The 83,084-nt window shown below is 65.5% G+C and carries 64 protein-coding genes and 5 pseudogenes; 40 read left to right on the top strand and 29 right to left on the bottom strand.

The window, feature by feature from the left end:
* A pseudogene (locus tag VQ042_RS10200) lies at positions 1–113 on the top strand (IS630 family transposase); the annotation flags it as partial.
* 525 nt (positions 114–638) lie between these two features.
* On the opposite strand, the pseudogene VQ042_RS10195 reads toward VQ042_RS10200, so the two are convergent.
* Positions 639–1,002 (bottom strand): annotated as a pseudogene (locus tag VQ042_RS10195) (transposase); the annotation flags it as partial.
* A 407-nt stretch (positions 1,003–1,409) separates the two neighbouring features.
* Between VQ042_RS10195 and VQ042_RS10190 the strand changes: the two are divergent.
* The 5 genes from VQ042_RS10190 (at position 1,410) to VQ042_RS10170 (ending at position 6,684) form a co-directional block, all read left to right on the top strand.
* Positions 1,410–2,243 carry a maleate cis-trans isomerase family protein gene (locus VQ042_RS10190; protein WP_331818795.1) on the top strand — a complete coding sequence of 278 codons (834 nt, stop codon included), beginning with the start codon at positions 1,410–1,412 and terminating at the stop codon, positions 2,241–2,243.
* Positions 2,240–3,277 (top strand): TRAP transporter substrate-binding protein, encoded by a 1,038-nt coding sequence (locus VQ042_RS10185; protein ID WP_331818793.1) that lies wholly within the window; start codon positions 2,240–2,242, stop codon positions 3,275–3,277. Before VQ042_RS10190 ends, VQ042_RS10185 begins: the two co-directional genes overlap by 4 nt.
* An 86-nt stretch (positions 3,278–3,363) precedes the next feature.
* Positions 3,364–3,918 (top strand): TRAP transporter small permease subunit, encoded by a 555-nt coding sequence (locus VQ042_RS10180; protein WP_331818791.1) that lies wholly within the window; start codon positions 3,364–3,366, stop codon positions 3,916–3,918.
* 42 nt (positions 3,919–3,960) lie between these two features.
* Positions 3,961–5,268: a TRAP transporter large permease gene (locus tag VQ042_RS10175; protein WP_331818789.1), complete on the top strand. Its 1,308-nt coding sequence runs from the start codon at positions 3,961–3,963 to the stop codon at positions 5,266–5,268.
* Positions 5,269–5,274: 6 nt separating this feature from the next.
* Positions 5,275–6,684, top strand: a complete 1,410-nt coding sequence (locus VQ042_RS10170; RefSeq protein WP_331818787.1) for an amidase — start codon at positions 5,275–5,277, stop codon at positions 6,682–6,684.
* On the opposite strand, the gene VQ042_RS10165 is transcribed toward VQ042_RS10170, so the two are convergent.
* Positions 6,630–7,466: a hypothetical protein gene (locus tag VQ042_RS10165; RefSeq protein ID WP_331818785.1), complete on the bottom strand. Its 837-nt coding sequence runs from the start codon at positions 7,464–7,466 to the stop codon at positions 6,630–6,632. The two genes, VQ042_RS10170 and VQ042_RS10165, sit on opposite strands and share 55 nt — an antisense overlap.
* Before the next feature lie 128 nt (positions 7,467–7,594).
* Between VQ042_RS10165 and VQ042_RS10160 the strand changes: the two genes are divergently transcribed.
* Complete coding sequence (locus tag VQ042_RS10160; protein WP_331818783.1) at positions 7,595–8,305, top strand: GntR family transcriptional regulator; 711 nt, start codon at positions 7,595–7,597, stop codon at positions 8,303–8,305.
* A gap of 296 nt (positions 8,306–8,601) precedes the next feature.
* On the opposite strand, the gene VQ042_RS10155 is transcribed toward VQ042_RS10160, so the two are convergent.
* Together VQ042_RS10155 and VQ042_RS10150 are read right to left on the bottom strand one after the other, a co-directional pair.
* Positions 8,602–9,972, bottom strand: a complete 1,371-nt coding sequence (locus VQ042_RS10155) for an ATP-binding protein (protein ID WP_331818781.1) — start codon at positions 9,970–9,972, stop codon at positions 8,602–8,604.
* Positions 9,969–10,634 carry a response regulator transcription factor gene (locus VQ042_RS10150; protein ID WP_331818779.1) on the bottom strand — a complete coding sequence of 222 codons (666 nt, stop codon included), beginning with the start codon at positions 10,632–10,634 and terminating at the stop codon, positions 9,969–9,971. The genes VQ042_RS10155 and VQ042_RS10150 overlap by 4 nt, the downstream gene beginning before the upstream one ends.
* A gap of 110 nt (positions 10,635–10,744) precedes the next feature.
* Here VQ042_RS10150 and dsbD point away from each other — a divergent pair, with 110 nt between their 5' ends.
* From dsbD to VQ042_RS10120, 6 genes are all read left to right on the top strand, one after another.
* Positions 10,745–12,631: a protein-disulfide reductase DsbD gene (gene dsbD / locus VQ042_RS10145; protein ID WP_331818777.1), complete on the top strand. Its 1,887-nt coding sequence runs from the start codon at positions 10,745–10,747 to the stop codon at positions 12,629–12,631.
* A 1-nt stretch (position 12,632) separates the two neighbouring features.
* The gene (locus VQ042_RS10140) at positions 12,633–13,439 is read left to right on the top strand and encodes a TlpA disulfide reductase family protein (protein ID WP_331818775.1); all 807 of its coding nucleotides are present in this window, start codon (positions 12,633–12,635) and stop codon (positions 13,437–13,439) included.
* A gap of 1 nt (position 13,440) precedes the next feature.
* The gene (locus VQ042_RS10135; RefSeq protein ID WP_331818773.1) at positions 13,441–14,121 is read left to right on the top strand and encodes a L,D-transpeptidase; all 681 of its coding nucleotides are present in this window, start codon (positions 13,441–13,443) and stop codon (positions 14,119–14,121) included.
* Between the two features lie 49 nt (positions 14,122–14,170).
* The gene (locus tag VQ042_RS10130) at positions 14,171–14,884 is read left to right on the top strand and encodes a L,D-transpeptidase (protein WP_331818771.1); all 714 of its coding nucleotides are present in this window, start codon (positions 14,171–14,173) and stop codon (positions 14,882–14,884) included.
* Entirely contained in the window at positions 14,881–15,495 is a 615-nt protein-coding gene (locus VQ042_RS10125; protein WP_331818769.1) for a DsbA family protein, read from the top strand. Before VQ042_RS10130 ends, VQ042_RS10125 begins: the two co-directional genes overlap by 4 nt.
* A gap of 226 nt (positions 15,496–15,721) precedes the next feature.
* A complete protein-coding gene (locus tag VQ042_RS10120) occupies positions 15,722–16,306 on the top strand; it encodes an NAD(P)H-dependent oxidoreductase (RefSeq protein ID WP_331818767.1) in 585 nt (194 codons plus the stop codon).
* 339 nt (positions 16,307–16,645) lie between these two features.
* Here the strand turns inward: VQ042_RS10120 and VQ042_RS10110 are convergent, their stop codons facing one another.
* On the bottom strand, positions 16,646–17,098 hold the full coding sequence (locus VQ042_RS10110; protein ID WP_331818765.1) for a MarR family winged helix-turn-helix transcriptional regulator: 453 nt from the start codon (positions 17,096–17,098) through the stop codon (positions 16,646–16,648).
* Between the two features lie 227 nt (positions 17,099–17,325).
* On the opposite strand from VQ042_RS10110, the gene VQ042_RS10105 reads away from it, so the two are divergent.
* From VQ042_RS10105 to VQ042_RS10090, 4 genes are all read left to right on the top strand, one after another.
* Complete coding sequence (locus VQ042_RS10105; protein ID WP_331818763.1) at positions 17,326–18,030, top strand: glutathione S-transferase family protein; 705 nt, start codon at positions 17,326–17,328, stop codon at positions 18,028–18,030.
* 81 nt (positions 18,031–18,111) lie between these two features.
* Positions 18,112–18,717 (top strand): dihydrofolate reductase family protein, encoded by a 606-nt coding sequence (locus tag VQ042_RS10100; protein ID WP_331818761.1) that lies wholly within the window; start codon positions 18,112–18,114, stop codon positions 18,715–18,717.
* A 10-nt stretch (positions 18,718–18,727) separates the two neighbouring features.
* The gene (locus VQ042_RS10095) at positions 18,728–19,384 is read left to right on the top strand and encodes a glutathione S-transferase family protein (RefSeq protein WP_331818759.1); all 657 of its coding nucleotides are present in this window, start codon (positions 18,728–18,730) and stop codon (positions 19,382–19,384) included.
* A 118-nt stretch (positions 19,385–19,502) separates the two neighbouring features.
* Complete coding sequence (locus tag VQ042_RS10090) at positions 19,503–20,279, top strand: VOC family protein (protein WP_331818757.1); 777 nt, start codon at positions 19,503–19,505, stop codon at positions 20,277–20,279.
* 91 nt (positions 20,280–20,370) lie between these two features.
* Here VQ042_RS10090 and VQ042_RS10085 read toward each other — a convergent pair whose 3' ends face one another.
* The 11 genes from VQ042_RS10085 to VQ042_RS10035 form a co-directional block, all read right to left on the bottom strand.
* Positions 20,371–21,048: a class II aldolase/adducin family protein gene (locus tag VQ042_RS10085; RefSeq protein ID WP_331818755.1), complete on the bottom strand. Its 678-nt coding sequence runs from the start codon at positions 21,046–21,048 to the stop codon at positions 20,371–20,373.
* On the bottom strand, positions 21,038–21,229 hold the full coding sequence (locus VQ042_RS10080) for a hypothetical protein (protein WP_331818753.1): 192 nt from the start codon (positions 21,227–21,229) through the stop codon (positions 21,038–21,040). Before VQ042_RS10080 ends, VQ042_RS10085 begins: the two co-directional genes overlap by 11 nt.
* Positions 21,230–21,462: 233 nt before the next feature.
* Complete coding sequence (locus VQ042_RS10075) at positions 21,463–21,897, bottom strand: hypothetical protein (RefSeq protein ID WP_331818751.1); 435 nt, start codon at positions 21,895–21,897, stop codon at positions 21,463–21,465.
* Positions 21,898–22,008: 111 nt separating this feature from the next.
* Entirely contained in the window at positions 22,009–22,818 is an 810-nt protein-coding gene (gene iolB, locus VQ042_RS10070; RefSeq protein ID WP_331818749.1) for a 5-deoxy-glucuronate isomerase, read from the bottom strand.
* 75 nt (positions 22,819–22,893) lie between these two features.
* Entirely contained in the window at positions 22,894–23,799 is a 906-nt protein-coding gene (iolE, locus tag VQ042_RS10065; RefSeq protein WP_331818747.1) for a myo-inosose-2 dehydratase, read from the bottom strand.
* Between the two features lie 51 nt (positions 23,800–23,850).
* The gene (gene iolD, locus VQ042_RS10060) at positions 23,851–25,680 is read right to left on the bottom strand and encodes a 3D-(3,5/4)-trihydroxycyclohexane-1,2-dione acylhydrolase (decyclizing) (protein WP_331818746.1); all 1,830 of its coding nucleotides are present in this window, start codon (positions 25,678–25,680) and stop codon (positions 23,851–23,853) included.
* The gene (locus VQ042_RS10055; protein ID WP_331818744.1) at positions 25,677–27,593 is read right to left on the bottom strand and encodes a bifunctional 5-dehydro-2-deoxygluconokinase/5-dehydro-2-deoxyphosphogluconate aldolase; all 1,917 of its coding nucleotides are present in this window, start codon (positions 27,591–27,593) and stop codon (positions 25,677–25,679) included. The genes iolD and VQ042_RS10055 overlap by 4 nt, the downstream gene beginning before the upstream one ends.
* Before the next feature lie 2 nt (positions 27,594–27,595).
* A complete protein-coding gene (locus VQ042_RS10050; RefSeq protein ID WP_331818742.1) occupies positions 27,596–28,375 on the bottom strand; it encodes an ATP-binding cassette domain-containing protein in 780 nt (259 codons plus the stop codon).
* Position 28,376: 1 nt separating this feature from the next.
* Positions 28,377–29,483: an ABC transporter permease gene (locus tag VQ042_RS10045; RefSeq protein ID WP_331818739.1), complete on the bottom strand. Its 1,107-nt coding sequence runs from the start codon at positions 29,481–29,483 to the stop codon at positions 28,377–28,379.
* Between the two features lie 214 nt (positions 29,484–29,697).
* A complete protein-coding gene (locus VQ042_RS10040) occupies positions 29,698–30,624 on the bottom strand; it encodes a sugar ABC transporter substrate-binding protein (protein ID WP_331818737.1) in 927 nt (308 codons plus the stop codon).
* Positions 30,625–30,761: 137 nt separating this feature from the next.
* Positions 30,762–31,598, bottom strand: a complete 837-nt coding sequence (locus tag VQ042_RS10035) for a MurR/RpiR family transcriptional regulator (RefSeq protein ID WP_331818735.1) — start codon at positions 31,596–31,598, stop codon at positions 30,762–30,764.
* Positions 31,599–31,677: 79 nt separating this feature from the next.
* Between VQ042_RS10035 and VQ042_RS10030 the strand changes: the two genes are divergently transcribed.
* The 3 genes from VQ042_RS10030 to VQ042_RS10020 are packed head-to-tail and all read left to right on the top strand — an operon-like array spanning position 31,678 to position 34,632.
* Positions 31,678–32,802, top strand: a complete 1,125-nt coding sequence (locus tag VQ042_RS10030; RefSeq protein ID WP_331818733.1) for a Gfo/Idh/MocA family protein — start codon at positions 31,678–31,680, stop codon at positions 32,800–32,802.
* A 10-nt stretch (positions 32,803–32,812) separates the two neighbouring features.
* Positions 32,813–33,814: an inositol 2-dehydrogenase gene (iolG, locus tag VQ042_RS10025; protein WP_331818731.1), complete on the top strand. Its 1,002-nt coding sequence runs from the start codon at positions 32,813–32,815 to the stop codon at positions 33,812–33,814.
* 32 nt (positions 33,815–33,846) lie between these two features.
* Positions 33,847–34,632 carry a TIM barrel protein gene (locus VQ042_RS10020; protein ID WP_331818729.1) on the top strand — a complete coding sequence of 262 codons (786 nt, stop codon included), beginning with the start codon at positions 33,847–33,849 and terminating at the stop codon, positions 34,630–34,632.
* 375 nt (positions 34,633–35,007) lie between these two features.
* Here VQ042_RS10020 and VQ042_RS10015 read toward each other — a convergent pair whose 3' ends face one another.
* The 5 genes from VQ042_RS10015 to VQ042_RS09995 form a co-directional block, all read right to left on the bottom strand.
* Positions 35,008–36,519 (bottom strand): L-lactate permease, encoded by a 1,512-nt coding sequence (locus VQ042_RS10015; RefSeq protein WP_331818726.1) that lies wholly within the window; start codon positions 36,517–36,519, stop codon positions 35,008–35,010.
* Between the two features lie 16 nt (positions 36,520–36,535).
* Positions 36,536–37,540, bottom strand: a complete 1,005-nt coding sequence (locus tag VQ042_RS10010; RefSeq protein ID WP_331818724.1) for a 2-hydroxyacid dehydrogenase — start codon at positions 37,538–37,540, stop codon at positions 36,536–36,538.
* 911 nt (positions 37,541–38,451) lie between these two features.
* Complete coding sequence (locus VQ042_RS10005) at positions 38,452–39,732, bottom strand: TRAP transporter large permease (protein WP_331818722.1); 1,281 nt, start codon at positions 39,730–39,732, stop codon at positions 38,452–38,454.
* Between the two features lie 28 nt (positions 39,733–39,760).
* Positions 39,761–40,342: a TRAP transporter small permease gene (locus VQ042_RS10000; protein WP_331818720.1), complete on the bottom strand. Its 582-nt coding sequence runs from the start codon at positions 40,340–40,342 to the stop codon at positions 39,761–39,763.
* Between the two features lie 60 nt (positions 40,343–40,402).
* Positions 40,403–41,401: a TRAP transporter substrate-binding protein gene (locus VQ042_RS09995; RefSeq protein WP_331818717.1), complete on the bottom strand. Its 999-nt coding sequence runs from the start codon at positions 41,399–41,401 to the stop codon at positions 40,403–40,405.
* Between the two features lie 175 nt (positions 41,402–41,576).
* Here VQ042_RS09995 and VQ042_RS09990 point away from each other — a divergent pair, with 175 nt between their 5' ends.
* On the top strand, positions 41,577–42,455 hold the full coding sequence (locus tag VQ042_RS09990) for an NAD(P)-dependent oxidoreductase (RefSeq protein ID WP_331818715.1): 879 nt from the start codon (positions 41,577–41,579) through the stop codon (positions 42,453–42,455).
* A 77-nt stretch (positions 42,456–42,532) separates the two neighbouring features.
* The gene (locus VQ042_RS09985; RefSeq protein WP_331818713.1) at positions 42,533–43,450 is read left to right on the top strand and encodes an amidohydrolase family protein; all 918 of its coding nucleotides are present in this window, start codon (positions 42,533–42,535) and stop codon (positions 43,448–43,450) included.
* A gap of 74 nt (positions 43,451–43,524) precedes the next feature.
* Here VQ042_RS09985 and VQ042_RS09980 read toward each other — a convergent pair whose 3' ends face one another.
* On the bottom strand, positions 43,525–44,235 hold the full coding sequence (locus VQ042_RS09980) for a GntR family transcriptional regulator (RefSeq protein ID WP_331818711.1): 711 nt from the start codon (positions 44,233–44,235) through the stop codon (positions 43,525–43,527).
* Between the two features lie 370 nt (positions 44,236–44,605).
* Here VQ042_RS09980 and VQ042_RS09975 point away from each other — a divergent pair, with 370 nt between their 5' ends.
* On the top strand, positions 44,606–45,844 hold the full coding sequence (locus VQ042_RS09975) for a CaiB/BaiF CoA transferase family protein (protein ID WP_331818709.1): 1,239 nt from the start codon (positions 44,606–44,608) through the stop codon (positions 45,842–45,844).
* Positions 45,845–46,071: 227 nt separating this feature from the next.
* Here the strand turns inward: VQ042_RS09975 and VQ042_RS09970 are convergent, their stop codons facing one another.
* A complete protein-coding gene (locus VQ042_RS09970; RefSeq protein WP_331818707.1) occupies positions 46,072–47,040 on the bottom strand; it encodes a Bug family tripartite tricarboxylate transporter substrate binding protein in 969 nt (322 codons plus the stop codon).
* 834 nt (positions 47,041–47,874) lie between these two features.
* Here VQ042_RS09970 and VQ042_RS09965 point away from each other — a divergent pair.
* The 7 genes from VQ042_RS09965 to VQ042_RS09935 all read left to right on the top strand — a co-directional run bounded on the left by VQ042_RS09965 (position 47,875) and on the right by VQ042_RS09935 (position 55,019).
* Positions 47,875–48,639, top strand: a complete 765-nt coding sequence (locus VQ042_RS09965) for a FadR/GntR family transcriptional regulator (RefSeq protein ID WP_331818705.1) — start codon at positions 47,875–47,877, stop codon at positions 48,637–48,639.
* Positions 48,640–48,689: 50 nt separating this feature from the next.
* Entirely contained in the window at positions 48,690–50,003 is a 1,314-nt protein-coding gene (locus VQ042_RS09960; RefSeq protein WP_331818703.1) for an ABC transporter substrate-binding protein, read from the top strand.
* 81 nt (positions 50,004–50,084) lie between these two features.
* Positions 50,085–50,981: a branched-chain amino acid ABC transporter permease gene (locus VQ042_RS09955; protein WP_331818701.1), complete on the top strand. Its 897-nt coding sequence runs from the start codon at positions 50,085–50,087 to the stop codon at positions 50,979–50,981.
* Positions 50,978–51,979 carry a branched-chain amino acid ABC transporter permease gene (locus tag VQ042_RS09950; protein ID WP_331818699.1) on the top strand — a complete coding sequence of 334 codons (1,002 nt, stop codon included), beginning with the start codon at positions 50,978–50,980 and terminating at the stop codon, positions 51,977–51,979. The genes VQ042_RS09955 and VQ042_RS09950 overlap by 4 nt, the downstream gene beginning before the upstream one ends.
* Positions 51,976–52,731: an ABC transporter ATP-binding protein gene (locus VQ042_RS09945; protein ID WP_331818697.1), complete on the top strand. Its 756-nt coding sequence runs from the start codon at positions 51,976–51,978 to the stop codon at positions 52,729–52,731. Before VQ042_RS09950 ends, VQ042_RS09945 begins: the two co-directional genes overlap by 4 nt.
* Before the next feature lie 3 nt (positions 52,732–52,734).
* Complete coding sequence (locus VQ042_RS09940) at positions 52,735–53,388, top strand: ABC transporter ATP-binding protein (protein WP_331818695.1); 654 nt, start codon at positions 52,735–52,737, stop codon at positions 53,386–53,388.
* On the top strand, positions 53,385–55,019 hold the full coding sequence (locus VQ042_RS09935; protein WP_331818694.1) for a class I adenylate-forming enzyme family protein: 1,635 nt from the start codon (positions 53,385–53,387) through the stop codon (positions 55,017–55,019). The genes VQ042_RS09940 and VQ042_RS09935 overlap by 4 nt, the downstream gene beginning before the upstream one ends.
* Positions 55,020–55,296: 277 nt before the next feature.
* On the opposite strand, the pseudogene VQ042_RS09930 reads toward VQ042_RS09935, so the two are convergent.
* Positions 55,297–57,328: pseudogene (locus VQ042_RS09930) on the bottom strand (ATP-binding protein).
* Position 57,329: 1 nt separating this feature from the next.
* Positions 57,330–58,841 (bottom strand): ATPase domain-containing protein, encoded by a 1,512-nt coding sequence (locus tag VQ042_RS09925; RefSeq protein ID WP_331818692.1) that lies wholly within the window; start codon positions 58,839–58,841, stop codon positions 57,330–57,332.
* A gap of 743 nt (positions 58,842–59,584) precedes the next feature.
* Here VQ042_RS09925 and VQ042_RS09920 point away from each other — a divergent pair.
* Positions 59,585–59,902: a hypothetical protein gene (locus tag VQ042_RS09920; RefSeq protein ID WP_331818690.1), complete on the top strand. Its 318-nt coding sequence runs from the start codon at positions 59,585–59,587 to the stop codon at positions 59,900–59,902.
* Between the two features lie 290 nt (positions 59,903–60,192).
* Here VQ042_RS09920 and VQ042_RS09915 read toward each other — a convergent pair whose 3' ends face one another.
* The gene (locus VQ042_RS09915) at positions 60,193–61,119 is read right to left on the bottom strand and encodes an isoaspartyl peptidase/L-asparaginase family protein (RefSeq protein ID WP_331818688.1); all 927 of its coding nucleotides are present in this window, start codon (positions 61,117–61,119) and stop codon (positions 60,193–60,195) included.
* Positions 61,120–61,303: 184 nt separating this feature from the next.
* Here VQ042_RS09915 and VQ042_RS09910 point away from each other — a divergent pair, with 184 nt between their 5' ends.
* The 5 genes and pseudogenes from VQ042_RS09910 (at position 61,304) to VQ042_RS09890 (ending at position 70,335) form a co-directional block, all read left to right on the top strand.
* Positions 61,304–62,158: a cyanophycinase gene (locus VQ042_RS09910; RefSeq protein WP_331818686.1), complete on the top strand. Its 855-nt coding sequence runs from the start codon at positions 61,304–61,306 to the stop codon at positions 62,156–62,158.
* Positions 62,145–64,787 (top strand): cyanophycin synthetase, encoded by a 2,643-nt coding sequence (gene cphA / locus VQ042_RS09905; RefSeq protein WP_331818684.1) that lies wholly within the window; start codon positions 62,145–62,147, stop codon positions 64,785–64,787. The genes VQ042_RS09910 and cphA overlap by 14 nt, the downstream gene beginning before the upstream one ends.
* Positions 64,788–64,867: 80 nt before the next feature.
* A complete protein-coding gene (locus VQ042_RS09900; RefSeq protein ID WP_331818682.1) occupies positions 64,868–66,166 on the top strand; it encodes an ATP-grasp domain-containing protein in 1,299 nt (432 codons plus the stop codon).
* A 69-nt stretch (positions 66,167–66,235) separates the two neighbouring features.
* Positions 66,236–68,260, top strand: coding sequence for a CocE/NonD family hydrolase (locus tag VQ042_RS09895; protein WP_331818680.1), 2,025 nt, complete (start codon positions 66,236–66,238; stop codon positions 68,258–68,260).
* 1,117 nt (positions 68,261–69,377) lie between these two features.
* A pseudogene (locus VQ042_RS09890) lies at positions 69,378–70,335 on the top strand (IS630 family transposase).
* A 339-nt stretch (positions 70,336–70,674) separates the two neighbouring features.
* Here the strand turns inward: VQ042_RS09890 and istB are convergent.
* A pseudogene (gene istB / locus VQ042_RS09885) lies at positions 70,675–71,533 on the bottom strand (IS21-like element helper ATPase IstB).
* 507 nt (positions 71,534–72,040) lie between these two features.
* Here istB and VQ042_RS09880 point away from each other — a divergent pair.
* Positions 72,041–72,505 (top strand): transposase, encoded by a 465-nt coding sequence (locus VQ042_RS09880; protein WP_442880064.1) that lies wholly within the window; start codon positions 72,041–72,043, stop codon positions 72,503–72,505.
* A 925-nt stretch (positions 72,506–73,430) separates the two neighbouring features.
* Here the strand turns inward: VQ042_RS09880 and VQ042_RS09875 are convergent.
* Together VQ042_RS09875 and VQ042_RS09870 are read right to left on the bottom strand one after the other, a co-directional pair.
* Positions 73,431–74,249, bottom strand: a complete 819-nt coding sequence (locus VQ042_RS09875; RefSeq protein ID WP_331818677.1) for a hypothetical protein — start codon at positions 74,247–74,249, stop codon at positions 73,431–73,433.
* A 105-nt stretch (positions 74,250–74,354) separates the two neighbouring features.
* Positions 74,355–75,665: a hypothetical protein gene (locus VQ042_RS09870; protein ID WP_331818675.1), complete on the bottom strand. Its 1,311-nt coding sequence runs from the start codon at positions 75,663–75,665 to the stop codon at positions 74,355–74,357.
* A gap of 286 nt (positions 75,666–75,951) precedes the next feature.
* On the opposite strand from VQ042_RS09870, the gene mobF reads away from it, so the two are divergent.
* The 3 genes from mobF to VQ042_RS09855 all read left to right on the top strand — a co-directional run bounded on the left by mobF (position 75,952) and on the right by VQ042_RS09855 (position 82,870).
* A complete protein-coding gene (gene mobF / locus VQ042_RS09865; protein WP_331818673.1) occupies positions 75,952–77,469 on the top strand; it encodes a MobF family relaxase in 1,518 nt (505 codons plus the stop codon).
* Positions 77,470–77,794: 325 nt separating this feature from the next.
* Positions 77,795–81,259, top strand: coding sequence for a DEAD/DEAH box helicase (locus tag VQ042_RS09860; protein WP_331818671.1), 3,465 nt, complete (start codon positions 77,795–77,797; stop codon positions 81,257–81,259).
* Positions 81,260–82,597: 1,338 nt separating this feature from the next.
* Entirely contained in the window at positions 82,598–82,870 is a 273-nt protein-coding gene (locus VQ042_RS09855) for a hypothetical protein (RefSeq protein ID WP_331818669.1), read from the top strand.
* The last annotated feature ends 214 nt before the right edge of the window (positions 82,871–83,084 follow it).

Genomic DNA, 83,084 nt, shown 5'->3' with positions numbered 1-83,084 from the left:
GCTTCGTCGCCGAGCACAACCAAAACCCGAAGCCCTTCGTCTGGCGCGCCGATCCAGACGCCATCATCGCTGCACGAAGCCGAGGGTTCCAAACGTTGGAGTCAATCCACTAGGCATCACCGATACTCACTTAATGGAGCATGCTAGCTTCATTATTAGCAGGTCCGCGAAGTACCGTCGCCTTTTTTATTGATAAGTCAGCATGACCTTGCGTAACTATCGCGGCATTTTCGCTCTCCAAACCGTGTAGGCGAAGCGTCCAAGCGTCCTATGGTTTCTTTGCACGTCAGATGCCAAGGACGGGTGCGCCGCGCTCTCCCTACAGTCTGCTGGGGATCTGAACTGTCTCCGCTTCCGCCGGTGGTGATTTCGCGTTCAACCGGGGGCACAGACAGGGGACATCGCAAATGAGACGATGCTGGTAATCGAGCGAGACGGCTGGCCCTGCCCGCCGCTGGACCGATCCAGCCTGGGCTATGCATCAAGTCGTCGCTGAAGCGCGCGGTTGACGGTGTCCGCTCTGCGTTCTCGAGCTCCGCCATGGGTGTTGGCGCGCTCGCGGTGGCGGCGCGGTTCGGGATGTTCGGGTTTTGAGGTTGCGGTTTCGGGGCGAGCGGGGGCGACGGCCGGGGCAGTCGTCAGACTGGCGCCATGCGCGGCAGTCGCTCGAGAAGCAGGCGCATCAGGGGGGCGGCGGGACAGGCGATCGGCAGGTGCAGCGTGATGCGGGTCTTCATGTCGTCGACGCGTGCGGCGATCTTCACGATACGCAGGCAGCGTGTCGAACTGGGCGCGCCGCCACGGCGAGCGCTTCGGCAGGGCGGCGCGCAGGGTCCACATCAGCCAGTAGGCGCCGGCATGCAGGAACAGCCTGAGCTGGTGGGCGGCGGCGCTGCTGCACGAAGTGCGATCGGCGGCGAGATGGGCTTTCCACGCCTTGATGTGGTTCTCGGCCTGGCCGCGGGCACAGTAGACGCCTTCGTACAGCGTCTTGCCGGCCCCCTGGGGCGCCCTTCATGGGCCGCGAGCCGGGCCTCGTATCGGCTCACCGCAGCCACCTCCTGCGTCGGTGCAGGCGCGGTCTTCTGAGGCCCCCTGGCGTCGCAGGGACGACCATGCCTGAGGTCACCTCTTCGCCACACGCCGACCCGGTTCCTTGGAGCCGGTGCGCGACCGATCTCATGGCTACTCTGCCAACATTTCCGCCCGCGGTCGACGCCCAGCCCCGCCTGTCAAATGGGCAGACTGCAATCCAATTCACCAGCGCAATGGCGTATATTTCATCAAAAACAGGGCTTTACATGACATTCAATTAACAATTGAATATGGAGTTCCAGAGGAATGCGGAATGAAGGTAGGCACGATTGGAACTCTCGCAGGCCATGCGGCCAGATGGCCCGATCAGGAGCATGCCGGCACGAATCGGGATGCTGACGCCGTCGTCGAACACGGTGCTCGAGCCCTACACGGCCGAGATCCTCCGCTCGTTCGGCGCAGAGGCCAGTGTGCATTTCGGCCGGTTCCGGGTCACCGAGATTTCCATGTCGAAAGGCTCGCAGGCGCAGTTCGACCTCGGTCCGGTTCTCGATGCCGCCCATCTCTTGGCCGATGCCCGCGTCGACGTCATCGCGTGGAACGGCACCTCGTCAGCCTGGCTCGGGCTGGAGCGTGATCTGGCGCTGTGCCAGGAAATCGAGGCCGCCACCGGCATCGCCGCGACGACGACGATGCTGGCCTATGACCGCCTGTTCCAGGCTGCAGGTGTCACGCGGATCGGCTTGGTCACGCCGTATCTCGGCGAGGTGCAGGAGCGGATCATTTCCAATTATACCCGTCAGGGCATCGAGGTGGTGGCCGAGCGGCATCTGGAAGACCGCGGCAATTTTTCGTTCTGCCAGTACACGCCGGACGCCGTCGCCGACTGCGTTCGCGGCGTTGCGGCAGCAAGACCGCAGATGATCGCGATCGTCTGCACGAATTTCCGCGGCGCACCGGTGGCAGCCGCGCTGGAACGCGAATTCAACATCCCCGTCATCGACTCGGTTGCCATCACGGCATGGGCCACGGCCCGCCTCGTCGACCTCGACACGGCCCGGATCACCGGCTGGGGCCGGCTGTTCGCCGAGTTTTCCAGCATCACAGACCTGCGGCCAACGCAGGCTTTCGCGACAGGCGTCCCGTCCGGTTCGGGCCCTGACACATCCTCTGCCGGCAAGCCGGCCTCAACGGAGAGTGCATCATGACATTCAAAGCCATGCTTCTGGCGGCCGCCTGTACGGCCGCCCTCGTCACCCCTGCCCTGTCGCAGACCATCGATCTGAAGGTGATGGGCCAGCCGACGTCGACGGGTCTCATCCCCAAAAACTACGAAGCGCCCTTCTTTGAGAACCTGGCGGAAAAGACCGGGTTGGACGTCAGCGCCAGCTACACGCCGGTCGACGTCACCGGCGTCAAGGACACCGAGCAGCTGCGGCTTCTCAAGAGCGGCCTGTTCGACATCATCTCCCTTCGCATGTCCCAAATCTCGCGGGACGAGCCGACCATTCTCGGCCTCGATCTCGTCGGCCAGAACCCGGATTACGCCACCGCCAAGAAAACGACCGACGCCTTCCTGCCCGTCGTCGACAAGCAGTTGCAGGAGAAGTTCAACACAAAGCTGCTCGGCGTCTGGCCGTTCGGCCCGCAGGTGCTGTTCTGTCAGCCCGACATCGCCAAGCTCTCAGATCTGAGCGGCAAGAAGGTCCGGGTCTACGATCAGAGCCTTGCCAATTTCGTCTCCTCGGTCGGCGGAACCCCTGTCCCGCTCAGCTTCTCGGAGGTGCAGCAGTCGCTGGCCCGCGGTGTTGTCGACTGCGCGATCACCGGCCCAAGCTCGGCGAACACCGCCGGCTGGCCGGAGGAGACCAGCAACATGCTGCCGATCGCGTTCCAGATTGCGGTGCAGGGTTACGGCATCAATCTCGACACCTGGAACAAGTTCTCGCCGGAACAGCAGGAAAAGCTCCAGACGGCCTTCGACGGCCTCGTCTCGGAGATCTGGGCCTATTCGGAGGAGATCTTCGAGGACGCGGTGCGCTGCAATGTGGGCGAGGAACCCTGCGATACGGTGCAGGCCTACGACCTCAAGCTGGTCCCGGTGTCCGACGAGGACCGGGCGACGATGCAGAGCGCGCTGCGCGACATCTCCTTCCCCGGCTGGCAGGAGATCTGCGACAAGGTCAACCCGACCTGCTCCGAAGACTGGCAGAAGACCGTGGGCAAGGCGCTCGGCCTCTAGTCTGACGTTGCACAATCCCGGGCGGCTGCAATGGCCGCCCGGCGCACGGCAGTTTTTTCGCGCTGCCACGGCATTGGGGACGGTTCATGCATCACTTCGCCAGGTTCGCCAGCTGGATATTCGGCATTTCGCTCGTCGCGCTGTCCTTCTTCGTGGCGGCGGAAACCGTCGCACGCAAGCTGTTCAACTTCTCGTTCGAGGGGGCCGACGAACTCGGCGGCTATGTCCTGGCCATCGGCTCGTCGCTAGCCTTCACGGTCGCTCTGGTCGACCGCGCCCATGTGCGGATCGACTTCCTGCATCGCAGGCTGCCGGCGACCGTCCGGTCCGTGCTGGACTGGCTGTCGATCGTCTCGCTCGCCCTGTTCGGCCTCTTCCTCATCTATGTCGGCCGGTTCGTCATCATCGACACCATGGCCTATGGCAGCACCGCGCCCACGCCCTGGGCGACGCCGATGATCTATCCGCAGGCCGGCTGGTACGCCGGCTATCTGCTCTTCGCCTTCGTCGCCACGGGCCTGGCGCTGTACGCCACCTTCCTGCTGCTGCGCGGCCGTCTCGACGACCTGTCCGAAGCATTCGACCCGAAAGGCGTCGACGACGAGGTCAAGGAAGAGCTGGAGAACGTCCATGCCCGCTGACCGCCCGTCCCGCCTTCTCCTCCCCGTTCCGGACCTCCGCCAATGACCGTTTCCGCCGTCATCATCGGGTTCGTCGCCATGCTGGCGATGCTGCTCGCAAGCGTGCCTGTAGCGGTGATCATGGTCGCGACCGGTGTCGTGGGAGGAACGCTGCTCTTCGGCTGGCCGCTCGTCCAGTCCATGGGCCCGGTCGCCTGGAGCGTCCAGAACGAGAATGTCCTGACCGCGATCCCGCTGTTCATCCTCCTGGGCGAATTGCTGCTTCGCGGCGGCATGGCCGACCGCATGTACACCGCCCTCGCCGTCTGGTTCGTCCGGCTGCCGGGCGGGCTGCTGCACACCAATATCGGGTCCTGCGCCCTGTTCGCCGCCACCTCGGGTTCGTCCGTCGCCACCGCCGCGACGATCGGCACGGTCTCGCTGCCCAATCTCGACCGGCGCGGCTACAAGCCGAGCCGGTCGCTCGGCTCCCTGGCCGCCGGCGGCACGCTCGGCATCCTGATCCCGCCCAGCGTCAACCTGCTTGTCTACGGCTCGCTCGCCGAGACGTCGATCGGCCAGCTGTTCATCGCTGGCATCGTTCCCGGCATATTGCTGACCCTCAGCTTCATGATCTTCATCGCCGTCCAGAGCCTGATCGAGGAACGCGGTTCCGAGGACGCGCGGGAGCCGTTGCTCCCGCTTCGCGAGCGTCTGGCCCTCGCCAAACATCTGATCCCGCCGATGATCATCTTCCTGGTCGTCATGGGCTCCATCTATGCGGGCATCGCCACGCCGACGGAATCGGCCGCCCTCGCGGTGGTCGTGGCCATCGGCTTCATTTTCCGCGAAGGCCGGCTGACCTGGGAGGTCGTCGACATCTGCTTTCGTCAATCCGCCAAGACCACCGGCATGATCCTCCTGATCATCACGGCGGCCTTCATGCTGAACGTCACCCTGGCCCTTGGCGGGGCCGCCCAGGCGATGACCCAGTGGGTCGCCTCCTTCGGGCTGTCGGCGACCGGCCTGCTTCTGATCCTGATCGTCTTCTATCTGTTCCTGGGCATGTTCATGGACGTCCTGTCGATGCAGGTCCTGACCATCCCCATCGCGCTACCGGTGGTCACGGCCGCCGGGGTCGATCCAATCTGGTTCGGCATCTTCGTCGTCCTGATGTGCGAACTCGGCATGATCACGCCGCCGGTCGGCATGAACCTCTATGTCGTGCAGGGCGTGCGAAAGGACGGCGGGCCCTTCACCGACGTCGTCTACGGCGCATTTCCCTACGCACTGATCATGATCGCCTTCACCATCCTCCTCATCTTCGCGCCGGAGATCGTCCTCTGGCTGCCGCGCAACATGTCGGGCTGATCGCACATGACCTCTTCTGCCACGGAAAGCTGGCGCCTCGACGCTTCGGCGCTGGTTGAGGGATACCGGCAGGGAGCGATCGACCCGATGGCGACGGTCGACGAGGCCCTGTCGCGAATCGCCCGCATCGATCCCTCGCTCAACGCCTTCGTCTGCCTGTCGCCCACGGCCCGCGCCGAGGCCGAGGCGTCGGCCGAACGCTGGCGAAACGGCACGCCCCAGGGCGCCCTCGACGGCGTGCCGGTCGCGGTGAAGGACAATCTCGCCGTGGCGGGAATGCCCGCCACCTTCGGCAGCCGGCTCTATGCCGACACGATCGCGCCGCAGGACGAATTGCCGATCCGCCGGCTGCGCGAGGCCGGCGCGATTCTACTCGGCAAGACGAACACGCCCGAATTCGCCGTCGAGGGCTACACGTCGAACGATCTCTTCGGCGTCACCCGCAACCCTTGGTCGCCGGACCTAACGCCGGGTGGATCGAGCGGCGGATCGGTCGCGGCGGTCGCGGCCGGGCTCGTGCCGGTGGGCATCGGCACCGATGGCGGCGGCTCGACTCGGCGTCCGGCGGCCTATACGGGCTTGGTCGGCTTCAAGCCTGGGAACGGCCACGTGCCACGCGCCGACGGCCTACCGCAGGTGCTGCTCGACTTCGAGGTCGTCGGCTGCTTCACCCGCTCGATCCGCGATGCCGCGCTCCTCGACAGCGTCCTTGCCGGGTCCGACCGCGCCGATCCCGCATCGCGCCGGCGTCCCACACCAGAGACGATCAGGCGGCCGCTGCGCATCCTGCTGGTCGAGCGGATCGACGCCAACCCGTGCGCGCCCGAGATCCTTTCGGCCGTGCGTGCCTCAGCGGACAGTTTCACCGCCATGGGTCACGACGTCACGCAGGCCGATCTGCCCTTCGACTGCGCGGGGCTCGCGGCGGTCTGGTCGTCGATCGCCGAGATCGGACTCGCACGCCTTCTGGCCGTCGAGCCCTGCTTCGCCGACAAGGCAAACGCCAAATATGTCGCCATGGCAGAGCGCGGCGCAGCGCGGTCCGCCAGCGATCTTCTGGAGATCATGGAGACCGTCGCTGCGCTTCGTAGGCGCGTGTCCCAGGCCTTCGCGTCGTTCGACCTGATCCTGATGCCGTCCTGCGCCGCGATGCCATGGGAGGCGACGACGGCCTTTCCGGACAGGATCGACGGCCAGGCCGTCGGCCCGCGGGGCCACGCCGTCTATACAGGCTGGGTGAACGCCGCCGGCCACCCTGCCATCAACCTGCCCTGCCAGGTCCGACCAGCAGACCTGCCGATCGGCTTTCAACTGGTCGGCGATCTCGGCGCAGAAGCGCTGCTTCTGGCCGTCGGGGCCGCCTATGAGGAACGATGTCCATGGGACGATCGCTGGCCGGACATCGCCGCATCCTGACCGCCGTCGGCATTGGCCTCGACGAAGGCGGTCCGCACATGGCCCAGGCCCGCGATCCAGCCGTCGATCCTCGTGCCCGGCGGAACGAACGGCAGGCCCGAAAGCGATCCGGTGGTGACGATCTGGCCCGGCCGCAGGCCTCCGCAATGGGTTCCGACCATCCGCGCAAATGCCATGAAGACCGAGAACGCGTCGCCACCCGGCACGGGCTGGCGGCCGGACACAACGTCCTGACCATTGAATGTCAGCCGGACCTCCGGCTGGCCGAGATCGAGCCCACCCGCTTCCGACGGCGTGCCGTAGACCAGGCCGCCATTGATCTGGTTGTCGGCCAGCTTGGCGAGCGGCGTCGCCTCCATGAATCCGTCCATCCGGCCGTCGACGATCTCGATGACCGGTATGGGGGTCACGCAGGCACGCGCCAGCGTCGGGAAATCGGGCGAGTCCAGCGGCGGCAACGGCCGCTCGAGGCGAAAGCCGATCTCGAGTTCGACGCCGCAGGCGCCCAGTTCGCGCGTCGAGAACGCAGCCCCGGACGCTCGCAGGCCACCCTCCAGCACCGGGGCGGCGATCACCGGATCCTCCGGTCTCTTGCGGCCGGTCTTCCAGGCAACGGCGGGGCCGCACGCGTCACAGACAAGCTGCTGGACCGCATAGGCGCCGTCGGGGCCGATCATCTCCCCGAGGCGATCGGCCTCGTCGCGGACCATCGGGTGATGCGAGCGCCGCGCCGCGATCAACGCTGCCGCCAAGGCTTCGACGGGATTTGGCTGGCCGGTCATCGGGCAGCCACTGGCGACCGGGCGTATGGCAGGGAACGGGATGACGGGCCGGCAGGCTGCATGGGATTATCTCCAGTTGGTCGTTTGGCGTACATAGAGGTAACGAGGCCTGCCGAGAAAGACCTGAGTTGAGCCCGATCTCCAGCACCCTTCCGCGATCCGGCCGTCCGTCCGGCGACCGCCCCGCAAAGGCGCGCATCCGGCGCCATTCCCTGCATCACGAGGTTGCCGAGACGCTGCGGCAGATGATCATCCACGGGGAGTTGCAGCCGGGCGAAAAGGTGCCCGTGGCCAGCCTGTCGGACAGACTCGGCGTCTCGCCGACGCCCCTGCGCGAAGCCCTGAAGGTGCTGGCCGAGGAACGGCTCGTGGTGATCGAGGTGAATCGCGGCGCGCGGGTCGCGCCGTATACGGGCGAGGAGGCGGTCAAGCTGTTCGAGGTCATCGCTTCCGTCGAGAGCCTTGCAGCGGAACTGACTACCCGGCGCATGAGCGACGGGGAGATTGCAGAGCTCGAAGCCATGCACGCCGCCATGGCGAAGGCCTTCCACGCGGGTGATAAGGATGCCTATTTCGACCTGAACTCGGCGATCCATCAGAAGCTGGTGACGGCGAGCGGCAACGAGGAACTGCAATATGTGCATGAGCGGCTGATGCTGCGGGCACAGCGCGGGCGGTACATGGCGATCCTCGATGCGGATCGATGGCTGCAAGCCTTTCAGGAACATGAAGCGCTCATGGCCGCGCTTCGTGCCCGCGACAGCGCGGCCGCCGCCGCGACCTGGCGCATCCACCTCCTTAACACCGGCAAGACGCTCGGGGAGGTCCTGCGGCGATAGCGAGGCGCCGACGGCGACGGGCTCGGCTGCGATCACGGCTGCGCTGTTGGCCCGGAACTGCTCGAGGGCCGGGCGGAACTCTTCCGGCTTTTCCCGAGCCAACGGCGAAGCCGTCGAAGGCTCGCTGGGCACGCGTGATGCTCCCGATGAACAGATGGTGCGAACTTGTTGCACGGCCCGCACTCGCAGTTGTCATTCGCCGTTCGCGTGAGGGACGAAAAAGATGATTGCGCGGCCCTTCCGCGAACTCCGGGGCTCTGCCTGGACGCTATCATGGCGATGTTCGACGATGCCGCCTACGATGACTGGCACGCCTGCGCTTCTCGTACCTGCAAGTCCGGAATCGTCAGGCGCGCCGCAAGTCCCCCGGATGCGCGATTCGACAGTTCGATATTTCCGCCGAGCTTCTCGGCGCACAGCTTGACAATGCTGAGCCCCAGCCCGCTGCCGACGGCCACATGGTCCCTGCCGCGGAAGAAGCGCTCCGTGGCCCGGGCCAACTCGTCGTCCGGCATGCCGGGCCCCTCGTCCTCCACCAGGATCGCTGCACCGGACCGGCGCAGCACCACGGTGCCGCCCTGCGGCGAGTGGCTGACGGCGTTTTCGACGAGGTTCCGCAAGGCCAGGCAGACCAGCCTCTGGTTGCCTGCCACGATGTCGTGCAGCGAGGCATCGACGACGAGATGTCCGCCCTTCTCCGCCAGCCGTGCCCTCTGGTCGCCGAGCAGATCGTGCAGTAGCGGCGCGAGCGGGACCGGCGACCGGTCGTCCTCGGCGGACACCGCTTCGGCCTCCGCCGTGGCGAGAAGCTGCCGCACCAGGCGGGAGGTCCGGTCCACGGCCGTGACGATCTGGGCGAGCGCTGCCGAGCGGATTGCAGCGTCGTCGCTTCGCGTGGCGATCTGGGCCTGGGTCTTCAGGCCGGACAGGGGCGTGCGAAGCTCGTGCGCCGCATAGGCCAGGAACTGCCGCTCGTGGTCGCGGGCCCAAGCCACCCGCTCCAGGAGCCCGTTCAGCGATGCAACCACCGGCCGGATCTCGGAGACGCTGGCTTCGCTCGGCAACGGGTGCAGCCCGTCGGCCTCGCGCTCGCCGAGGGTGGCGGCGAGCCGGTCGAGCGGCCGCATGCCGCGCCGGACGGCGAGCCAGATTATGCCTGCCAGCAGGGGTGCGATCAGCAGCATCGGCAGCAGCAGGCCCTTGACCATGTCGCGGACCAGGCGCGCGCGCATTTCCAGATTGTCGCCGACGAGGACCTCGACGCCGCTGGACGGATCGCGCACCGCATAGACCCGCCAGGTTTCCCCGTCGACGATCCGCTCGGCGAAGCCGTCCGTATGATTGGACAGCCGCTCGGCGGGAGCCCCGTCGGAACGGCCCAGCAGCGAGCCCGAGAGCGACCAGATCTGGCAGGACAGATGTCGCTCGTAGGGACCGCGCGCGGCATCGACGGCCGGGGCGGCAATCTGCGCCGCGGCATCCATGTCGATGTCCTGGCTCTGGACCAGCGAGGACACCATCCGTGCCGCTTCCATCAGCCGCGCGTCGAGGACGCGCTCCACCTCAGCACGGGTGCTGACGTAGATCCAGGCGGTGGCCGACAGCCAGACGACCCCCGTCGTGACCAGCAGCAGCAGGAATAGCCGACCCTTCAGCGACCCGGTCATTGGTCGGGCCTGCGCAGGCGGTAGCCGACGCCGCGCAGCGTCTCGATGAAGCGGCTGCCGAACTTGGCGCGAAGATTGTGGACATGTACCTCGACGGCGTTGCTCTCCACGCCCTCGTCGAAGCCGTAGAGCTTTTCCTCCAGCTGCGGCCTGGAGAGGATCGCGCCGGGATGCTGCATCAGGGCGTGGAAGACGGCGAATTCGCGCCGCGACAGGCGGATTTCGTGGCCATCCTTGACGGCCGTCATCGTCGCGGGGTCGAGCCGCACGCCGCCCCATTCGAGGAAGCTGCCGGCACGCGTCGAGGCTCGGCGCAGCAGCGCCCGCAGGCGTGCTGCAACCTCGTCGAGCTCGAACGGCTTGCCGAGATGGTCGTCGGCGCCGCCGTCGAGGCCCCGCACCCGGTCGGGCAAGGAGTCGAGGGCGGTCAGCAGCAGCACCGGCGTCGTGTCGCCGCGTCGGCGCAGCCGCGCCAGCATCTCGTGGCCCGATCCGTCGGGCAGCATGACGTCGAGGATCACGGCGTCGAACCCGCCGACCGCCAGCGCCGCTTCCCCAGCCTCGCAGCAATCGGCGAGGTCGGCGGTGAAGCCGCTCATGCCGAGACCGACCTTCAGGCCGTTCCCGATGATGTCGTCGTCCTCCACGATGAGTATGCGCATTCCTGCTCCGGTCCGTTGCTGCCGACGACTGCGATCCTGCCCATCCACCTTAAGGCTGCCTTAAGCTTGGAGTCCGACCACCCGGTCCAAGAAGTCGACCGGAGAGGATCATGGCGATCAGACGTTTCCTGGCCGCGGCCATCATGGCCGTCACCATCGGAGCACCCGTTGCGGCCGGCGCCCAGTCGGAGCCGCTGGCCGTCGACAAGGCCTTCGCGCTGACCGGCACCGCGACCGCCACCGGTGGCGTCGAACTGCGCTGGGCGATCGCCGAGGGTTACTACCTCTATCGCGACAAGATTGCGGCGACGACCCCGACGGGCAGGAGCATCCCGCTCGACCTGCCCCGCGGCGAGTCAAAGGACGACCCGAATTTCGGCACCATGGAGGTCTTCCACGACGCGGCGACAGCCACGCTGGCTTCGGTGCCGGCCGGGGCCTCCGAGATCGCCGTCTCGTTTCAGGGATGCCAGGAGAATGGCATCTGCTACCGGCCGGTGACGCGGACGATCGAACTGGCGGCGGCGCAAAGCGGGCCAGGGACCCAGGGGCAGCCTCTGGCGCGTCCCGCCAACGGTGGATCGGAATGGCCGGCGCTGACGCCATCCACTTTCCGCGATGCCTTCGAGACAACACGCGCTAGCACGGTGGTCAGCAACCTGCCGGCGACGGCTCAATCGCCGAACTCCGGGATCCAGGTGGACCGCGCATCCGGCGGCCTCGTCGGATCGCTGCTCGCCGACGGCGGTGCGGCCTGGGCGATCGGCATGTTTTTCCTGCTGGGCGTCGGCCTCGCCTTCACCCCTTGCGTCTTCCCGATGTACCCCATCCTTGCCGGGCAACTCGGCCGGCAGACGGGCCGCTCATCGGCCAGGCGGGGGCTGCTGCATTCCTCGATCTATGTGCTGGCCATGGCCATGGCCTTCGGCATGCTCGGGGTCGCCGCCGCCTGGTCCGGCCAGAATCTCCAGATGGCCCTGCAATCGACGCCCGCCATCATCGCCGTGTCACTGGTCTTCGTCGGACTGGCGCTGTCGATGTTCGGCCTGTTCGAATTGCGACTGCTGAGCGCCTGGACCAACGCCGTCGCCGGCGCCACGGCCGGGCGCCGCGGGATCGGCTCGACCGCAGCCCTCGGCTTCACCTCGGCGCTGATCGTCGGCCCCTGCGTCACGGCGCCGCTCGCCGGCGCGCTCATCTATATCGGCCAGACCGGCGACGTGAGCCTCGGCGCTGGCGCCCTCTTCGCGCTCGGCCTTGGCCAGGGCGTGCCGCTTGTCGCCTTCGGCACATTCGGCGCGGGCATCATGCCCCGGGCCGGACCCTGGATGCAGGCCGTCACCTACGCCTTTGGCATCGCCTTCCTGGCGCTCGCCATCTGGATGATCGGCCGCATCCTGCCGCCCGTCGTGTCGCTGTGGCTCTGGGCAGCACTGCTGATCGGCGTCGGGGTAGCGCTAGGCGGGCTCGGCGGCCGCAGCGGCCAAAGCGGCATAATGCGCCGGCTTGGCCAGACGGCGGGCGTGCTGGCCCTGATCTACGGGGGAACGCTCGCCGTCGGCGCGGTCGCCGGGGCGAATGATCCCCTGCGCCCGCTTGCGCCCCTGGCCTCGAACGGCGCGGCACGCGTTGCCGAAACGCTGAGCTTCGACATGGTCGAGGCGCCGGAAGCGGTGGCGGAGGCGATCGCCACGGGCGACCGGCCGACGCTGCTATACTTCACCGCCGACTGGTGCGTCAGTTGCGACGTGATCGAGCGCGAAGTGTTCGGTGATCCGGCGGTGCAGGCACGGCTCGCCGGATATCGGCTGCTCAAGGTGGATGTCACCGACGAGCGCCCCGGATCCACCGCGCTGATGTCCGAGCTTGCGGTCGTCGGGCCGCCGACCATGCTGTTCGTCGCCCCCGACGGCACCGAGGCGCCCGGATCGCGCGTCGTTGGCGAGATCTCCGCCGAGGACTTCCTCGAGCGCGTCCGCCTTGCGAGGGGCAACTGACATGACCGCCCTCACCCTCGGCCCGCTGGTCTTCGCGGGCGACCGCCTTGCCGGCATCATCGCCTTCGTCGTGTTTCTCGCCGTCGCCGCCCTCCTCACGCGCCAAGTCGACACCCGGCTGGGCAACTGGTCGCTGACGGTCGTGCCGATCGGCCTCGTCGCGGCCCGGCTCGGGCATGTCGCGCTGCACTGGGAGACCTTCGCGCCCGAACCGCTGCGGATCTTCAGCATCCGGGAAGGCGGCTTTTTGGTGTGGGCCGGGCTCGCCGCCGCGCTGCTCTACACGCTCTACGTCTTCCGCGATGTCCGCCTGCGGGCATGGTCGATCGGCGCGCTGGCCGGCGCGTTCGTCGTCTGGAACACCGCCTGGCAACTCGTCGCCACCACCACCGCCCTCGCCGCACCGGCCGAAAGCTTCGCGATGCTCAACGGCGCCGACCGGTCTTTGTCGGACTTCGCCGGGAAGCCGGTCGTCCTCAATCTCTGGGCGACCTGGTGCCCGCCATGTCGCCGCGAGATGCCGATGATGGTAAGCATGGCCGCAGCCCGCGACGACGCGGTGTTCGTCTTCGCCAACCAGGGCGAAGGCGCGCAAACCGCGTCGCAGTTCATGGCGAGGGCCAACCTCAAAATCGACCATGTCCTGCTTGATCGTGGGTATGCGCTCGCACAGCATTACGGCGTCTCCGGCTACCCGGCCACGCTGTTTCTCGACGCGACCGGAACGCTCCGCTCGCTGCATTTTGGAGAGATCTCGCGCGAAGCCCTCGCGGCGGGAATCGATAGCGCCAAGGCGGAATCGGACTGACATGACCTTCCAAAGCTTTCACCGCACCGGCCTGCTCGCCGCGACGTTCCTTGCGATGGCGGGTTGCTCGTCCGTCGGCGACCTGCCCCGGACCGTGCTTGGCTACGCCGCGCCAGGCCTGGTCGGCGATCCGCGCTATGCCGCCTTCGAGGACAATGGCCGCTCAATCCCGGCCATTCCCGCCGTCCACCTCACCGACGAGAACCGGCGCCAGATCGTCGACTTCGCCGGCTCTGAAGCCCCGGGCACCATCGTCGTCGATCCGGCCGCGCATTTCCTCTATCTCGTCGAGGACGACGGCAAGGCCATGCGCTACCGCGTCGGCGTCGGCAAGGCGGGCTTCGCCTTCGCCGGGAACGCCACGATCGCCCGCAAGGCCGAGTGGCCGGGCTGGACGCCCACCCCCAACATGCTGAAGCGCGAGCCCGAGCGGTTCGGCCCCTATGCGGGCGGCCTCGAAGGCGGCCTCGGCAACCCGCTCGGCGCGCGCGCCCTCTATCTCTATCGCGGCGGCCAGGACACCTATTACCGGATCCACGGCACCAACGAGCCGTCGACGATCGGCCGGTCGGTCTCGTCGGGCTGCATCCGCATGTTCAACCAGGACGTCATCGACCTCGAAAACCGCGTTCCCGTCGGCGCGAAAGTGGTCGTGCGCCGTGCAGGGGGCTCCGTCGCCTAAGCGCGTCCGCCCATCCAGACCCACCCAGTCCAGACCCAGGAAGATCAGAATGCTGAAAACCTTGCCGCGGGCAGCCATGCTCGTTCTCGCGGGGCTGGCGCTTGCCGCCTGCTCCACGACCGACCAGACTCAGTCGCAACTCGCTTATGCCCCCACACCGCCGCCGACCGACCCCCGGATCGGGCAGATGTACGGGGCCGTCGAGGACAATGGCTGGCAGATCCCGGCCGTCGACCCGGCGCAAATGGACCCGCGCAACATCCGCCAGGTGGTCGACTATGCCACCGACGAGCCGATCGGCACGGTGGTCGTCGATCCGCATGCCCGTTTCCTCTATCTCGTCATGGAGAACGGCAAGGCGATGCGCTACGGCGTCGGCGTCGGCAAGGCCGGCCTGGAGTTCACCGGAGAGGGCCTCATCGCGCGCAAGGCCGCCTGGCCACGCTGGACGCCCACCCAGGACATGATCAAGCGCGAGCCGGAGAAATACGGCGGCGAACTGCGCGACGGCATGAAAGGCGGCATCGAAAACCCGCTCGGCGCCCGCGCCCTCTATCTCTTCAAGGGCGGCCGCGACACGCTCTACCGTATCCACGGAACCAACCAGGAATGGTCGATCGGCCAGGCCGTCTCGTCGGGCTGCATCCGCATGCTCAACCAGGACGTCATCGACCTCAATCAGCGGGTGCCGCCGCAAACCCGGATCGTGGTGCTCGGGCCGGACGGCCGGCCGCAGACCAACGCAGCAGGAGAAACGTCATGAGCCGTCTCGACCGCCGCAGTTTGCTCGCAGGCAGCCTTGCGCTCGGCGCAATGCCGCTGATCGCCCGAATCGCCTCAGCCGCGCCCGATCCCATGTCGAAGGAGGCCGTCCTGTTCGACCCCGAGGTGCCGGTGCTCGGCAACCCGGAGGGCGACGTGACCATCGTCGAGTTCTTCGATTACCAGTGCCCCTACTGCAAACAGGCGCATCCCGACGTGGTCAGGCTGGTGCACGAGGATGGCGGCATCCGCCACGTGATGAAGGACTGGCCGATCTTCGGGCCGGCGTCGCTCTACGCGGCCCGCCTGACGCTCGCCGCCGGCGAGCATCACCCGAAGGCGCTGGCGGCCTTGATGGCGACGCCCGGACGGCTGACGCCCGAACAGGTCGAGGCGACGCTGACCCAGGCCGGCTTCAAGATCGCGGCCCTCGATGCCGCTTATGATGCCGACAGCGACAGGATCAACGGTATCCTCCAGCGCAACAGCGCCCAGGCTGAGAATTTCGGCCTGATGGGCACGCCCGCCTATGTGGTCGGGACCGTTCTCTTTCCGGGCGTGGTGGCGCCGGCCGACATGCAGCAGGCCGTCACGCAAGCACGGAACGGCTGAGGCTGCGCTCCGCACGCGCGGACGGCAGAGTTGAGGATCGCCTTGCGGATGCGCGGCGGCCGTCCTGGGACGGCAGAGTCCCAACATCCGCAACGCGCTCGGCCGCCAGGTCTTCGTGCCGGAGCCGGGCGGCGGATGCCATGGCAACCAGTGCCCTTGATCTGCATCAAGGACGGGCCTGTGAACCGGCGGCTCTATGGGCCATCGCAGCCAAGCCGAGGATGCCATGTCCCGCCAGATCGCTATCATCCAAGGCCATCCCGATCCCGATTCACGGCGTCTCTGCCGCGCACTGGCCGATGCCTATGATGCGGGTGCGCAGGAGGCCGGGCACGTGACGCACAGGATCGATCTGGCGACGCTCGATATTCCGCTTCTGCGCACGCAGCACGCCTTCGAGCACGATCCGGTGCCGGACACCCTCTCTGCCGCACGGGACGCGATCACGGCCGCGGATCACGTGGTGCTCGTGTTTCCGCTGTGGCTCGGGACCATGCCGGCACTGGTGAAGGCGTTCCTGGAGCAGGTCATGCGCCCCGGCGTCGCTTTCGCATATCAGGAGAGGAAATTGCCCCGGAAGCTGCTGGCCGGCCGCTCCGCCCGTGTCGTGGTGACGATGGGCATGCCGGCCCTCGCCTATCGGCTGTGGTACGGCGCACACGGGCTGAAGGCGCTGGAGCACGGCATCCTGCGGTTCGTCGGCATCAGGCCCGTTCGCTGGACCCTCCTCGGCATGGTCGCAAACGCGAAGGAACCAAAGCGCCGCAAATGGCTCGACAAGATGCGGGATCTCGGGCGAAAGGGGATCTAGCGAAACGGGGCATGAACCGGGCGACTGCGGAAGCCATCGGGTGCGCTGGAGCGGCGAGGCCCATTGGATGCCATTGGGCGATACGGAATTCGGCCTTGGCTACGAGAACGCGACCAGGCATCCGGCCCCTTGCGAGGTGATCCTCGGTCCAGGCGGCGTTTCGGAAAACCGAGATCCTGCTCGCCTACGGGCGACGGCCTTCGCTTCCAGCTTCCGATGAGAGGTCGCCTCCGTCCGTCGAACTGTTATTTGCGATCCCCTGGCAAGCCTGCTGACACGGCGGCGCGCGCTCCGGCATCGCCGCCGAATGCATCATCTGCCCTGAAAGCGGGCGAGAGGTCATGCGAGCGCATTGAGCCCTGCCCGCAATGCGCTCGGGTCAGCCAGGGCGGCCTCGATCGCATCCTGGGTCGCATGCCAGATCGGCACGGCGTCGGCGAGCACCGAGTGCCCCTCCTGCGTCAGGCACAGCAGCCGTGCCCGCCGATCATCCGGATCGGGCGCCACCGTCAACAGGCCGCGCTTTTCCAAGGGCTTGAGGTTGGCCGTCAGCGTGGTCCGGTCCATCGCCAGGAGCCCGGCGACGGAGCCGAGGGTCGGTGGCTTCGGGCGATTCAGCGACATCAGCAGCGAGAACTGGCCGCTGGTAATGCTGGTGGGCCGCAGCGCCTCGTCGAAGCGGCGCGCCATGGCCCTCGCCGCCCGCTGGGCGTGGAGGCAGAAACAGTGATCCCGGACGAGAAGCGTTGTCTCGTAGGACACCTGTGGCGGTGATTCGATGGCCGTTGACATGCCTTTTATATGTTGATATCAACCTTTCTGTCAACAGATCCGTCGCCCGAACCGGGGAGGCCCGCGCGGGAGCAAACCGGCTCCGATCCCGCCACTTTGGGCGAACCTTAGCGCATCCTTCCAACCGAGACGCCGAGCCCACGGACGACGACAGATCCCCGCGCGACACCGGTCGCCGGGTTGACGCATCGGCCGGGCAAACCGGCACCCTGATCAGATACTGCGGCATGATTGCAGGCGGTGAAGAGGAGGTGACCATGCGCAACGCCAGGATCGCTGTGACGGCCTATGACTGGGTGCCGTCCTTCGCGCAGGGACAGGTCCGCGACCTGCGCGTGCGCTGGGCCCTGGAAGAGGCCGGGCTGGATTACCAGCCGATCATCCTGGAGCAGGGCTCGCAGACCGCGCCGGACAATCTGGCGCGCCAGCCCTTCGGCCAGGTTCCGGCCGTGGAGATCGACGGACAGACGATGTTCGAATCCGGTGCCATCGTCTGGCGGATCGCCGAGGCGAGCGATGCGCTTCTGCCGGCCGATGCCCACCGGCGCGACCTTGCGCTCTCGTGGGTCTTCGCCAGTATCAATTCGGTCGAGCCGCCGATCGCGATGCTTGCCGAACTCGATTTCTTTCCCGGCGATTCCGGCGCCAAGGCGAAGATGCGGCCCGGCGTGGTCGACGCCGTTCAGCAGCGGCTCGACCAGCTCCAAGCGGCGCTCGGCGACCGCGACGGTCTCCTCGGCGACTTCTCCGTGGCCGATCTGATGATGACGACGGTCCTGCGCACGCTCGGTCACACCGAGATACTCCAGGCCTTTCCGGTGCTCGACGCCTATGTCGCGCGCCACACGGCGCGGCCGGCGTTCAAGAAAGCCCTCGCCGATCAGCTCGCACCGTTCCCGCAGAATGCCGCGCGATACGAGCGCGCAGCCTGACCCAGAATTCGACGCCGCCGCGCAAGGTCCCGGTGGACGACGCGATTGCATCTTGCACGGCCGACCTTGGGGAGCTTCACGATGCGGCGAATTACGGCAGGCCTGTTCCAGTCGCTGGACGGTGTCGTCCAGGCGCCGGGCGGACCGCAGGAGGACGAGAGCGGCGGCTTCTCGCTCGGCGGCTGGACCGCGCCGCATTTCGACGAAACGGTCGGCGCCTTCATGGACGAGGTGTTCGATGGCCCGTTCGATCTGCTGCTCGGCAGGGCAACCTACGACATCTTCGCGGCACACTGGCCGCGCATCACCGGCGACGCCTTCGCCGACAGGTTCAACCAGGCTGCAAAATATGTCGTGACGACATCATCCGCCCCGCTCGCCTGGGCCAATTCCCATGCCCTGGCGGACATCGAGGCCGTCGCATCACTGAAGCAGACCACCGGCCCCGACCTGATCGTGCAGGGCTCCAGCACGCTTTACCCCGCTTTGCTGTCGGCAGGTCTCATCGATCGGCTGTTCCTGATCACCTTTCCGATGATCCTCGGTCGCGGCAAGCGCGCCTTGCGGGATTCCGAGCCCGGTGCCTGGCACCTTCTCGATCACCGGGTGTCGCAGAGCGGCGTCATCATCGGAGTCTATGAGCCGGCCGGGGCTGTGGCGACCGGATCCTTCGCCCTCGAAGATTGAGGCCGCTGTCATGCCGACCCTCTACGCCCACCCGTTCTCGTCATACTGCCAGAAGGTGCTGACCGCCCTCTACGAGAACGCGACGACTTTCGATTACCGCGTCCTGGGACCGAACGATCCGGCAGCGATGGACGAGGTGAAGGTCATCTGGCCGTTCGGCAAGTTTCCGCTGCTCGTCGATGAAGGCCAGCCTGTGATCGAGGCCTCGATCATCGTCGAGCATCTGGGCCTGCACCATCCCGGACCGGTCACGCTGATCCCCGCCAATCCGGAGGCGGCGCTGGAGGTCCGGTTCTGGGATCGGTTCTTCGACAATTACGTCGCGACGCCGCAGCAGAAATGCGTCGAAGACGCGATGCGCCCGGACGGCATGCACGATCCGGAGGGTGTGGCCCGCGCCAGACAGGCGCTCGAGACCGCCTACGATTATATCGACCAGAGGATGGCGGGACGCGAATGGGCTGCCGGCCAAGGGTTCAGCCTCGTGGACTGCGCCGCGGCGCCGCAACTGTTCTACGCCGACTGGACCCACCCGATCGCCGAACGCTTCGCTCATGTGCGGGCCTACCGCAATCGTCTCAACACTCGTCCGTCCTTTGCGCGCTGTATCGAGGAGGCCCGTCCGTACCGGCCGCTGTTTCCGCTCGGAGCGCCCGACCGGGACTGACCGTCATCCAGATCCCGGATGGGCAGCGCGTCTTTCCACACATGACTCCCGGCGGCGCCCTCCGCGTCCGTCATCCAATGCCCATGCCCCACTACCTGAACACTGCAGGAGACCAATCATGGCCAATGCCGCAGGAACCCCGATCTGGTACGAGCTCCTGACCCCCGACCCGGACGCCGCGCAGGAATTCTACGCCGAAGTCATCGGCTGGAGCTTCGCTCCGTCGGGTCATCCCGGCATGGACTACCGCATCATCTCGGCGCCCGACGGCATGCCCGTGGCGGGCCTGATGAAGCAACAGGACGGCATGGAGACCGACGCCGCATGGGTGGGCTATCTGGCCGTCGCCGATGTCGATGCCGCTGTCGACACCGTCGAGAAGGCCGGCGGCGCGACCCACATGCCGGCAACGGCGATCGACGGCGTCGGTCGCATGGCGATGCTCGCCGACCCTCATGGGGCGATATTCTACGTCATGCGCGGGGAAAGCAGCGAGGAAAGCCACGCCTTCCAGCAAGCTGACGAGGCCATGCCCGGTCATGCCGTCTGGAACGAACTCTCGGCGAAGGACCCGGAGGCGGCGCTCGCCTTCTACAGCACGGTGTTCGGCTGGCACCAGGAGGGCGCAATGCCGATGGGCGAGCTCGGCGACTATCGCTTCCTGACATGCGGGACGGTGCGTTTCGGCGCGCTCATGGGCGAAGCGCCGGGCGGCCGCCTCGGCTGGCAGTACTACTTCATGGTCCCGGACATCGATGCCGCTCATCGGCGCCTGTCTTCGGCGCGCGGCAAGGCGATCCACGGCCCCGACGAAATTCCCGGCGGCGCCTTCTCGATGGTCTGCGAGGATCCGCATGGCGCCCGCTTCGGCATGGTCGGCCCGCGCATGGGCTGACGGCAGCAGGGCACGCTTCTCGACCTGCGACCCCAAGAGGCAGCAGAGCCCAGGTGAGCCGGTGGTTGCAGACGGAGGGCGGCGGGCGCGTTCATCCGAGCGCTGCCGCGTCGCGGGATTGCAGGCCGTAGCTCCCGAACGCCTCCAAGACCTCGGCGATCTCGGCATCGCTGAGGATCACCGGACCGCCCGCGAGCTGCAGGCTGTGGTGATATTGCCGGGCCAGCGTTTCCAGCTCGACCATGCGCCACATCGCCTTGGCGAGATCGCTGCCGATGGTGATGGCACCGTGATTGGCGAGCAGGCATCCCGTGCGCCCGTCCAGCGCCGCCAGCGCCTCGCGCGACAGCGCTTCCGTGCCGAAGCGCGAATAGCCCGAGCAGCGGACATCGGTGCCGCCGAACACGGCGATCATGTAGTGGCAGGCGGGGATCGCGCGACGGGTCATCGCGAGGCTCGTGGCGAAGACCGGATGGGCATGGACGACCGCGCCGGCATCGGGCCGTGCGCGCAGTATGTCGCGGTGAAAGCGCCATTCGGTCGAGGGCGTCAGCGGTCCGGACCAGTTTGTGCCGTCGCCGTCCAGCGGCATGGAGACGATCATCTCCGGCGTCAGCTCCTCGTAGGGCGTCGCGCTCGGCGTCAGCAGCATCGCCTCGCCATGGCGCGCCGAGATGTTGCCCGACGTGCCCTGGTTGATGCCGTTGCGGTTCATCTCCAGGCACAGATCGATGATCGTCTGGCGCAAGGCCCGTTCGCTATCGCGCATCCGCGCCCTCCCGCTGCATTTCGTTTCCACTCCGGCCAAGGGCCGACAGGATCGTCTCGACGACCTCGACGAAGCCCTGCCCACCCGTGCGCGCGGCGACGATGGCCAGCTCGGCCTCCATCTCGCCGATAAAGTTGGGGACGTCGACCCCCCCGCGGCTGTTCGGATAGAAGCCGAACATACGCGCGTCGTTCGGCTGTCCTCGACGAAGGCGTTCCGGTATTTCTGCGCGTCGAGATAGATGCCGAGAATCTCCGCCGCAAAGAGCCGGCTCATCGACAGCTTGTCACAATCGCCGAACCAGCCAACGACGTGGGTGGACAAATCTTCGCGACCGCCCCGGCCAGGGTCAGATACATTTCGGGGGCGACGGCGAGGCATCCTCTTTATCGGCCCCGAACCGGCCCGTGAGGGCTATTGGTTGGCGGTTACGCTCAGGTTCAGGATGTCCGGCAAGGTTGCCGGTGCCGAGGGCTCATCCTCGCCAACTCCCGGCTTCACCATGAAGTTGCCGAGATCGAACTGGCTGGTGAGAACGCCATTATCGGAAAAGACGTTGTCGATCTTCGAGCCGGTCAGGCTGAAACTGACCTCGCCGCCTTCGGTAACCTGCGCCTCGCCGAGCGTCGCGCGTTCGAAATACAGGTCGGACGACGTCGGGGTCGTCGAGGATTGGTCCGCCCCGGCAATCTCAACGCCTTCAAGAACGAAGTCGTCGATCTTCCAGCCGCTTGATGCGTTGGCGCGTTCCAGATCGGTCGAGAAACGTCTGATCGCGTATCCCTCTTCCCGCGATCCCGTCACTCCCTCGAACAGGAGGTCCCCAGCCTTGACGCTCGTGTCGTCCACGGAAAAGGTGACGTCGTTCAGGACGACGTCGTCACCGCGTTCTTCGGCGCCTGCATAGGTGATCGAGAGATTGCAAGATTTCAGACTGTAAGCTGGAAGCTGACAGCTTCCTCAGTCCGCGTCGCGCCGGGCAATCCAGTCATGGTCGGGGTGGTTCTGGAAGCGCCACTGGCGGCGGGGGCCAGCCATGACGTTGAGATAGTACATGCCGTAACCGTGCGGCGCACCGCAGGGGTGATGGCCCTTGGGAACCAGCACGACATCGCCGTCGTGAACCGTCATCGTCTCGTCCAGGCTGCCATCCTCGGTGAAGACCCGCTGGAAGCCGAAGCCCTGGGGCGGGTCGAGGCGGTGATAGTAGGTCTCTTCCAGATAGGTCATCTCGGGAAAGTCGTCTTCGTCGTGGCGATGCGGCGGATAGGACGACCAGTTGCCGGCGGGCGTGAAGACCTCGGTGACGAGGAGGCTGTCTGCGACGTCACGCTCCTCCATCGCGATTGCGTGGACGTGTCGGACATTGGCGCCCTTGCCCTTGGTGATCCGGGGAACGCCTTCCGGGCCGATGATCTTCGCCGCGTGTCCCCCCTTTCCAGGCGCCCGGCAGACGCCGAGCGTCAGGTCCGTCGTCGCCTCGACGCTCCAGTTCGAACCGTTCGGCACGTAGACGGCATGGGGCGGGGTCTCCTCGAACACCGACATTCGGTAGCCGCGTTCGCCGAAATCTTCATCGCCGGCGCGGATCTTCGCCCTGCCCTCGACGAGAACGAGGATCGCCTCCTCCTCGCCGGTCTCGGCCGATGCCGTCTCGCCGGGCTTCAGGCGATGCAGCGCAAAACCGACATAGGACCAGCCGGCATCGGCAGGCGTGATGTCGTGGACGAGGCCGGTGTCGCCCTTGGGACGGCGAAGAAGTTCAGGCATCGGGTCCTCCGGGTTTGGATGCAAAGGGTCGGGCCGTGCGACCGGCAGCCGCTATCGGCGACGTTTCGTCGGTTCTCAGGCGGTCGTGAGGCCGACTTCGGCGGCGAGTGCCTTCAACGTCTTGAGCCCGAGGCTTTGATACTCGAAGGGATTGCGGACCTCCGGATCCTGCTCGGCTTCTATGACGATCCAGCCGTCGTAGCCGTGTTCGGCGAGGAGTTTGAGGCAGGGACCGAAGTCGACGCCGCCCTCCGCGTCGCCCGGCACGGTGAAGACGCCACGGCGCACGGCTTCGAGAAAGGACAGGCCGTCGCGGCGCACCTCGGCCATGACGGCTGGACGCACGTTCTTGGCGTGAAAATGCGCAACCCTGGACAGATGGCGCTCCAGGTACGGCGCCGGATCCACGCCGTTGCCGCCGAAATGGAAATGCCCCGCGTCGAACAGCAGCCTCGTCGCCGGGCCGGTATGGGCCATGAACTGGTCGAGCTCGGCGGGTGTCTCGACGATTGTGCCCATGTGATGATGATAGACCAGCGGCACGCCCTCCGCGGCGCAATGCGCGGCCACCGTCTCGACCTTTTCGCCGAAATCGGGCCATTGGTCCGGCTGCAGGACGGGCGAGGCCGCCAGCCCGACCGCGTCGTTGCCGTGGATCGCGTTGGACGTCTCGCAGGCGATGCACACGGTACAGCCGAGCGCCTTGAGCCGGTCGAGATGCGGCTGGATCAGCGCGATCTCCTGTTCGGCCGAATGGACGAGTAGATTGAGCGAATACCAGGCCGAGACGAAGGCCAGGCCGTGGGGCTGGAGGACGTCTCGCAACTCGGCCGGATACCACGGGAATTTATGCCCGTTCTCGATCCCGTCGAAGCCGATCGCGGCCGCTTCCGTCAGGCATTGATCGAGGGAGATGTGGGCGCCGAGGGTCTGGTCGTCGTCGTTCGACCAGGCGATGGGGTTCGTGCCGAAACGGATCATGGCCGGTTTCCAGTCTCAGGAGATCGAGGGCGGATGTCGCGCGGCAGCGGGTCAGCCGCCGGCTCGCACCCGCAATTGCGCTTCATAGGCCTCTCGGGCGGCTTGCACCTTCGGGCGGGCGGAGACTTCGGGCACCGCGACGTCCCACCAATGGCCGCCGGGCTCGGTGCTCGCATAGGGGTCGGTATCGATCACGATCACCACCGGCCCGTCCGTCTCCCGCGCCGCGGCCAGTGCGACCTCCAGTTCCGCGATCGACGTCACATGGGACGCGGTGGCGCCCATGGCGGCGGCATGTGCCGCGAAGTCGATGCGCGACGGGTTCACGTGATGGGCGTGCTCCAGGAGATTGTTGAACTCCGCCCCGCCGGTGCTCATCTGCAGCCGGTTGATGCAGCCATAGCCATGATTGTCGGTGACGACGATCGTGAAGTTCAGGCCCAGCATCGCCGCCGTGGCCAGCTCGGAATTGGCCATCATGTAGCTGCCGTCGCCCAGCATGCAGACCACGTCGCGGTCGGGCTCGGCCATCTTGATGCCCATCGCCCCGGCGATCTCGTAGCCCATGCAGGAAAAGCCGTATTCCATATGGTAGGCGCCGGGCCGCGGGGCCTTCCACAGCGTGTGCAGTTCGCCGGGCATGGTGCCGGCCGCGCACATGACGACGGTGTCGCGGCCGCTGGCACGCTGCACCGCGCCGACAACCTGCTGGTCGGTGGGCAGCGCGTTGGTGTCCTGCGGGGCTGCCGTCAGCGGATCGACCTCGGCGAACCAGTCGCGCTTCAACGCCATGTCGGGCGGGGCGAAGGCGTGGTCGCCGAGCGCTTCGGACAACGCCTCGAGGCCGACCTGCGCATCGCAGCACAGCGGCTCGGCGCCGTGCTTCATCGCGTCGTAGGCCGCCACGTTGAGGCTGACGAGCCGGCGATCGGGATTGCGGAAGAGGTTCCAGGACCCGGTGGTGAAATCCTGGAAGCGGGTGCCGACACCGAGGACGAGATCGGCCTCGGCGCACAGCGCATTTGCGCACGCAGCGCCCGTAACGCCCACGGGGCCGAAATTGCGATCGTGATCCCATGCCAATGCCGACTTGCCGGCCTGGCTTTCGACGACGGGAACGTCGTGCTTGCGCACGAAGGCATCGAGGGCGTCGCTCGCGCCGGAATAATGCACCCCGCCGCCGGCGACGATCACCGGCTTCGTCGCGGTCTTCAGAAGCTGCACGACGGCTTCCAGTTCCACCGGATCGGGATTCGGCCGGCGGATCCGCCAGACTTTCGGCGCAAAGAAGGATTCCGGATAGTCGTACGCCTCGGCCTGGACGTCCTGGCAGAAGGCCAGGCATACCGGGCCGCATTCGGCCGGATCGGTCATGATCCGGAAGGCCCGCGGCAGCGCGGTCAGCAATTGCTCGGGCCGCATGATGCGATCGAAATAGCGGGTCACCGGCCGGAAGCAGTCATTGACGGTCACCGTGCCGTCGCCGAAATCCTCGACCTGCTGCAGCACCGGATCGGGCCCGCGATTGGCAAAGACGTCCCCGGGCAGGAGCAGCAGCGGCAGCCGGTTGACGTGGGCGAGCGCGGCGGCCGTCACCATGTTGGTCGCGCCGGGCCCGATGGAGGAGGTCACCGCCATCGCCCGCCTGCGCTGCAGCTGCTTGGCGTAGGCGATGGCCGCATGGCACATCGTCTGCTCGTTGTGGCCGCGAAGGGTCCGGATGGCGTCCTTCTCGGCATGGAGTGCCTCGCCCAGGCCGGCGACGTTGCCGTGGCCGAAGATCGCCCACACGCCGGCGATGAACGGCTCGCCGTCCACCGTCATCTGGGCGGTGAGATATTTCACCAGTGCCTGCGCCGCTGTCAGACGGATCGTCGTCATGCCGCTTTCTCCCCTGCCCGGCGTGCATCGTCCCAGAGCTTGCACAGCCGGCTGTATCGTTCTGCCATCTGCAACACGGCCGCTTCGGGTCCTATGTCGCCGGTCATGAAGGCCTTCGCGGCGTCGGCGAAGATCGTCCGGCCGACGGCGAAGCCCTTCACGAGCTCGAAGCGCGCCGCCACGGAGAAGCTTTCAATCAGCGCCGCCTCGGAGGCGTCCAGGCCGAGCACCACGATGCCGCGCACATGCGGGTCGTTCTGCGTGATCGCCGCGCAGGCATTGCGCCAGCCCGTCTCGCTGGTCATCGGCTCGAGCTTCCACCAGTCGGGATAGATGCCGAGATCGTAGAAGCGACGGATGACCGTCGCTGCAGTCGTGTCGTCCACCGGCCCGACCTTGGACGGAATGATCTCCAGAAGGAATTCCAGCCGGTTGCGCCGCGAGGCCCTGAACAGGCGCAGCACGGTTTCCTCCTGCGCCCGCCAGAGTCCGGGATCGTCGTTAGGATGGCAGAAGCACAGGCACTTGACCACATGCTCGCCCGGCCATTCGGACAGGCCGCCGAAATCGGGACCGATCTCGGGCTCGAGGACGAGCGGCCGCGATCCAGGCCATTCGACGGGTCGCCCGATCCATAGGCCACGCCCGGCGGCGCGATAGAGCGCCTGTCGGCCGAGCCGGCCGTCGCAGAGAATGCCGTGACCGGGCTGGCCGTCCTGGACTCGCAAGACGGCATCCAGGCAGAGCTGCTTGAAGGCCCCGATCCTGTCGGGCGTCGCCCCTTCCAGTTCCTCGAACTGCATGCGGTGATCGAATGCGAAGACGCGCATGGTCGACCAGTCGGTCTTGCGGGTCGTCGACCAGTGGATCTGTTCGAGCTCGGCGTCCTTGCGCAGGGCTTCCTTCGGCGCCCTCACGCCGCGCTTGAGAAAGAACCGAAGCTCCTCCCAGCTCGGATAGGCTGGCGTGCAGCCGTGCCGCGAGACGGCGAAGGCGCCGCAGGCATTGGCGTAAGCGAGCGACGTCGGCCAGTCCTCGCCGTCGAGCCAGCCTTTCAGGAGGCCTGAGATGAAGCCGTCGCCGGCGCCCAGGACGTTGAAAACCTCGATGGGAAAGCCGGGCCCGGCCTGCCCCTCGTCGAGGCTGTCCGGGATCGCGCCCTCGAAGGCGACCGCCCCGGCCGCGCCGCGCTTGCAGACGAGCGTGGCGCCGCTGACGGCGCGCACGGCCCGCAGCGCCGCCACGGTATCGGTGGTGCCGCCGGCAATGTGGAATTCCTCCTCCGTCCCGACCACGAGATCGAAGAGGTGGAGGGTGGACTGGAGCTTGGCCGTCACGGCCGCCGAAGCGATGAAGCGTTCCTCGCCCGCGCCATGGCCGGCGAGCCCCCACAGATTCGGACGATAGTCGATGTCGAGTGCGGTGCGGGCGCCGCTGCCGCGCGCCAGTTCCAGCGCCTTCAGGACGGCGGCCTCGGTGCGCGGATGGCTGAGATGGGTTCCCGTCGCGACCACGGCCCTTGCGCGGGCGATGAAGGCCCCGTCGATGTCGTCCTCGCATAGCGCCATGTCGGCGCAGTCCTCGCGGTAGAAGATCAGCGGAAACTGCTCATCGTCGCGAATGCCGAGAAGGACCAGCGCCGTGAGCCGGTCCGGATCGGTGACGACCCCCGTCGTATCGACGCCCTCGCGCTGCAGTTCCTCGCGCAGGAACCTGCCCATGTGCTCGTCGCCAACGCGGGTGATCAGCGCCGAGCGCAGTCCCAGCCGGGCCGTGCCAGTCGCCATGTTGGTGGGCGAGCCGCCGACATATTTCTCGAAGCTGCGCATGTCCTCGAGCCGCCCCCCGACCTGGGCGCCATAAAGGTCGACGGAGGATCGGCCGATAGTGATGAGATCGAGATCCTTCAACATTATCAGACGGTTCCTCCGAGCGAGCCCTGCAGCTCGGCCATTTCCTGGCCGCCGGCCATCAGGTCCTGGAGCTCGCTGGCGGTAATCTCGCCGCGTGCCGCCGTTCCCAGCGTGCGGCCACGGTTCAGCACGGTGAAGCGATCGCCCACCGCCATGGCATGGCGGACATTGTGGGTGATGAAGACGACGCCGATCCCCTGATCGCGGACCTTCTCGATGGTGGCCAACACGTTCGAGGTCTGGCGCACGCCCAGTGCCGAGGTCGGCTCGTCCAGGATCAGCACCTTGGCGCCGAAAAACACCGCTCGCGAGATCGCGACGGTCTGGCGCTCGCCGCCGGACAGGGTGCCGACCGCCTGGTCGGGACCGCGCAGGGCGATGCCCATCTTGCGCATCTCCTCGATTGTGACCTCGTTGGCCTTCTCGATGTCCATCCGCTTGAACAGCCAGCGTCCCTTGGTGGGTTCGCGGCCCATGAAGAAGTTGCGGGTCACCGACATCAGGGGGATCATCGCCAGGTCCTGGAAGACCGTCGCAATGCCGGCCTCCATCGCGTCGCGCGGGCTGTCGAAGGACATCGGTTTGCCTTCGAAGAAGATCTCGCCCTTCGTCGGCTTGTGGACCCCTGACATGGTCTTGATGAAGGTCGACTTGCCGGCGCCATTGTCGCCCAGCAGGCAGTGACACTCGCCGGGCAGGACATCGAAGCTGACGCCGGCCAGCGCGATGATGTTGCCGAAATGCTTCTCGATGTTTTCCATGTGAACGATGGGCTTGGTCATGTCAGCGCTCCCCCGTCACCTGCTTGCGGATGTAGTTGTTGAAGAGCACCGCCACGAGCAGCATGCCGCCCAGGAAGATCTGGAACCAGTCCTGATCGAAACCGGTGTAGGTCAGGCCGATCGTGACCATGCCGAAGATGATCGCACCGAAGAAGGCGCCGATCGCCGAGCCGTACCCGCCAGTCAGCAGGCACCCGCCGATGACGGCGGCGATGATCGCTTCGAATTCCTTCATGAAGCCACGCCGTGCGTCGGTGGACCCGGCGTCCATCACCGTGATGATGGCGACGAGGGCGCCGCAGCAGGCGGCGAACATGAACAGTGAGATCTTCACCTTGCGGACCGGCACGCCGGAATTGGACGCCGCGACCTTGTCGCCGCCGGCGGCGAAGATCCAGTTGCCTTGCGGCGTGCGTGTCAGGACATAGGTCGCCACGAGCGCCAGGCCGATGAACCAGAGGATCTCGACGGGAACCCCCGGCACCTTCGCCGTGCCGTTGGAGAAGGTTTCGATGACGCCGTTTGCCGCCATCCAGGCAAACAGACCGGTGAAGGCATCGCCGGAGAAGATCGGCATCAGCCAGTCCGTCTCGACGGCGTCGCGGACGCCGCGCAGCTGCGTCGAACCGCCGGTCGCGATCTTCAGGCCGACCAGCGAGGCACCGCGCAGGATGAACAGGAACGCCAGCGTAACGATGAAGGAGGGCAGGCCCGTCTTCAGGACGATCGTGCCGTTGACCGAGCCGACCGCCGCAGCGACCATGAAGGTGATGGGGATCGCCACGATGAGCGGCAGGCCGAGCGTGACCGTGCAGGCGGCGAAGATCAGGCCGGCAAAGGCGACCATGGAGCCGATCGACAGGTCGAACTCGCCGCCGATCATCAGCATCGCCGCGCCGATCGCCAGGATGCCCAGCTGGGCGGCGGGGGTCATGAAGTTCATGATGCCGGACAGGGTGAACATCGAACTGTCGGCGGTGATCATGAAGAAGGCCGTCACGACAACCAGGCCGGCGATGGCACCGAGTTCCGGCCGCTTCATCAGCCGGGACGCGAAACCCTCACGCTTGAGGCGCTCGTCGGCGACCATCTGGGGTGTGTCGGACATCGTCGTTCCTCCCTCTGGACAAGGCTTCGCCGTGGCCGCAAAGCCGGCATGGCATGTCGGAGATGCTTCGCGCCTCGTGCCTGTCCGCTGCAGGCGGCTTCGGACGCCTCGCCGGTTCCTTCGCAGGCCGTTGCGAGGCCGGGTCGGCGGACGGGCCCGTCCGCCGACCGGGACGCGCCCCGTGGGCCGCCTCTCCTCGCCGGCCTGACAGAGGCTAGCGGATGCCCTTCGCCGACAGCTCGACGACCTGGGCGGCCTTGTCCTGGGTGATCAGGTTCGGGCCCGAAGGCACGTTGCCGCCCGGGACCAGACCGTATTTCGCATTGAGCGCCAGGAAGGTCACCGGCAGGTAGCCCTGCAGGAACTGCTGCTGGTCGATGGCGAAGGCAGCCTTGCCGTCGGCGACGGCCTCCAGGAAGCTGGCCGAAAGGTCGAAGGTCGCGACCTTGACGTCGCCCGTCCGGCCGACGGCCTCGACGGCCTTCAGCGCCGGTTCGCCGACGAGCGACGCACCGAGCCCCAGCACCGTATCGATGTCCGGATTGGACGTCAGCGCGGCCTGGATTTTCGATTCTACTTCGGCCGGGTCGTTCTGGGTCGGGATCACTTCGACCTGGCCGCCGAAGCCTTCGGCGAAGCCTGCGCAGCGCTGGTCGAGGGAGACGTTGCCGACTTCCTGGTTGACGCAGATCGCGACCTTGCCGCCGTCCTCGGCGAGCTGCTCGCCGGCGATCTTACCCGCGGTGAACTCATCCTGGCCGACATGCAGCAACGCGCCGAGGTCCTTGGATGCGTCGGAGCCCGAATTCATGGAAATGACCGGGATGCCGGCCTGGACCGCCCGCTCGATCGATGGCCCCAGGGCGTCGGCATCGGGGATCGAGACGACCAGCCCGTCCGGCTCCTGGTTAACCGCGGCATCGATGAGCTGGCTCATCTGCACCATGTCGAAGGTCTCGGGCGCCCGGTAGTCGACGCTGGCGCCGCTGTCCTTGGCAGCCTGGTCGACGCCGTTCTTAACCACCGACCAGAAGGGGTCGTTGGCCTGGCCGTGCGAGACCACGATGATCTGCTGGGCGAGCGCCGGACTCGCAAAGGCGATGGCCGCGGCGGCGATGGTCGTTTTCAGGAACGTGTTCATGGATCCTCCCGTTGAGCACATGCAGGCACCGCCCGCATTCGGAACCGGCCGGAGCCGGATTCTTCTCGTTCCCGTCCGCCCTCACTCCCGAGCATTTTGGAACAATTATTCCATCTGCGATATCGCGACCGGGAGAGTCAAGCCCTTTCCTTGCGTAAGCCGCCGATCGCCACTGCCAGTGCGGTGACGAGTGCCATGGCGGCATTGGGGGCGCGGAAACCGCCCACCTCCACCTCGCGCGCAATGAGGAGTTGCTCGGCCACGTCGCCCAAGGGGCACATGGTGGTGTCGCTCAGCGCCAGCACCGGGATGCTCCGCGCGCCGACCCGCGATGCCAGCGTCAGCGTCTCCTGGGAAAATGGCGCGAAGGTCACGGCGAACAGCGCATCATCCGCACCGATCGCATGGTCGCTCTCGATCTGACCGGTGGTGTGGTGCAGCATCGAGGCGACGCCCATCTTGTCGAGGAGATAGGCGAAATAGACCACCACGGCGAAGGCGCGCCGCAGGCCGATCAGATGGATCGTGCGCGCCGCAGCAAGGCGCTCCGCCACCGCCTGAAGCTGCCGGCCGTCCAGCTCGTTCGACATGTCCATCAATGACTTGACGCCGGCCTCGGCGAAGCTGGCCGCGAGCCGGCCGGCACCCGAGGCGCCCTCCGCCCGCAGCATCGACAGGCGCTCCGTATAGTCCGGCCGCAACTGCGCGTATTCGGCGCGGAACAGCGCCTGCATTTCCGAATAGCCGGAGAATCCCAGCGTCTGGCAGAAGCGCATGAAGGCCGACGGCGGGACATCGGCCAGCTGCGCCATGTCCGCGACTGTCGACACGGCCACGCGATCGAGATTGCCGCGCAGGCAGATCGCACATTGCTTCAATCGTTTGGGCAGGCTCTCATCGATCCGGTCGAGTGCGCCGAGGAGTTCGGCGACGCTGGCCGGCGGCTGGCGCGCCTCGTCGGCTGGACTGTCCATGTCGGTCTCCTGGCTTGACTCCCGCCCGATCGTGGCGCATCCGTCATGGAATAAATATTCCAATAGACGGGAGGAGTCGATGGCGGTCGGCCTGGGTCTTATCGGCACCGGCTTCATGGGCAAGGCTCACGCTCTGGCCTATGGCGCGGCACGTGCGGTGTTCGGCGACGTGCCGCCCGTCCGCATGGCAAGCCTGTGCGACGGCGAGCCCGGGCGCGCAAGTGCGTTCGCCGATCAGTTCGGCTTTGCCGCGGCGACGTCCAACTGGCGTGCGATCGTCGAGGATCCTGATGTCGACCTGGTATCGATCACGACGCCGAACGCCCTGCATTGCGAGATGGCCTTGGCGGCGCTGCAGGCGGGCAAGGCCGTCCATTGCGAAAAGCCGCTCGCCATCACGCTCGCCGATGCGCGGACTATGGCGGCCGCGGCCGAAAAGGCGGGCCTCGCCACGCTGGTCGGCTACAATTACGTCCACAATCCCGCCTTCACCCATGCCGGCCGCCTGATCGCCGACGGCGTCATCGGCAGGCCGGTGCATTTCCGCGGCTGGGTCGACGAGGACTATCAGGCCGATCCCGACCTCGCCTGGACATGGCGGGCAAAACGCACCGAAGCCGGCCTCGGCGCGCTGGGCGATCTGGGCTGCCATCTCGTGTCCATGGCCGTCGCCCTGATGGGGCCGATCGCCAGCCTGATCGCCGACACGCAGATCGTGCATGCGACGCGCCCTTTGTCGGATGGCTCCGGCCGCGCCGCGGTCGAGAACGAGGACACGGCGTCGGCCATCGTGCGCTTTGCAAGCGGTGCACAGGGGACGTTGTGCACCTCGCGGGTGGCCTGGGGACGCAAGAACCGGCTCGACTGGGAAGTCCACGGGACCCGAGGTACGCTCTCGTTCAGCCAGGAACGCATGAACGAGCTGACGCTCTACGTGAATGACGGACCGGCCGCGCGCCAGGGTTTCCGCACCATTCTCACCGGCCCCGGCCATCCCCCCTATGGCGCATTCTGCCCGGCGCCCGGACATCAACTCGGTTTCGGCGACCTGAAGACGATCGAGGCGGCCAGCATGCTGCGCGCGATCGCCGGCGGACCGCCGACCCGGCCGAATTTCACCGACGCCCTCGCTTTTGAGGCCGTCATCCATGCCATCGACGAGGCGAGCCGCTGCGGGCAGCGCGTCACGCTCCAGACCTCCTGAGAGAGTTTCCATGAAAGTCGCACTCTTCGGCGCCGGCCGCATCGGGAAGGTCCACGCCGCCTCCATCCGGATGGACCCCAGATCCGACCTCGTCGCCGTCACCGACGTCGTGGCCGGCGCCGCCAACGCCCTGGCGGCCGAGCACGGCATCGCCGCAAGGCCGGCGGACGACATCCTGGCCGATGCCGGCATCGACGCCATCCTGATCGCGTCCTCGACCAACACCCATGCCGAGCTCATCGAGAAGGGCATCGCTGCAGGCAAGGCCGTCTTCTGCGAAAAGCCCATCGATCTCGATCTCCAGCGCGCGCTTGGCGTGAAGGCGGCGGTGGCCGCCTCGGGTCGGCCGGTGATGATGGGCTTCAACCGGCGCTTCGATCCGAACTTCGCCGCCCTGCAGGGCGCCTATGTCGCCGGCGAGATCGGCCAGGGCGAGCTGCTGGCGGTAACCTCCTACGATCCCGCCCCGCCGCCGGTGTCCTACATCAAGGTCTCGGGCGGCCTGTTCCGGGACATGATGATCCACGATTTCGACATGTGCTGCTGGCTGTTCGGCATGCCCCGGACGGTCACGGCGACGGGCTCGTGCCTGGTGGACCCGCAGATCGGCGCGGCGGGCGACATCGATACCGCCGTTGTGGTGCTGGGCTATGCGGACGGCCGCATCGCGACGATCCGCAACTCCCGCCGGGCCGTCTATGGCTACGATCAGCGGATCGAACTGCTCGGCTCGCAGGGCATGCTGGAGGCGCAGAACGTCGCCGAGAACACCGTGGCGAAGTCCACCGTCGCCGGCGTGGTCTCGGCCAAGCCGGTCCACTTCTTTCTGGAGCGCTACATGCGCGCCTATGCGATCGAGTGGTCGCGCTTCGTCGACAGCGTCGTCGATGGCGCGCCGCTCGCGGCGACCGTGGATGACGGCGTCAACGCGCTCGCCCTGGCGGAGGCGGCCAACATCTCGTTCGCCGAAAATCGCCGGGTCGAGATCACCGCGGCCATGATCGGCCGCTGAACGCCGCGCGCAAATACGGGATTGCAGACACCATGACCGAGGGACCGTTTCAACTGGCCGCCTGCGCAGAAATGCTCTGGCGCGACAGGCCGATGGAATGGCGCCTCAAACGCCTGACGGAGCGCGGCCTTGCGGTCGGCCTGTGGAACTGGCCGGACCACGACCTGGCCATGCTCGCGCGATCGGGGGCCAGCTTCTCGATCATGAACGGCTATTTGCGCGGGCGCCTGGCCGACGACGCGGGTGCGGCCGAACTTCTCGCCACCGCGCGCGAGACGGCGAATGTCGGCAGGCGGCTCGGCGTCGCCCGCCTCAACCTGCATGGGACGGGCCTCGGCGAAGGCGGCCTGCCGATCACGCCCTGCCGGCAGGTCGCCGGCGCTATGTGGCTCAGGGCCCGCGATACGTTGCAGAGAATTGCCGATCTCGCCGACGAGATGGACGTCGTCTTCACCTTGGAAAACCTCAACGTCGCCGTCGATCATCCCGGCGTCCCGTTCGCCAGCGCGCAGGATACCCTTGCCCTCGTCTCGGCGATCGATCGGCCGGGCCTGCGACTGAACCTCGACCTCTATCACGCACAGGTCGGAGAAGGGAATCTGATCGAGTTGTGTCGCAGAGCGCTGCCCTGGATCGGGGAGATACAGGTCGCCGACGTTCCCGGCCGCATGGAACCGGGGACCGGCGAGATCGCCTATGCCGGCATCGCGCGGGCATTGGTCGCGATGGGATATCGTGGTCCCGTCGGGCTGGAAGCCTTTGCCAGCGGCGACCCGGAACTGGCACTCGATGCGTTCCAGCGTGCTTTCACAGTGTGAGGGATCGGCAGCTGTGACATGTTGGCCCGTAGTCGGCATTGTTTGGAAAAGCGGGGTTAAGCCAGAAGACCCTTGCGCCGACCCGCCTCGGCAGGTTGCCACGCGACATGGGATCGAATTGCGCTGCCGCCTTTGACGCGCTTCGCCGGGAAGACGCGTATCCAGGGCACGCTGGATGGGCGCGGGCGAAAACGTTCGCGACACAGTTCGACGTCTGGCGCAGATGTTGCGCGACCCCGTTTCGCGAGGCAACGCAGTTCGGCAAGAGCACCGGCCCCCTCTTTCATGTCATGCACCACATCGTGCCAATCCGACTCTGTCGCTCCATGACCTTGCCGATTTCCGCCCTTCTCGCAGCCATCTGCGGGATCATCCTCAGGCGAGCAAAAACACCAGCACGCCCCCGGCGGCGGCGTAGACGACGCAGGCCGCGATGGTGTGGCGCAGGATCTCTCCCTCGCGGCCGACCAGCCCGACCGTGGCGGCGCCGGCAACGATGTTGTGCGGGCAGACGATGTTTCCCACCGCGGCGCCGAAACTCTGGGCCGCGGCCATTCCCAGAACGGGAAGTCCCAGCGCCTGCGCGGTGGCCGCCTGGAAGTCCGTCAGCAGGATGTTGGACGCCGTGGCCGATCCGGTGACGAACGTGCCGAGCACGCCGACAGCGGGAGCGACGAAGGGCCAGGCGCCGCCGAAGGTGCCGGCCGCGGCGCCCGACAACGCCTCGATCATGCCCGCATGCACCATCAGCCGTGCCAAGGCCAGCATCGCCGTGAGCGCTAGGATCACCTGCGGCAAGCGGCCGGCCGCCCGCAAGGCCGCGCCGCCGATCTCGCCCGCCCCTCGGCCCTGGAGCAGCGCGCCCCCCACGAAGCCGATCATTAGCATCGTGCCGGGATGGTAGAGTGGCTGAATGCCTCCGGCAAAGCCGCCCGGAAGGGTCCAGGACCAGTCGAGGGTGCGCAGCGCCTCCTGCAACGACGGCACGAGCCGTGTCAAAAGGATCAGCGTCAGCAGGACCAGATACGGAAGCCCGGCACGTACCAGCGCGATCACCCCCGATGTCGGGGCCGCGTCGCTGCCATGGCCACCCTGACGACGCAGCATCGCCACGAAGGCCAGCCCACCAATGAGCGCACCGCCGATGGTCGGCAGCTCCGGACCGGCGAAATAGGCCAGCGCCATGAAGGGCAGCAAAAACAGGCCCGCGGCGGCAGCGGCACGGGCCCAGCCCGATGCGCGCTGTGCTCCGTCCGCCCCGTCCCCAGCCAGCCGGAACATGAAGGCGAGCAGGATCCAGCCGAGCGTACCGTGCAGCAGGGCGGTCGCCCGCGCCAGTTCCAGGCCGGTCAGTCCGGTTGCGGCGATCTGGGGCAGGACCGGCGTTCCGATCGCCCCGAACGAGACCCCGGCCGCGTGGCCGATTAGGACGAGCGTCAGGGCGCGCACGGGCGAGAAGCCGAGCCCGACGAGGATCGGAGCCGCCAGCGCCACGGGCGTTCCAAAGCCTGCGGCCCCTTCGAGAAAGAGCGCGAAGAACCAGGCGGCCAGAATTGCCAGCATGCGCCGGTCGTTCGACAGCCTGGTCAGCGCCTCCCGCAGGAGATCGAATGCGCCCGAGCGCAGTTGCAACTCGTAGATGCAGAGCGCCGGGAAGATGATCCAGAGGATCGTCACGGCCGTGAACAGCGCTTCGGCGAAGGCGCCGGTGACGGCCAGCGACGGGCCGATCCCGGCCAGCGTCACGCGGCCGTATCCGAAGGGGCCGAGCGCGATTGCCAGGGTCAGGGCCAGGCCCGCCAGCCCTGCCAGGGCGGCGGACTGGCGCAGCCCGATCATCAGCCCGAGGATCAGCAGGATCGGCGACAGGGCGAGCAGGGCCGGCATCACGGCTTCCGGTCTGTCAGGCCAACCGCTCCACCGAGACCTCGTGCACCGCCCGGCCAGTCTCGGCGAAGGCGCTGATGTTCGCGATGGTGGTGGTGGCGATGCCGGACAGGGCCTCGCGGGTGAGAAACGCCTGGTGGCCGGTGATCAGGACATTCGGGAAGGTGAGCAGGCGTGCGAACACGTCGTCCCGCAGCACGGTGCTCGAGAGATCCTCGAAGAACAGATCCGCCTCCTCCTCGTAGACGTCGATCCCGAGACTTCCGAGCGACCCGTTCTTGAGCGCGCGGATCGCTGCGCGGGTGTCGATCAGCGCGCCCCGTCCGGTGTTGATCAGCATCAGCCCCTTCTTCGCGCGCGCAAGAAAACGGGCATCAACCAGATGGTTCGTGTCGGGGGTCAAGGGGCAGTGCAGCGTCACCACGTCGCTTTCGGCGCCGAGCTCGTCCAGCGACACATAGCGTGCGCCCAGGGCCACGCATGCCGCGTCCGGATAGGGGTCGAATGCGAGCACGCGGCAGCCGAAGCCGGTCAGGATGCGCACGACGACGGCGCCGATCTGTCCAGTTCCGACGACGCCGACGGTCTTGCCGTAAAGATCGAAGCCGATCAGCCCGTCGAGCGCGAAATTGCCCTCCCGCACGCGGTTGTAGGCGCGGTGGATCTGGCGATTGAGCGCCAGGATCAGGGCGAGCGTATGCTCGGCGACGGCATGCGGCGAATAGGCCGGAACGCGCGACACGGTGATCTTGAGATCCCGCGCCGCCGCCAGGTCGACATGGTTGAAGCCGGCGCAACGCAGAGCGACAAGACGGATACCCTGCCGGGCCAGGATCGACAGGGTTTCGGCATCGGCGACGTCGTTGACGAACAGGCAGACGGCGTCGGATCCTGCAGCCAGCGGGGCGGTCTGCTCCGTCAGCCGTGGCTCGTGAAACAGGAGCCGGTGCGCCGTGCCGACATTCGCCGCCTCCAGGAAGCTGCGATCATATGGCTTCGTGCTGAACACCGAGACCTGCATGTGTCTCCCCTCTCCTCGTGCCCGCCGCCTGGATCAGCCGGCGAAATTCTGGCCTGGACAACTCCCACAGACTGCGCCGCGGCTGCCTCGAGTCCTGCCACCGGCTCTGACGGTCGCGATCGCAAGATCGTCAGCAAGTGCAGCGAGGCTCTTTTCGAGCTTAGGTCGTGGCATGTCCCTGTCCAGCGTCGGGCCATGGCAATGGCCTGCGAGGATAGCCGCCCGACATTGCGCATCCGTTGCGACGATCGCGGCCGAGCGATCGACGGACCGGCGCCTGTTCAGGACGTCTCGGCACCTGAAGCGGTGCGCCAAGCGGGAAGGCGGCGAACCCACCCGCCGTTTCGAAAGGTCCACGCGCCACGCTGCATGGGTACTGAAGCGTGTAGGCTCGAAACAATACCTCAGCCGAATGGTGGACCGACGGGATTCCTGCCTGAACGCCATTTTGCCCTGTGGAGAATGACGATGCGGTGGGAAGGCGATGGTGATGTCCAGCGCATCGACGAGCTTGCGCAGCATGGTCAGGGTTGGTGACCCTCCCCGTCACCACCTTCGACAGCATGCGTTCCCAACAGCCGACAGAACCGGTTGCTTGAGCGACAGATTGTGCAGGGTCCGCATGTGCCGGAGCTTGCGCCCCACGTCCTGCGGTATGGAATCGTGCGTCTCTTGCACGCCGCAGACAACCTCGACCTGGCGGGTAGATGGCGCCGGCCACAACCGGGTCGCATCGGCGTTCTGGTCAGATAACCCCAAGTAGCACGCGACCGGAACCTGCATCCTGCCGCAATGTGTGGATGGGTGCAGACGCTCGTCGGCGATGAATCCATTGTGGGACCCACGCGTCCGGCGGCCGCACGCTCTGGGACCGCACGGCAGTGCTGGTCCGGCAGGTTCAGGGCGATAGTCTAGTTGCGGATCATCTTCGGCAGCCAGAGCGAGATCTCCGGAAACACCGTCAGGATCACCAGGGTCAGGACCAGCGGCACGTAGAACGGCATCATCTTGATCAGGATCTGGCGCATCGATACCCGCGTGATGTCGCTGAGCAGGAACAGCGCCAGCCCCATGGGTGGGGTCAGGAGCCCCAGCATCAGGTTGAAGATGGTGACGATGCCCAGATGAACCGGATCGACCCCGGCCATGTGCAGCGGCTGGGCGATAATCGGCACGACCAGCAGCGTGGCCGTGGTCGAATCCAGGAACATGCCGACGATCAGAAGCAGGATGTTAACCACCAGGAGCAGCATCAGCGGATCGGTGCTGATCGTCAGCAGCCAGCGGGCGGCCATCTGCGGGATCTGCTCGATGGCCAGGATCCACCCGAAGATCGACGCGGCCGCCACGATGATGAGAATCGCCGAACTGCTCTTCACCGTCTCGTAGGCGGCGCTCAGCAGATGCTCGACGGTCAGGGTGCGATAGACGAGCCCGCTGATCAGAAGCACGTAGGCGACCGTGACCGCGGCCGCTTCCGTGGGCGTGAAATAGCCCAGCAGCATGCCGGCGACGAGCAGTACCGGCGTCAGCAGCGCCGGCAGGGCCGGGACGAAATCGGCGCCGAGCTCGCGCAGCGTCGGCCAGCGGTCCGAGCGCGGGAGATCGTGGCGATAGGCCAGGATCGCCACGGTGATCATCAGGAAGATGACGCACATGATCGCCGGTACGATGCCCGCCAGCAGCAGCTGCACGATCGAGACGCTGGTGACCGAGCCATATATGATCAGCGGGATCGACGGTGGGAAGATCGGGCCGACCACCGCCGAGGCGCCGGTCAGCGCACCGGCAAAGCCGCGGTCGAAGCCGCGCTCGGCCATCGCCTTGACCTCGATCTTGCCGAGACCGCCGACATCGGCGAGTGCCGCGCCGCTCATGCCGGAAAAGATCAGGCTCGAGACGACATTGACCTGTGCCAGCCCCCCCGGCACCCGGCCGACCAGCGTGTCGGCAAACTTGAAGATCCGCTCGGTGATGCCGGCCTGGTTCATGAGGTTGCCGACGAAGATGAAGATCGGCACGGCGACCAGCGGGAAGGAATCGAGCGCGTAGCTCATCCGCTGCCCGATCAGCTCGATCGGGATGTTGCCGAGCAGGACGTAGAGGATCGACGGGATCAGGATGGCCAGCACCACCGGCCAGCCGAGAAGAAAGGACAGCGCAAAGCCGCCCAGGATCGCGAAACTGCTCATCGAAATGGCCTCGTGCGGGCGCGCGGCCCTAGATGTGCACCACGTCTTCGCTCGGCTGTTCCTGCGCGAAGGTCACGTAGAGAGGGTCGTGGCGCCACGCCTTCAGCGTCTGCAGCGCGCATTCGACCGCGGCGAGCGTCAGGCCGAGAAAGCCGGACGCGAAGAAGATCCAGTAGGGGATGTTCAGCACCGGCGTGGCGTTGTCGAGATTGCGCATCGTGGCGATCGCGACGGAGGTCGCGGCGACGGCAAAGGCGATGCCACCTGTGGCCGGGATCGCGATCCGCAGCACCCTGCGGAGCCGTTCCGGCAGCGCCGCCAGCACCTCCTCCATCCGGATCGAAGCGCCGGACGAGACGACATAGGGCAGCGTGACGAAGACCACGCAGATCAGCATGAACCGCGCCAGCTCCTCCGCACCCATGAAGGGCCGGGAGAAGAACTGCCGCAGCACGACCTGCAGGACCGGCAGCGTGATCATCACCGCGAGCAGCACCACCGATGTCCACCGGAACACCCGCCGGATCGGCTCCAGAACGCGGTCGGCAACCCCGACCCGGGCATCGGGATGGGTGACGTCGAGATAGTCGTCGAACATGTGATCGCTCATGGCAGGATCCACGGCAGGAAACCCCCGCCGGCGAGCGGCAGGGGTTCGCAGATTGTTGGCCTACTGGATCGCGCGGATGCGCTCCATGTACGGACCCCAGCTCGGGAAGTCCTTGGCCACCTGCGCGTCGACGCCGGCGCGGAAGGCTTCGATGTCGAGACCGTCGGCTTCGGTGATGAAGGTCATGCCCTTGTCGGTGAGTTCGCCGACAAGCTCCTTCTCGGCCGTCATCGCCTGGTCGAGGGTTTCATCGGCCAGCGTGTCCAGCGTCTCCAGGATCGCCGTCTGATCCTTGGCGTCGATCGACTGCCAGACATCCTCGTTGATGAAGACCGGCAGCACGTTCTGCATGTGGCCGGTCAGCATGACGTGGGTCTGCACCTCGTAGAGGCCGTTGGCGTTGATCATGGTGAGCGGGTTTTCCTGGCCGACGACCATGCCGGTCATCAGCGCGGTCGGCAGCTCGCTCACTTCCACCGGGGTCGGGATCGCGCCGAAGCCGGTCACCATCGTCGTCCACAGCTGCAGCGGCACGCCGCGGAACGGCTTGCCCTCCAGATCGGCGGGCGTGCGCACCGCCTGGTTAGCCGTCATCTGCCGAGCGCCGCGGAACAGCCGGCCGATGATGCGCATGCCGCCCTGCTCGACCAGTTGCTCGTTGAACTCCTTCATCACGTCGGAGGTCTGCGGGTCGGTGGCCGCAAGTGCGTGCGCGCCATCGCGGTAGACGAAGGGGGCCGAGAACACGGCGATGTCGTCCACCAGCTGCGCCAGCGAGGCGAATTCATGATGCCCCATGGAGATCGAGCCGCTGCGCACGCCGTCGATCAGTTCCTGCACGCCGCCCAGCTGCGAATTCGGGAAGACGGTGACCGTCACGCGGTCCTCCGTGGCTTCCGGAATCCGCTCCTTTGCGCGTTCCGCATACCAATGCTGGATGTCGCCTTCCGAGCCGACATGGGCATAGCGCAGGTCAACGGCCTGCGCGCCGGCGACCGTGCCAGCCAGCGAGAACCCGCAAGCGGCAAGCCCCAGAGTGAGTTTCCTGATCAGTGACACGTGAATTCCTCCCAGATTTCGCTGATGTCGTCATCCGTTTGCCAAAGGCACCTCCAACGGATTTAATGATGCTGGCATACCAAATGCAGTTTGCCTAGTCCGCGGCGGGGGCTGATACGGCGGGGAGCGCTGGCGCCCGGCTGCGGACGGGTACGGATCAGGGGGAGGACCGGACATGACGACGATCGGATTCATCGGGCTGGGACTGATGGGGAGCGGCTTCACCAAGCGGCTGCGCGCGCTGGAAAATCGGGTGATCGGTCACGATCTCGACGGGGCACGGGTCACGGCTGCGGCCGCATGGGGCGTCGAGCCCGCCGGCTCGCTTGCCAATCTCTGCAGCGAGGCGGACATCGTCGCGCTCTGCCTGACCACCAGCGATGCAGTCTCGGACGTGGTTACCGGCGCGCACGGGCTGGTCGCCTCCGGCAAGCTGGCCGGCAAGATCGTGGTGGATTTCTCGACCACCGAGATGGCGGTGACGCAGCGTGTCGCCGCGGCGATCGAGGCGGCCGGCGGCCAGTTCATCGACGCGCCGGTCTCGGGCGGGCCAGGCGCGGCGGAGACCGGCACTTTGGCGATCATGCTCGGCGGCGCCGATCAGGCGGTGGCCGCCGTCATGCCGATGCTGGAGCAGCTCGGCCGCGCGACCCATATGGGCGCGATCGGCACCGGCCAGGCGACCAAGCTGGTCAACCAGGTCCTGTGCCTGACCAATTACTGCGTGGCGGCAGAGGCGCTGCGGCTGGCGGAGGCCTACGGCGTCGATGCCGCCAAGATTCCGCACGCGCTCGAACCGGGCCTGGCCAATTCCGCCGTGCTGCAGGTGATCTATCCGCGCATGGTGGAAAAGGACTTCGCGCCCCGCGGCTATGCCAGGCAGATCCTGAAGGATTTCGAGATGCTGCATTCGGCCACCAAGGCGCAGCATCTCGCCTTGCCGATGAGCGCGCAGGCCATGACGCTGTTTCGCATGCTGGTCGCCCAGGGCGACGGCGAGCTCGATGGTGCCGCCGTCGTGAAGCTGCTTCCTGAGGTCCGTGGCAAGGCCTGACCCCTGCGCAACCGGCGGTCCCTGCCCGACGGGCGGCCCGCCGGCCCGAACAGATCACCCGCCTGACGGAGACCTCCTTGGACGCCCACACCCTCGACGACGTCGCGATCGTCGACGCCCATCATCATCTGTGGAAGATCAGCGAGAACTACCTGCCCTGGCTGTGCGACCCGACGCCGATCCCGTTCCGCTACGGCGATTACGCGGCGATCCGGCGCGACTACATGCCCGAGGATTACCGCCGCGACACCGCGGGCCTGCCCCTCGCCGGCAGCGTCTATGTCGAGACCGAATGGGACCCCACCGACCCCGTGGGGGAGACTTCATGGATCCACGGGATTGCCGAGGCGAACGGCTTTCCCGACGCGGTGGTCTGCCAGGCCTGGCTCGATGCCGACGATGCCGGCGACGTTTTGGCCCGCCAGAGCGCCTTTCCCCGCACGCGGGGCGTGCGCCACAAGCCGAAGGCCGCCGATCGCCCCGACGCGGTCAGTCCCGGCGCGCCCGGATCGATGGGCGATCCACGCTGGCGGCAGGGCTTTGCAAAACTCGAGCCGAATGGCCTCTCTTTCGACCTGCAGACGCCATGGTGGCATCTCGCCGAGGCGGCGGATCTGGCGGATGCCTTTCCGGGCACGCAGATCATCCTCAACCACACCGGCCTGCCGTCCGACCGCAGCCGCGAGGGCATCGCGGCATGGGCGGCGGCCATGGCGCATGTCGCAAGGGCCCCGAACGTGGCCGTCAAGATTTCCGGCCTCGGCGTGCCTGGGAGCCCATGGACCGCAGAGACCAACCGCGAGATCGTGCTGCGGACCATCGAGACCTTCGGTGTCGAACGCTGCCTGTTCGCCAGCAACTTCCCGGTCGACAGCCTCGTCGCCTCCTACCGCACGATCTACGAGGGTTTCTCGCAGATCACCGCGAATTTTTCCCGGGAAGACCGGACCAGGCTCTTCGCCGACAACGCCCGACGGCTCTACCGCTTCGGCTGAGAGCCTGCCCCATTCCGCAAAGGCTTTCGCCGACGCAATCGTGGCATGCGTCTGGCATGCAAAGGCTGCCCGCCCTATTTCGTCTTGGCAAGATCCCCGGTAGCCTGCATCAGGTCGAACGCCTTGAGAACGTGGGTTTCCAGGAGCTTCTCGATCGCGGCCTCGTCGCGCGCTTCCAGCGCGTCGAGGATCGCCTCGTGCTCCTTGATCGCCGCCTCCCAGCGGTTGGTCTTCAGATTGCACTCATAGCGGATGCGATAGAGCTGGGCGTTCACCACCCTGTGGTGCTCGGCCAGGACCGGGTTCATGGCACAGCGGACCAGCGCCTGATGGATCTGCTGGTTGCGGTCGAAATAGCCGATGCGATCGCCGCGCAGATAGGATGCCTGCATCTCGTGATGCAGCGCCCGCAATTCCCGCAACTCTTCGGGCGTGGCATTCCGGCATGCCAGCTTGCCGGCAAAGGCTTCGAGCCCGCCGAGAAACTCCAGAAGATGGCGCACGTCGCTGGCGCCAAGCACGGCCACGGTGGCCCCACGGCGCGGATGCAGCTTGACCAACCCTTCTGAGGCCAGGATCTTCAACGCTTCGCGCAGCGGCGTCCGCGACACCTGCAGGATTTCCGACAAGGCCCTCTCGCGCACCGGCTCACCCGGCAGAAGCTGGCTTTCCAGGATCATCTCGCGGATGCGATTGGCGACCAAAGCGGGCTTCAGGTCCTGCGACGGGGTCGCATCGACCCGGCGGGGAAACGCGGTCACCACCGCGGATTGCATCTTGGTCATCGTCGCTCTGCTGCCGTCCGTCCGGCCGGTTCCTCGTCCTCGAGGCTCGGACCACTTTCGAAATGAACATCTGCGGGAGGCAAAGCTCGCGCGGTGCCACCCAACATAGCATGGATCGCGAAGGCCACGTCGACGCAGGGCGGCGACCCTGAAGCCGGGATAGAAATGCCCATGCGCGGGTCCTGCTCCGGGCCGGCCGGTCGCGGCTCCGCGCTCATTGTATGCCGAAGGTCGCGCGATTTCAGGATCGACAGCAAGAGAAACTCCGCAAGCATCGCGGTTGACCGCGCTCGGTGCATTATTGCATACCAAATGACGCAAGGTGTAGAGACAGATCCGGCGGCGCGCCGGCCGAGCAACAGGGGATGGCATGGACGATCCGGTTCTGGAGCGCACCGCGACGGGCGAAGAGCGCCCACCTCTCCCACTGGCCGGTCTTCGGGTGCTCGACCTCAGCCAGGTGATGGCCGGACCGTTCGGCTGCATGCTGCTCGGCGACATGGGCGCGGACGTCATCAAGGTCGAGCCACCGGCGGGCGGCGACCAGACCCGTCGTTCGATGGGCTTCCGGATGAAGGGCGAAGACAGCCCGGGCTTCCTGGCGCTGAACCGCAACAAGCGCAGCGTTACCATCAACCTAAAGACCGAAGCCGGGCGCGAACTCTTCTACGCGCTGGTCGAGACCGCCGACATCGTGGTCGAAAACAGCCGTCCCGGCGTAGCCAAGCGACTGGGCATCGACTACGAGACCCTGTCGAAGCGCAATCCGCGCCTCGTCTATGCCAGCATCTCCGGCTTCGGACAGACTGGGCCGTGGTCGCAGCGGCCGGGCTTCGACCTGATTGCCCAGGCCATGTCCGGCGTCATCAGCGCCATGGGCATTCCCGGCGCCGAACCGGTGAAGTCCGGCGTGCCGATCGCGGATCTGGGCGCAGGGCTCCTTGCCGTCTACGGCATTCTCAGCGCGATCATCGGCCGCCAGGCCACGGGCCGCGGCCAGTATGTCGATGCCTCGCTCTTCGAGGCGGCGCTGGGCCTGTCGGTCTGGGAGAGCACCGAATTGTGGGCGACCGGCCGTTCGCCGCAGCCGCTGGGCACGGCCAACCGCATGAGCGCGCCCTACCAGGCCTTTGCCGCCGCCGACGGTCAATTCGTCGTCGGCGCTGCTAACCAGAAGATCTGGCTCACCTTCTGCGAGGTCATCGATCGGATGGACCTGGCCGAGGACAGCCGCTTTCGCGACAATCGCGACCGCCTGCAGAACCTGCCCGCGCTCGTCTGCGAACTCAATGCCGTCTTCAGGGCCCAGAGCGTCGACCACTGGGTGGCTGCCTTCATCAAGGCGGGCGTTCCAGCCGGGCCGATCAACGACTATGCCCAGGTGATGGCCAGCGACCATGTTGCGGCGCGAAACATGGTCATGAAGATCGACCATCCGGTCGAGGGCGAGATCAATGCGCTCGGCTTCCCGGTCAAGCTGTCGGGCACTCCGCAGGAAGTGCGCTACCCGCCCCCGCTACTCGGCCAGCACACGCGCGACCTTGTGGAAGAACTCGGCCTGTCGGCGCGTTACGACGCCCTGTCGGACGGCGGCGCCTTCTCGCAATGACCAGACGTGCCCTGTGAGGCTCGCCGGAAGGCGGTCCTCTCATGTGCGGCCGCGAGTCGGAGACGGCTCACGCCAAGGTGCGTTCGGGCGACGGAGTTTCGGCCACGAGGCGCGCGCTCGCTTCCGCCTCGTCGCAGAAGGCCGCGAGGATCGGCGAGCGGAGGAACGCGGCGGGCGCCAGGAGCCCGACAGCCGGTGGCGCCGGGCTCCTGGTCGGTCCTGCCGGTTCAGTTCCTGGCCAGGCCGAGGTCCTTCAGGACGGCTTCGGCCTGTTCGGCGAACTGCGTCGCAAAGGCGTCGAATTCGCCGGGTTCGTCCCATACGGGCGTGATGCCGCGCTCCTTCAAGGCCGCCTGCACCTCGGGCCGGGCATTCGCCCGCGCGGCAGCATCGTAGAGGGTCGTCCGCGCGTCCGGATCGATGCCCTTGGGCGCGACCAGCGCGAACCAGTTGGCGTAGGTCCAGTCTTTTCCGATGGCCTCCTTCACCGTCGGAACGTCGGGAAAGGTCTCCGACCGCTCGTCCAGCATGACGGCGAGCGCACGCACGCGGTCCGCCTCCAGCAGGCTCAGCGCCTCGACCGGCGAGCCCGTGAACATCGTGATTCCGCCGGACATGACTTCCATCAGGGCCGGCGCGCCACCCTGGCTCGGGACCCATTTGACCTTCGTCGGATCGATCCCGGCAGCGCTCAGCAGTCCACCGACGGCCACGTGCCAGGATCCGCCCATTCCCGTGCCCGACGACGAGTATGTGCCGGCCGGTTCCGCCTCCACGGCTTCCAGAAGTTCCTCGAGCGTCTCGAACGGCGAATTCTCGGCTACCGTGACGCCCGCCGGGATGATCGCCAGACGCGAGAACAGGTCGAGGTCCGCGAGCGAGATATCGGCGGTCCCCAACGTCTCATACAGTGCGATCTCAGGACTGGCCGCGCCGAGCGTGTAGCCGTCTGGCTCCGCATTGACGATGGCCGAATGTCCCGTCACGCCGTTGCCACCGGGCCGATTGATGACGTTCACCGCCACGCCGAGTTCCTCCTGGAATCCCGCGGCAAAGGTGCGGACGACGGAGTCGGTCCCGCCGCCGGCTGCCCAGGGCACGATGATCGAGACCGGCCTGTCGGGAAAGGCCTGGGCCGCGCCTGTGGCCAAGAGGCCGGCAAGAAGACCGACCACGGCTGGTGCGTAACGCTTCATGTTTTCCTCCCTGTGTTTCACCAGCTTTCTCTGCGCTGGCCGATCGACTGCGACGTTCCCCAGCGCCGCCGGACGAAGAAGCGGGCAGCGGTCATGGTGCCGGCTCTACCAGCGCGCACTACTCGACTGCTTCGCATACCAGCGTCGAAGGTTTTCCTGTGACGCGACACAGGCATGGCGAAGGGGGCACGCCCGGATTCTGAAGCTATCGCGGAAAAATATCGCGTGAAAAGGACATTCAAGGCGTTGGCCGAGCCGCCACACCTGGTTTCCTCCCAAGCCGACAGACACCTCCTCCGCTCTGCCAGGGCCTCCCCTCAACGGCTCTGATGATGCTGGCATACCAGCCGACATTTGCCTAGCCGCTTCCAGTCGGCGACAGATCGCGTGCGGAACGCTTCAGGCATGCGGGCCGACATAGCGGAGACGGTCGCCCGGATGGCCAGGCTCCGGGGCATTCCCAGCATCCTCTATCCCGCGCTATCGCGCCGGCGGTCGGCGACGATCCACTGCTGGCACCAGGCGCGACCCTGACCTGCCTTTCTCTTCGAACGGTTTACTCGTCGGCGCCCCGCTGCATCGCGAGAAATTTGGGCCAGAGGCGTCCCACTTTGCTTCGGGAGCAAATATTGCAATGCAACAGGTGCAGTGCAAAACCGAATTTGTTCGGCCGTTACTTGACCAGGGCCTGCCAAAGACGGATTGTCCGACAAACAAGGCGGATGAGGAAGCCGCCGCCGGGCAGGATAGCCCGCAGGGAGGAAGACTGGATTGACGACGCCCGCGTCGCATCGAGCCGTCGCATCCGGGACGTCCGGCCTGGGGGAGCGGGACGTGTCGCAGCAAACGGATACCCGGTTCTCGGCCGTCGAGAGCACGCCGACCTATCGGCTGGTTTTCGAAAGCATTGAGCGCGCGATCCTGGAGGGGCGCCTGCGCCTGGGGGACCGGCTGCCGACGGAAAGCGAATTGTCGGCGCAGTTCGGCGTGCATCGCTCGACCACCCGCGAGGGCCTGCGGCTGCTGGAGCAGAGCGGCCTGGCCGAACGGGGGGACGGACGACGGCTCTTCGCCGCGGCGCCCCGGGCCAACGATCTGACCACGCGGGCAAGCCGCGCACTGCTTCTCCAGCGCGTCACCTTCGACGAATTGTGGGCGTTGCTGCATGCCATCGAACCGGCCGCCGCCGGCGAAGCCGCGCGTTCCATCGGCCCGGCCCATATCGCGGCGCTAGAGGCCAATCTGCAGGCGACGCGCGACGCGGTCGAGGCCGGTGAGATCCTGACCGCCTGGGACATCGAGTTCCACGCCCTGGTCGCCGAGGCGACCGGCAACATCGCCTGGCAACTCGCCCGTGAACCGGCTGCCATGCTTTTGCTGCCGGCAAACGAGCGGATGCTGCCCAAGCTGCCGGAGGCCGGTCAACGGCTGGTGACCGCCCATGCCGCCATTCTCGACGCGCTGAAAGCTGGCAACGTCGCCGATGCCGTCCTGTGGATGCGCCGGCATATCGAAGATTTTCGTCGCGGATGGCTGGTGGCCGGGCTCGATCCCGCCGCGCCGGTCAAGGAGGAGACCGCGGCGGAACGAGAACGATAGGGCAGACCATACCGGCTCGGCCCGCACAGCAGAAAAGGGAGGAAACATTCATGTCGAATACCATGAGACTCAGAACGTCAGGACTACTCGCCGGCGCCATGTCGGCCGCCATCGTCGCCGGTTGGGCGGCACCCGCCGCCGCCCAGGAGGAGACGTTCAAGATCGGCGTCGTGACGTTCCTCTCCGGCCAGGCGGCCCAGAGCTTCGGCGTCCCCGCCTGGAACGGCGGCCAGGTGCTGATCGAGAAGCTGAATGCCGGTGAGGCGCCCGCGCCCTACGACACCAAGGGCTTCGGCGGCATGACGGTCGAGGCCGTCGTCCTCGACGAGGCCGGCGGCGCCACCGTCCAAGTCCAGGAATACCGCAATCTCGTCCAGCGCGAGCAGGTCGATGCCGTGGTCGGCTATGTCGGCTCGGGCGACTGCCTGGCCGTCGCGCCGGTCGCCGAAGAGCTCAAGCAGTTCACCATCCTCTACGATTGCGGCACGCCGCGCATCTTCGAGGAGAACGACTACGACTACGTCTTCCGCACCGCCGCCAACGCGACGATGGATAATGTCGGGCTTGCCCTCTACCTCAAGGAAATCGGCCAGGAAGTCTCGACCTATTCCGGCATCAACCAGGACTATGCCTTCGGGCAGGACAGCTGGGCCGACTTCAAGGCAGCCATGGGCCAGGTGTATCCGGATGCGACCGTGACGGCCGAGCTCTTCCCGGCCTTCGGCGCCGGCCAGTATGGCACCGAGATCTCCGCCCTCATGCAGAAGGGCGCCGACGTGGTGCACTCCTCGCTCTGGGGTGGTGATCTCCAGGCGCTGATCCTGCAGGCGCTGCCCCGCGGCCTCTTCCAGCGCAGCCAGGCGGTTCTATCGGCAGCCGACCACGTGCTGCCGCCGCTCGGCAACACCATGCCCGAGGGTGTCATCATCGGCGCGCGCGGCGCCTATGGATACATGGCGCCCGAGAGCGAGCTCGATAGCTGGTGGAAGGAGATCTACGAGGCCAAATACGACGTCTTTCCGGTACAGGCGCCCTACCGCATGGCGCAGGCCGTCCTCGGCCTGAAGACCGCGGTGGAGAAGGCAATGGCCGAGAACGGCGGCAAGAAGCCGAACAGCGACGAGCTGGCCGCCGCCATGAAGGGCCTGAGCTGGGAGACCCCCGGCGGCCTGATCGAGATGGCCAACGGCAACGGCCACCAGGCGATCCAGCAGATCGGCTTCGGCCGCACGGTCAAGAACGACGAGGGCGACATCATCCTCGGCGACGTGATCCGCTTTCCCGCCCGCTGCGTGAATGCGCCGGAGGGCGTCAAGGGTCTGGACTGGATCAATGGCGGCTTCGAAGGAGCCCAGTGCGACTAGCCATCGCGCGCCACGCCGCAGGACCGGGGCCACGCGCCCCGGTCCGCATCGCACCGTCGTAAAAGCAGCGGATACATCCGGATGGACATCGTCCTCACCATCATTCTCGACGGCCTGATCTACGCCTCGTGGCTGTTCATCGTGGCGCTGGGCCTGACCCTGGTCTTCGGCGTCCTGCGCATCCTGAACTTCGCCCATGGGGGGCTTTATGCGCTCGGTGCCTACAGCGCTGCCGTCGCGGTGCCGTTCTTCGCCAGCTGGGGCCTGCCCCCGGGGTTCAGCCTGATCGCCATGTTCATCGCCGCACTGGCGGTTGCCATCGTCGTGGCACCGCTCATCGAGCGTGGCCTGCTGCGGCTGTTCTACGGCCGGGACGAAGTGCTGATCCTGCTGGTCACCTACGCCGTCTTCCTCATCCTCGAGGACCTCACCAAGATGGTCTTCGGCGTCGATCCCTACTACGTCTTCGAGCCGCGCAACCTGCTCGGCAATGTCGAGATCGGCAGTCTCTTCTATGTCGGCTACGACCTCGCCCTGATCGGCCTCGCCATCCTCTGCGGCCTGGGCGTCTGGCTCGGCCTGCACCGCACCCGCATCGGCAAGGTCACCGTCGCGGTGATCAACGAGCCCGAGGTCAGCGCCGCCATGGGCGTCAACATCGCCCGCATCTACCTCCTGGCGTTTGGTCTGGGCGTGTTCCTGGCCGCCCTCGGCGGCGCCTTCACGAGCCCGCTAATCTCGGTCCAGCCGGGAATGAGCGTCAGCGTCATCGTCGTCAGCTTCGCCGTCGTCATCATCGGCGGCCTCGGCTCCATTCCCGGCGCGGCCATCGGCGCACTGATCGTCGGCCTCGCCCGATCCTTCGCGGTCTACGAGGCGCCGGAAGCGGAGATCTTCATCATCTACCTGGTGATGGTCATCGTCCTGATCTTCCGGCCCGAGGGGCTCTTCACTCCGGTTCAGGCGCGCAAGATATGACCACCCCGACCCGAATTCTCGCCGCGGCCCTTGTCTCGGCGATCGTCCTGATCGCCATCGGTGCCATACTGCCGCTCTGGCTGCTCTTCACCCTCACCAAGGCCATCGCCTTCGGCCTGGTGGCGCTGGGGATCGTCGCCCTGATGCGCGGCGGCCTCGTCTCCTTCGGCCAGGGCATGTTCTACTGCGTGGGCGCCTATGTCTCCGGCCTCGTTGCTGTGCATCTGGGGATCGAGGACGTCTTCGTGCTCCTGGTCGTCGGCGGCCTATCCGGCGGGCTCGTCGCCGCGATCATCTCGCCGCTGGTCGCGCGCTATCGCGGCATCTTCTTCGCCATGCTGACCATGGCGCTCTCGATGGTGCTGTACGGCGTGCTGGCCAAGTCCACCGCCATCGGCGGCTCGGACGGCTTCAACCTGCCAGAGCCGAGTTTCCTCGGGTTACATCCGGCGCAGGCGGCCTCCGACTTCGCGCTCTACGGCGTCGCGGTCGCCCTGGCCGCGCTCGCCGCCGCCCTCTGCCGGCTGTATTTCAACAGCGGGCCGGGCCTTGTCGCGCTGGCCGCCCGCGAAAACGAATTGCGGGTGGAATATCTCGGCGCCTCGGTGTTTTCGGTGACCCAGCGCAACTTCGTCATCGCCGGCGTCCTGGCCGGCCTCGGCGGTACGCTGAACGGCCTGGCGCTCGGCCATATCGACCCGTTCTTCAGCTACTGGACCACCTCCGGCGAGGTCGTCTTCATCGCCATTCTCGGCGGCTACATGAGCGTCGTCGCGGTGTTCGGGGCCGCCCTCGTCACCGAACTCGTGCGCTCCTTCGCCAACCAGTACTTCCCCGACAGCTGGCAGATGGCCCTCGGCATCTTCCTCCTCCTGGTGATCCTGTTCCTGCCGAAGGGCTTCGGCTCGCTCTGGGCCCGCCCGGTCAGGCGTTCGCACACGCGCCGTGACGCCAAGGCCCGGCCGGTCTCCACCCTCGAAGGCGAGGCGGCACGATGAGCAACGAGTTCGTCCTCCACGCCAGGGGGCTGAAGAAGTCCTTCGGCGCCGTCATCGCCGCCGACGACCTCGACGTGAAGGTCACTGCCGCCGCACGCCTGTCGCTGATCGGCTCCAACGGCGCCGGCAAGACCACCTTCGTCAACATGGTCACCGGCTACATGAAGCCCGATTCCGGCGAGGTCCTGCTCTATGGCCGCAACGTCGTCGGGCTCTCACCGCGAAAGATCAGCCGGCTGGGGGTCTGCCGCTCCTTCCAGATCCCGCAATTGTGCGAGACCATGACGCCGATCGACAATCTGATTGTCGCCGGCACCATCGCGTCGAGCGAGAAGATCTCCTTCTTCCGCCCGGTCCATGACCGCCGCAATGTCGACCACGCGCTGGAGATCCTCGCCCGCTTCGACCTGACCGACTATGCCGACCAGCCGGTCGAGCAGCTGCCGGGCGGCGTGCGCAAGCTGATCGACATCGCCATGGCCCTGGTCAGCCGGCCGCGTGTCCTGCTTCTCGACGAGCCGACATCCGGGGTCTCGTCCGAGGAGAAGTTCCCGCTGATGGACCGGGTGATGACCGCCCTGGCCGGCGAGAAGGCGGCGGTGATCTTCGTCGAGCACGACATGGACGTGGTCACGCGCTACGCCGACCGGGTGATCGCCTTCTATTCGGGCGGCATCATCGCCGACGATACCCCCGAACGCGTCCTGGCCGACCCCAAGGTCCAGGAATTCGTCACCGGAACGGCGAGGTAGGCCATGCTGAGCATCGAGAACGTCCATGTGAAGATCGGCCCGGTCGAAGCCGTCCGCGGATTTTCGATGGCCGTCGAACCCGGCGCCATGATCGGTCTTGCCGGTCGCAACGGGGCCGGCAAGACCACCATCATGCGTGCCGTCATGGGCATCGCCGCGGTCTCCAGGGGCCGCATCCGCTTCGACGGCCAGGACATGGCGAAGCTGCCGATCCACGCCCGCGCGGCACTGGGCATCGGCTACATGCCGGAGACCCGCGGCCTGATCCCCGAACTGACGGTCGAGGAGAACATCCTGCTGCCGAGCTGGGTGATCTCCGGTCTCGACGGCAAGGCCCGGCTCGACCTGGTCTACGACGTCATGCCGGAACTGCGGGAGATGGCCCGGCGCAAGGCCCTGCAGCTTTCGGGCGGCCAGCAGAAGATGGTGGCCCTTGGCCGGGCGCTGACTGCAGGGCACCGGCTGCTGCTGCTCGACGAACCCTTCGAGGGCGTTGCGCCGGCCCTGGCCCAGCGGCTGTCCGACGTGATCTCGGCGCTGAAGAGCGAACAGTTGTCCATCGTCATGAGCATGTCCGAGATGACCCACTCGCACACGGTCCTCGACCATGTCTTCGGCATCGAACGCGGGGCCAATGCCATGGAAGCGGCTGCGTGAGCGCAGCCGACGGCTTCTGGCCGGATATGCCGGCGTTGCATTGGCAGCCGCATTTCGGCGGACGCACCATCCGCGTTTTTGCCGACCGTCCGGCCCATCTCGACGCCATGCTGGCGGCGGCCGCCGCCGCCCATCCCCAGGGCGATGCCGTGGTCTGCGGAGACGTCCGCCTGTCCCATGCCGAACTGCGGGGCATGGCCGCCCGGGTCGCAGCCCTCTATACCGATTGCAGGCTGGCACCGGGCGACCGCGTCGGGCTCCTGGTCGGCAATCGCTGGGAATTTGTCGCCGCGCTCGTCGGCGCGGTGCATGCCGGCATCGTCATCGTGCCCCTGAGCACGCGGGCGAGTGCCCCGGAGATCGCCTATATCCTGGACGATTGCGGCGCCGCCCTCACCGTCTGCGAGGCGGCCCTGGCCGAACGCCTGCCGCAGGGGGCGCGGCGGCTCGTCGTCGGGTCCGCGCCGGGTGCCACCGGCGCGGACGAGGACCGCTTCGCGCAGATCCTTGCGGCCGTCCCGGACGCGGAACTTCCGCGCGCGCCGGCGGTCCGCCTCCAGGAAGAGGATCTGGCGGTCATCCTCTACACCTCCGGCACGACCGGGACCCCGAAGGGGGCGATGCTCACCCATCTCAACATCGTCCATTCCTGCCTCGTCTACCGCCACTGCCTTCGCCTGACCGAGGCGGACCGGACCGTCGTCGCGGTGCCGGCCAGCCACGTCACCGGCCTCATCGCCAATCTCTTCGCCATCATCAGCGTCGGCGGAGCGGTCGTCATGATGGCGCGCTTTGACGCCGACGCCTTTCTGGCGCTGGCGAGCGCCGAGCGCATGAGCTTCACCATCATGGTGCCGGCCATGTACAATCTCTGCCTGCTGCGCGCCGATCTTGCCCGCCACGATCTTCGCCACTGGCGGATCGGCGCCTTCGGCGGCGCACCGATGCCGGTCGCCACCATCGAGCGGGTGGCACGGCTCCTTCCCGATCTCGACCTCGTCCAGGCCTATGGTGCCACCGAGACCACCTCCCCTGCGACGATCATGCCCGCCGGCGGCCAGATCGCCCGTCCGGCCAGCGTCGGCGCCCCGGCACCGGGGGCCGAAATCCGCATCATGGACGCCGAGGGCCGCGAGGTGGCGCGCGGCCAGTCCGGCGAGGTCTGGATCGGCGGGCCCATGGTGGTGCCCGGCTACTGGAACCTGGCTCACAAGACCGCCGAGGCGTTCGTCGACGGTGCCTGGCGCTCGGGCGATGTCGGCCGGTTCGACGAGGACGGCTACCTCTTCATCCACGACCGCCTGAAGGACATGATCAACCGTGGCGGTTACAAGGTGTTCAGCGCCGAGGTGGAGAACGTCCTCGCCTTCCACCCCGCCGTCACCGAAGTCGCCGTCGTGCCCTATCCCGACCCCGTCCTGGGCGAGAAGGTCCTGGCTTTCGTCCATTGCCGCGATGCGGATGCGGATGCCGCCACCCTCGCCGCCTTCTGCCGCGATCGGCTGGCGGACTACAAGATCCCCGACCGCTTTGTCTTCACCGAGGATCCGCTGCCCCGCAACGCCAACGGCAAGCTGATGAAGGCCACGCTCCGCGAACAGGCGAAAGCTGGCGGCGCAGGAGGCGACTGAGGGATCGATACCCGAGATCGACACGACCGAGACGGCGTATGGAGAATATCGCCGTCGCCACAACTTCGTTTCCATGAGCGGATCATCGCGGCCTGGCAGCGCCTGCGAGGACGTCAGCACCGCGTTGGCGAGCCGCGCAGGCGGCAACCGCACGGCGGAATCCGAGTCATCGGGTCACGATCTGCGTAATGTGTTCCGTCGTTTGCGGACATGCCCCCGGATTGATCCGGCGGAGGGGCGTGTCCATGACACCTCGAATGCAGCCGCGGAACTGCTGTCACCCGGCCAGCAGCTTCCGGATCTCGGCTGCCAACTGGTCCTGGTTGTAGGGCTTGCCGAGCCGCGGCAACCCCAGCCGCTCCCCTGTCGGAAGCTCCGCATAGCCGGTCGCCAGCAGGATCGGGAGATCGGGCCTCACGGCACGTGCTGCCACGGCAAGTTCCGCCCCATTCATGCGCGGCATCGAAAAATCGGTGATCATCAGGTCGAAGGACTGGCCGTTCCCCAGCAGCTCCAGGGCTTGCGCCCCCGAATTTGCCTCGACGACTTCGTGGCCGAGGTCTTCCAGCATGTCGACCGTGCTCATCGCGATCAGCGCATCGTCGTCCACAGCCAGGATCCGCGCGCGGATCGGGTCTGCAGAAGCCGCCTCGACGATGGCGGGAGCATACTCCAGTTTCGGGGCCATGGTCTGGGTTGCCGCCGGCAGCCAGAGCTCCGCCTGCGTGCCCTTGCCGACGCTGCTCGTCAGGCGCAGGTCGCCGTTGAGCTGGACGGCGAGGCCATGGATCATCGACAGGCCGAGCCCCGTTCCCTTGCCCACGCCCTTGGTCGAGAAGAACGGTTCGGTCGCCTTCTTCAAGGTCTCCGCGCTCATGCCCTGCCCCGTGTCGAAAACGGTCAGCCGCACGTAATCGCGCGGCGCGAGATCGCCATTGCCTTGGGCATGGTCGATGCGGACCAGCAATTCGCCGCCATTCGGCATCGCATCGCGCGCATTGACGACCAGGTTCAGGATGGCGAGCTCCAGCTGATTGGCGTCGACCATCGCGACCGACGGTTCACTGGCCAGTTCGAGGCGCAACTCGATGCTGTCCCCAAGGGAACGCTCGAGCAGGTCGGTCATCCCCGTCACGAGTTCCGCCAGGTTCCTCGGCTCGACGACAAGCTCCTGACGACGCGCGAAGGCCAGCAGGCGCTGGGTCAGAGCGGCTCCGCGCTCCGCCCCCTTCAGGGCCCCATCGATAAGGCGAACCGCACGGGGGTTCTCGGGCACGTGTTTGCGCAGGAGGCCGAGGTTGCCGATGACCGCCATCAGCAGATTGTTGAAGTCGTGCGCGATGCCGCCCGTCAGCTGCCCGATCGCCTCCATCTTCTGGGATTGTCGAAGAAGCGTCTCGGTCCGCTCGCGCTGTTCGACCTCTGCGACGACGGTCCGGTGTGCCGCCTCGAGCTCGGCCGTGCGATCGGCGACCCGTGCCTCGAGCGTCTCGTTGAGGCGTTGCAGATGTTCCTCGGCCGCCTTGCGGTCGGTGATGTCGGCGGACACCCCGACAAGCTTGACCGTGCGACCGTCGCGATCGCGAACGATCCGGCCGTTGATCGCCACCCAGTGTGCCGAGCCATCGCGCCAGAGTGTGCGGTACTCGATGGTGGAGTCCGCGCCCGACGCGATGCTCTCTTCCACCGCAGACTGCATGCGCGCTCGATCGTCGGGATGGATCCGTCCCAGGAGGTCGTCATAGCCGAAATGCTCGTCCGGACCGTAGCCGAAGACGGCCTTGCACGTGTCCGTGACGTCGAGGCGCAAGGTCGACAGGTCGAGTTCCCACGATCCCAGCCTGCCGGCCAGAAGTGCCGTGCGCAGGCGCTGCTCGCCTTCGTGAAGCTCCTCGATGCGCGCACGGATCTCGAACTGACGCTTGCGCGCGCGCGGCGGTGATCGCCAGGCTGACGAAGGTGGTCGGATGAAACGGCCGTTCCAGGAACGAGACGTTTCGCAGCACCTGCGAGAGCCGGGCCGCGGCGGGGTTGCGCTCCGGCCCGCTCGCGTGTTGCGTCAGAACGATGAACTGGAAGTCCGACCAGGCCGGCTGCGCGTCGAGGCGGGCCGACAGATCGCGAAGGTCGGCCGCACGCAGGGCCTCCTCCGTCACGATCGCGAAGCTGGCGGCATCGCCAATCCGATCGGCAAGGGCAGGAAGATCGCAGCAGATCAGGGACTCCAGTCCGCACTCGCGCAACAAGGCTGCGGCGAGCTGTGCATCGCGTCCCCGGGGCGCGAGGATCAGAACCAACGGGTCGCTCAAGTCAGGTGCCTGCTTCTGATGCCGATCGAACCGGTACGGGGCGCAGATCTTCGACGAAGACCGGAACACCGCGCAGGACACCCTGGAAGTTCTTGATCGGCTCGCCGAGGTTCAGGCCACCCTTGCCGATATGGTATTCCCGGATGGTGTCCTCATGCCGCCCGGAGCGCTTCTTGATCACCGATACCGCGCGACGGACGGTACCCAGCGCTTCGAAGTAGCGCAGCAGGATCACGGTGTCGGCGATGTAGGTGACATCGACGGGGGATTTCATGTCCCCGACGAGACCGTGCTGGGCCAGGGTCAGGAATGTCGTCGCGCCCTGTCGGTTCAGATATTGCAACAGCTCATGCACGTGCAGGACAAGGGCCTTCTCGTCCGGCATCGAGGCCTGATAGCCGGTCAGGCTGTCAATGACCACGGTCTTGGCCTGGGCCTGATCGACACGCGTGCGAACGCGGTGGGCGAACTCGCCAGGCGACAGCTCGGCCGCGTCGACCTGTTCGATGTGAAGCAGACCGGCATTCCGCATGTGTTCGAAATCGAAGCCCAGACCCTTGGTGCGTTCGAAGAGCAGCCCGAGTTCCTCGTCGAACACGAAGATGGACGCCCGCTCGCCCCGTGCCACGGCGGCGGCAACAAACTGGAAGGCGAAGGTGCTCTTGCCCGTCCCCGCCGGCCCGAGGATCAGCGCGCTCGACCCCTGCTCGATACCGCCGCCAAGCAACGCATCGAGCTCGGTGATGTCGCTGGTCGTCCGCGTGCGGGCAAAACCCGTCTTGTGCTCGGCCGCCACGAGACGCGGATAGACTTCCACGCCGCGTCCGCCGCGGATGGTGAAGTCGTGATAGCCACCGCGAAAGCCCTGGCCGCGATACTTCATGACGCGCAGACGCCGTCGCTCCGCCCCGTAGTCCGGGGCAAGTTCCTCGAGCTTGATGACGCCGTGAGCGACGCTGTGAACGGTCCGGTCCATCGCCTCGGAGGTCAGGTCGTCCAAGAGGAGGACCGTCGCGCCATGGCGGGCGAAATAGTGCTTCATGGCGAGAATCTGGCGACGATAGCGCAGCGAGCTCTGGGCGAGGAGGCGAATCTCGGACAGGCTGTCGAGCACCACGCGGGCGGGCTTGACGCGCTCGAAAGCCTCGAAGATCGACTTGGTCGCTTCCCCCAGCTCCAGGTCGGAGGAGTAGAGCAGGCTCTGCTCGCGGTCGGCGTCGAGGAGAGCCTCCGGCGGCACGAGTTCGAAGACGTCGATGTTCTCGCCGATCGTCCACCCGTGCGATCTCGCACCCTCCCGCAGCTCCCTGTCTGTCTCCGACAGGGTAATGTACAGCCCCTTCTCCCCCTCTTCAGCCCCGGTCAGCAGGAAGCGGAGCGCAACCGTCGTCTTGCCCGTGCCGGGGTTTCCCTCCAGCAGGAAGACGTGACCAGTCGACAGGCCGCCCGAGAGAATGTCGTCGAGACCCGGAACACCGGTCCGGGCCATGGTCCGCACGCCATCACTGTTCATACGTTCCTCCAACCACCGACGCCCTGTTCCCCGCAAGTCGATGATTTCGGTATCCGTGCAAGCATGTTCATGTCCTTCAGCCGCACCACAAACTCCCAACGCCCCTCGAACGTTCCCACTGCGCAGTGTCGTTTGATCAAACCGGTATAATCACTGCGCTCTGGTGAGTAATTCGTCGCGTCATGGTTGCCAGACACAGAACCTCCGGATTGGAAAGGGGCGACTGTAAAGACACCACAGGTCGTGTGGCGAACCACGTCATCGATCATCTAGACGACGACCGGCAATCTGCGTGATGGGCAGATGCTGCGGGAGCATGCCAAGATGGAGAGCACGGTTCGTTCTCTCGGTGCAGACTTTGACGATGCATTGACGCTTGCAGACAGCACAGATCTGCACGGTTTGGCTACCGGCTCCCTTGTCGTATCAACGGTCGCTTCGGAGCTGTTGTAGCGACTGTTCTGAAAGCTGGCCGGTATGGGAAGCGGTCGGTCTGACTCCAGCGCGTTCGCGACCGTGCTGCAAGGGCGCAAGCTCATTGTGGGAGTCGTGAAGCCGTGCGTTGATCACTCCCGCTGAGGCGGCAAAAGCAGCGTCGACAGATCACTCAAGTAGCCGGCGTTCCATACCGTCAGAGCGCCGAGACTTGACCGACCGCGTGATGTCGGCCCATCAGTCGCGCCGAATGCAGATAGCGGTTCGGCCCAATGCCGCACCGAGTTCTGCGCGACAGGAGCTGCCAGATGGCGCGAAAAATTCGGGATACGAGTTGGCTCGAAAAGGAGGCGACCGATGCCGCGCCTGCGGAGCCATGCTGGCTGTGTGGCCGTTTGCTGGGCGAGACCGTGGACCGCTTCCACCCGATCCCCAAGAGCCGGGGCGGTCGTGACACCGTTCCCGTCCATCCCATCTGCCGCGAGACGATCGACGCCAACTTCACGGCGAGCGAACTGGTCCGCCACGCCGAAAGCGGCACGCCCCTGACGGACAACGAGGCGGTCGCACGCTTCGTGAAATGGGTCGCCAAGAAGCCTGCGGACTATCATTCCGCAACCAAGTAGGGAAGCTAGCGGGGACCGGCTGCTTTCGGGGGCAACCGCCGGCCAAACGTCACCATTCAGGCCATAGCCGCAGCGGAAAAGACGTCCGCATCGCGTGAATGAAGGTCCGTCTCTTCAGCGCTGCCTTTAGTCTGGGTTACCCGGCGCAGCACGGATGTGCAGTTCACCATTTCCGCGGGGCAATTCCAATGAGGGCCTAGCCCAACCCTGGTGGCCGGCGAGCCAAGGCCGGGCTATCGTAATCCGCCGAGTTGATTGCCTCTTCGATCAGATCGTCAGGTGAGTCGCGCTCAGTAGACGCCGGTGCCTCGGGAGCCGTTCTCGATGCTCCAGCCGCGATACATGCCATCGGAATTGAACGGCAGGGAAACGTCACCCGTCCGGCTCACCGCAATAAGCCCGCCGGAGCCACCGAGGGCTGCCAGATCCGACAGCACGACACGCTTTGCCGCCGTATCGAGCGCTTCACCGCACAATCGCAGCCGGGCATCGATCTCGTGGGCGACGGAAAGGCGCAGGAAGATTTCGCCATCCCCGGTGGCAGAGACCGCACAGCTCTCATTGCTGGCGAATGTTCCGGCACCGATGATGGGGCTGTCCCCGACCCGGCCCTTGCGCTTGCCGGTCATCCCGCCGGTCGATGTCGCAGCCGCCAGATTTCCGTTTCGATCAAGCGCCACTGCCCCCACGGTTCCGTGGCGCCGGGACTGGTCCTCGTCGCGAACCCCCGATGTCCGGAGGCGGAGCGTTTCCTGCAGCGCATCCCATCGTTCCTGCGTGAAGAAATAGTCGGACTCTTCGAAAACGATGCCGGTGTCTCGACCCAGCGCATGCGCGCCATCGCCGATCATCAGCACACAGTCGGTATGCTCCATCACGCTCCGTGCGAGACGCACAGGGTTGCGCGGCCCGCAGATGCCGGCGACGGCGCCGGCCCTGCAGCCGCGACCATCCATGATCGCCGCATCCATTTCATGGGTACCGGCAACCGTGAAGACAGCGCCTCGACCAGCATTGAACAGCGGTTCGTCCTCGAGCGCGCAGACCGCCTCCGTCACGGCGTCGAGCGCGGCGCCGCCGCCGCGCAGAATCGCTTCGGCCATCGCCAGGACGCGTTCGAGCGCGCGATTGCACTCGCCCTCGCGGTCGGCAGTCATCTGCGCATGTGGAGGAACGCCGGCGCCGCCATGGATCGCCAGCGAAAAACAGTTTGTCATGGAGATCCCGTCAAATAGCGGCTAGTTCTTGCCGCACCGCATACTGCGCCGCAATAGGACGATAATTTTTGGCAATCCCGGCAATCGGCGGCAAAACGAACGCAAGACGGGTTTCGCAGCTTCTGCAGATGGTGCGAATGCGCCAGCATAGAGACTTTTACGTGATCAGGGAAATCGAGTTCAAATGCCTGGAATAGCCACGCCGCCTGGAGCCCTCGTAGCTATTGGCGGCGCCGAGGATAAATCGTCGCGTGCGGACATCCTCCGGGAGGTCATTTCGCTTTCGGCGGCAAGATCGCCCGTCATCGGCGTGATCACAACCGCAAGCAGCATTCCCGACGATGTGTTCGCCGCCTACCACGACGTTTTTCTTGCGATCGGTGCATCCGAGGTGCTCGATGTTCGGGTGCGGGAGCGGGAGGATGCGCAGGATCCGGCGTTCATCGAGATGATCCGCCGCAGCGACGTGATTTTCATTTCGGGCGGCGACCAGATGCGGCTGACGAGCATATTCGGCGGCTCGCTCGCACTCCGCGAAATTCGCCAGCGCCGCATGGACGGTGCCGTCGTCGCGGGCACGAGCGCCGGCGCCGCCTGCCAGGCGGCGACCATGATCTACGGCGGACCGGCCGACGATTCACTGCGCAAGGGTGCGGTCAAGATGAGCGCCGGCTTCGGTTTTGTCGAAGGTGTCATCATCGACACGCATTTTCTTGAGCGCGGTCGGTTTTCCCGGCTCATGGAAGTCGGCACCACGAATCCCGAATATGTCGGGGTCGGTCTGGGTGAGGATGCCGCCGTGCTGTTCCAGGGCGACAGGCTCCGCGCTTTCGGGCCGGGTCACGTGGTCTTGGTTGACAGTTCGCGGATAACCGGGTCCAATGTCTTTGATTTAAATGACGGTGAGGCGGTAAGCGTCCAGAACGTCATCATGCATGCGCTGGTCGATGGCTATGGTTACTCTCTTTCCGATCGGCGGGTCCTGACCCCTGACGACCTCAGGGCCGAAAGCCCGGAGTTGTTAATTGCAGATACTTGAACAGCGGGCCCTCAGGGGCCCGAATTACTACAGCCGCTATCGTGCGATCTACATGCGGCTGGACATCGAGGATCTCGAGCGGAAGCCAAGCGACAAGGTTCCTGGCATCGCCGAACGCCTTGAGACGCTGATTCCATCCATCCACGAACATCGTTGCTCCGTGGGGGAGCCTGGCGGCTTTCTCCAGCGCGTGCGGAACGGCACCTTCGCCGGCCATATGGTCGAGCATCTTGCGATCGAGCTGCAGAACCTTGTCGGCTTTTCGGTGGGCTACGGCAAAACCGTCGATAGCTACGAAAAGGGAATCTACAATGTTGTCTATCGCTATCGCGACGAGGCGACGGGTCTTGCCGCAGGCGAGGCAGCAGTCAGGATCGTCCGCAACCTTTACGACAACAAGGACGTGGACCTCGCAGGAATCCTCAGCAAACTGAAAGAGGTTCGCGACGCACATGCGCTTGGCCCGTCGACGGGATCGATCGTCGACGCCGCGAGGGCGCGCAACATTCCGGCCAACAACCTGACCGAAGGCACGAGCTACACCCAGCTGGGCCACGGCGTGAAGCAGCGCCGCTTTCAGGCGACCGTGACGGATGCGTCGGCCATCATCGGACACTCGATCGCCGATGACAAGGAATGGACGAAGCAGATCCTGAGCGATGCAGGCGTACCTGTCCCGCGTGGGCAGGTCTGCTATTCGGTGGAGGATGCGCAGGAGGCCGCCGACTGGATCGGGTGGCCCGTCGTGACCAAGCCGCTCTCCGGCAATCACGGTCGTGGCGTGACCACCGACATCGCCAATGCGGAAGACCTCAAGGCCGGCTTCGAGGCGGCCCTCGCCCGTGTGCGCGACTCGTCGGGCGCAGTGATCGTGGAAAGCTACATCAAGGGCGAAGACCATCGGATGCTGGTGATCGGCGGCAAGCTGGTTGCCGCGGCGCGGCGGCGGCCAGCCCATGTGACCGGTGATGGCAAGAACACGATCCAGCAGTTGATCGACATCGAGAACTCGGACCCGCGCCGTGGCGTCGGACACGAGAACCTGCTGACCCAGATCGACGTCGACGTCCAGACCCACCGGATGCTGGAGCAGGCCGGTCACAGGCTCGACACCGTGCTGCCTCAGGGGGAAATCGCGTTACTGAAGTCGACGGCCAACATCTCCACCGGCGGCACCGCAACCGACCTGACCGACGAGGTGCACCCGGAGGTGAAGTTCGCCATGGAGCGGATCGGCCGGCTCGTCGGGCTCGACATCATCGGCATCGACCTTCTGGCAGAGACCCTGTCGGTGCCGCTGGATAAGCAATCGGCAGGCGTGGTCGAAGTCAATGCCGGCCCTGGCTTTCGCATGCACATGGCGCCCACTCACGGCACGCCCCGTCCGGTGGGGCAGTGTGTGGTCGACATGCTCTTCCCCGATCCGACCGACAACGGCCGCATTCCGATCACGGCGATCACCGGAACCAACGGGAAGACAACGACGACGCGTCTGACCACGCATATCCTGCGGCAGGCGGGCCACTCGGTCGGCATGGGCTGCACCGGGACGGTCGAGATCGACAACAACGTGATTCTGCGCGGCGACTATTCCGGGCCCGCCGCAGCACTGGCGGTGCTGCGCGAGCCGACTGTTCAGCATGCCGTGCTCGAAGTCGCGCGCGGCGGCATCATGCGCCGTGGCCTCGGCTTCGACGAATGCGACGTCGGTGTCCTGCTGAACATCGCCTCGGACCATCTGGGTGAGCGCGAGATCCACACGCTCGAGGAACTGGCGCGCTGCAAGACCGTCGTCGTCGACGCGGTCAAACAGGATGGCGGCTACTGCGTCCTCAATGCCGACGATCCGATGGTCATGGAGCACGGCACTTACTGGGCGCGTGGCGAGATCATCTACTTCACGATGAATCCCGACAATCCCGCCTTGAGCGAGCATCTCGGCAATCTGGGCATGGTGCTGACCGTGAAGAACGGGAAGATCGTGCTGTTGCGCGGCAAGGTCACGGTCGAGATCGTCGAGGTCAACGACGTTCCGATCGCCTTCGAGGGCCATGCGCCGTTCAACGTTCAGAATGCGATGGCCGCGGCAGGCGCCGCCATTGCGCACGGGATCGAAATTGATGATATCCGCGCCGGACTGCTGACCTTCCACCCGACGCCGGCACAGATGCCGGGCCGTACGAACTATTTCGAGGCGGACGGGGTGAAGTGTCTGATCGACTACGGCCACAACGTCCCCGCGCTTCAGGCACTCGAACCGCTCGTCAATGGACTGGCAACGCAGCGCAAGATCGGTGTCGCCACCGCCCCGGGAAATCGCCGGGACGAAGACCTTGCGGCGCTGGGCGCACAACTCGCCCGCATGTGCGATCAGATCTACGTCTATGAAACCGATGCCCGCGGGAGACAGACTGGCGAGACGGCAAAACTGATCCACGATGGCGCCGCGGGCGCCGGAACGCCGGCTCATGTCGAGACGATCCTGAGCGAACAGGAGGCCGTGGCGAAGGCGATCAGCGCGGCGCAGGCCGGTGACTTCCTGCTTCTTCTCGTCGACGACATCGAGGGCACGACCGAACGCCTCAAGGGACGCAGCTTTCCGACCCAAGCCGACCTCGCCAGGACGTAGGCGTTCTGAAGCGAACCATGTGCCAGCGATCGAACGAAGCGGTCGCTTGCGGCATTGTGCCATGAAGGGGAAGGCGCCAGATGACCAAGAACGTTTTTGTCGTTGGACTGAACGAGCTGAACAAGGATCGCCTGAAGCGGTTGCGAGGTGTGAAGGACGTGACGTTCCACGGGCTGCTGACCCCGGCCCAGGTCTCCGAAACCCAGGAGTTCGACATCCCTGCCTTGCTGAAGGAGGCGGAGGACACACTCGATGCCTTCGATGGTTCGATCGATGCCATCGTCGGCTACATCGATTTTCCCGTATCAACCATGCTGCCGCTCCTGTGCAAGAAATACGGCACGCGCAACGCGTCGCTCGAAAGCCTGCTGAAGTGCGAGCACAAGTTCTGGTCGCGCAAGGTCATGGCCGAGGTCATTCCCGAGCACACCCCGAAATTCACCGCATTCGATCCGTTCGACGACAAGGCGCTGTCGAAGATCGGCGAGGCCGATCTGCGTTTTCCGTTCTTCGTGAAGCCGATCAAGTCGTCAGGATCGCGGCTGGGCTTTCGCATCGACAGTCCGGAGGATTTCGACTACGCGACCGAAAAGCTGCGTGCCGAGATCGGCCAGATTTCCGAGCCTTTCAACTACGTGCTGGAAAAGGCGGACCTGCCGGACGAGATCAGGGCGGTGGAAGGCCATTACTGCATGGCCGAGCAGGTCATCGGCGGGCGCCAGTGCACCGTCGAGGGCTATGTGTATGACGGCGAGGTGGTGCCATACGGCACGGTGGACTCCATCCGCTACCCGCAGGTGTTGAGCTTCTTCTACTACCTGTATCCCTCGACCCTGCCGCGCCGCGTGCAGGATCAGATGTGGGAGATAACCCGCAAGCTCATGAAGCACATCGGCTACGACAATGCGGGCTTCAATATTGAGTATTACTGGGACGAGGTGCAGAACAAGATCTGGATTCTGGAGATCAATACCCGCATTGCCCAATCCCATTGCGATCTCTTCGAGATGGTCGACGGGGTCAGCCATCAGCAGGTAACGATCGATCTCGGCCTCGGACGCGAGCCGGGCATGCTCTTCCGCAAAGGGCGAAAGAACATCGCGGCCGAATTCTTCTACCGGGTCTTCTTCAACGACGCGACGGTTAGCCGTGTACCGTCCCGCGCGGAACTCGAAGTGGCGGCGGAACAGGTCGAGGGTACCCGCATCACATCCTATGTCGCCAGGAACATGTTGTTGTCGGAGCTGCCGGAGCAGGATGCCTACAGTTACGCAGTGGCATCGGTCTGGATGGGCGCCAACAACCAGTCCAAGCTCTTGTGGAACTACGAGCAGGTGATGAAGAAGCTCAATTACGAATTTTCCGACATCGTGGAATAGCGCCTCATTGGTGCGGGAACCGCGCCCGACAGCCCGCCGCGGCACATCTTATTGAAAACTGAGTGATCCATGGAAATCGACAGGCATTTGCCACGCGCCGTGCGGGAGATCGAGCATATCGAGATTCCGATGTCAGATGGCACACGACTGGCCGCGCGCATCTGGTTGCCGGAGGAATCCGGGTCTCAGCCGGTTCCGGCAATCCTCGAGTACATTCCATACCGGAAGAACGACAAGACGCTGGAGCGGGACCACGCACGGGCGCCATGGCTGGCCGCTCAGGGCTACAGCTATGTCCGGGTCGACCTGCGCGGAACCGGCGAATCCGAAGGGGTGATGGAGGACGAGTACACCCGAATCGAGCTGCAGGACGGCTGCGAAGTCATTGCCTGGATTGCAGATCAGGAATGGTGCGACGGGGGTGTCGGGATCGTCGGCATCTCGTGGGGCGGCTTCAACGGACTGCAACTGGCAGCCCTGCGTCCGCCAGCGCTCAAGGCCGTGGTGACGATCTGCTCGACTGACGACCGTTATGCTGACGACGTCCACTATATGGGCGGCACCTTGCTGATCGACCAACTCTCGTGGGCATCGGTCATGTTTGGGATCAACACGCTTCCGCCCGATCCGAAGCATGTCGGAGACCGCTGGCGGCAGATGTGGGAAGAACGCCTCGACGGCTCGGGGCTCTGGCTCAAGAACTGGCTCGAACACCAGACGCGCGACGAATTCTGGAAGCACGGCTCCGTGTGCGAGAGCTTCGCTGATATCGAGGTTCCGGTCTATGCAGTGAGCGGATGGGCCGACGGCTATTGCAATTCGGTTTTCCGCCTGGTCGAAAACCTCACGAGTCCCGTCAAGGGACTGATTGGGCCATGGGCGCACAGATACCCGCATCTCGGCGAGCCGGGGCCGGCAATAGATTGGCTGAGCGAAGAAACGCGATGGTGGGATCACTGGCTGAAGGGAGAGGATGCCGGCATCATGGATGAGCCGCCCCTGCGGCTGTTCATGCAGGACCACGCCCCACCGAAGACCCACTACGCCGAGCGCGAGGGCCGCTGGATCACGGAGCCCTCCTGGCCCTCGCCGAACGTGGTGCCAACCGCTTTTTTGCTGGGATCTGACGGACGCCTTGCCGCCGAAAGTGAGCCGCAGGTTTCACAGGACGCAGTGCTGGACATGACATCGCCGCTCTGGGTCGGCGTGCAGGGCGGCAAATGGTGTTCCTATGCCCATGCAGGCGACCAGCCTTCGGATCAGCGGCGCGATGACGCGGGCAGCCTGGTGTTCGAGACCGAGCCGCTGATGGACGACATAGAGATCGCGGGCGCCGCTGCCCTGACCCTGACACTCAGTGTGGACCGTCCCGTCGCACAGGTCGCCGTACGGCTCGTCGACGTGGCGCCGGACGGCGCCGGGACGCGTGTCAGCTACGGCTTGCTGAATCTCACCCATCGCGACAGCCACGAACACCCCGCAGCGCTGGAGCCCGGGCGTGTCTATACGGTCGAGGTGCCCTTCAAGCATGTCTCCCAGACCTTCCGGGCGGGGCACCGGATCCGGCTGGCGTTGTCAACGAGCTATTTCCCCATCGCATGGCCTGCTCCGGAGCCCGTCTTCATCGGTGTCCGTCCAGCCAGGTCACGTCTGGTCTTGCCGATCCGCAGCGTGACGGACGAGGCAGTACCCGACTTCGCGCCGCCACGCGCCGCCGCGCCGCTTTCATTGAGGTTCGAGGAGCCGCCACGCTCCGAATGGGACGTGCGCGAGGATCGCGACACGGATCGCGTGACCGTCGAAATTCGCAACCATGAAGGCGGCGCTCATATCGATGAGCATGGCTTCTTCCACTCGGCCGAGGGGGAGGAACGGTATTCAGTCCTGCCATACGATCCGACATCGGCGACGGGAGAGGTGGTATGGACACACGAGATGCGCCGAGACGGATGGTCGGTGAGAACGGTCACGGAGACACGTCTTGCCTGCAACGCCGGTGATTTCCAGATTGTGGCTCGCTTGCGCGCGTGGGAAGCGGATGACCTCGTCAGGGATAAGGCGTGGAACCTGGCCATTCCTCGCCATCTGGTTTAGATAGCCGTCAGATGCGCAGACAACTTCCTCCCTGATTTCAAGACAATGAGGCCCTCGTCGGGGCAGGCCATGTCACGGACGATGTCCGTGCGATGCGGTCGCGCAGATCACCGAGCGCGGCGCACGGATGGCGCGTCAATCAAGACCCGTTGCGACTGATACCCCGACGATACGCTGGAGCGTGCGGGCCGCTCAATTCCGGCATCCTGGCGACGGGCGCCGTGGCCGGCGGCACGTTCGACTACGAGCCGGCGACGGGCGACGGGCGACGGAGGAGATCGGTATCGTCACGGGCCTTGCGTCGCGGCAACAAGGAATGCCGGGTCGCCCGAATAGGGGCGAGCGGACGTGGACCGCCGGTTCGTTTCGGCCGACCCTGTAGATTCAGAAGTTGATGACAGACAGCGGAAACAAGGCCGTCCCGGATCAGCAGCTGTTATGGCGGCATGATATCCAGTTCTCCGGCAATGCTGGCAAGCTCGGCGCGGAGAGCAGAGGGACAGGGCGATGCCTTCGGTGAGGCGTCTCGTGCGGGCGGCTTCGGGTCCGTCGCCCGTCACAGGACAGGCGGGTAGCCCGGCAGCGGGGTGACAGCGGGCATCTCGTCGAAGACGCGGGTAGCCGTTGCGTTGAAGTCGCCGAGATTGCAATGTCGATCGCGACGACGAACTTGCCGGTATTCGTGGGCTGGTGGGTGTATCAGGTCTGGTGCCCGCCGCCGATGGCGAGCGCTCCCGCACCTGGCGCCCGTCCAAGGTTACAAAGCTCGCGCCGACAACGCTTTACATACAGCCGCACGACCAGATGTTGCACAACAAAATCTCCGTAGCCTTAAAACGCCACCGGTTCTTCAGGTTGCCCAAGACAACCACGTGATATCCCGTTCCCGAAGGTCTTGAAAGGCTCATTTGCTAGTGGATGACCAAACTTGGGTATTGCCGTCCAAGGACAACTCGCTAATCTTTCGAGAGTCGACATGAAATATATGTCGGTGCGTTGCGATCGCGTTCCTTCTTCACGCCCGATTTGTTGTTTAGAGCGTCCGGTAAGAAGTGTGAATCGGATGGTTCCGCTTGGAGACGTATTCTGATTCCTTGTGTGCGGGAGGATACGCACCATGGGAAGATCGGTTTCATCGGACTTGCGGCTTCGGATAGTTCGTGGTGTTGCGGCTGGCGAGACGCGGCGTGCGGCGGCGGCGCGGCTTGAGGTTGCGCCCTCGACGGCAGTGAGGATACAGGCCCGCTACGCTCGCACGGGTTCCGTGGAGCCGGCCAAGCAGGGCCGTCCCGCGGGGTCTGGCAAGCTCGGGCCGCATCGGTGTGCCATCTTTGACAAGGTGAAGGCCAAGCCCGACATCACCATGCCGGATCTTGCCGCATGGCTGGAAGAGCGGCATGGCGTGACGGCCGATCCATCGAACCTTTCCAAGCTCCTACGGCAGGAAGGATTCACCTATAAAAAAAACGCTGCTGGCATCGGAGAAAGAACGCCTGGACGTAAAAGCGACGCGGCGTGAGTGGCAAGACCTGCGTCAGCCCTTCATGCGCCGCCAACCAGCTCGGCTGGTCTTCATCGACGAAACCAGTGTGAAGACCAACATGACGCCGCTCAGGGGACGCAGCCCCTGCGGCGAGCGTTTGCGGGCGGAGGCGCCGTTCGGCAAATGGCGGACCCAGACCTTCGTGGCCGGCCTCAGATGCCATGAACTTGTCGCCCCCTGGATCATCGAGGGCGCCATGGACGGCGCGGCTTTCGACGTCTACGTGCGCACGCAACTGGCGCCATGTCTCGAACCCGGCGATGTCGTCATTCTGGACAACCTGAACGTACACAAGAGCCCAAGAGCCGCGCAGGCCATCGCCGAGCGGGGCGCCTGGCTCTTGTTCCTGCCGAAATACTCCCCCGACCTCAATCCGATAGAAATGGCCTTCTCAAAGCTGAAGACGCTGCTTCGAAAGGCGGCCGCCCGAACCTTGGATGATCTCTGGCGCGCTGTCGGCGATATCTGCGCCCTCTTCACATCCGACGAATGCTGGAATTACTTCAAAGCTGCAGGCTGCGTTGCAGATTAATCGCCCGACGCTCTAGCAGCATGAAACCATAAGGTTATACGATGATTGATAAAATATCATATGACGATATAACGCAGACGGTTGATGCAATGACCGTAATCGAGAACCGACTTCGAATAGCAATCGTCGAACAGGAAAATGACGAATTGAAAGACCGAATCGAGCGATTAGAACAGGCGCTGTCATTTACATTGAAAGAGAGAAAAGACAATTCACATTACAATATTTCAGCGAAATTGGATAATTTTTAGCACGACATTGCAGATGAGGGTGTCAGCGACATCGAAAATGACGAGTTCGACTACGACGAGTTATGTCTGAATAATTCTTTTTTTGTTTTCAAGAGCGATGTCGCTGATCGATGTCGTTGGCGACATCGCTTCTGGCCTGGTTCAGATCCGCGGTGTCTCCGGTTGCGATATTCGATGTCGCTGACTGGCGTTGATCGAGAGCGGTGCGGCGGCGGAAGCTTTCGACGTTCATTTCGAAGATGGCGGCGTGGTGGACGAGACGGTCTATCGCAGCAATCGTCATCGCCTTGTCCGGAAAGTCCGAATCCCATTCGCCAAATGGCTGATTGGCAGTGATCATGAGCGATCGCCGCTCGTATCCGGCGGCGATGAGTTCGAACAGGACACTGGTTTTCGGCCTGGCTTTTGTGAACGTACGACAGATCGTCGAGGATCAGCAGGTCGAATTTGTCGAGCTTCTCGATTGCCGCGGTCAAGGCGAGTTCCTGACGTCCTGTCTGGAGCCTTTGAACGAGATCGGTCGTGCGGGTGAAGAGAACCCGGAAACCGTTTCCCACCAGAGCGTGGCCCAGGGCTGCCCCCAGATGTGACTTTCCGGAACCGGGCGGGCCGAAGCAAAGGATGGTGCCGCCCTTTGCGAGCCAGGCGTCGCCCGAGGCCAAAGCCATGATGTGAGCCTTGCTGAGCATGGGAACGGCGCCGAAGTCGAAGCTGTCGAGGGTTTTACCGGCGGGAAGACGCGCTTCGGCGAGATGGCGCTGGATGCGCCGCTGAGCCCGCTCGGCAATTTCCAGTTCGGCCAAAGCGGGCAGAAGCCGCTCGGCGGGCCAGCCCTCGCGGTCAGCACATTGGGCAAACTCAGGCCACAGGCGGGCGAAGGTGGGAAGCCGCAAGGTCGTCAGCATGAGCGGCAGCTTGGCGGTGTCGACGGTCATGTTGCTCATCATGCCGCTCCCTGCGTCAACAGGTGATCATAGGTCGCGGCGGTGGGGAGAACAACATTGACGTGGGGAACCGCTTCGGCGCGCCGACATCAGATCCTTATCGGGATATCGCAGACAAAGGTCATTGAGGATGGTCACCGGCCTCAGGCCCGGCGCATTCTCCAGCTTCGTGACGATGTCGCTGTCCCATATGTCCTCGAAAGGATCCGGCTTGCCGCCACCATGGCGGCGATCGCCCTTCTTGTGGGAGGGAAGACGCGAGTCTTTCTCCAACCGGGAGGCGGTGCTGGCGCTAAATCCGGCCATTGCCGCCGAGCCTCGAGTCCAGCGAGGACGAGCATACTCAGGAGCATTTTGCTGAGGCAACCACCTGATCACTCAGGAGCATCCTCGGATGAGGCAATACGAGGTGTCAGGTGCAATGTCGCGCGGCAGGTTCGCGATCTGGTCGACGGCCACACGGTCCTGACCGCGATCGCCAGCGGAATGCTGACGGCCAGGACGGCGCTGGTGACGAAATTTAAAGCCATCGAGAGCCGCCTGCTGGCCCAGTCGCGCCGGAACCATCAGGTGCGCATCCTGATGTCCACCCCCGGGGTCGGCGCCTTCACGGCGCTCACCTTCGCGGCGGCGATCGACGATCCCGGACGCTTCGGATCCTCCAGGATGGTAGGCGCCCATTTCGGGCTGACGCCCAAGAAGCACCAGTCTGGCGAGACGGATATCACCGGCCGGATCTCCAAGGTCGGAGATCATGGGGTGCGCGTGGCGCTCTACGAGGCGGCCAACGTGATCCTGACGCGATCCGTCAAGGGCTCGGCGCTGAAGAGCTGGGCGCTCGCGGTCGCGAAGCGCGCGGGCATGAAGAAGGCGAAGGTCGCGCTCGCGCGCACGCTCGCCGTGGTTCTCCATCAGATGCTCAAGACGGGCCAGCATTTCTCGTTAACCGGGCGTACCGAAGCGGCCGCAGCCTGAGGAGGAGAGAGCAGGGTTTTCAACAGGTTCGGAGAGGCCCGGAACAGGCCTTTCCGTGCGAGGCCCCCCCGCCGGGACGATGGACCGGTCAGGTCGCTTATCCGGGAGCAGCGCTTCGGTGACTGCGCATCACTAGATTGACCGACCGATCCTCATCAGATCCCATCAGGCAGCGGCTTTCACGCCGACTGCGGACAGAAGCAAGACCCTGGCGGGTCTGGACCGAAGCAACTGAAAGCGGGATGGCTGGCGCTGCCGCCGCTACGATGCGTGGGCGTCGCCAGCGCCAGCCAACCCGCTCCCGTCGGTGCAGGCCGCATGAGGGAGACCGGCTTGAAGGTGACGCTTTATGGCACAAGCGTCGTGGAGCAGGCACCGGAATAAAGGATGAGGGTTGACACATGAGTGCCCGTTACAGAAGCCCGGATCATGCATCAGGGCGCGCCTGACAGTCCAGTTGGTACGTGTTCTCACCCTGATTGTCGCGCCGCAGTCGCGGGCCCGGATGATCCGTCCGAGACCGAGTAGAGGACGGCGAGCTCTTTGTAGCGCTCGAACCAAAGCCCACTCCTGCGAGCAGTCTGCCGCGCCAATGATGGTGGATGGTGGGGTGGACACGCCAGATATACTGGTAACGTGAAACCGGCGGCGGCGACGTCGCCGGCTTCATGCGTTTAGTTGATGTGGATGCGATCGAGGAGTCGTACCAGCCACGCTTGCAGCCACCGCGGTTCACGTCTGATACGGCGCATCGCTGTTAGTCTGAAGCCCGCGAACGCAACATCATCAGCGTCGTTCAGATGACGAAGCAGCACGGCCTCGTCGCCTGAATCCATCCCGGCGGCGTCAGTCGCTGTGAGCCGCCGGATCAGTTTGCGCCGCAATCGCCGGAGCGCAAAATCTGTCCGGGCCAGGTCGTTCCGGCTCACAGCGCGAGGGGGTCCAGACCGGGGAGCACCGTCGAGAACCCTCTTTCCATCTGACGCATCCATTCTCCCAGCTCTGCTCTGATCACATAGACCATGTCCTCGTTTTCGCCCAGCAAGCGGCCGATATCATCGACAGACATCGACAACAACTCGCGCGGTAAAATGTCCGCAGCGTCAAGCGCCTTCCAGTGTGAGGGCAAAACCGGCATCTGCAGTCGCGCGTTCGAAGCGGCCAGAAAACGCTTCATCGCATCGTCATCAGCCCGTTTCAGCGCTCCATCGCGCTGGTTTTCGACGGCGACGGCGCATAAGTCGGTCCCGAAAGTGTCCCGCACGAAATGAAGCGTGTCGCCAGCGAGTGCCAGTGACTCGGACTGAGCGGTCGAAGGCACAAGTACCACCGGCTGATACCCAGACTCGTGCAGACGCTTTGCAAGATTCGAGCGGAAGATGTATTCGAGCGCCGGCTTTGCACCCGGACTGCCGATATCGATGATGATATCCGCTTTTCCGGTGGCAGCTGAAAGCGCTGCTTGTACGGGGGCAAACGCTCGCATGACCGCGTGCGGATCAGCGGCCAGTTCTGCTCCGCTCGGCAAATCCGCGAAAGAGACGGGAACGGCGAGGCTTTCGAGGAACCGGCGGGTCGGGTGCCGGGCATCGATCGAGACGACGCGCGGCACGCGTCCGCGCCCGACGAGGAAGTCAGCGAGAAGGCTGGAGATCAGGCTTTTGCCGACTCCCCCCTTTGGGCTGAGAACAATGATGAATAGAAACACAACTGCTTTTGCAGCGTGCTCGACAGCTTTGGTCATGAACGTGATCTCCGGGCGCGAATCGCCTCAGAAAAAGATGCCAGAACAACGCCAAGGCTGCCGGTAACAACCTGAGATGTTTATTCCTCTATCTATGATTGCAGATTATTCCGCTTCGGCCGCGTCGTAGTCTCGTATGGGCAGAATCCCTTCGTGATCGTCCCACGCCGCCAATGACCGTTCGACTTCGTCGAGCAGATGATCAGGATCGGTTCTGCGCGCGGGATCGATCCCGAGTTTTGGAAGCGTTCCGCGCGCCGGCCAACGCGAAATTTTGGCATTTTTGACGGTGTAGACGCCGGCATCGACGCGAAGCGCAAGCTCCGCTCGCCAGAATCCCACTTTGCCGAGTATCCGTTTTGATCGCTTTTCGCAGTCGCGCTCCAGCAGCAGGTCGTCGACCATTTCCGCGACCCGGTTTTGATGACAGAGCGTCAACAGATCTCCCTGGGGCCGGTCCGAGATGACATCCTTACCGCGGTTATATGCATGAAGAGCGTCACCGCCACGTAATTGCGAAAACGCACCTGCACAGAGATCAGCAGCAGTGACGAGCGCGCTTTCTGCCGCACGCATCGGCCTGATCCGAAAATCGGGCCATAGCTCTTCAAAAAGGACGCGGCGCAGATGCCATGCTGGCGGCGGCTGAATGCGGCGCCCGACGCGACTGCTGCCGCTGAGTGAAGGATCAGGCCCCAGGAGCAGCGACACTTGTTTTACGACAAGATCGAGAAAGGTCACCAGATCGTCGCCTGGCCAGTGGCGCCGGGTTGCAAGAATTAAGCTTGCGAGATCTGGCATGACCCAATGTCGATCGCCCCTGCGCATGCTGAAAAGTGCAATACCGGCCTGGTGCAAATCGGGCAGCGGCACGATACCCAACAGATGTGTGGCGCGCTCGAGCCGACGGAGCTCGACGTCGATTTCTTCAGCACCCGCGGGCTTTGAACCGGACCGGGGATCCAGCCAATCGTATCCTGCCACTTCGTATGTGAGATCGAGCCCCCCGTATCCTGCCACGTCGTCTGTGGGACCGGCATATCTGATCAGACGCTCGGTCGGCACGGGATAGCATCCCAGCAATGCGTCCGCGCATGCGAAAGAAAGCTGGTCGACGGCAAAGGAGACTTCGTTCGCGGGCCATCGCCCCTCCTTCGCAAGGACGCGCAGGGCCTGCAGTTCCGTCAGAAGACGCTTGTGTGTGGGAGCAATTTCCTGCAGCCGGGCGTCCGCAGCCCAGGTTCCCAACGCTGCCCATATCCGACCGGCATTGATCGGGGAGCGCTGGATCGGGCCATGAAGACTTTGGGCTGCGGCGAGCACGAGCCTTGCCTGCTGGCGGACCTCGGCCGCGAACTCGGCCGGCATCGGTTCATCGAAGGCGGCTCCCGGCCGCGATGTACCCGGGGTGGGCATCAGCTTTCCTGACCCAGGCGAGCCAGGCGCGCCAACACCGAACTGTAGTTTGCATCGTCGGCAGGTTCGAACGGCTCTGTCCGCTCGGGGGCGCTGAGAGGACGGGATCAGCAGAAACCTTCCGCTCTATGGTGGCCAGGCGCTCCGGCGCGGATGCCGGAGCGCCTGCCAATGGTGTCGATCGAGTGGAAGAGACCTCAGCGCGGCGCCGGGGGGCACGGGCTCGCGACACTTGCGCGGCAAGCACCCTGGGATCGGGAGCTGTCCCCGTCGCAGAGACAATACCGTGCTCGGCGCAAATCCGGGCGATCGTCCGCCACGGCACTTTGCGTCGGGCGAGTTCATCGAAGGGTTCAAGATGATCGGGCAGGAGCTGCCCGAACCGCGGCGACCAGGGATGAGAAGCAGCTGCGGCGAGGGCTCGCAACCGCTGCTTCAACTCCGCATCCGTCATGTCCCGCCTCCACCCCATTCGTTAGGCAACCTCATACAACGTTACATAACGTTCTGCAACGTTGCATCGGTCGAACGCCTTCTTTCACAACAACACTTATGCACTCAGTTTTTGGGTTGCATCGTGAGTCACCGTTTTTCTACCCTGCGTTGTTACGCCCGAGCGATCCTGTTCTCCTTCACCGTCCAGTTCGAAGGAGAGCCGTTCATGAGTGTCAGAACTGCAAGGGCCGCAGCGGCCGATTACTATCTCAGCGACCGACTGGCTGCGGAACGGTCCTATGACGGTCCGCGCTGGGCGCAGTGGGACTGCGCCGGTGGGCTCGAATGGCTGCGACCCGGAACGCGCGTAAAGCCTGCGGATTTCCGGGCAGCGATGGCGGGACGGCCGCCGGGGGAAGCGCCTCTGACAACTCGTCGCAGGCGCCTGGCTTACGATCTGACGATCGACTGCGAGAAGCCGCTGTCTGCCCGATGGGCCCTCGGTCCGGATAAGGAACGGGCGGCGATCGAGACTGTTCACGATCGCGCTGTCACCGCAATCATCGCTGAAGTGCAGCGAATCGGCATGGCAGCACGCCGGGGCCCCGGCGGGCTGACGCTGGAGGCGGTTGAGATGCCGGCCACGGCACGCTTCCTCCATCTTACGGCGCGGCCGGCGCCGATGCCGAGCGGGCGCATGCTTCCCGCGCCGCATCTTCACTCGCAGGTTCTGGTCATGAACCTCGCGCGGCGGCAGGACGGAAGCTGGGGTGCGATCGATGGCGGCCGGCTCTACCGCGCCGTAAGCCACCTCACTCAGGTGTGGCGCAAGGTCATGGACGACGGTCTGAGGGATTGCGGAATCGCGGCTTACCGGGACGAGGAGGGTCGCCTTCACATGGACGACATCGATCCCCGTATCGTTCTTGCTTTCTCTGCACGTCGCACAGCGCTTCTTCGTGCAACGCAGCACATCATCCACGAGCCTGCGGCGGTCATCGCGCGCCAGCGCATCGCGGTCTGGGACCGCGCGCCGAAGTCCGCCCTGTCACTGGCCGAACTGGAGACGGCATGGCGACAGGAGGCGGCGATCGCGATGGCCAATGACATGGCCCACGATACGGCCCCGCCGATCTCGCTAAGGGAAGAAGACCCCTCCCCCCGTTTGACCGCGGATGACTTGTGCACCCAGGATATCGCCGGGCCTGTGTTCGAGGCCGAGAGTACGAAAAACGACGGCGATTTCGTCGCCGGCGGCCTGGAGGACGGCCCGAACAGCCCAGCCTTTCGGTTCAGTGGCGATGGGGTACCCGGCGGTGACGGTACACACGACACCGACGCGGGCCCCATCAGGGGGCCCTTGCGGTAGTCGCATCGGCCATGCCGATCGACAGAAATTTGCCGGCCCGCCTGTGTCGATGCCCTCGATCAGTTTTCCCTCACCTCGCACAACAACGACGCTCTTTCTCTGATGCCCCCTGTCGTTCCTTGCACATCCGCGGCTGTCGTGGGTGGCCGCCCTGAAAAGACCGCAGCGAGAACAGCTCGTCGCGCAATCTGACGCCCCGGCCGAGGACGATCCTCTTTCTTCGAATTCCTCGGCTTGTTGCAGCAGGCCAGAATCAGCTAGCAACGTTGCGAAGGATGGCTGAAGAATCCTCTTCGATTCTGCGGCTTCGTCCAGGTTCCACACGGTGACAGACAACGTGGCGACGACCGATCCGATCAGCTTTTGCGAGACAGATATCGCTGCGGCGATGGCCCCCGCTTCCCTGCAACGGGGCCGCGATTATCGGCGGGACGGGCGTGTTCGCAGCGCGAGCTACATCGCCCCGAACCGGATCGAGGGAGAGGTCGAAGGGTCGGGCAGACGCGTCTATGCCCAGACGATCACGCTGCAAGCGGGACCCGGCGGGCGCACCTTCATCAGCGGCCGTTGCTCCTGCCCAATGGACCACAATTGCAAGCATGTCGGTGCCGTGCTGCTGACCGCGATGCGTCAGCCTCCCGATCATTCCGACGGGCCTGTAGGCGTCAGACCAGATCGATCGAGTCCTGGCGAGCGTGGCCATGCGGCAGCAAGTGGCGTCCTGACATCGCCGGCCCGCCCGGCCGCTCTGTCGCCCGAGGTGGCATTCTGGCTGGACCGGCTGCGCGATGAAGGGGAGGAACTCGGCGACGATTATCCACCCGAGATCGCCCACCGCCTGATCTACGTTCTGTCCGAGAGTGCCGTCCACAATGGTTCAGTCCCGGCGGTCACGTTGAGCCTGGTCACCACGCGCCTCCTGAAGGACGGCAGATTTTCAAACTCCACCAGCACCTACAGCCCCGAGACTTATCTCAATGCCAGGCCGGCGAAGTATCTCCGTGCGAAGGACCATCGCATTCTGCGCGCCATTAACGCCGTGCCGCGCACTCTCGTCTCTGATCGTGCGAGAATCCTGGCGAGCGAGCCTGGAGCCGATATTCTCGCCGAAATCCTCGGCACGGGACGCGCGCGTTGGCGCGCGATCGACGGGCCTGCACTTTCGGCCGGTCCACCCGTCGAAGCCAGCTTCGCGTGGATTGCCACGGACGACGGCCGTATTCGGCCGCAGCTGTCGCCGAGGCCATCGGGAGAGGAAGGCGGTCCAGACCTGCACTACCTGAAATCCGTTCCGCCGCTTTATGTCGACGTCTCCGCCGGACTGATGGGACCAGTCCACACCGGCCTGCCGGCTCGTCAGGCGCATACGTTTCTGGAGGCGCCGGCCATCGCAGCCGCCGAGAGTGCGGCAGTGGCCGCAATCATCGAGGCGCGTGGCGGCGTGATCGCTGCTGCGGCGCCGCCCACCCTGGCCGAGCCCATCCTCGTTTCCGGTCCGCCGACGCCGCTCCTGCGGCTGATGAACGTCGAGTTGCCGATGGACTTCAGAGTCCGGAGCTACGCTTTCTTCGGCGTTCCTGCCACGGAGGAGGTCACGGTGGCCCGCCTGGCATTCCGCTACGACGGTGTCGAAATTCCGGCAGCCCTCCAGGATCGGGTTCTCACCCGGATCCGTGATCGGCAGCCGGTCGAAATTCGCCGGCAGGTCGATGCCGAGCGGCAGGCGGTGCGCCAGTTGCGGGCGAGCGGTCTGGCACCGCTGGCGCTCTGGCGCGAGCATCTACCTGCCGGCGCGGCCTGCGATTTTGCGCCAGAGGACGAGGAGATCGGCTGGCTCGACGTGCTGTACGACGAACTGCCGCACCTTGCCAAGCAAGGCTGGGAGGTCGTCGTCGAGGAGAGCTTTCCCTTCGATCTGGTCAGGCCGGACGGGCCGCTCGACGCCGAAGTCCGGGAAGGATCTGGCGTCGATTGGTTCGAGTTCGACCTCGGCGTAACGATCGACGGAACGCGCTTCGATCTAGTGGGGCCTCTCCTCGAACTGATCGCCTCCGACGCCTTCGGCTCTGCCCTCCGGCAAGCCGGCGGCGAGGCGGATGGTCCGCTATACCTGCCGCTGCCGGACGGCCGGATCGTGGCGCTGCCGGCAGACAGGCTGGTTCCGATCGTCCTCGAGCTGATCGACCTGTTCACGGCCCTCGGCCATGGGTCGAAGGCGCGACGGTTACGCTTCTCAGCCGTCGACGCGGCGGCGCTGGCGCGGCTTGAATCCGCAACGGCCGAAGCCGGCGTCGTCTGGCGTGGCGGTGAGCGCATCCGCGCGCTCGGCGCGGCTCTGCGCGACCATGGCGGCATCCCTGAAGCAGAGCTCCCGTCCTGGTTCGCGGCCAAACTCCGACCCTATCAGCAGCGCGGCGTCGCCTGGCTGTCCTTCCTTCGCGCGGCGGGAATGGGCGGGGTCCTGGCCGACGACATGGGGCTGGGCAAGACCGTGCAGGCCCTGGCGCTCGTGGCGATCGAGAAGGCTGCCGGCAGGCTTTCTTCGCCGGCGCTGGTCGTCGCGCCTACCAGTCTTATGGCGAACTGGCGCAGGGAGGCCGAGACCTTCGCGCCGGAGCTTCGTGTGCTCACCCTGCACGGCCCCGGCCGCAGGACCCTGGTCGGCGACATCGAGACGAGCGACATCGTCCTGACCACATACCCGCTCCTGGCGCGCGACGAGGACATCCTCGCCGCGCGGGACTGGCACATGATCGTCCTGGACGAGGCCCAGACGATCAAGAATCCGAAGGCGGCGACTACCCGAATCGTGCACGCCCTGAAGGCGCCGCATCGCTTTTGCCTGACAGGCACGCCGCTGGAGAACAATCTCGGCGAGCTCTGGTCGCTGTTCCGGTTTGCCGCCCCAGGCTTTCTCGGGGACTTCAGGAGTTTCACCGCGTCCTGGCGCACGCCCATCGAGAAGAAGGGCGACGCGGCGCGGGCAAAGGCGCTGGCAAGGAGGGTGAAGCCGTTTCTTTTGCGCCGCACCAAAGCGGAGGTCGCCGGCGACCTGCCGCCGAAGACCATCATCACCGAACGCATCGAACTCGTCGGGCCGCAAGGCGATCTCTACGAAGCCATTCGCCTGTCGATGCACGGCAGGGTGCGCGACGCTATCGCCGAGAAGGGCTTTGCGAGGAGCCGCATCGTCGTACTCGAGGCCTTGCTGAAGCTACGCCAGGCCTGCTGCGATCCACGCCTCGTCCAACACTCGGGGAAGGCTGGAACGAGGGCAGCATCGGCCAAGCTCGAGCGGCTGATGGAGATCACCAAGGAACTCGTCGCCGAAGGGCGCAAAGTGCTGGTATTTTCGCAGTTCACCTCGATGCTCGACCTCATTCGCCCGCGGCTCGAGGCTGCCGGCATCGGTTACGCGCAACTGACCGGCCGCACACGCCGGCGCGAGGACGCGGTCCGCGCCTTCCAGGACGGGGACGTCCCTGTCTTCCTGGTCAGCCTGAAAGCCGGGGGAACCGGGCTCAACCTCACCGCCGCCGATACGGTAATCCTTTACGACCCGTGGTGGAATCCGGCCGTCGAGGAACAGGCGATCGACCGCGCGCACCGGATCGGCCAGAACAAGCCCGTCTTCGTCCACCGCCTCGTCGCCGCCGGTACCATCGAGGAAAAGATGGACGTGCTGAAGGAGAAGAAGCGAGCCCTGGCGCAGAGCCTGTTCGACCACGACGGCCATCCGACCGAAGCGATCACTGAAGCCGACATCGAGATGCTCTTTGCGGCCGACTGACGTCAGGTCGGGGCGAACGGTCACAGCGTTCGTTTCCGATACCGGCCGACGTTCGGCCAGAGCGGCTTCTGCCAGAAAGCCTGCCGCCCTGCCCCCCCAGCCGCGCCCGCCGGCACGCTGGCAGCCATACAAGCCCTCTGCGCCGAACCGGCCGGTTTGACAGGAAGCGTCGGGTGTCGCGTGATCGATTGGATCGCCCGTCGCCGCATGACTGGTCCCGGTATCGCTGTCGTCACCGCGCTTGCCTGTCGCCACATATCGATGACGGCCGATTATACTGCAATTGCCTTGATCATGACTCTCCAGGACCAGGCGAGACATCAACAAAGATTTCGTCTCCCCGGCGTGACACGGGCCGGACGAACCCCATACGATCGCCTCGAGCGTGATCGGATGGATCGACCGCTTCAAGGTCCCCCGCGAAGCGCGCCGTCTCAGATACGCTGGATGATGGATGATCGAAGGAAGAACCTGCCCCCTTGTGAGTAACATAGGGAATTCGTCGATCACCACCACGAGCCCGGACAGTCGCTGGCTGCCAGATCGACACGAAAATGCGGCGAGGCCTCGCGGGTCGCTATTCTATCGAGAATAGGCGACGGGCCCGATAGGACGGATATCGCGGCCTCGAACTGCTCCAGCTTGAGGAATTCCGACACCCGCGTTGTTTGGGAGATGGAAGGGCAGGCCTGCTTTCCACGATCATCGTAATTATCCTCACCGCGATTATCGGATACCACAATCTTCTCAGGGACGTTCACCCACCGCTCGGTCGAGCGAGGGTCCCTCGCTTGCGCCGTATCCCTGTTCGCAACAGCCGTCCCACCGCCGCGATGACCGAAATCGCCATCGCGATGCTCTCCCCTCCACCTGATGGGCAGACAAAGGGGAGAGCGCGCGGTCCCGGCGACACAATATGGCCGTAGGTGCCCTCACCGGCAGCATCCTTTCGCCTATCGACGACAGACGCCGTTTGGGCGGACATGTTCGCATTCGAAGACACCGCCGCATCGGGCGATTGCGCCGGAGCGTCGGTGATCAGGACAGCTGCGGGCTCGAGCAGCGGAAATGCGCGGAGCGCCCGCGGCCGAAGGCCCATTCCGGATACAGGAGGTTTTCGTCCAAAGGCCGTCCGGGAGGGAGCCTGCCGCCCTCACAGCCTCCGCTTCCCGCCACGCCTGCTGGCCGCCCCGCGAGGGCGCGAGAGCCGGCGTTATCGGGCGTTTTGCGCTTTCGCCTACCAAGGGTGGGGGTGTAGGTTCCCAAACTCAATATCAACCCCAAGCACAGTAAAAAAACCGACATTGCAAAGGGGGTGGGCTGAGATATGGTCGGGGCATGGTGACCAAGAAGGTGAAGACGCCGTCGAAGCGCATCGACCCGGATCCGCCCAAGCTTGCGCCACACGTCCTGGCGGAAATGAGCCCGAGGCACAGGCATTCGCGGAATGCAATCGAGATCCTCAAGATCAACGAGATCGCCGAGCTTCTGTTCTCCCCCGCGGGGGAGCCGGAAGAGCGAAAATTTGCTCGTATCCAACATGCGCGGGAGCTCTACGAAGCTCTCGAGTCGGGAATGTGGAGGCAGGTCGAGCAACTGCCCCCGATGTGAAACAGCTGGAGAATGCACCCGGTCTTGCCATGCCTTCGCTCGACGAAACGCCGATACGCCAGCGTGCTCGCTGAATTCCAGCGCGAAGTGCAACACTCCACCGCCTGTTGCGCGACAACCATCCTGACCGGTTGCGACAAGCATGATGGCCGCTGCCGCGGCTCGAAGGACGGGCGTAGCCCGGCCGGAGAGCCGCGGCAGCGGTAACACCAAG

Source organism: Aurantimonas sp. A2-1-M11, from assembly GCF_036549475.1.
GTDB lineage: Bacteria > Pseudomonadota > Alphaproteobacteria > Rhizobiales > Rhizobiaceae > Aurantimonas.
The sequence above is the reverse complement of the archived record's forward strand: the minus strand, read 5'-3'. Positions and strand labels throughout refer to the sequence as shown.

What these genes read in the sequence shown, in the direction of transcription:
- VQ042_RS10190 (WP_331818795.1), top strand. Translation starts at nt 1,410, where the DNA reads ATGCCGGCACGAATCGGGATGCTGACGCCGTCGTCGAACACGGTGCTC.
- VQ042_RS10185 (WP_331818793.1), top strand. Translation starts at nt 2,240, where the DNA reads ATGACATTCAAAGCCATGCTTCTGGCGGCCGCCTGTACGGCCGCCCTC.
- VQ042_RS10180 (WP_331818791.1), top strand. Translation starts at nt 3,364, where the DNA reads ATGCATCACTTCGCCAGGTTCGCCAGCTGGATATTCGGCATTTCGCTC.
- VQ042_RS10175 (WP_331818789.1), top strand. Translation starts at nt 3,961, where the DNA reads ATGACCGTTTCCGCCGTCATCATCGGGTTCGTCGCCATGCTGGCGATG.
- VQ042_RS10170 (WP_331818787.1), top strand. Translation starts at nt 5,275, where the DNA reads ATGACCTCTTCTGCCACGGAAAGCTGGCGCCTCGACGCTTCGGCGCTG.
- VQ042_RS10165 (WP_331818785.1), bottom strand. Translation starts at nt 7,466, where the DNA reads ATGACCGGCCAGCCAAATCCCGTCGAAGCCTTGGCGGCAGCGTTGATC.
- VQ042_RS10155 (WP_331818781.1), bottom strand. Translation starts at nt 9,972, where the DNA reads ATGACCGGGTCGCTGAAGGGTCGGCTATTCCTGCTGCTGCTGGTCACG.
- VQ042_RS10150 (WP_331818779.1), bottom strand. Translation starts at nt 10,634, where the DNA reads ATGCGCATACTCATCGTGGAGGACGACGACATCATCGGGAACGGCCTG.
- dsbD (WP_331818777.1), top strand. Translation starts at nt 10,745, where the DNA reads ATGGCGATCAGACGTTTCCTGGCCGCGGCCATCATGGCCGTCACCATC.
- VQ042_RS10140 (WP_331818775.1), top strand. Translation starts at nt 12,633, where the DNA reads ATGACCGCCCTCACCCTCGGCCCGCTGGTCTTCGCGGGCGACCGCCTT.
- VQ042_RS10135 (WP_331818773.1), top strand. Translation starts at nt 13,441, where the DNA reads ATGACCTTCCAAAGCTTTCACCGCACCGGCCTGCTCGCCGCGACGTTC.
- VQ042_RS10130 (WP_331818771.1), top strand. Translation starts at nt 14,171, where the DNA reads ATGCTGAAAACCTTGCCGCGGGCAGCCATGCTCGTTCTCGCGGGGCTG.
- VQ042_RS10125 (WP_331818769.1), top strand. Translation starts at nt 14,881, where the DNA reads ATGAGCCGTCTCGACCGCCGCAGTTTGCTCGCAGGCAGCCTTGCGCTC.
- VQ042_RS10120 (WP_331818767.1), top strand. Translation starts at nt 15,722, where the DNA reads ATGTCCCGCCAGATCGCTATCATCCAAGGCCATCCCGATCCCGATTCA.
- VQ042_RS10110 (WP_331818765.1), bottom strand. Translation starts at nt 17,098, where the DNA reads ATGTCAACGGCCATCGAATCACCGCCACAGGTGTCCTACGAGACAACG.
- VQ042_RS10105 (WP_331818763.1), top strand. Translation starts at nt 17,326, where the DNA reads ATGATTGCAGGCGGTGAAGAGGAGGTGACCATGCGCAACGCCAGGATC.
- VQ042_RS10100 (WP_331818761.1), top strand. Translation starts at nt 18,112, where the DNA reads ATGCGGCGAATTACGGCAGGCCTGTTCCAGTCGCTGGACGGTGTCGTC.
- VQ042_RS10095 (WP_331818759.1), top strand. Translation starts at nt 18,728, where the DNA reads ATGCCGACCCTCTACGCCCACCCGTTCTCGTCATACTGCCAGAAGGTG.
- VQ042_RS10090 (WP_331818757.1), top strand. Translation starts at nt 19,503, where the DNA reads ATGGCCAATGCCGCAGGAACCCCGATCTGGTACGAGCTCCTGACCCCC.
- VQ042_RS10085 (WP_331818755.1), bottom strand. Translation starts at nt 21,048, where the DNA reads ATGCGCGATAGCGAACGGGCCTTGCGCCAGACGATCATCGATCTGTGC.
- VQ042_RS10080 (WP_331818753.1), bottom strand. Translation starts at nt 21,229, where the DNA reads ATGTTCGGCTTCTATCCGAACAGCCGCGGGGGGGTCGACGTCCCCAAC.
- iolB (WP_331818749.1), bottom strand. Translation starts at nt 22,818, where the DNA reads ATGCCTGAACTTCTTCGCCGTCCCAAGGGCGACACCGGCCTCGTCCAC.
- iolE (WP_331818747.1), bottom strand. Translation starts at nt 23,799, where the DNA reads ATGATCCGTTTCGGCACGAACCCCATCGCCTGGTCGAACGACGACGAC.
- iolD (WP_331818746.1), bottom strand. Translation starts at nt 25,680, where the DNA reads ATGACGACGATCCGTCTGACAGCGGCGCAGGCACTGGTGAAATATCTC.
- VQ042_RS10055 (WP_331818744.1), bottom strand. Translation starts at nt 27,593, where the DNA reads ATGTTGAAGGATCTCGATCTCATCACTATCGGCCGATCCTCCGTCGAC.
- VQ042_RS10050 (WP_331818742.1), bottom strand. Translation starts at nt 28,375, where the DNA reads ATGACCAAGCCCATCGTTCACATGGAAAACATCGAGAAGCATTTCGGC.
- VQ042_RS10045 (WP_331818739.1), bottom strand. Translation starts at nt 29,483, where the DNA reads ATGTCCGACACACCCCAGATGGTCGCCGACGAGCGCCTCAAGCGTGAG.
- VQ042_RS10040 (WP_331818737.1), bottom strand. Translation starts at nt 30,624, where the DNA reads ATGAACACGTTCCTGAAAACGACCATCGCCGCCGCGGCCATCGCCTTT.
- VQ042_RS10035 (WP_331818735.1), bottom strand. Translation starts at nt 31,598, where the DNA reads ATGGACAGTCCAGCCGACGAGGCGCGCCAGCCGCCGGCCAGCGTCGCC.
- VQ042_RS10030 (WP_331818733.1), top strand. Translation starts at nt 31,678, where the DNA reads ATGGCGGTCGGCCTGGGTCTTATCGGCACCGGCTTCATGGGCAAGGCT.
- iolG (WP_331818731.1), top strand. Translation starts at nt 32,813, where the DNA reads ATGAAAGTCGCACTCTTCGGCGCCGGCCGCATCGGGAAGGTCCACGCC.
- VQ042_RS10020 (WP_331818729.1), top strand. Translation starts at nt 33,847, where the DNA reads ATGACCGAGGGACCGTTTCAACTGGCCGCCTGCGCAGAAATGCTCTGG.
- VQ042_RS10015 (WP_331818726.1), bottom strand. Translation starts at nt 36,519, where the DNA reads ATGCCGGCCCTGCTCGCCCTGTCGCCGATCCTGCTGATCCTCGGGCTG.
- VQ042_RS10010 (WP_331818724.1), bottom strand. Translation starts at nt 37,540, where the DNA reads ATGCAGGTCTCGGTGTTCAGCACGAAGCCATATGATCGCAGCTTCCTG.
- VQ042_RS10005 (WP_331818722.1), bottom strand. Translation starts at nt 39,732, where the DNA reads ATGAGCAGTTTCGCGATCCTGGGCGGCTTTGCGCTGTCCTTTCTTCTC.
- VQ042_RS10000 (WP_331818720.1), bottom strand. Translation starts at nt 40,342, where the DNA reads ATGAGCGATCACATGTTCGACGACTATCTCGACGTCACCCATCCCGAT.
- VQ042_RS09990 (WP_331818715.1), top strand. Translation starts at nt 41,577, where the DNA reads ATGACGACGATCGGATTCATCGGGCTGGGACTGATGGGGAGCGGCTTC.
- VQ042_RS09980 (WP_331818711.1), bottom strand. Translation starts at nt 44,235, where the DNA reads ATGACCAAGATGCAATCCGCGGTGGTGACCGCGTTTCCCCGCCGGGTC.
- VQ042_RS09975 (WP_331818709.1), top strand. Translation starts at nt 44,606, where the DNA reads ATGGACGATCCGGTTCTGGAGCGCACCGCGACGGGCGAAGAGCGCCCA.
- VQ042_RS09970 (WP_331818707.1), bottom strand. Translation starts at nt 47,040, where the DNA reads ATGAAGCGTTACGCACCAGCCGTGGTCGGTCTTCTTGCCGGCCTCTTG.
- VQ042_RS09960 (WP_331818703.1), top strand. Translation starts at nt 48,690, where the DNA reads ATGTCGAATACCATGAGACTCAGAACGTCAGGACTACTCGCCGGCGCC.
- VQ042_RS09955 (WP_331818701.1), top strand. Translation starts at nt 50,085, where the DNA reads ATGGACATCGTCCTCACCATCATTCTCGACGGCCTGATCTACGCCTCG.
- VQ042_RS09950 (WP_331818699.1), top strand. Translation starts at nt 50,978, where the DNA reads ATGACCACCCCGACCCGAATTCTCGCCGCGGCCCTTGTCTCGGCGATC.
- VQ042_RS09945 (WP_331818697.1), top strand. Translation starts at nt 51,976, where the DNA reads ATGAGCAACGAGTTCGTCCTCCACGCCAGGGGGCTGAAGAAGTCCTTC.
- VQ042_RS09940 (WP_331818695.1), top strand. Translation starts at nt 52,735, where the DNA reads ATGCTGAGCATCGAGAACGTCCATGTGAAGATCGGCCCGGTCGAAGCC.
- VQ042_RS09925 (WP_331818692.1), bottom strand. Translation starts at nt 58,841, where the DNA reads ATGAACAGTGATGGCGTGCGGACCATGGCCCGGACCGGTGTTCCGGGT.
- VQ042_RS09920 (WP_331818690.1), top strand. Translation starts at nt 59,585, where the DNA reads ATGGCGCGAAAAATTCGGGATACGAGTTGGCTCGAAAAGGAGGCGACC.
- VQ042_RS09915 (WP_331818688.1), bottom strand. Translation starts at nt 61,119, where the DNA reads ATGACAAACTGTTTTTCGCTGGCGATCCATGGCGGCGCCGGCGTTCCT.
- VQ042_RS09910 (WP_331818686.1), top strand. Translation starts at nt 61,304, where the DNA reads ATGCCTGGAATAGCCACGCCGCCTGGAGCCCTCGTAGCTATTGGCGGC.
- VQ042_RS09900 (WP_331818682.1), top strand. Translation starts at nt 64,868, where the DNA reads ATGACCAAGAACGTTTTTGTCGTTGGACTGAACGAGCTGAACAAGGAT.
- VQ042_RS09895 (WP_331818680.1), top strand. Translation starts at nt 66,236, where the DNA reads ATGGAAATCGACAGGCATTTGCCACGCGCCGTGCGGGAGATCGAGCAT.
- VQ042_RS09875 (WP_331818677.1), bottom strand. Translation starts at nt 74,249, where the DNA reads ATGACCAAAGCTGTCGAGCACGCTGCAAAAGCAGTTGTGTTTCTATTC.
- VQ042_RS09870 (WP_331818675.1), bottom strand. Translation starts at nt 75,665, where the DNA reads ATGCCCACCCCGGGTACATCGCGGCCGGGAGCCGCCTTCGATGAACCG.
- VQ042_RS09855 (WP_331818669.1), top strand. Translation starts at nt 82,598, where the DNA reads ATGGTGACCAAGAAGGTGAAGACGCCGTCGAAGCGCATCGACCCGGAT.